The 115,343-nt window shown below is 63.0% G+C and carries 93 protein-coding genes, 4 tRNA genes, 3 rRNA genes and 3 pseudogenes (2 of these 103 running past the window's edge); 51 read left to right on the top strand and 52 right to left on the bottom strand.

Annotated elements, in window-relative coordinates; genetic code table 11:
• The 8 genes from ACK2SD_RS20870 to ACK2SD_RS20905 all read left to right on the top strand — a co-directional run.
• Positions 1-553: the 3' end of a sigma-54-dependent transcriptional regulator gene (locus ACK2SD_RS20870; RefSeq protein WP_412460735.1), read on the top strand. Its footprint begins 896 nt before the window's first position; 553 of the gene's 1,449 nt are visible here — the last part of the coding sequence; its start codon lies beyond the left edge, outside the window; it ends in the stop codon at positions 551-553.
• Positions 554-1,296: 743 nt separating this feature from the next.
• Positions 1,297-2,679, top strand: coding sequence for a polynucleotide adenylyltransferase PcnB (locus ACK2SD_RS20875; RefSeq protein ID WP_039575148.1), 1,383 nt, complete (start codon positions 1,297-1,299; stop codon positions 2,677-2,679).
• Between the two features lie 2 nt (positions 2,680-2,681).
• Positions 2,682-3,161 carry a 2-amino-4-hydroxy-6-hydroxymethyldihydropteridine diphosphokinase gene (folK, locus tag ACK2SD_RS20880; RefSeq protein ID WP_029613937.1) on the top strand — a complete coding sequence of 160 codons (480 nt, stop codon included), beginning with the start codon at positions 2,682-2,684 and terminating at the stop codon, positions 3,159-3,161.
• Between the two features lie 251 nt (positions 3,162-3,412).
• Entirely contained in the window at positions 3,413-4,213 is an 801-nt protein-coding gene (panB, locus tag ACK2SD_RS20885; protein WP_412460736.1) for a 3-methyl-2-oxobutanoate hydroxymethyltransferase, read from the top strand.
• Positions 4,210-5,073 carry a pantoate--beta-alanine ligase gene (gene panC / locus ACK2SD_RS20890; protein WP_412460737.1) on the top strand — a complete coding sequence of 288 codons (864 nt, stop codon included), beginning with the start codon at positions 4,210-4,212 and terminating at the stop codon, positions 5,071-5,073. The genes panB and panC overlap by 4 nt, the downstream gene beginning before the upstream one ends.
• A gap of 195 nt (positions 5,074-5,268) precedes the next feature.
• A complete protein-coding gene (gene pgi / locus ACK2SD_RS20895; protein ID WP_412460738.1) occupies positions 5,269-6,933 on the top strand; it encodes a glucose-6-phosphate isomerase in 1,665 nt (554 codons plus the stop codon).
• Positions 6,934-6,944: 11 nt separating this feature from the next.
• Positions 6,945-7,814 carry an oxygenase MpaB family protein gene (locus ACK2SD_RS20900; RefSeq protein ID WP_412460739.1) on the top strand — a complete coding sequence of 290 codons (870 nt, stop codon included), beginning with the start codon at positions 6,945-6,947 and terminating at the stop codon, positions 7,812-7,814.
• A 77-nt stretch (positions 7,815-7,891) separates the two neighbouring features.
• Positions 7,892-10,828: a DUF748 domain-containing protein gene (locus ACK2SD_RS20905; RefSeq protein WP_412460740.1), complete on the top strand. Its 2,937-nt coding sequence runs from the start codon at positions 7,892-7,894 to the stop codon at positions 10,826-10,828.
• Between the two features lie 105 nt (positions 10,829-10,933).
• Here the strand turns inward: ACK2SD_RS20905 and ACK2SD_RS20910 are convergent, their stop codons facing one another.
• The 16 genes from ACK2SD_RS20910 to rlmE form a co-directional block, all read right to left on the bottom strand.
• Positions 10,934-11,293 carry a BON domain-containing protein gene (locus tag ACK2SD_RS20910; protein ID WP_412460741.1) on the bottom strand — a complete coding sequence of 120 codons (360 nt, stop codon included), beginning with the start codon at positions 11,291-11,293 and terminating at the stop codon, positions 10,934-10,936.
• Positions 11,294-11,557: 264 nt separating this feature from the next.
• Positions 11,558-13,663, bottom strand: coding sequence for a polyribonucleotide nucleotidyltransferase (pnp, locus tag ACK2SD_RS20915; RefSeq protein WP_342649727.1), 2,106 nt, complete (start codon positions 13,661-13,663; stop codon positions 11,558-11,560).
• A gap of 259 nt (positions 13,664-13,922) precedes the next feature.
• Positions 13,923-14,192, bottom strand: coding sequence for a 30S ribosomal protein S15 (rpsO, locus tag ACK2SD_RS20920; protein ID WP_029613930.1), 270 nt, complete (start codon positions 14,190-14,192; stop codon positions 13,923-13,925).
• Between the two features lie 151 nt (positions 14,193-14,343).
• Positions 14,344-15,261, bottom strand: a complete 918-nt coding sequence (gene truB / locus ACK2SD_RS20925) for a tRNA pseudouridine(55) synthase TruB (protein WP_342649728.1) — start codon at positions 15,259-15,261, stop codon at positions 14,344-14,346.
• Between the two features lie 3 nt (positions 15,262-15,264).
• Positions 15,265-15,663 (bottom strand): 30S ribosome-binding factor RbfA, encoded by a 399-nt coding sequence (rbfA, locus tag ACK2SD_RS20930; RefSeq protein ID WP_029613929.1) that lies wholly within the window; start codon positions 15,661-15,663, stop codon positions 15,265-15,267.
• Between the two features lie 117 nt (positions 15,664-15,780).
• A complete protein-coding gene (infB, locus tag ACK2SD_RS20935) occupies positions 15,781-18,318 on the bottom strand; it encodes a translation initiation factor IF-2 (RefSeq protein WP_412460742.1) in 2,538 nt (845 codons plus the stop codon).
• Between the two features lie 27 nt (positions 18,319-18,345).
• A complete protein-coding gene (nusA, locus tag ACK2SD_RS20940; protein ID WP_412460743.1) occupies positions 18,346-19,827 on the bottom strand; it encodes a transcription termination factor NusA in 1,482 nt (493 codons plus the stop codon).
• Positions 19,828-19,886: 59 nt separating this feature from the next.
• Positions 19,887-20,345: a ribosome maturation factor RimP gene (rimP, locus tag ACK2SD_RS20945; RefSeq protein WP_029613927.1), complete on the bottom strand. Its 459-nt coding sequence runs from the start codon at positions 20,343-20,345 to the stop codon at positions 19,887-19,889.
• Between the two features lie 130 nt (positions 20,346-20,475).
• Positions 20,476-20,552, bottom strand: a tRNA-Met gene (locus ACK2SD_RS20950).
• A gap of 99 nt (positions 20,553-20,651) precedes the next feature.
• Positions 20,652-20,737, bottom strand: a tRNA-Leu gene (locus tag ACK2SD_RS20955).
• A 21-nt stretch (positions 20,738-20,758) separates the two neighbouring features.
• Positions 20,759-21,151 (bottom strand): preprotein translocase subunit SecG, encoded by a 393-nt coding sequence (secG, locus tag ACK2SD_RS20960; protein WP_029613926.1) that lies wholly within the window; start codon positions 21,149-21,151, stop codon positions 20,759-20,761.
• 4 nt (positions 21,152-21,155) lie between these two features.
• Entirely contained in the window at positions 21,156-21,911 is a 756-nt protein-coding gene (gene tpiA, locus ACK2SD_RS20965) for a triose-phosphate isomerase (RefSeq protein WP_412460744.1), read from the bottom strand.
• 66 nt (positions 21,912-21,977) lie between these two features.
• The gene (glmM, locus tag ACK2SD_RS20970) at positions 21,978-23,318 is read right to left on the bottom strand and encodes a phosphoglucosamine mutase (protein ID WP_342649730.1); all 1,341 of its coding nucleotides are present in this window, start codon (positions 23,316-23,318) and stop codon (positions 21,978-21,980) included.
• A 17-nt stretch (positions 23,319-23,335) separates the two neighbouring features.
• The gene (gene folP / locus ACK2SD_RS20975; RefSeq protein WP_412460745.1) at positions 23,336-24,187 is read right to left on the bottom strand and encodes a dihydropteroate synthase; all 852 of its coding nucleotides are present in this window, start codon (positions 24,185-24,187) and stop codon (positions 23,336-23,338) included.
• An 8-nt stretch (positions 24,188-24,195) separates the two neighbouring features.
• Positions 24,196-26,103 carry an ATP-dependent zinc metalloprotease FtsH gene (gene ftsH, locus ACK2SD_RS20980; RefSeq protein WP_029613922.1) on the bottom strand — a complete coding sequence of 636 codons (1,908 nt, stop codon included), beginning with the start codon at positions 26,101-26,103 and terminating at the stop codon, positions 24,196-24,198.
• Between the two features lie 203 nt (positions 26,104-26,306).
• Positions 26,307-26,933 (bottom strand): 23S rRNA (uridine(2552)-2'-O)-methyltransferase RlmE, encoded by a 627-nt coding sequence (rlmE, locus tag ACK2SD_RS20985; protein ID WP_029613921.1) that lies wholly within the window; start codon positions 26,931-26,933, stop codon positions 26,307-26,309.
• A 102-nt stretch (positions 26,934-27,035) separates the two neighbouring features.
• Here rlmE and yhbY point away from each other — a divergent pair, with 102 nt between their 5' ends.
• A complete protein-coding gene (gene yhbY, locus ACK2SD_RS20990) occupies positions 27,036-27,344 on the top strand; it encodes a ribosome assembly RNA-binding protein YhbY (protein WP_317871429.1) in 309 nt (102 codons plus the stop codon).
• Positions 27,345-27,356: 12 nt separating this feature from the next.
• Here the strand turns inward: yhbY and ACK2SD_RS20995 are convergent, their stop codons facing one another.
• The 8 genes from ACK2SD_RS20995 to grpE form a co-directional block, all read right to left on the bottom strand.
• Positions 27,357-27,806, bottom strand: a complete 450-nt coding sequence (locus tag ACK2SD_RS20995; RefSeq protein WP_080754697.1) for an MFS transporter — start codon at positions 27,804-27,806, stop codon at positions 27,357-27,359.
• Positions 27,784-28,266: a transcription elongation factor GreA gene (gene greA / locus ACK2SD_RS21000; RefSeq protein ID WP_080754696.1), complete on the bottom strand. Its 483-nt coding sequence runs from the start codon at positions 28,264-28,266 to the stop codon at positions 27,784-27,786. Before greA ends, ACK2SD_RS20995 begins: the two co-directional genes overlap by 23 nt.
• Positions 28,263-31,484 carry a carbamoyl-phosphate synthase large subunit gene (gene carB / locus ACK2SD_RS21005; protein ID WP_412460746.1) on the bottom strand — a complete coding sequence of 1,074 codons (3,222 nt, stop codon included), beginning with the start codon at positions 31,482-31,484 and terminating at the stop codon, positions 28,263-28,265. The genes greA and carB overlap by 4 nt, the downstream gene beginning before the upstream one ends.
• 106 nt (positions 31,485-31,590) lie before the next feature.
• Positions 31,591-32,727, bottom strand: coding sequence for a glutamine-hydrolyzing carbamoyl-phosphate synthase small subunit (carA, locus tag ACK2SD_RS21010; protein WP_342649736.1), 1,137 nt, complete (start codon positions 32,725-32,727; stop codon positions 31,591-31,593).
• Between the two features lie 211 nt (positions 32,728-32,938).
• Positions 32,939-33,742 (bottom strand): 4-hydroxy-tetrahydrodipicolinate reductase, encoded by an 804-nt coding sequence (gene dapB, locus ACK2SD_RS21015; RefSeq protein WP_412460747.1) that lies wholly within the window; start codon positions 33,740-33,742, stop codon positions 32,939-32,941.
• Positions 33,743-33,755: 13 nt separating this feature from the next.
• On the bottom strand, positions 33,756-34,880 hold the full coding sequence (gene dnaJ, locus ACK2SD_RS21020; protein ID WP_116887552.1) for a molecular chaperone DnaJ: 1,125 nt from the start codon (positions 34,878-34,880) through the stop codon (positions 33,756-33,758).
• Positions 34,881-35,081: 201 nt separating this feature from the next.
• Complete coding sequence (dnaK, locus tag ACK2SD_RS21025) at positions 35,082-37,007, bottom strand: molecular chaperone DnaK (protein WP_412460748.1); 1,926 nt, start codon at positions 37,005-37,007, stop codon at positions 35,082-35,084.
• A gap of 102 nt (positions 37,008-37,109) precedes the next feature.
• Complete coding sequence (gene grpE, locus ACK2SD_RS21030; protein ID WP_029613095.1) at positions 37,110-37,664, bottom strand: nucleotide exchange factor GrpE; 555 nt, start codon at positions 37,662-37,664, stop codon at positions 37,110-37,112.
• Positions 37,665-37,843: 179 nt separating this feature from the next.
• On the opposite strand from grpE, the gene recN reads away from it, so the two are divergent.
• Positions 37,844-39,517 (top strand): DNA repair protein RecN, encoded by a 1,674-nt coding sequence (gene recN, locus ACK2SD_RS21035; RefSeq protein ID WP_412460749.1) that lies wholly within the window; start codon positions 37,844-37,846, stop codon positions 39,515-39,517.
• 82 nt (positions 39,518-39,599) lie between these two features.
• On the opposite strand, the gene fur is transcribed toward recN, so the two are convergent.
• Positions 39,600-40,004 carry a ferric iron uptake transcriptional regulator gene (fur, locus tag ACK2SD_RS21040; protein ID WP_028695114.1) on the bottom strand — a complete coding sequence of 135 codons (405 nt, stop codon included), beginning with the start codon at positions 40,002-40,004 and terminating at the stop codon, positions 39,600-39,602.
• Between the two features lie 97 nt (positions 40,005-40,101).
• On the opposite strand from fur, the gene ACK2SD_RS21045 reads away from it, so the two are divergent.
• Entirely contained in the window at positions 40,102-40,626 is a 525-nt protein-coding gene (locus ACK2SD_RS21045) for an outer membrane protein assembly factor BamE (RefSeq protein ID WP_412460750.1), read from the top strand.
• 76 nt (positions 40,627-40,702) lie between these two features.
• Here the strand turns inward: ACK2SD_RS21045 and ACK2SD_RS21050 are convergent, their stop codons facing one another.
• Positions 40,703-41,137 (bottom strand): type II toxin-antitoxin system RatA family toxin, encoded by a 435-nt coding sequence (locus ACK2SD_RS21050; RefSeq protein WP_029613098.1) that lies wholly within the window; start codon positions 41,135-41,137, stop codon positions 40,703-40,705.
• Between the two features lie 160 nt (positions 41,138-41,297).
• Between ACK2SD_RS21050 and smpB the strand changes: the two genes are divergently transcribed.
• Positions 41,298-41,780, top strand: coding sequence for an SsrA-binding protein SmpB (gene smpB / locus ACK2SD_RS21055; protein ID WP_029613099.1), 483 nt, complete (start codon positions 41,298-41,300; stop codon positions 41,778-41,780).
• A gap of 64 nt (positions 41,781-41,844) precedes the next feature.
• Here the strand turns inward: smpB and ACK2SD_RS21060 are convergent, their stop codons facing one another.
• Positions 41,845-42,612 (bottom strand): FCD domain-containing protein, encoded by a 768-nt coding sequence (locus ACK2SD_RS21060; RefSeq protein ID WP_029613100.1) that lies wholly within the window; start codon positions 42,610-42,612, stop codon positions 41,845-41,847.
• Positions 42,613-42,859: 247 nt separating this feature from the next.
• Here ACK2SD_RS21060 and ACK2SD_RS21065 point away from each other — a divergent pair, with 247 nt between their 5' ends.
• From ACK2SD_RS21065 to ACK2SD_RS21100, 8 genes are all read left to right on the top strand, one after another.
• On the top strand, positions 42,860-44,530 hold the full coding sequence (locus tag ACK2SD_RS21065) for a lactate permease LctP family transporter (protein ID WP_412460751.1): 1,671 nt from the start codon (positions 42,860-42,862) through the stop codon (positions 44,528-44,530).
• 61 nt (positions 44,531-44,591) lie between these two features.
• Positions 44,592-45,737, top strand: a complete 1,146-nt coding sequence (lldD, locus tag ACK2SD_RS21070; protein ID WP_295486059.1) for an FMN-dependent L-lactate dehydrogenase LldD — start codon at positions 44,592-44,594, stop codon at positions 45,735-45,737.
• Positions 45,738-45,809: 72 nt separating this feature from the next.
• A complete protein-coding gene (locus ACK2SD_RS21075) occupies positions 45,810-48,620 on the top strand; it encodes an FAD-binding and (Fe-S)-binding domain-containing protein (protein WP_412460752.1) in 2,811 nt (936 codons plus the stop codon).
• Positions 48,621-48,739: 119 nt separating this feature from the next.
• Positions 48,740-49,963 carry an MFS transporter gene (locus ACK2SD_RS21080; RefSeq protein WP_412460753.1) on the top strand — a complete coding sequence of 408 codons (1,224 nt, stop codon included), beginning with the start codon at positions 48,740-48,742 and terminating at the stop codon, positions 49,961-49,963.
• A gap of 183 nt (positions 49,964-50,146) precedes the next feature.
• Entirely contained in the window at positions 50,147-51,442 is a 1,296-nt protein-coding gene (locus ACK2SD_RS21085) for an NCS2 family permease (RefSeq protein ID WP_039575089.1), read from the top strand.
• Positions 51,439-52,524 (top strand): tRNA (uridine(54)-C5)-methyltransferase TrmA, encoded by a 1,086-nt coding sequence (gene trmA / locus ACK2SD_RS21090; protein ID WP_412460754.1) that lies wholly within the window; start codon positions 51,439-51,441, stop codon positions 52,522-52,524. The genes ACK2SD_RS21085 and trmA overlap by 4 nt, the downstream gene beginning before the upstream one ends.
• A 56-nt stretch (positions 52,525-52,580) precedes the next feature.
• Positions 52,581-53,489, top strand: coding sequence for a LysR family transcriptional regulator (locus ACK2SD_RS21095; RefSeq protein ID WP_412460755.1), 909 nt, complete (start codon positions 52,581-52,583; stop codon positions 53,487-53,489).
• A 100-nt stretch (positions 53,490-53,589) separates the two neighbouring features.
• Positions 53,590-54,027 (top strand): cupin domain-containing protein, encoded by a 438-nt coding sequence (locus tag ACK2SD_RS21100; RefSeq protein WP_412460756.1) that lies wholly within the window; start codon positions 53,590-53,592, stop codon positions 54,025-54,027.
• 40 nt (positions 54,028-54,067) lie between these two features.
• Here the strand turns inward: ACK2SD_RS21100 and pcaG are convergent, their stop codons facing one another.
• Together pcaG and pcaH are read right to left on the bottom strand one after the other, a co-directional pair.
• Complete coding sequence (gene pcaG / locus ACK2SD_RS21105; protein WP_342649746.1) at positions 54,068-54,673, bottom strand: protocatechuate 3,4-dioxygenase subunit alpha; 606 nt, start codon at positions 54,671-54,673, stop codon at positions 54,068-54,070.
• 11 nt (positions 54,674-54,684) lie between these two features.
• Positions 54,685-55,404 carry a protocatechuate 3,4-dioxygenase subunit beta gene (pcaH, locus tag ACK2SD_RS21110; RefSeq protein ID WP_029613106.1) on the bottom strand — a complete coding sequence of 240 codons (720 nt, stop codon included), beginning with the start codon at positions 55,402-55,404 and terminating at the stop codon, positions 54,685-54,687.
• Between the two features lie 199 nt (positions 55,405-55,603).
• On the opposite strand from pcaH, the gene ACK2SD_RS21115 reads away from it, so the two are divergent.
• From ACK2SD_RS21115 to ACK2SD_RS21125, 3 genes and pseudogenes are all read left to right on the top strand, one after another.
• Positions 55,604-56,491 (top strand): neutral zinc metallopeptidase, encoded by an 888-nt coding sequence (locus tag ACK2SD_RS21115; protein ID WP_412460757.1) that lies wholly within the window; start codon positions 55,604-55,606, stop codon positions 56,489-56,491.
• Positions 56,492-56,809: 318 nt separating this feature from the next.
• Positions 56,810-57,691, top strand: a pseudogene (locus ACK2SD_RS21120) (methyl-accepting chemotaxis protein); the annotation flags it as partial.
• Between the two features lie 198 nt (positions 57,692-57,889).
• Positions 57,890-58,472, top strand: a pseudogene (locus ACK2SD_RS21125) (methyl-accepting chemotaxis protein); the annotation flags it as partial.
• Between the two features lie 169 nt (positions 58,473-58,641).
• Here ACK2SD_RS21125 and ggt read toward each other — a convergent pair.
• From ggt to ACK2SD_RS21140, 3 genes are all read right to left on the bottom strand, one after another.
• On the bottom strand, positions 58,642-60,309 hold the full coding sequence (gene ggt / locus ACK2SD_RS21130) for a gamma-glutamyltransferase (protein WP_412460758.1): 1,668 nt from the start codon (positions 60,307-60,309) through the stop codon (positions 58,642-58,644).
• Positions 60,310-60,424: 115 nt separating this feature from the next.
• Complete coding sequence (locus ACK2SD_RS21135; RefSeq protein ID WP_412460759.1) at positions 60,425-61,321, bottom strand: LysR substrate-binding domain-containing protein; 897 nt, start codon at positions 61,319-61,321, stop codon at positions 60,425-60,427.
• 109 nt (positions 61,322-61,430) lie between these two features.
• Positions 61,431-62,021 (bottom strand): NAD(P)H-dependent oxidoreductase, encoded by a 591-nt coding sequence (locus ACK2SD_RS21140; protein ID WP_412460760.1) that lies wholly within the window; start codon positions 62,019-62,021, stop codon positions 61,431-61,433.
• A gap of 158 nt (positions 62,022-62,179) precedes the next feature.
• Between ACK2SD_RS21140 and ACK2SD_RS21145 the strand changes: the two genes are divergently transcribed.
• The 8 genes from ACK2SD_RS21145 to ACK2SD_RS21180 all read left to right on the top strand — a co-directional run bounded on the left by ACK2SD_RS21145 (position 62,180) and on the right by ACK2SD_RS21180 (position 68,786).
• Positions 62,180-62,494, top strand: coding sequence for a putative quinol monooxygenase (locus tag ACK2SD_RS21145; RefSeq protein WP_029613384.1), 315 nt, complete (start codon positions 62,180-62,182; stop codon positions 62,492-62,494).
• 129 nt (positions 62,495-62,623) lie between these two features.
• A complete protein-coding gene (locus tag ACK2SD_RS21150) occupies positions 62,624-63,229 on the top strand; it encodes a CDP-alcohol phosphatidyltransferase family protein (RefSeq protein WP_116887539.1) in 606 nt (201 codons plus the stop codon).
• 30 nt (positions 63,230-63,259) lie between these two features.
• Complete coding sequence (locus ACK2SD_RS21155; RefSeq protein ID WP_412460761.1) at positions 63,260-65,008, top strand: bifunctional alpha/beta hydrolase/class I SAM-dependent methyltransferase; 1,749 nt, start codon at positions 63,260-63,262, stop codon at positions 65,006-65,008.
• Positions 65,008-66,330: a phosphatase PAP2/dual specificity phosphatase family protein gene (locus ACK2SD_RS21160; RefSeq protein ID WP_412460762.1), complete on the top strand. Its 1,323-nt coding sequence runs from the start codon at positions 65,008-65,010 to the stop codon at positions 66,328-66,330. Before ACK2SD_RS21155 ends, ACK2SD_RS21160 begins: the two co-directional genes overlap by 1 nt.
• Positions 66,330-66,761 (top strand): hypothetical protein, encoded by a 432-nt coding sequence (locus ACK2SD_RS21165; RefSeq protein WP_412460763.1) that lies wholly within the window; start codon positions 66,330-66,332, stop codon positions 66,759-66,761. The genes ACK2SD_RS21160 and ACK2SD_RS21165 overlap by 1 nt, the downstream gene beginning before the upstream one ends.
• A gap of 8 nt (positions 66,762-66,769) precedes the next feature.
• Positions 66,770-67,393 (top strand): lysophospholipid acyltransferase family protein, encoded by a 624-nt coding sequence (locus ACK2SD_RS21170; RefSeq protein WP_295486013.1) that lies wholly within the window; start codon positions 66,770-66,772, stop codon positions 67,391-67,393.
• A gap of 1 nt (position 67,394) precedes the next feature.
• A complete protein-coding gene (locus ACK2SD_RS21175) occupies positions 67,395-68,327 on the top strand; it encodes a phosphatidate cytidylyltransferase (RefSeq protein WP_039575048.1) in 933 nt (310 codons plus the stop codon).
• Between the two features lie 114 nt (positions 68,328-68,441).
• Complete coding sequence (locus ACK2SD_RS21180; protein WP_029613387.1) at positions 68,442-68,786, top strand: cupin domain-containing protein; 345 nt, start codon at positions 68,442-68,444, stop codon at positions 68,784-68,786.
• 103 nt (positions 68,787-68,889) lie between these two features.
• On the opposite strand, the gene mmsB is transcribed toward ACK2SD_RS21180, so the two are convergent.
• Both mmsB and ACK2SD_RS21190 read right to left on the bottom strand, forming a co-directional pair.
• Positions 68,890-69,783 (bottom strand): 3-hydroxyisobutyrate dehydrogenase, encoded by an 894-nt coding sequence (gene mmsB, locus ACK2SD_RS21185; protein ID WP_317871450.1) that lies wholly within the window; start codon positions 69,781-69,783, stop codon positions 68,890-68,892.
• A gap of 10 nt (positions 69,784-69,793) precedes the next feature.
• Positions 69,794-71,317 (bottom strand): CoA-acylating methylmalonate-semialdehyde dehydrogenase, encoded by a 1,524-nt coding sequence (locus ACK2SD_RS21190; RefSeq protein WP_304485021.1) that lies wholly within the window; start codon positions 71,315-71,317, stop codon positions 69,794-69,796.
• Positions 71,318-71,448: 131 nt separating this feature from the next.
• Here ACK2SD_RS21190 and ACK2SD_RS21195 point away from each other — a divergent pair, with 131 nt between their 5' ends.
• Positions 71,449-72,399 (top strand): LysR family transcriptional regulator, encoded by a 951-nt coding sequence (locus tag ACK2SD_RS21195; protein WP_116887532.1) that lies wholly within the window; start codon positions 71,449-71,451, stop codon positions 72,397-72,399.
• A gap of 31 nt (positions 72,400-72,430) precedes the next feature.
• Here ACK2SD_RS21195 and ACK2SD_RS21200 read toward each other — a convergent pair whose 3' ends face one another.
• The 13 genes from ACK2SD_RS21200 to ACK2SD_RS21260 form a co-directional block, all read right to left on the bottom strand.
• The gene (locus ACK2SD_RS21200) at positions 72,431-72,931 is read right to left on the bottom strand and encodes an OmpA family protein (protein ID WP_412460764.1); all 501 of its coding nucleotides are present in this window, start codon (positions 72,929-72,931) and stop codon (positions 72,431-72,433) included.
• Positions 72,932-72,934: 3 nt separating this feature from the next.
• Positions 72,935-74,203 (bottom strand): diguanylate cyclase domain-containing protein, encoded by a 1,269-nt coding sequence (locus ACK2SD_RS21205; protein ID WP_295485995.1) that lies wholly within the window; start codon positions 74,201-74,203, stop codon positions 72,935-72,937.
• Positions 74,200-74,775 carry a YfiR family protein gene (locus ACK2SD_RS21210; RefSeq protein WP_412460765.1) on the bottom strand — a complete coding sequence of 192 codons (576 nt, stop codon included), beginning with the start codon at positions 74,773-74,775 and terminating at the stop codon, positions 74,200-74,202. The genes ACK2SD_RS21205 and ACK2SD_RS21210 overlap by 4 nt, the downstream gene beginning before the upstream one ends.
• A 76-nt stretch (positions 74,776-74,851) precedes the next feature.
• Positions 74,852-76,927 (bottom strand): exodeoxyribonuclease V subunit alpha, encoded by a 2,076-nt coding sequence (gene recD / locus ACK2SD_RS21215; RefSeq protein WP_295485992.1) that lies wholly within the window; start codon positions 76,925-76,927, stop codon positions 74,852-74,854.
• Positions 76,924-80,601 (bottom strand): exodeoxyribonuclease V subunit beta, encoded by a 3,678-nt coding sequence (gene recB, locus ACK2SD_RS21220; RefSeq protein ID WP_412460766.1) that lies wholly within the window; start codon positions 80,599-80,601, stop codon positions 76,924-76,926. Before recB ends, recD begins: the two co-directional genes overlap by 4 nt.
• On the bottom strand, positions 80,598-84,077 hold the full coding sequence (gene recC, locus ACK2SD_RS21225; RefSeq protein WP_412460767.1) for an exodeoxyribonuclease V subunit gamma: 3,480 nt from the start codon (positions 84,075-84,077) through the stop codon (positions 80,598-80,600). The genes recB and recC overlap by 4 nt, the downstream gene beginning before the upstream one ends.
• 150 nt (positions 84,078-84,227) lie before the next feature.
• Positions 84,228-84,343, bottom strand: a 5S ribosomal RNA gene (gene rrf / locus ACK2SD_RS21230).
• Positions 84,344-84,480: 137 nt separating this feature from the next.
• Positions 84,481-87,372 (bottom strand): 23S ribosomal RNA (locus ACK2SD_RS21235).
• Positions 87,373-87,626: 254 nt separating this feature from the next.
• Positions 87,627-87,702, bottom strand: a tRNA-Ala gene (locus tag ACK2SD_RS21240).
• 37 nt (positions 87,703-87,739) lie between these two features.
• A tRNA-Ile gene (locus ACK2SD_RS21245) sits at positions 87,740-87,816 on the bottom strand.
• An 86-nt stretch (positions 87,817-87,902) separates the two neighbouring features.
• Positions 87,903-89,439: ribosomal RNA gene (locus ACK2SD_RS21250) — 16S ribosomal RNA — on the bottom strand.
• The 16S, 23S and 5S rRNA genes sit together here with 2 tRNA genes alongside, the layout of an rRNA operon.
• Before the next feature lie 559 nt (positions 89,440-89,998).
• Positions 89,999-91,492: a CoA-acylating methylmalonate-semialdehyde dehydrogenase gene (locus tag ACK2SD_RS21255; protein ID WP_116887527.1), complete on the bottom strand. Its 1,494-nt coding sequence runs from the start codon at positions 91,490-91,492 to the stop codon at positions 89,999-90,001.
• Between the two features lie 65 nt (positions 91,493-91,557).
• Positions 91,558-92,904, bottom strand: a complete 1,347-nt coding sequence (locus ACK2SD_RS21260) for an aspartate aminotransferase family protein (protein WP_412460768.1) — start codon at positions 92,902-92,904, stop codon at positions 91,558-91,560.
• 118 nt (positions 92,905-93,022) lie between these two features.
• Between ACK2SD_RS21260 and ACK2SD_RS21265 the strand changes: the two genes are divergently transcribed.
• From ACK2SD_RS21265 to ACK2SD_RS21290, 6 genes are all read left to right on the top strand, one after another.
• Positions 93,023-93,940, top strand: coding sequence for a LysR family transcriptional regulator (locus ACK2SD_RS21265; RefSeq protein WP_412460769.1), 918 nt, complete (start codon positions 93,023-93,025; stop codon positions 93,938-93,940).
• A gap of 72 nt (positions 93,941-94,012) precedes the next feature.
• Complete coding sequence (locus ACK2SD_RS21270) at positions 94,013-94,678, top strand: TetR/AcrR family transcriptional regulator (protein ID WP_039583032.1); 666 nt, start codon at positions 94,013-94,015, stop codon at positions 94,676-94,678.
• Between the two features lie 9 nt (positions 94,679-94,687).
• The gene (locus ACK2SD_RS21275) at positions 94,688-95,272 is read left to right on the top strand and encodes an IMPACT family protein (RefSeq protein WP_412460770.1); all 585 of its coding nucleotides are present in this window, start codon (positions 94,688-94,690) and stop codon (positions 95,270-95,272) included.
• 367 nt (positions 95,273-95,639) lie between these two features.
• A complete protein-coding gene (locus ACK2SD_RS21280; RefSeq protein WP_412460771.1) occupies positions 95,640-96,326 on the top strand; it encodes an SDR family oxidoreductase in 687 nt (228 codons plus the stop codon).
• A 120-nt stretch (positions 96,327-96,446) separates the two neighbouring features.
• Complete coding sequence (locus ACK2SD_RS21285) at positions 96,447-97,802, top strand: 8-oxoguanine deaminase (protein ID WP_412460772.1); 1,356 nt, start codon at positions 96,447-96,449, stop codon at positions 97,800-97,802.
• A 95-nt stretch (positions 97,803-97,897) separates the two neighbouring features.
• Positions 97,898-98,845, top strand: coding sequence for an adenosine deaminase (locus ACK2SD_RS21290; protein ID WP_412460773.1), 948 nt, complete (start codon positions 97,898-97,900; stop codon positions 98,843-98,845).
• Between the two features lie 23 nt (positions 98,846-98,868).
• Here the strand turns inward: ACK2SD_RS21290 and ACK2SD_RS21295 are convergent, their stop codons facing one another.
• Positions 98,869-99,582: an ArsR/SmtB family transcription factor gene (locus ACK2SD_RS21295; protein ID WP_039583025.1), complete on the bottom strand. Its 714-nt coding sequence runs from the start codon at positions 99,580-99,582 to the stop codon at positions 98,869-98,871.
• A 507-nt stretch (positions 99,583-100,089) separates the two neighbouring features.
• Here ACK2SD_RS21295 and ACK2SD_RS21300 point away from each other — a divergent pair.
• Positions 100,090-100,287 (top strand): hypothetical protein, encoded by a 198-nt coding sequence (locus tag ACK2SD_RS21300; protein ID WP_412460774.1) that lies wholly within the window; start codon positions 100,090-100,092, stop codon positions 100,285-100,287.
• Here the strand turns inward: ACK2SD_RS21300 and ACK2SD_RS21305 are convergent.
• Together ACK2SD_RS21305 and ACK2SD_RS21310 are read right to left on the bottom strand one after the other, a co-directional pair.
• Positions 100,238-101,419 (bottom strand): multidrug effflux MFS transporter, encoded by a 1,182-nt coding sequence (locus ACK2SD_RS21305; RefSeq protein WP_295481668.1) that lies wholly within the window; start codon positions 101,417-101,419, stop codon positions 100,238-100,240. The genes ACK2SD_RS21300 and ACK2SD_RS21305 overlap by 50 nt on opposite strands.
• A 187-nt stretch (positions 101,420-101,606) precedes the next feature.
• Positions 101,607-101,804, bottom strand: coding sequence for a heavy-metal-associated domain-containing protein (locus tag ACK2SD_RS21310; protein WP_412460775.1), 198 nt, complete (start codon positions 101,802-101,804; stop codon positions 101,607-101,609).
• Positions 101,805-101,950: 146 nt separating this feature from the next.
• Between ACK2SD_RS21310 and ACK2SD_RS21315 the strand changes: the two genes are divergently transcribed.
• The 5 genes and pseudogenes from ACK2SD_RS21315 (at position 101,951) to ACK2SD_RS21335 (ending at position 107,320) form a co-directional block, all read left to right on the top strand.
• A complete protein-coding gene (locus ACK2SD_RS21315; protein WP_342649769.1) occupies positions 101,951-102,337 on the top strand; it encodes a hypothetical protein in 387 nt (128 codons plus the stop codon).
• Positions 102,338-102,389: 52 nt separating this feature from the next.
• Positions 102,390-104,792, top strand: a complete 2,403-nt coding sequence (locus tag ACK2SD_RS21320) for a heavy metal translocating P-type ATPase (RefSeq protein WP_412460776.1) — start codon at positions 102,390-102,392, stop codon at positions 104,790-104,792.
• Positions 104,789-105,193, top strand: a complete 405-nt coding sequence (cueR, locus tag ACK2SD_RS21325) for a Cu(I)-responsive transcriptional regulator (protein WP_304485181.1) — start codon at positions 104,789-104,791, stop codon at positions 105,191-105,193. The genes ACK2SD_RS21320 and cueR overlap by 4 nt, the downstream gene beginning before the upstream one ends.
• Before the next feature lie 345 nt (positions 105,194-105,538).
• A pseudogene (locus ACK2SD_RS21330) lies at positions 105,539-106,414 on the top strand (cache domain-containing protein); the annotation flags it as partial.
• 201 nt (positions 106,415-106,615) lie between these two features.
• The gene (locus ACK2SD_RS21335; protein ID WP_412462349.1) at positions 106,616-107,320 is read left to right on the top strand and encodes a methyl-accepting chemotaxis protein; all 705 of its coding nucleotides are present in this window, start codon (positions 106,616-106,618) and stop codon (positions 107,318-107,320) included.
• Positions 107,321-107,323: 3 nt separating this feature from the next.
• On the opposite strand, the gene ACK2SD_RS21340 is transcribed toward ACK2SD_RS21335, so the two are convergent.
• Entirely contained in the window at positions 107,324-108,112 is a 789-nt protein-coding gene (locus tag ACK2SD_RS21340; protein WP_295481657.1) for an AraC family transcriptional regulator, read from the bottom strand.
• A gap of 40 nt (positions 108,113-108,152) precedes the next feature.
• Positions 108,153-109,430 (bottom strand): acetyl-CoA C-acetyltransferase, encoded by a 1,278-nt coding sequence (locus tag ACK2SD_RS21345; protein ID WP_412460777.1) that lies wholly within the window; start codon positions 109,428-109,430, stop codon positions 108,153-108,155.
• 159 nt (positions 109,431-109,589) lie between these two features.
• On the opposite strand from ACK2SD_RS21345, the gene ACK2SD_RS21350 reads away from it, so the two are divergent.
• The 7 genes from ACK2SD_RS21350 to ACK2SD_RS21380 all read left to right on the top strand — a co-directional run.
• Positions 109,590-110,942 carry a 3-oxoacyl-ACP reductase gene (locus tag ACK2SD_RS21350; RefSeq protein WP_412460778.1) on the top strand — a complete coding sequence of 451 codons (1,353 nt, stop codon included), beginning with the start codon at positions 109,590-109,592 and terminating at the stop codon, positions 110,940-110,942.
• Positions 110,943-110,944: 2 nt separating this feature from the next.
• On the top strand, positions 110,945-111,799 hold the full coding sequence (locus ACK2SD_RS21355; RefSeq protein ID WP_412460779.1) for a MaoC family dehydratase: 855 nt from the start codon (positions 110,945-110,947) through the stop codon (positions 111,797-111,799).
• A gap of 68 nt (positions 111,800-111,867) precedes the next feature.
• Positions 111,868-112,173, top strand: a complete 306-nt coding sequence (locus tag ACK2SD_RS21360) for a MazG-like family protein (RefSeq protein WP_029615135.1) — start codon at positions 111,868-111,870, stop codon at positions 112,171-112,173.
• Entirely contained in the window at positions 112,170-112,919 is a 750-nt protein-coding gene (locus ACK2SD_RS21365) for a methyltransferase domain-containing protein (protein ID WP_304485186.1), read from the top strand. Before ACK2SD_RS21360 ends, ACK2SD_RS21365 begins: the two co-directional genes overlap by 4 nt.
• 22 nt (positions 112,920-112,941) lie before the next feature.
• A complete protein-coding gene (locus tag ACK2SD_RS21370) occupies positions 112,942-113,571 on the top strand; it encodes a DUF4136 domain-containing protein (RefSeq protein WP_295481646.1) in 630 nt (209 codons plus the stop codon).
• Positions 113,572-113,591: 20 nt separating this feature from the next.
• Positions 113,592-114,152, top strand: coding sequence for a DUF4136 domain-containing protein (locus ACK2SD_RS21375; RefSeq protein WP_412460780.1), 561 nt, complete (start codon positions 113,592-113,594; stop codon positions 114,150-114,152).
• A gap of 154 nt (positions 114,153-114,306) precedes the next feature.
• Positions 114,307-115,343: the 5' portion of a pilus assembly protein TadG-related protein gene (locus tag ACK2SD_RS21380; RefSeq protein WP_412460781.1), read on the top strand. Its footprint extends 925 nt past the window's final position; only the first 1,037 of its 1,962 coding nucleotides appear in the window; the start codon lies at positions 114,307-114,309; its stop codon lies off the right edge, out of view.

Here is a 115,343-nt window from a genome sequence, read left to right on the forward strand (position 1 = left end):
TGCCAAAGCAGGACAGTTCCGCGAAGACCTCTACTACCGCCTGCATGTCATCGCCCTCAAGTTGCCGGCCCTGCGCGAGCGCGGGAGCGATGTCAACCAGATCGCCGATGCCTTCCTCGCTCGCCAGAGCGCACGCATCGGCCGCGACGACCTGCATTTCGCGGCCGATGCCGAGCAGGCCATTCGTCATTACCATTGGCCCGGGAACGTGCGTGAACTGGAAAACGCGGTCGAGCGGGCAGTCATCCTCAGCGAAAGTCCGGAAATATCGGCCGATCTGTTGGGCATCGATATCGAATTGGCCGACCTGGACGACGACATGCTCGAAGGTCTTCACCCAGCAGGTGGCGCCAGCACCAGCAACGCCAGCCACGAACCTACCGAGGACCTGTCGCTGGAAGACTATTTCCAGCATTTCGTACTCGAGCATCAGGACCACATGACCGAAACCGAACTGGCACGAAAACTCGGCGTCAGTCGCAAGTGCTTGTGGGAACGGCGCCAGCGCCTGGGTATCCCGCGACGCAAGAGTAACGTAGCCAGCGAAAACTGATCATTCGCGACGCGGGATACGCCCAACGTGTAGCACCGGACATGTCCCGCCGAGCCCCCGCCTTCACCGTGCCATCCCGCAACACCCCTCTGACGTGAAAAATCTGTTACCTCGTCCGCCCTTGGCGTAACAAACCGAGGCATACGGTAACGAAATCTCATCATTTCGCCGACAAGCATCACGCCTAAAATCGCCCAAACCCCCGATTTCATTGGCCCTCACAAAGTTGGCACGGCACCTGCTATATCTTTCGTACAAGAACAATAACAAGCACGGCAATTCAAAATAAGAACAAGACGAAACGACTCACGCATAACAAGAACAAGACGGCGGAGGCGCAGCTAACTGATTCTTTTGGAGAGGCGTTGTGTTTGGGCTTGCCCCACAACCAGGCTGAGAACAACAACACTGCACTAAAGCAGCGCCTGAACTGGTTGGATCGAATGATCAGCATGACTCAGCGACCAAAGCAATCCGTTTGCTCTTCACCCCGAACATGGGGTCGTCCACAGCGTAAATATCGGTGGACAGGGCACTCAACAAAAACAAGAAGCCCGATAAAAAAACAATAAGAGCACGCAACGACTTGAAGGGGAGCTTAGGCTCCCCTTGTCGTTTCCACCCCCGTCAGAATCTCTTCACGGCACCGCCTACACCATCCCGACAGTAAATGCTAGAATCCCCCGCCATCATGCGGCCATTCTCCTAGTCTTGGCCGAACATTCCTTCATACAGTGCATCCCATGCTGAAGAAGCTGTTCCAGTCGTTCCGTCCTCCCCTCCGTGGTCAGCACAGGCGCACCACGCCTGAGGTGATCAATCAGAGCCAGCACTCGCTCCAGCGCAGCCAGTTCAGCCGCCACGCCGTGAGCATCGTCGAGCGCCTGCAGAGCGCTGGGTACCAGGCCTATCTGGTCGGCGGCTGCGTGCGTGACCTGCTGCTGGGCATCGCCCCCAAAGACTTCGATGTCGCCACCAGCGCCACACCCGAGCAGGTCCGCGCCGAGTTTCGCAATGCGCGGATCATCGGTCGCCGGTTCAAGCTGGTGCATATCCATTTCGGCCGCGAAATCATCGAGGTTGCCACCTTCCGTGCCCACCACAGCGAGGAAGACCAAGGCGACACCCACCGTTCGTCGCACAACTCCAGCGGACGCATTCTGCGCGACAACGTCTACGGCACGCTCGAAGACGATGCCCAGCGCCGCGACTTCACCATCAACGCGCTGTACTACGATCCGGTCAGCGAGCGCATCCTGGACTACGCCAATGGCGTGCACGACATCCGCAACCGTTTGCTGCGCCTGATCGGCGATCCTACTCATCGCTATCAGGAAGATCCCGTCCGTATGCTGCGGGCGGTGCGTTTCGCCGCCAAGCTGGATTTCGGCATCGAAAAACATACCGTTCAGCCCATCCGCGACCTGGCCAAGCTGTTGCGCGAGATCCCGCCAGCACGCCTTTTCGAGGAAGTGTTGAAGCTGTTCCTGTCCGGCCACGGGGCGATTGCCTTCGAGATGCTGGTCGATTTGCAGTTGTTCGAGCCGCTGTTCCCAGCCAGCGCCCAAGCGCTGGACGAACGCCCAAGCTACACCCACACCTTGATCAGCCAGGCGTTGAGCAACACGGACCTGCGCGTCAAGCAAGGCAAGCCGGTCACCCCAGCCTTCCTGTTCGCTGCTCTGCTCTGGCCTGCCCTCCCAGCGCGCTCGCTGTTCCTGCAGAGTCAGGGAGTGCCGCCAATCCCGGCGATGAACGAAGCCGCCCACGACCTGATCGCCGAGCAGTGCCAGCGCATCGCGATTCCCAAGCGCTTCACCCTGCCGATCCGCGAGATCTGGGACATGCAGGAGCGCCTGCCACGGCGCAGTGGTAAACGCGCCGACATGCTGCTGGACAACCCACGATTCCGGGCCGGTTACGATTTCCTGCTACTGCGCGAAAGCGCCGGCGAGGAAACCGACGACCTTGGCCAGTGGTGGACCGACTACCAGGATGCCCACGACAGCGAACGCCGCGACATGATTCGCGAACTGGGCAGCCGCGATGACGGCGCCTCGACCACGCGCAAGCGCAAGCGCAGTGGCAGCAAGCGCAAGTCCGGCGGCGAAGGCAGCTTCGACTGAGCATGACCGTTCGCGCCTACATCGGCCTGGGCAGCAACCTGGACGCCCCCGACGAGCAATTGCGCAGTGCGCTCCAGGCTGTGGACCGCATCCCCGCGACACGCCTGGTCGCCGCCTCGGGCCTGTATGGCAGTGAATCCTTGCTGCCCGGCCAGCCCCGCTACACCAATGCCGTCGCGGCACTCGACACCCGCCTGGCGCCGCTAGCGCTGCTCGACGCCTTGCAAGGTATAGAGAACGACCAAGGCCGAGTGCGCAAGGAGCGCTGGGGACCGCGCACGCTCGACCTGGACATACTCCTGTTCGGCGACGACGTCATCGATATCCCCCGGCTAAAAGTGCCTCATTACCATATGCACGCCCGCCCGTTCGTGCTCTACCCTCTGGCCGAACTGGTACCCGCCGACTTCACCCTGGCCGACGGTCGTCGCCTCGCGCAACTGCTTCAGGCCTGCCCCTTCGTGGGGCTGGAGCGCCTGTAATCCGGGCACTTCTGCCATCGGTAACGGCAGTAACACTCCGGGCGTAACAATGCGGTAACAGGGTCATTGACTTCCCCCACCTCGCTCACGACTATAGGCGTCCCGCGGCGCCCGTCAGCCGCTCTCTACCCATTTAGGCCCGGACAGCCCTGTGACCCGAACATCACGCACGATGATGTGCCGCTCCGGAAGATGAATACACGCGTTGTACGCAGTCGTTTTTCACAGCGCCTGAACGAGGATCTCGCTACATGCCTGAAGTCACCCTCACCACCCTGCATGGCCTGAAGGCCAAGGGTGAGAAAATCACCATGCTGACCTGTTACGACGCTACCTTCGCCAAGGCCGCAAGCCAGGCCGGCGTCGAAGTACTGCTGGTCGGCGACTCGCTGGGCATGGTCCTGCAAGGCCATGACAGCACACTGCCAGTCACCACCGCCGAGATGGCCTACCACACCGCCTGTGTCAAACGCGGCAACCAGGGTGCGCTGATCCTCGCCGATCTGCCGTTCATGGCCCACGCCACCCTCGAACAATCGTTCAGCAACTGCGCCACGCTGATGCGTGCGGGGGCGCACATGATCAAGGTCGAGGGCGCCGCCTGGCTGGGCGACACTATCCGCCTGCTGGCCGACCGTGGCGTTCCGGTCTGTGCGCACATGGGCCTGACACCGCAGACAGTCAATGTACTGGGCGGCTACAAGGTCCAAGGCCGCGAAGAGGCCCAGGCGCAGCAGATGCGCGCCGATGCCCTCGCCCTGCAACAGGCAGGCGCGGCCATGCTATTGCTCGAATGCGTACCCAGCGCGCTGGCTACGGACATCGCCCAGGCTGTGAGCATTCCAGTGATCGGCATCGGTGCCGGCAGCGGGACCGATGGCCAGGTGCTGGTCCTGCATGACATGCTCGGCCTGTCCCTCAGCGGTCGCGTGCCGAAGTTCGTGAAGAACTTCATGGCGGGTCAGCCCAGCATCGACAGCGCCCTGGGGGCCTACGTCAAGGCGGTCAAGGACATCTCCTTCCCGGCACCTGAACATGGGTTCAGCGCATGAATACCGTCAAGACCGTCCGTGAACTACGCGCTGCAGTAGCGCGCGCTCGCGGCGAAGGCAAGCGTATCGCCTTCGTCCCGACCATGGGCAACCTGCACAGCGGCCATGCCGCTCTGGTCGTCAAGGCGGCCCAGCGCGCCGACTTCGTGGTTGCCAGCATCTTCGTCAACCCGCTGCAGTTCGGCGCCGGCGAGGATCTGGACAAGTACCCGCGCACCCTGGTCGCCGATCAGGCAACGCTGCTGCAGGCAGGCTGCAACCTGCTGTTCGCGCCAGCGGTCGAGGAGATGTATCCCGATGGCATGGGCGTGCAGACCCGAGTCAGCGTGCCGCATCTGTCAGAGGGACTGTGCGGCGCCAGCCGCCCGGGCCACTTCGAAGGTGTAGCGACCGTGGTGAGCAAACTGTTCAACATGGTTCAGCCGGATCTAGCCGTGTTCGGTGAGAAGGACTATCAGCAACTGGCAGTCATTCGCGCCATGGTGCGCGACCTGAACATGCCGATCCAGATCATCGGCGAGCCGACCGTGCGTGCCGAGGACGGCTTGGCGCTGTCCTCGCGCAACGGCTACTTGAGTCCGGACCAGCGCGCTACGGCGCCGGTGCTGTATCAGGTCCTGCGAGCGCTGGCCGAAGGACTGGGTCGCGGTCGGCGCGATTTCTCGACGCTGCTCGCCGAAGGTCAGGCGCACCTGGTCACTGCCGGACTGCGTCCGGACTATCTGGAAATCCGCCATGCGCTGACGCTCAAGCCAGCCGTGATCGACGACCGAGACCTGGTCATTCTCGCGGCGGCTTATCTGGGCACTACGCGGTTGATCGACAACCTCTACCTGCACCTTGAAGAGCCTGCTGCATAAGACCTTGCAGGCTCTGCGCAGACAAACGCGCAGAGCCTGCTCGCAGCACCTTGCCGCATTTCTCGCAAAAATTTCATCCCCCGCAGCACCGCTCCCATTCCCGCCATCGGACCAATGCCTATAATGGCCTTTTCTTGCAACTGGCAATGACTGCCAGTGTCCAAGCCAGACCATGCCCGAAGGAAACCACCCGCAATGGCGTATTACCGCACTCCCCACGACGTGACGGCCCTGCCCGCCTGGCAAGCGCTCAAACAGCACCGCGACGCCATGCAGGGGTTCAGCATGCGAGAAGCCTTCGCCGCCGACCCCAAGCGCTTCGAGCAGTTCTCGCTCAGCAGCTGCGGCCTGTTCCTGGACTATTCGAAGAACCTGATTACCGAGCAGACCCGCGACCTGCTGGTCGACCTGGCGCGGGAAGTGGGCCTTGAAGAGGCAATCAAGGCCATGTTCAGCGGTGAGATCATCAACGGCTCCGAAGGCCGTCCTGTGCTGCACACCGCCCTGCGCCGCCCGGTCGGCGACAAGCTCAATGTCGGCGGCGTCAACGTGATGCCGGAAGTGCACAAGGTGCTCAACCAGATCACCGAACTGGTAGGACGCATCCATGACGGGCTGTGGCGCGGCTACAGCGAGAAGCCGATCACCGACGTGGTGAACATCGGTATCGGCGGCTCCTTCCTGGGCCCGGAGTTGGTCTCCGAGGCGCTGCTGCCGTACGCCCAGCGCGGCGTGCGCTGCCATTACCTGGCCAATATCGACGGCAGCGAATTCCATGAACTGTCGGCCAAGCTGCGTGCCGAGACCACCTTGTTCATCGTTTCGTCGAAATCGTTCAACACCCTCGAAACGCTGAAGAATGCCCAGGCTGCTCGCACCTGGTACCTGGCCCAGGGCGGCTCGGAAGCCGAGCTCTACCGTCACTTCATCGCGGTCTCCAGCAACAAGACCGCCGCCGTGGCGTTTGGTATCCGTGAAGAGAACATCTTCCCGATGTGGGACTGGGTCGGCGGGCGCTATTCGCTGTGGTCGGCCATCGGTTTGCCGATTGCCCTGGCCATCGGCACCGCCAACTTCAAGGAACTGCTGTCTGGGGCCTATACCATGGACCAGCATTTCCAGACGGCACCGTTCGAGAAGAACATGCCAGTGCTGCTCGCCCTGTTGGGCGTGTGGTACGGCAATTTCTGGAACGCCAGTAGTCACGCCATCCTGCCCTACGATCACTACCTGCGTAACATCACCAAGCACCTGCAACAGCTGGACATGGAGTCCAATGGCAAAAGCGTGATGACCGATGGCTCGCCGGTGAAGACCGAGACCGGCCCAGTGATCTGGGGCGGCGTGGGCTGCAATGGTCAGCACGCCTATCACCAGTTGCTCCACCAAGGCACCCAGATGATCCCGGCCGACTTCATCGTGCCGGTGGTCAGCTTCAACCCAGTGGCCGACCACCACCAGTGGCTCTACGCCAACTGCCTGTCGCAGAGCCAGGCCCTGATGCTCGGCAAAACGCGCGAGGAAGCAGAAACCGAGTTGCGCGCCAAGGGCCTCAACGAAGCGGACGTGGAAACGCTTGCGCCACACAAGGTCATTCCGGGCAACCGTCCGAGCAATACGTTGGTGGTCGAGCGCATCAGCCCGCGGCGCCTGGGCGCGCTGGTGGCGATGTACGAGCACAAGGTGTTCGTGCAGAGCGTGATCTGGGGCATCAACGCCTTCGACCAGTGGGGCGTCGAACTGGGCAAAGAGCTAGGCAAAGGCGTGTACCAGCGTCTGGTGGGCAGCCTTGAGGAAAGCGCAGAGGACGGCTCGACCCAAGGTCTGATCAACTACTTCCGCGGACGTCACCGCGGTTGATCCACACGCCCGTGGAAGCACTGCGTCGCCGTATCGAAACTCAGCTGATGAGCATGACCGGGCTTGCGCTCGGTCAACTCGACCTGGAGTCGCCCAAGGGCGATCCGGGCCTGTTTGGTCCACACAGCGTGAGCTGGCGGGTCCATGGCGACTTCCCCAGCATGCTGATCGGCGGCATCAGTGCGCTGATGCTGCAACTGCTCCACCCCCTGGCGCTGGCCGGGGTGTGGGACCATTCCAACTTTCGTGAAGATTTGCTCGGACGCCTGCGTCGGACCAGCCAATTCATCTCCGGCACGACCTTCGGCTCGACCCAGGATGCGCAGTGGCTGATCGAAAAGGTCCGCAAGATTCACCTTCAGGTCGTCGGCATTGCGCCCGATGGACGCCCCTACGCAGCCAGCGACCCAAACCTGCTCACCTGGGTGCACGTCGCCGAGGTGAGCAGCTTCCTCGCCGCACATCTGCGCTACCGCAACCCGCAGATGTCCGCTGGCGACCAGGACGCCTACTACGCGGAAATCGCCCTCGTCGCCGAGCGACTAGGTGCGCGCGATGTGCCGCGCTCCTGCAGGCAAGTGCAAGACTATCTGCAAAGCATGCGCCCGCAATTGTGCTGTGATGACCGTAGCCTGGAAGTCGTGCAAATCCTGCTCGCTGCGCCGGCGCCCAGCCGAGTTGCGCAGCCGGTTGGCACACTCATGCTGCAGGCAGGCATCGACCTGCTGCCCTTATGGGCCAACGATCTCCTCGGGCAACGTCAGAGTTCGCTCAAGCGCCAGTTAGTACGTCTCGGGGTGAAGCAGATCGCGCCGATACTGCGCTGGGCGATGCGCAATGGCTCGGCTCAGCGTGCCCGCAGGCGGATGGACCTGATCTAGGGTTTGTCCGATGTTTCGGAACCGATCAGCCGTGCCATACTCCAAGGCACCTCCGTTCGCGACAGACGACGCCGCACATGCCCAAAGGATTGATCCGCGCCATCGGCGCCCTGCTAGCCATCGTGGCCCTCTACAGCCTCATGGGTTTCTTCATCCTCCCCGGCGTCGCTCTGCGCATCGCCAACCAGCAGTTGGCCCACTACGCCACCGTGCCGGCACACCTGCAGCGCATCGAGTTCAATCCTTTCACCCTCGAATTGACCTTGTGGGGCCTGCAGGTGGGCGAGCCAGGGAAGGAGCAGGTCGGGTTCGAGCGCCTCTATGCCAATCTCTCACTCGACAGTCTGTGGACCCGAGCCCTGCATCTGGACGCCATCGAGCTGGACAAGCCGCGCACCGAACTGCTGTTCGCCAAGGATGGCAGCCTCAACCTCTCACACCTGTTCAAGCTGCCGCCAAGCGAGCCCAAGGCGGACGAAACGCCAAGCGACCCCTTCCCACTGCGCATCGCCCGCATCAAGCTCAACGAAGGCTACCTGCACTTCCAGGATCTGCGCCCGAGCGAGCCCATCGAGTTTCTCTACGACTCGATGAACCTGGAGCTTAAGAACCTCAGCACCCTGCCCGACGACAGCGCGGATATGACACTGGTAGCCAACGGCCCCAATGGCGGTCGGATTGACTGGAGTGGCAACCTCAGCCTGTCCCCGATCGCCTCCGAAGGCACCCTGAAAATCACCGACGGCAAAATGAAGCTGTTCTGGCCTTATGTGCGCGACGCCGTGCCGCTGGTGCTCGAGGACGGCAAGCTCAGCCTCGACACGCATTACAAGCTCAACCTGTCCAAACAGACCGAACTGTTGCTAGACAACGCCTCGCTGCGCATCGCACCGTTCGCCATTAAGGCGCCGGATGGCCGTAAACTGGCCCGTCTGGCGAAGCTGGAAATCAGCGACACCTCGGTCGATCTCGCCAAGCAACGGGTCAGCGTTGGCAAGGTCCGCAGCGAAAAGCTCGAAACCTGGGCCGCACTTGAGCGCGATGGTCAGCTCGACTGGCAGAAGCTGTTCGCCAGCCAGCCGGCCAAGGTCACACCCAAGCAAAAGGCCGAGCCAGCTACCGCCGAGCCCGTTGCCCCCGAACAGGCCGCAGCGGCGCCAAGCAAGCCCTGGCAGGTACTGCTCAAGGACGTGCAGGCACGCGATTACTTGATCCATCTGGCAGATCGCAGCCAACAGGCCCCCGTAGAGCTCGATGTAGGCCCGCTGAATCTCGACCTCAAAGGCTTCGACAGCCTGAACAAGTCGCCTTTCACCTTGAAACTGGACACCGGTATCGGCCGTCAGGGCAAGCTGCAGGCCGCAGGTCAAGTCAACCTCGCGCCAGTCACGGCCAAGCTGAATGTCAGTACCCGCGACATCGACCTGCGCGTGGCCCAGGCCTACATCAGTCCCTTCATTCGCCTGGAACTGCGCAGCGGCATGCTCGCCAGCGATCTCGACGTCGACCTCAAGGGTACCCAGCCACTGGCCTTCAGCGTCACCGGCAAGGCGCAGGTCAATCAGTTACACACCCTCGACACCATCAAGGGCCGAGACTTCGTCAAGTGGCAGCAGGTCAACGTCGATGGCTTGTCCTACGTGCATGGCAATGCACTGTCGATCGACAAAGTCACCCTGCAGCAACCCTACGCGCGCTTCATCATCAACGAAGACCGCACCACCAGCATCGACGACCTGCTGATCCCGCAAACCAGCGCAAGCTCGTCCAGCGGCGAGCGCAAACCGGCTACCGCCAGCACTGAAAAACCGCTGGGCATCCACATTGGCCAGATCGACATCAACGACGGTTCGGCCAACTTCGCCGACCTGACCTTGACACCCAATTTCGCCACGGCCGTTCAGCAGCTCAACGGCCAGATCGGCACCATCGACAATCGCCAGTCGCAGCCAGCCAAAGTCGATGTCCAAGGCAAGGTCGACCGCTATGCGCCAGTCACCATCAAAGGCGCGTTGAATCCGTTCGATCCGATGGCCAGTCTAGACATCGCCACGCGCTTCCGGCGCGTCGAACTCACCACGCTGACGCCGTATTCGGGCAAATTCGCCGGCTACCGTATCCGCAAAGGGCGCCTGGACCTCGACCTGCACTACGTGATCACCAAGGGCCAACTCAAGGCCGAGAACAAGGTGGTGGTCGAACAGTTGCAACTGGGCGAGCGCGTCGACAGCCCTGATGCCGTGGACCTGCCGATTCGCCTGGCGGTGGCATTGCTCAAGGACACCCACGGCCGCATCTCGATCGAGCTGCCCGTCTCCGGCGACCTGAACAACCCACAGTTCAGTGTCATGCCGATCGTCTGGCAAACGATGCGCAATCTGGTGCTTCGCGCAGCGCAGGCGCCATTCAAGTTCATCGGTGGACTGATCGCTGGCGGCGGCTCGCAGGACTTGGGCACGGTAGCCTTCGCGCCTGGCTCCAGTGATCTGAGTACCCCTGCCAAGGGCGATCTGGACAAGCTGGCCGCTGCATTGAAGCAGAGGCCCGAGCTACGCTTGGAAATCGAAGGCACCAGCGCGCAGACCAGCGATGGCCCGTTGATTGCCCAGCAACGCCTGGAGCGCGAATACCAGAGTACCTGGTACAAGATCCTCCAGCGCCGCGGCGACAAGGTTCCAGCCAACGCCTCGATGCTGGTGGTCGACGACAGCGACAAACCGGCAATGCTCGAGGGCATCTATCGCACTCGCCTCAAACAGCAACCGCCGGCCGAGTGGGAGAAGCTGAGTCGCGACGAGCGCACGACCAAGCTGCGCGAGGCGGTTATCACGTCTTGGGCAGAAAGCGCCGCACTGTTGCGCAGCCTGGCCCAGGAACGCGCTAGCAGCATCAAAGACTACTTGGTGGATCACGGTAAGCTCGAAGATGATCGGGTGTATTTCATCGATACCACACTCGGTAAAGCCGAAGCTGACGGACGTGTGATCACACCGATGCATCTGGATGCGGAGTGAATCCTGAGCAGAGCCCCAAGCTTTGTGCTCGCTCAGCAAAAAGCCCCGGCCAATGGCCGGGGCTTTCGTTCTACTGGCCCGTTCCATCGGGCCTAGCACAGAGACTTACTGAGTCTTCAGCGCTTCAGCGGTAACGCTCTTAACGCCTTTGATTTTCTTGGCGATCATCACAGCGGTATCTTTCTGAGCCGAAGTCAAGGTCACGCCATCCTTCGAGGACAGAGAGACTACACCCTTAGCGGTTTCAACTTTGATATCGGAGCCTGGAATGCCTTTCTCGGTCAGCAGATCAGCCTTCACCTTGGTGGTGATCCAGGTGTCGGAGGTTTCTTGCTTGGCATCAGCTACCGGCTGATTGGAAGCCAGCATTACTGGAGCCTGAGTAGCTTCTGCGGCGAATACACCGTTAGCCATGGACAGAGTCAGAGCAGTAGCAGTAGCGGCAGCAATGGCAAACTTCTTCATGTGGTTCACTCCTGTTTATCGAAAGATCTGCGCCGTGATTCCTGGCAGCAGGTGCAAAGGGAGTTGCAGGGGCTGTGCCACATTTCAAAAACCCATTAAAACCTTACATATCAATAGCTTAAAAACAATCAACCCTTGCCTGACTCGTGCAATTTGCAAGTACCGCAAAAAAACTGCATGCAAGATGCAAGTACTGCCGTGCTTTATACAGGCGTAAAAAAAGGACCTCCGTAGAGGTCCTCTTTCAGTCAGTGCCAATCAGGCTCAGACACCCGATGCCTTGGCGGCAGCGACATCCTTGATCGACAGCTTGATCCGGCCGCGGTTGTCCACGTCCAGTACCAGCACTTCGACTTCCTGACCTTCCTTGAGCACGTCGGTGACCTTCTCCACACGCGCATCGCTGAGCATGGAGATGTGCACCAGACCGTCTTTACCCGGCAGGATGTTGACGAAGGCGCCGAAGTCGACGATACGCTCGACCTTGCCAACGTAGATCTTGCCGATCTCCGCCTCGGCGGTAATGCCCAGAACACGTTGCTTGGCCGCTTCGGCCGCTTCCTTGGTCTCGCCGAAGATCTTGATCGAACCGTCGTCTTCGATGTCGATCGACGCTTTGGTTTCTTCGCAGATGGCGCGAATGGTAGCGCCGCCCTTGCCGATGACATCACGGATCTTGTCGGTGTCGATCTTCATCGCAATCATGGTCGGCGCGTTGGCCGAGAGCTCGGTACGCGACTGAGCGATGATCTGGTTCATCTGGCCGAGGATGTTCAGGCGCGCTTCCAGGGCCTGGCCCAGGGCGATCTCCATGATCTCTTCGGTGATACCGTTGATCTTGATGTCCATCTGCAGCGCGGTGACACCTTTGGCGGTACCGGCGACCTTGAAGTCCATATCGCCCAGGTGGTCTTCATCGCCGAGGATGTCGGTCAGGACCGCGAACTTGTCGCCTTCCTTGACCAGGCCCATGGCGATACCGGCCACTGGCGCTTTCATCGGTACACCGGCGTCCATCAGTGCCAGCGATGCACCGCACACCGACGCCATGGAGCTGGAGCCGTTGGATTCGGTGATTTCCGACACCACGCGGATGGTGTACGGGAACTCGCTGTCGCTCGGCAGCATGGCCTGCACGCCACGACGGGCCAGACGGCCGTGGCCGATTTCACGACGACCAGCGCCGCCCATGCGACCGCACTCGCCGACCGAGAACGGCGGGAAGTTGTAGTGCAGCATGAAGGCGTCTTTCTTCTCGCCTTCGAGGGTATCGAGCAGCTGTGCGTCGCGCGCAGTACCCAGGGTCGCAACGACCAGGGCCTGGGTTTCACCACGGGTAAACAGCGCCGAGCCGTGAGTCTTGGGCAGCACACCGACTTCGATATTCAGCGGACGCACAGTGCGGGTGTCACGACCGTCGATGCGCGGCTTGCCGTTGACGATGTTCTCGCGGACGGTGCGGTATTCCAGCTCGCCGAAGATCTCCTTGATCGCACCGGCAGTCGGGCCGGTTTCGTCGTTGGACAGGCGGGCAATGGCCTCATCACGCAGTTGGCCCAGGCGATTGTAGCGATCGGCTTTCTGAGTGATGGTGTAGGCCTGCGAAATGGCCTCGCCGAACTCGCCACGCACGCGGTCGAGCAACTCGGTGTTGGCAACGACCGGCTGCCAGTCCCACGTCGGCTTGCCCGCTTCGGCGGCCAGTTCCTTGACCGCTTTGATCACGGTCTGGAACTCGTCGTGGGCGAACAGCACAGCGCCCAACATCTGGTCTTCGGTCAGCTCTTTGGCCTCGGACTCGACCATCAGCACCGCAGTTTCGGTACCGGCCACGACCATGTCCAGGCTCGAAGCCTGTAGTTGCTCGTAGGTCGGGTTCAGCAGGTAACCGGTGCTTTCGTGGAAGGCTACGCGAGCAGCGCCGATCGGACCTTCGAACGGAATGCCGGAGATGGCCAGGGCAGCCGAGGTACCGATCATCGCCGCAACGTCCGGATCGGTCTTCTTGCTGGTGGAAACCACGGTGCAGACTACCTGCACTTCGTTCATGAACCCTTCGGGGAACAGAGGACGGATCGGACGGTCGATCAGACGCGAGGTCAGGGTTTCCTTCTCGGAAGGACGGCCTTCGCGCTTGAAGAAACCGCCTGGGATCTTACCGGCAGCGTAGGTCTTTTCCTGATAATGCACGGACAGCGGGAAGAAGCCCTTGCCTGGATCGGCCTGCTTGGCACCGACCACGGTCACCAGCACGGTGACATCGTTGTCGACGGTGACCAGCACGGCGCCGGTGGCCTGACGGGCGATGCGGCCCGTTTCGAGAGTGACGGTCGACTGACCGAACTGGAACGTCTTGATTACCGGGTTCACGGTTTCCTACCTTTTCAGTGGCTCTTGGGGGAACTTGGAAAACGGGGTCTTGCGAATGCTTGGGCGGCGGGGAGTGTCGTCTCCTTCGACCGTCCAGATACAACACGAGGCTGGGAGCCTGAGCGTCGGGCGGATGAATCCGCACGACGGCATCAGGCTGCCAACCTCGAAGATACGCCTGGCGTGTCCAGGGTTCGCGCTGCCAGGCAACGCTTCCCAAGCTTGCGACACGCCACGCACACCACTGGCCGGGCCGCTATTAGCGACGCAGGCCCAGGCGACCGATCAGGGCGCTGTAACGGGTGGTGTCTTTGCCCTTCAGGTAATCCAGCAGCTTGCGACGCTGGTTGACCATACGGATCAGACCACGACGGGAGTGGTGGTCTTTTTCGTTGGCCTTGAAGTGGCCTTGCAGCTTGTTGATGTTGGCGGTCAGCAGAGCAACCTGCACTTCCGGGCTACCGGTATCGCCGGCGGCTTGCTGGTAATCGGCAACGATTTGAGCTTTTTCTTCGACGCTGAGGGCCATGTGGCTTCTCCTGATAAACGGATCCCGCAAGCGGGGTCCAATAGGCCAGGGCGTTAAATCCCTGTATGGATAAAAGAAGGTGTGACCGTGCCTACTGACAGCCACCCTCGTTCCCGCCCGACCTGACCGAAGTCCGTCCTGGCGGTATCGGTCATTCCGACCGAATCAGTCGACGCGGCGCAATACGCCCGTCTTCGCTCACTTCACCGATACCGATGAAGCGACCATTGTGATCTTGTACGCGCACCATGCCGAACTGCGGCGCATCCGGTGCACGTACTGCCTGGCCGTGCAGCCAATAGAACGCGCTATGCTCGGACAACAGCACCAGCGGCCAGTCCTGCAACCCGCTGTCCGAGGGCAGCAGGAAGCGATCAAGCGCTTCGTTGCCACCTTCGGCATGGGCTTGCTCGAGTTCTTCGAGCGTCACGGTCTGTGCCAGCATGAACGGCCCGGCTTGGGTTCGCCGCAGTTCTGCGACATACGCCCCACAGCCCAACACCTCACCCATATCCTCCACCAGCGTGCGGATATAAGTGCCTTTGCTGCAACCGACCGACAAGCGCGCCCGCGTGCCTTCACACTCGAGCAGTTCCAAGCGGCCAATAGTAACAGAACGCGCCTCGCGCTCCACTACCTCTCCGGCGCGGGCAAGCTTGTACAACGGCTGACCATCACGCTTGAGCGCCGAATACATCGGCGGAATCTGGCGGATCTCGCCGCGAAATCGCGGTATCACAGCCTCGATGTCTGTGCGACCAACGGTCACCTCGCGTGTCTGCAGGACCTCGCCCTCAGCGTCGCCGGTGCTGGTAGTCTGCCCCATCTGCATGACCGTCTCGTAACCCTTGTCGGAGTCGAGCAGGTACTGGGAAAACTTCGTCGCCTCGCCGAAGCACAGCGGCAGCACGCCGGTGGCCAGCGGATCGAGGCTACCGGTATGGCCGGCCTTTTCCGCGTTGAGCAACCAACGCACTTTCTGCAGGGCCGCATTGGAGGTGAAGCCAAGTGGCTTGTCGAGCAGGATGATGCCGCTGACGTTGCGGCGGATGCGTTTGACCTGGGCCACCGCTTACTCCTTGGTGTCCGGCTCGTCGACATCCTGGTGCAAGCGGTCTTCGGCCACCGCACGCTCGATGAGTGCAGAGAGGTGAACACCTCGGCTGACACTTTCGTCGAAATGGAAATGCAGTTGCGGCACGCTGCGCAGTTGCATCGCTCGCCCCAGATGCAGCCGCAGGAAGCTGGCGGCACTGTTCAGGGCCTTGAGCGTCTGAGCCACGGCATCGCTGCCATCCTGGCCCATGACGGTGATGTAGACCTTGGCGTGACCGAGGTCACGGCTGACGTCGACGGCGGTGATGGTCACCAGGCCGACACGTGGATCCTTGACTTCACGGCGGATCAGATCGGCCAGCTCGCGCTGCATCTGATCACCAATACGTTGGGTACGGCTGTATTCTTTTGCCATTCTTGCTACCTGTATCTTGAAGCGGCAAACGCCCGGTCAGACGGTATGCCTGACCGGGCGCTGCCTGCAGAGGCCGGCCCTGCCGCAGAGCGGCGGGGCTTGGGCCAGACCCGCACCTTACAGGGTGCGAGCAACCTGGACTTTCTCGAAGACTTCGATCTTGTCGCCGACCTTGACGTCGTTGTAGCTCTTCACGCCGATACCGCACTCCATGCCATTACGCACTTCGGAGGCATCGTCCTTGAAGCGACGCAGGGACTCCAGTTCGCCTTCGAAGATCACCACGTCCTCGCGCAGAACGCGGATCGGACGATTGCGGTACACGGTACCTTCGATGACCATACAGCCAGCGATGGCGCCGAACTTCGGCGAACGGAACACGTCACGGACCTCGGCAACGCCCAGGATATTCTCGCGAACATCACTGCCCAGCATGCCGGTCAGGGCTTTCTTGACGTCTTCGATGATGTCGTAGATCACGTTGTAGTAACGCATATCCAGACCTTCCTGCTCGACGATCTTGCGAGCACCCGCATCGGCACGCACGTTGAAGCCGAACAGTACTGCATTCGAAGCCAACGCCAGGTTGGCATCGCTTTCGGTGATACCACCGACGCCGCCACCGATGACGCGAACCTGAACCTCGTCGTTGCCCAGTCCGCCCAGCGAGCCCTGGAGGGCTTCCAGCGAACCGCGTACGTCGGTCTTGAGCACGATGTTGAGGGTCTTCTTCTCTTCCTGACCCATGGTCTCGAAGATATTTTCCAGCTTGCCGGCGTGAGCACGGGCCAGCTTGACCTCACGGTACTTGCCTTGACGGAACAGGGCAACTTCGCGCGCCTTCTTCTCGTCAGCCACCACCGACAGTTCGTCACCGGCTTCCGGCGTACCGTCCAGACCGAGAATTTCGACCGGGATCGATGGGCCGGCTTGCTTCACAGGCTTGCCGTTCTCGTCGAGCATGGCACGCACGCGGCCATAGTTGGAACCGACCAGGACCATGTCGCCCTGACGCAGCGTACCGTCCTGAACCAGGATGGTGGCCACCGGACCGCGCCCCTTGTCCAGACGCGACTCGACGACGACGCCACGACCAGGTGCGGTCGGGGTGGCAGTCAGCTCGAGAATCTCGGCCTGCAGCAGGACGGCTTCGAGCAGTTCGTCGACACCGGTACCCATCTTCGCCGAAACCTTGACGAATGGCGTGTCACCACCCCAGTCCTCGGAGGTCACGCCTTCGACGGCCAGCTCGTTACGAATGCGGTCGAGGTCGGCACCCGGCTTGTCGATCTTGTTCACCGCGACAACCAGCGGAACACCGGCGGCCTTGGCGTGCTGTACGGCTTCGCGGGTCTGCGGCATCACGCCGTCGTCCGCTGCCACTACCAGGATGACGATGTCGGTAGCCTTGGCACCGCGGGCACGCATCTGGGTGAACGCAGCGTGACCCGGGGTATCGAGGAAGGTGACCATACCGCGGTCGGTTTCCACGTGGTAGGCACCAATGTGCTGGGTGATACCACCCGCCTCGCCCGCCGCGACCTTGGCGCGACGAATGTAGTCGAGCAGCGAGGTCTTACCGTGGTCGACGTGACCCATGACGGTCACGACCGGCGCACGGGACTCGACTTCACCTTCGAACTTCAGCGATTCGGCCAGGGAGTCTTCCAGGGCAGTGTCGCTGACCAGCGTGACCTTGTGGCCCAGCTCTTCGGCGACCAGCTGCGCGGTTTCACGGTCGAGCACCTGGTTGATGGTGACCGGAGTGCCCAGCTTGAACATGAACTTGACCACTTCAGCGGCTTTCACCGACATCTGCTGTGCCAACTCGGAGACGGTGATGGTCTCGCCGATGCTGACGTCGCGGATGACCGGACCGGTCGGGCTCTGGAAGCCATGCTGGTTGCGCTTCTTCAGCTTGCCCTTGCCGCCACGGCCACGGCGTGCGCCATCGCTCTCTTCGTCCGTGGTGCGCGGGGCAGCACGTGGAGTCGGGGCTTTTTCCTTCTCCTTGACCTTGACCTTGATGGACACGCGAGGGGCCTCGCCACGACGCTCACCCGCACCGCTACGACGATCGTCGTCACGGCCACGGCTTTCGTTGCGGCGGTTTTCGTCCTTCTTGCGCTCGGCGGCGCGGGCAGCCGCGTCATCGGCCACCGGGGCGTCCGCGACCACTGGCTGAGCAGCGACAGGTGTCGGCTCGGTGCGCGCAGCAGGTGCAGCAGCCGGTGCCTCGGAGGTCTGGCGACGCGCCTGTTCCTCGTTACGCTGACGCGTCTCGGCCTCGACCTTCTCGCGTGCAGCATTCTCGGCGGCGCGGCGCTCATCGGCCTCGCGCTTCTGCTCGGCCTGGATTTCTTCCGGGCTGCGCTGCACGAATACTTTCTTCTTGCGTACTTCTACGCTAATGCTCTTGCTACCGGCGACACGCAGGGTGCTGGTGGTTTTGCGCTGCAAGGTAATCTTGCGCGGCTCTTCCGCCTTGCTCTTGTGGCTGCTTTTCAAATGAGTCAGCAGGGTCTGCTTCTCATTGTCGGTCACTACCTGACCGGCGTCGGTGTGCGGCAGACCTGCCTCACGCATCTGCTGCAGCAGGCGCTCTACCGGTGCCTCGACCTCTTGGGCCAGTTCTTTCACCGTGACTTGCGTCATGCACTTCTCTCCTCAGGCCGCGCCTAATTACTCGAACCAGTGGGCTCGGGCGGCCATGATCAACTTGCCGGCACGCTCTTCGTCGATGCCGTCGATGTCGAGCAGGTCGTCGATCGACTGCTCGGCCAGGTCTTCGCGGTTAACCACGCCGCGCACCGCCAGTTCCGCCGCCAGATCCTTGTCCATACCCTCGAGGGAGAGCAGGTCTTCGGCCGGATGGGCGTCTGCCAGTTTTTCTTCGGTAGCGATGGCCTTGGTCAACAAACGGTCCTTGGCACGAGCACGCAGCTCGTTGACGATATCCTCGTCGAAGCCATCGATGTTGAGCATTTCTTCCAACGGTACGTAAGCAATTTCTTCGAGGCTGGTAAAGCCTTCGTCGACCAGCACCTGTGCCAGCTCTTCGTCGACCTCCAGTTCCTCGATGAAGTTACGCAGGATGTCACCCGTTTCAGCTTGCTGCTTGGCCTGGATGTCCTTCTCGGTCATCACGTTCAGGGTCCAGGCCGTCAACTGACTGGCGAGGCGAACGTTCTGACCGCCACGACCGATGGCCTGGGCCAGGTTGTCCTCGGCGACGGCGATGTCCATGGCATGGGCATCTTCATCGACGATGATCGCAGCGACCTCGGCTGGCGACATGGCGTTGATGACGAATTGCGCCGGGTTTTCGTCCCACAGGACGATGTCCACGCGCTCGCCACCCAATTCACCGGAAACAGCCTGCACACGCGAACCGCGCATACCGATGCAGGCACCTTGCGGATCGATGCGCTTGTCCTTGGAGCGCACGGCAATCTTGGCACGCGAACCCGGATCACGGGACGCCGCCATCACCTCGATCAACCCCTCGGCAATTTCCGGCACCTCGATGCGGAACAATTCGATCAGCATCTGCGGCGCAGTACGCGACAGGATCAGCTGCGGACCGCGGTTTTCGGTACGAATTTCCTTGAGCAGCGCACGCAAGCGCACGCCGACACGGAAGGTTTCCCGCGCGATGATGTCTTCACGCGCCAGCAGCGCCTCGGCATTGTTGCCCAGATCGACGATGACGTTGTCGCGGGTGACTTTCTTGACGGTGCCGGAAATGATCTCACCGACTCGCTCACGGTAAGCGTCGACCACCTGAGCACGCTCGGCCTCGCGGACCTTCTGCACGATCACCTGCTTGGCGGTCTGGGCGGCGATGCGACCGAACTCGATCGACTCGATCTTTTCCTCGATCACGTCGCCGATCTTGGCTGCGGGATGCGTGTCCTTGATCTTGTCCAGCCAAGTCTCGATCGCCGGATCGTCCAGGTCGTTTTCGTCGACCACGGTCCAACGGCGGAAGGTCTCGTAGCTACCGGTGTGGCGGTTGATTTCCACACGCAGATCGACTTCGTCCTCAAAACGTTTCTTGGTTGCAGTGGCCAGAGCCACTTCCAGCGCTTCGAAAATGACGCCGGGCGGTACACCCTTTTCGTTGGATACCGATTCAACAACCAGCAGTACTTCTTTGCTCATCGTACGCCTCGCCTTGCGCAAGCCATTAGGCCCGGAATGTCCACCGGCCCCGGCACGTCTCAGTCAAAACTGGGAATAATATTGGCCTTGTCGATCGAGTCGATCGGCAGCAGGAATTCATTGGTATCCACCTGGACCACCACGTCCTGATCCTCGACACCGCGGAGAAGGCCCTGGAAGTTGCGACGCCCTTCGAAAGGCGTGCGCAGCTTGATCTTCACTTGTTCGCCGGCATGCAAAGCAAACTGTTCCAATGTGAACAGCGGGCGATCCATGCCTGGAGAGGAAACCTCAAGGGTGTATTCACTGCTGATCGGGTCTTCCACGTCGAGGATGGCACTGGCCTGACGGCTGACCGCTTCGCAGTCGTCCACCAGAATTCCGCCGTCCTTGTCGATATAGATGCGCAGTACCGAATGCTTGCCTTGGGAAACGTATTCGATCCCCCAGCACTGATAGCCCAGACCCTCGACAACCGGGGCCAACAAGGCCTGCAACTGTTCTAGCTTGCTCGACACCTGAACCCCCTCGTGCATGCTGTGCAAATAAAAAATGGGCAAAGCGCCCATCCCTGAAAGCGCCGTTGAACAACGACGCGAAGAACTGTTCAGCTAGCAAAAAGCCCCTGAAAAGGGGCTCCGCTGAAACTGGTTGCGGGGGCTGGATTTGAACCAACGACCTTCGGGTTATGAGCCCGACGAGCTACCAAGCTGCTCCACCCCGCGACAAAGCTGGGGCGGAAGTATAAGACCGAACCCTATGCTGGGTCAATCCGACCTCCACCTGCAAGAAAGCCCGCTCAAAGCGGGCTCTCATGCTTCAATTGGTACCGAGAAGGGGACTCGAACCCCTACACCCTATGGGCACAACCACCTCAAGGTTGCGTGTCTACCAATTCCACCACCTCGGCAATATTACAACTTGAAATCCGTTACTTCTGCTCTTCTGCTGGAGGAGGGACGTCACCTTTTGGGGCGGCTTCACTCTTCTGCTGCTGGAGCACCGGTACATCATCATTTACTGCCGGCTTTTGCTCTTTAACTTCCAGCACCGCTGGATCTGGCAAACCGGCTTGAGTCAGCTGGTGTGCCTGCTGCTTGGCGAAGTATCCTAACCCAAGTGCAGTCAAAAAGAAAGTGGCGGCAAGTATAGCAGTAAACTTACTCAGGAAGGTAGCAGAACCTTGGCTTCCGAACACAGTATTTGAAGCACCTGCGCCGAAAGATGCACCTGCTTCCGCACCTTTACCCTGTTGCATCAGCACCAGCGCCACCAGCGCCAGCGCAGCCAACAGATGAAAAACAACTACGACTGTTTCCAGCATATGTTCAGTTTCCTGCGGCGCGACAAATTGCACCGAATTCGTCTGCGTTCAGGGATGCTCCACCAATGAGCCCCCCATCAATATCCGGCATGCCGAACAGTTCGGCCGCATTGGCCGCCTTCACGCTACCGCCGTAGAGAAGCTGCATATTCGCTGCAACTTCGGCATCCAGCGACGCCAACTGAGCACGGATGGCGGCGTGCACATCCTGAGCCTGCTGCGGCGAAGCCGTCAAACCCGTGCCGATGGCCCATACAGGCTCATAGGCGATGACCGCATTGGCAAATACCGCGACACCCAAGGCGTCGATGATACTACCTAGTTGCCGCCCTACAACTTCTAGTGTCTTGCCAGCCTCGCGCTCCGCGAGAGTTTCCCCTACACACAGCACAGGTTTTAATCCACCTGCTTGAGCGGCTGCAAACTTGTGAATCAGGATTTCGTTCGTTTCGCCAATGATCTGACGACGCTCAGAGTGCCCAATCAACACCAACTTGCAACCCACTTCAGCCAACTGACTCGGCGCAACTTCACCGGTCAACGCACCCTGTTCGGGCTGTACTGCAGAATTCTGTGCTCCGACGATGATTTCCGTCTCGCTCAATTCATCGATGACCTGACCGATGAACAACGCCGGTGGAAACACCGCCACTTCGATACCGCTCGGAAGAACCAGATTCTTCAGGTTCAGGCTCAGCTCAGCGACGCTGGCGCGGGTACCGTGCATCTTCCAGTTACCAGCTACCATGGGGCGACGCATGCTCTACCTCGTCGGTCAAAGTGGGCGCAGATCTTACCCAACCAGAATCGCGCTGGCAAGCGTCTTTCAGGCACAAACTTCAGCGACGACCTTGGCCAAGGCCTCGGCGTGGCCACGCACCTGGTTTTCATCATCGCCCTCGACCATCACCCGCACCAGCGGCTCAGTCCCGGACTTGCGCAACAGCACGCGACCACGACCGGCCATCGCCTCGGTCACTTTGGCACTGGCCTCTTGCACCGCTGAGTTTTCCAGCGGATCGGCACCGCCTGCGCCATAGCGGACATTAATCAGCACTTGCGGACATTTGCGGATGGCCTGGCGTGCCTGGGCCAGGTTTTCACCACGACGTCTGAGTGCCATCAACACCTGCAGCGCGGCGATGATCGCGTCGCCCGTGGTGGTATGGTTGCAGCACACCACGTGCCCAGAGTTCTCGCCGCCCAGTTGCCACTCACGCTCGATCAGTTCGGCCATGACGTAACGATCGCCGACCTTGGCACGGGCAAACGGAATATCCAGGTCCTTGAGCGCCAACTCCAGGCCGAGGTTGCTCATCAGCGTCCCTACCACGCCGCCTTGCAGCTTGCCGCGCTCATGCAGATCGCGGGCAATGATGAACAACAACTCGTCGCCGTCGACGATGGCGCCGGTGTGATCGACCATCAGCACCCGATCTCCATCACCGTCGAAGGCGATACCCAAGTCCGCATGCCCCACCAGCACGGCAGCCTGCAGGGACTCGATGTGCGTGGAACCGCAGTTTTCATTGATGTTCAAGCCATCCGGCTGCGCGCTGAGCACCGTGACATCGGCACCCAACTCACGGAACACGTTGGGCGCCACTTTGTAAGTAGCGCCATGGGCGCAGTCGACGACCAACTTGAGCCCTGCGAAATCAGTGCTGCTGGGGACGCTGCTCTTGCAGAACTCGATATAGCGTCCAGCCGCATCGTTGATCCGCGACACCTTGCCCAACTTGCTCGACTCCACCACGTTCATTGGCTGGTCAAGCAACTCCTCGATCATGAGCTCCACTTCGTCTGGCAACTTCGTGCCGGAACCGGAGAAGAACTTGATGCCGTTGTCGTCATGCGGGTTGTGCGAGGCGCTGATGACGATGCCCGCCTCGGCATGGAAGGTGCGCGTCAGATAGGCGATCGCGGGGGTCGGCATCGGGCCAAGCAGCATGACGTCAGCACCGGCCGCCGACAAACCGGCCTCCAGGGCGGACTCGAACATGTAGCCGGAGATCCGGGTGTCCTTGCCCACCAGAACACGGCAGTGGCCGTGCTTGCGGAAAGCCATGCCTGCTGCCCAACCGAGCTTCAGCATGAAGTCGGGAGTGATGGGGTACTCGCCGACGCGGCCACGAATACCATCGGTACCAAAGTATTTCCTGCTCATAGTGTCTCCAAACGTTCTTATTCGGCGTTCTGCACCGCAGCGATCATGCGCACCACATCGACGGTCTCGGCCACGTCATGAACACGCAGAATGCTTGTGCCCATGGTCATGGCCAACGCCGCCAGCGCCAGACTGCCGTAGAGACGCTCACCGACCGGACGGTCCAGCGCCAGGCCTATCATGCTTTTGCGCGAGACGCCCACCAGCAAGGGGCGACCCAGGCAATACAATGCTTCCAGATGCTTGAACAGGCTCAGGTTGTGCGCCAGGTTCTTGGCAAAACCAAAGCCTGGGTCGAGGATGACGCGCTCAGGAGCGATACCCGCCGCCGCGCAGGCAGCGATGCGCTGTTCCAGATAACGCGCCACCTCGGCGGTGACATCGTCGTAGCGCGGATTGTCCTGCATGTTACCCGGCTCGCCGCGCATGTGCATCAAGCACACGGGAAGGCCGGTACTGGCGGCCGCCTCCAGGGCACCCTCGCGCTCCAGAGCACGAACGTCGTTGATCAGCCCTGCGCCGAGTCGAGCCACTTCGCGCATCACTGTGGGCGTCGAAGTGTCGACCGAGATGATCACATCCAGACGCGCGCTGATCGCTTCGACGATGGGTGCGACTCGACCCAGCTCTTCGTCAGGCGATACCGCGAGAGCTCCAGGCCGAGTGGACTCACCGCCCACATCGATGAGCGACGCACCCGCCTCGACCATCGCCTCGGCATGCCGAAGCGCCTCGTCGTGGCGGCTGAACCGGCCGCCATCAGAAAAGGAGTCCGGCGTGACATTGAGGATACCCATGACATGGGTGCGGGATAAATCAAGAACCCGGTTGCCGCAAGGCAACCGGGTTGGGTACTGCTGCAAGGTCATAGAAACCCTTAATGTTGGGCCGCTGGACCACCGATCGGCGACTCGGGACGATCGCCCTGGGACGCTGGCGTGCCAGAGGTGCCGGCATCGTTGTCCCAATCACGCGGTTCGCGCGGAGCACGCCCGGACATGATGTCGTCGATTTGGTCGGCATCGATGGTTTCGTACTTCATCAATGCCTCGGCCATCGCGTCGAGCTTGTCACGGTTTTCGGTAAGGATCTGCTTGGCGGTGGCATAGCAGTGATCGATGATGCTACGCACTTCAGAATCGATCAGCTTGGCGGTTTCACCCGACACACTGGCCTGCTGGCTGCCGGCACTGCGACCGAGGAAAACTTCGCCCTCCTCTTCGGCATACATCAGCGGGCCGAGTTTCTCGGACAGCCCCCACTTGGTGACCATGTTCCGAGCGATCTGGCTGGCACGCATGATGTCGTTCGACGCACCGGTGGTGACACCGTCGAAGCCCAGCGTCATCTCCTCGGCGATACGCCCACCGTAAAGCGAGCAGATCTGGCTGATCAGCGCACGCTTGGAGAGGCTGTAACGGTCCTCTTCGGGGAGGAACATGGTCACACCCAAAGCACGACCACGCGGGATGATCGAAACCTTGTAGACCGGATCATGCTCGGGAACGATACGACCGACGATGGCGTGGCCGGCTTCATGGTAGGCAGTATTCTGCTTTTCCTTTTCCGACATGACCATGGTCTTGCGTTCAGCGCCCATCATGATCTTGTCTTTGGCCAGCTCGAACTCTTTCATCTCGACCAGACGCTTGCCTGCGCGGGCGGCGAACAACGACGCCTCGTTGACCAGATTGGCCAGATCGGCACCGGAGAAGCCGGGGGTGCCACGGGCGATGACAGCAGCGTTGACGTTCTCGCCGATTGGCACTTTGCGCATGTGCACCTTGAGGATCTGCTCGCGACCGCGGATGTCCGGCAGACCGACCACCACCTGACGGTCGAACCGACCCGGGCGCAGCAGCGCGGGATCGAGCACGTCGGGGCGGTTGGTGGCGGCGATGACGATGATGCCATCGTTCATCTCGAAGCCGTCCATTTCCACCAGCAACTGGTTCAGCGTCTGTTCACGCTCGTCATGACCGCCACCCATACCTGCGCCACGGTGGCGACCAACGGCATCGATTTCGTCGATGAAGATGATGCAAGGCGCATGCTTTTTGGCCTGCTCGAACATGTCACGAACGCGGCTGGCGCCCACGCCGACGAACATCTCGACGAAGTCGGAACCGGAAATGGTGAAGAACGGTACCTTGGCTTCACCGGCGATGGCTTTGGCCAGCAAAGTCTTACCGGTACCGGGTGGGCCGACCATCAATACACCGCGAGGAATTCGACCGCCCAGACGCTGGAACTTGCCTGGATCACGGAGGAACTCGACCAGTTCGCCGACTTCCTCCTTGGCCTCGTCGCAACCGGCAACGTCAGCCAGCGTAGTCTTGACCTGGTCTTCGGAAAGCAGGCGCGCCTTGCTCTTGCCGAAGCTCATAGGCCCGCCCTTGCCGCCAGCACCGCCTTGCATCTGGCGCATAAAGAACATGAACACGGCAATGATGACCAGGATAGGGAAGCTCGCCACCAGCAACTGAGTCCAGATGCTCTGTTGCTCGGGCTGCTTGCCTTCGACCACGACGTGGTTGTCGACCAGATCGCCGATCAAACCGTTGTCAGCAATGGCCGGACGCACGGTCTTGAAGTTGTCGCCATCAGTACGCTTACCGGTGATGACGGCACCGTCGACGGTGACGCGCTCGACCTTGCCGTCCTTGACTTGCTGAATGAAGTCGGAATAGTTGAGGGTCTGCGGCTCGTTAGGGCTGGAGAAGTTGTTCATCACCGTCACAAGGACGGCGGCGATGATCAACCACAGGATCAGATTCTTTGCCATGTCGTTCAATTAGCTACCCTCTGAGGTCGGCGCACGACGCAGCCGTGCCTCGCATGATAATCACCGCCCTAACTTACTACATTACCTGCGCATCCGCAGGCACCGTCTGTAACCCTTTGTGAAACCTAGACTACACGAAGTTCGGACGTTGCTGATTTCATGGCCGATTGGAATTAACTATCGGCCATTGTGGCAATTCCTGCTCATTCACCTTTGTACCCCCTGGCCAGCAGATACTGTTCACGGGAGCGATCCCGAGACGACGAAGGCTTGCGCATCTGCACCTTGTCGAACTTGCTGCGCACTTCCTTGAGGTACACGTCGAAACCCTCTCCCTGGAAAATCTTGATCAGGAAGTCGCCACCCGGCTTGAGGACGCGAGCGGCCAGGTCCAATGCCAGTTCGCAGAGGAACATGGCGCGCGGCATGTCCACGGCGGGCGTACCACTCATATTGGGGGCCATATCGGAAATCACAAGGTCGACGTGCGAATCGCCGACGGCCTGCAGGATCTGCTCGAGCACCGAATCCTGGGTGAAGTCGCCTTGGATGAAGGTGACATCGGGAATCGAATCCATTTCCAGAATATCAGAGGCGATCAACCGCCCTTGCCCGCCGATCAGACGACTGGTCACCTGTGACCAGCCACCCGGCGCGGCGCCCAGGTCGATCACGCTCATTCCGGGACGAATGAGTCGATCCTTTTCCTGTATCTCCAACAGTTTGTAGCTTGCGCGCGAACGGTAGCCATCCTTCTGCGCCTGCTTGACGAATGGATCGTTGAAATGCTCTCTCAGCCAGTTATGGCTGCTTTTAGAACGCTGCGCCACGGGGCACCTCGATGATTAGCGTCGTGATTGACTGGGCGGAGCCACGGGCCCTCGGGTAAAATGGCCACCAATTTTACAGAATCAGACGAAAAGGGTCAGATTATGCCGCTCAATAACGAGCAGAAGAAACAGTACAAATCCATTGGCCATGACCTGAAGCCGGTCCTGATCGTTGCCGGCAATGGGCTCAATGAAGGTGTGATCGCCGAGCTGGAACGTGCGCTGGCCGATCATGAGCTGATCAAGATCGAGATTCGCTCGGAAGATCGCGAGGAGCGCGCCGCTGCCATCGCCGAACTGTGCAAGGCTGGCCGTGCCGAGCTGGTGCAGACCATCGGCAAGAAGGCGCTGATCTATCGCAAGAACCCGCAGCCGAACAAGCAACTGTCCAACATCCACCGCTACAAGTGACAGTGACGCCCGTCAGTGGCGCGCCTTGCGCGCCCTGACAGGAACCGGCTGGGCCACCAGCACGATGCCGGAAAACCCCAGCACCAGGAAACAGAACATCTGCCAGCGCTCACCAACAGATATGCCGTAGCGCAGTGTGTAGTACCCCACACAGGCGCCCAGGCCAAGCAGTAGCATTTGGCCGCGGAACTGCCGCCACCACGCAGATAGGCCCTCGACTCGCGCCAGCACGGCCAGCTGAGTCAACAGCCCAAGCAGCGCCACGCCAATCAACCAGCGGTCAATCTGCCCGGCGATGTCCTGCACCAGCAAAGGCGCCAGGCCACTGACCTTGAGCGCCGGTACCAGCCCCACATGGAAAACCCACAGGCCGCCGACCCAGAACACCTGGGCCAGTTGCCAGAGGATCCCCTCCAGGGAGGGCGCGCGTTGGCGCCGGTCAGATGTGCTTGACTTCGACAATCTCGTACTCGACGGTTCCGCTCGGGGTCTTGACCACGACGGTATCACCCTCTTCCTTGCCAATGATGGCGCGGGCGATGGGTGCGCTGCTCGACAGCTTGCCTTGCCTAACGTCAGCTTCGTCCTCGCCGACGATCTGGTAGGTCACCTCGTCATCGTTCTCGGTGTTGGCCAACACGACGGTGGTACCGAAGATGACCTTGCCGGTGTGAGCGATGGTGGTGACATCGATCACCACCGAATTCTGCAACCGACCTTCGATATCGCGGATACGTGCTTCGACCATGCCCTGTTCCTCGCGGGCGGCATGGTACTCGGCATTCTCCTTGAGATCGCCCAGCTCACGCGCTTCACCGATCGCCTGGCTCAGGCGCGGGCGCTCGGTCTTGCTGAGGAAAAGCAGCTCTTCTTCCAGGGCGCGGGCGCCCTGGACGGTCATCGGATATTTGGTAATGCTCATGCTTTGAGTCCTGCATGCAGATCCTGCAGGCGACGAACGGTCTTCTCAGGACCGAATTTCAGCGCCTCGCAGATGGCTTCACCCGCCGCGATCGTAGTGGTGCAGTAGATCTTGTGCTGCAGCGCATTACGGCGGATCGAGTAGGAGTCGGCGATCGACTGGCGGCCTTCGGTGGTATTGATGATCAGCGACACTTCGTCGTTCTTGATCATGTCGACCACATGCGGGCGACCCTCGGTCACCTTGTTGACACGACGCACTTTCAGACCGGCAGCCTCGATCACCTTGGCAGTCCCGGCAGTAGCGACCACTTCGAAGCCCAGGGTGATCAAATCACGGGCAACGGCAGCCACTTGCGGCTTGTCGTCGTCGCGCACACTGATGAACGCGGTGCCGCCGCTTGGCAACACTTCGCTAGCCCCCATCTGGGCTTTGGCGAAGGCCTCACCGAAGCTGTCGCCCACACCCATCACCTCACCGGTGGATTTCATCTCAGGGCCGAGGATCGGGTCAACCCCTGGGAACTTGGCGAACGGGAAGACGGCTTCCTTGACGCTGTAGAAGTTCGGGATGATTTCCGCGGTGAAGCCCAGCTCCTTGAGCGACTTACCGGCCATCACGCGTGCAGCGATCATCGCCAGCGAAGTGCCGATGCACTTGGATACGAACGGTACGGTACGCGAGGCACGCGGGTTGACCTCGATCACGTAGATCTTGTCGCCCTGCAGCGCCAACTGCACGTTCATCAGACCGACCACGCCCAACTCCAGTGCCATCTTGCGCACTTGCTCGCGGACTTCGTCCTGCACGCCTTTGCTCAGCGAGTAGGGCGGCAGCGAGCATGCCGAGTCGCCGGAGTGGACGCCGGCCTGCTCGATATGCTGCATGATCGCGCCGATGACCACGTCGGTACCGTCGCAGACAGCGTCCACGTCCATCTCGATGGCACAGTTGAGGAAGTGGTCGAGCAGCACCGGGCTGTCGTTGGACACTTGCACCGCTTCGCGCAGGTAGCGCTTGAGCTCGTCCAGCTCGTAGACGATCTCCATCGCACGACCGCCCAGCACATAGGACGGACGCACCACCAGCGGGTAGCCGATATCACCGGCGGCACGGATGGCCTCCTCTTCACTGCGCACGGTCGCGTTCGGCGGCTGCAGCAGGTTCAGGCGCTGGACCATCTGCTGGAAGCGCTCACGGTCTTCGGCGCGGTCGATGGCGTCCGGGCTGGTGCCGATGATCGGTACGCCTGCCTCTTCAAGGGCGCGAGCCAGTTTCAGCGGAGTCTGACCACCGTAGTGGACGATGACGCCTTTAGGCTTCTCGACGCGGCAGACTTCCAGCACGTCTTCCAGGGTCAGCGGTTCGAAGTACAGACGATCCGAGGTGTCGTAGTCGGTGGAGACGGTTTCAGGGTTGCAGTTGACCATGATGGTCTCGTACCCGTCTTCACGCAGCGCCAAAGCGGCGTGCACGCAGCAGTAGTCGAACTCGATACCTTGGCCGATACGGTTCGGGCCACCCCCGAGGATCATGATCTTGTCGCGGGTCGACGGATTGGCCTCGCACTCTTCTTCGTACGTGGAGTACAGGTAGGCGGTATCGGTGGCGAATTCGGCGGCGCACGTGTCGACGCGCTTGTAGACCGGCAGCACGTCGAGCTTGTGGCGGTGACGACGCAGATTCTTGTCGGTCACGCCCAGCAGCTTGGCCAGACGCTGGTCGGAGAAGCCCTTGCGCTTGAGGCGCAGCATCAGGGCCTTGTCGATGTCGGCCAGGCCGAGGGTCTTGACCTTCTCCTCTTCCTTGATCAGATCTTCGAGCTGCACCAGGAACCAGTGGTCGATGCCGGTGAGGGCGAAGATTTCGTCGCGGCTCATGCCGGCGCGCAGGGCATCGGCCACATACCAGATACGCTCGGCACCGGGCACGGTCAGCTCACGCTTGAGAATGCTCGACGCTTCGGAACTGGCCAGATCCACTTTCGGGTCCAGACCGCAGGCACCAACTTCCAGGCCGCGCAGGGCTTTCTGCAGGGATTCCTGGAAGGTGCGACCGATGGCCATGACTTCACCCACGGACTTCATCTGGGTGGTCAGGCGCGCGTCGGCCTTGGGGAACTTCTCGAAGGCGAAGCGGGGCAGCTTGGTGACGACATAGTCGATCGAAGGCTCGAAGGACGCCGGGGTGCGACCGCCGGTGATATCGTTCTGCAGCTCATCGAGGGTGTAGCCGACTGCCAACTTGGCCGCGATCTTGGCGATCGGGAAGCCGGTGGCCTTGGAGGCCAGGGCCGAGGAACGAGAAACCCGTGGGTTCATCTCGATCACGACCATACGGCCGGTGTTCGGGCAGATGCCGAACTGCACGTTGGAACCGCCGGTTTCGACGCCGATCTCACGCAGCACCGCCAGCGAGGCGTTGCGCATGATCTGGTATTCCTTGTCGGTAAGCGTCTGCGCCGGCGCGACGGTGATCGAGTCGCCGGTGTGTACGCCCATCGGATCGAAGTTTTCGATGGAGCAGACGATGATGCAGTTGTCCTTCTTGTCGCGGACCACCTCCATCTCGTATTCCTTCCAGCCGATCAGCGACTCGTCGATCAGCAGTTCCTTGGTCGGCGACAGGTCCAGACCACGGGCGCAGATTTCCTCGAACTCTTCACGGTTGTAGGCGATGCCGCCACCGGTGCCACCCATGGTGAAGGATGGGCGGATGATGCATGGGAAGCCCAGCTTTTCCAGGACCGCATTGGCCTCTTCCATGCTGTGGGCGATGCCCGAACGCGGGCACTCCAGACCGATGTCCTTCATTGCCTTGTCGAAGCGCGAACGGTCCTCGGCCTTGTCGATGGTGTCGGCGTTGGCGCCGATCATCTCTACGCCGAACTTCTCCAGAACGCCATGGCGCTCCAGATCCAGGGCGCAGTTGAGCGCGGTCTGGCCGCCCATGGTCGGAAGCACCGCGTCTGGACGTTCTTTCTCGATGATCTTGGCCACCGACTGCCACTTGATCGGCTCGATGTAGGTGGCGTCGGCCATGGCCGGGTCGGTCATGATGGTGGCTGGGTTGGAGTTCACCAGGATGACGCGGAAACCTTCCTCGCGCAGGGCTTTGCAAGCCTGGGCGCCGGAATAGTCGAATTCACAGGCCTGGCCGATCACGATCGGGCCAGCGCCGAGAATCAGGATGCTTTTGATGTCTGTACGTTTTGGCATGGTTGTCACTCAAATCCGCGGGTCAGTCGGCAAGCCGTCTTGAACAATCTGGGTCAGGCGCTTCCGGACACGGCACAGGCCGGTCCGGGGCCTCGATGCAGGATGCTCAGCGGCGCTTGGCCATGGCATCGATGAAACGATCGAACAGTGGCGCGACGTCGGTCGGGCCGGGGCTCGCTTCAGGGTGGCCCTGGAAGCTGAACGCGCTCTTGTCGGTGCGTTCGATGCCCTGCAGGGTACCGTCGAACAGCGACTTGTGGATGGCGCGCACATTGCCTGGCAAGGTGGCTTCATCGACGGCGAAACCGTGGTTCTGACTGGTGATCATCACCACGCCGGTGTCCAGGTCCTGGACCGGGTGGTTGGCGCCGTGGTGACCGTGGCCCATCTTCATGGTCTTGGCACCGGAGGCCAAGGCCAGCAGTTGGTGACCGAGGCAGATACCGAAGACCGGGATGTCGGTTTCGAGAATGGCCTTGATCGCCGCGATGGCGTAGTCGCACGGCTCGGGATCGCCCGGGCCGTTGGACAGGAATACGCCGTCGGGGTTGAGCGCGAGCACTTCGCTGGCCGGGGTTTGTGCTGGCACGACGGTCAGGCGGCAACCACGGGCGACCAGCATGCGCAGGATGTTCAACTTGACGCCATAGTCGTAGGCGACCACGTGGTAAGGCAGCTCGGACGCTTCGCGGGTCGGGTGGCTGTCAGTTTTCAGCTCCCAGACGCTGGAGCGCCACTCATAACGCTCCTTGGTGCTGACTTCCTTGGCCAGGTCCATGCCCTTGAGGCCCGGGAAACCACGAGCGGCGGCGATGGCGGCTTCTTCGCTGATGTCGTCGCCGGCCAGGATGCAACCGTTCTGGGCGCCTTTCTCACGCAGGATGCGGGTCAAGCGACGGGTATCGATACCGGCGATGGCCACCACGTTGTTGGCCTTGAGGTACTCGGGCAGCGACTGGGTATTGCGCCAGTTGCTGGCCAGCAGCGGCAGGTCGCGGATCACCAGACCTGCCGACCAGACGCGGTCGGACTCGGCATCTTCGGCGGTAGTGCCGGTGTTGCCGATGTGCGGATAGGTCAGAGTGACGATCTGCTGGGCGTAGGAAGGGTCTGTAAGGATTTCCTGGTAGCCGGTCATAGCGGTGTTGAACACCACCTCACCAACGGTTTGACCGTCGGCCCCAATGGCCTCACCGCGAAAAATGCTGCCATCAGCAAGGGCGAGTATGGCTGGCTTTGTCAAGAAGACCTCCCGTAAATGACGCATGAAGGGGCGATCGCAGGTTGCAAAAAAGCGGAGTGCCGTATGGATACGTCACCCCGCTTTTATGTGCTGAATTCAATTCTCTGCGCGCTTTTAGTGGATACACTAAAGCTGTAGTTTACAGAAAAGTGAGCTCTCGGTCTACCGCAGATGTGCCGTTTAGACACACGTATGCGACAGACCTACGCGTTCAATGCAGCTCCAGCACATCCTGCATGTCGTACAGCCCTGGCTCGCGCCCTTGCAGCCACAGCGCCGCACGTACAGCGCCTTTGGCAAAGGTCATGCGGCTGGACGCTTTGTGGGTGATCTCCAGGCGTTCGCCTTCGGCCGCGAACAGCACCGTGTGGTCACCGACGACATCGCCGGCCCGAACGGTCGCAAAGCCAATGGTCTTGCGGTCACGGGCGCCAGTCTGCCCCTCGCGACCATACACCGCCACTTCCTGCAGATCGCGACCCAACGCCTGAGCGACCACCTCGCCCATGCGCAGCGCGGTACCCGAGGGCGCATCGACCTTGTGCCGGTGGTGCGCCTCGATGATCTCGATATCGACATCATCGCCCAACACACGCGCCGCCATGTCGAGCAACTTCAGGCTCAAGTTGACGCCGACGCTGAAGTTGGCGGCGAAGACGATCGGAATGTCTTTCCCGGCTTCGGCCAGCAGACGCTTTTCGTCGACACTGAAGCCGGTGGTACCGATCACCATCGCCTTGCCATGCTTTCGGCAGAACGCCAGGTTCTTCAGCGTCACCGAGGGATGCGTGAAGTCGATCAATACATCGAAGTCGTCGGCGACCTTGGCCAGGTCATCGGACAGCAGTACACCGATCCGACCGAGGGCCGCCAGCTCACCCGCGTCCGCCCCGACCAGAGAGCTGTCGGGGCGATCGATCGCCGCCGTCAGCCCGGCTCCGGAGGTTTGCTGCACCGCTTCGACGAGGGTCTTGCCCATTCGTCCTGCTGCGCCCATTACCGCAATACGTCGCATAGCCTGTTCCTTGTCAGAGATCGCCGAAGAAGCGCTTCACACCCTCGAACCAGCCACTGGCCTTGGGCGAGTGGGAGCTGTCACCCTCGAGCGAATCGCGCAGCTCTTCAAGCAGCTCACGCTGGCGACGACTGAGATTGACCGGCGTTTCCACCGCCACCCGGCACAGCAGATCGCCCGCACCACCGCCGCGCACGGGTGCCACACCCTTGCCGCGCAGACGGAATTGCTTGCCCGTCTGAGTACCCTCGGGGATTCGCAACTTCACACGCCCATCGAGAGTCGGCACTTCGAGCTCGCCACCCAGTGCGGCATCGGTGTAGCTGATCGGCACTTCGCAGTACAGGTGCTTGCCATCACGCTGGAAGATCGCATGCTCGCGCACGCTGATGACGACGTAGAGATCGCCGGTCGGACCGCCATGGGCGCCCGCCTCGCCTTCGCCGGACAGGCGAATGCGATCGCCGGTGTCGACGCCGGCCGGCACTTTCACCGACAGGGTCTTGTACTCTTCGACACGGCCTTCGCCATGGCACGCCGAGCACGGATCGGTGATGATCTTGCCCTGACCGTGACAGCGCGGGCAGGTCTGCTGAACAGAGAAGAAGCCCTGCTGCATACGGACTTGACCGATACCGCCGCAAGTTGGGCAGGTAGAGGGGGTCGAGCCCTTCTTCGCACCCGTGCCGTCGCAAGGCTGACAGTTGACCAGGGTCGGCACACGAATGCTGACCGTCGTGCCACGCACCGCCTCTTCCAGGTTCAACTCCAGGGTGTAGCGCAGATCGCTGCCGCGCTGGGCACCACCGCGACCACCGCCACGGCCACCGCCGAAGAAGTCACTGAAGACGTCGCCGAAGATATCGGAGAAGTTGGCGCCGCCAAAACCGGCACCGCCGCCGCCCATGCTTGGATCGACGCCGGCATGGCCGTACTGATCGTAGGCTGCGCGCTTGCTGGCGTCGGACAATACTTCGTAGGCCTCGTTGGCCTCCTTGAACTTGTCTTCCGACTCTTTATCGCCCGGGTTGCGGTCCGGGTGGTATTTCATCGCCAGGCGGCGATAGGCCTTCTTGAGATCGCTTTCGCTGGCGCCACGCTCGACACCCAGGACCTCATAAAAATCACGCTTTGCCATAGGTCATTCGCACTCTTGAGGGCTTTCGGCATCTGTGCACCGTGCCGTCAGCACCTGCCGCAACACGCCTGATGCGCCCTGACAGATGCTGGAAATATTTCCCGTGTTCCAGACACGCCAACGCGGGAGCAAGCCCCCGCGCGGCGACATCCTACCAGCTCAGCGACCAATGCCGCTGAACCGGCCGACAACATGCAGAAATTACTGCTTGTTGTGATCTTTCACTTCTTCGAACTCGGCGTCGACCACGTCGTCGTGCTTGGCTTCAGGTTCCGCCGGCTGAGCGCCGCCCTGAGGCTGTTCGCCCTGCTGCTCGGCATACATCTTCTGAGCGACTGGCGCGGACACCTTGGACAGCTCCTCGACCTTGGCGTCGATGGCCGCCTTGTCATCACCCTTCACCGCAGCTTCGAGCGCGACCACGGCCGCTTCGATCGCCGCCTTCTCGTCGGCAGTGACCTTGTCGCCTGCGTCGGCCACCATCTTGCGGGTCGAGTGAACCAGTGCGTCGCCCTGGTTACGGGCAGCGGCCAGCTCTTCGAACTTGCGGTCTTCCTCGGCGTTGGCCTCGGCATCACGCACCATGCGCTCGATTTCCTCGTCCGACAGACCGGAGTTGGCCTTGATCACGATCGACTGCGACTTGCCAGTAGCCTTGTCCTTCGCGCTGACGTGCAGGATGCCGTTGGCGTCGATGTCGAAGGTCACTTCGATCTGTGGCATGCCACGCGGCGCTGGCGGGATGTCGGCCAGGTCGAACTTGCCCAGCGACTTGTTCTGCGTGGCTTGCTTGCGCTCGCCCTGCAGCACATGGATGGTCACCGCAGCCTGGTTGTCGTCGGCGGTCGAGAACACCTGCGATTTCTTGGTCGGGATGGTGGTGTTCTTCTCGATCAGCGGCGTCATCACGCCGCCCATGGTTTCGATACCCAGGGTCAGCGGGCTGACGTCCAGCAGCAGCACGTCCTTGACGTCACCGGCCAGAACCGCGCCCTGAATGGCGGCGCCCATGGCGACAGCTTCGTCCGGGTTGACGTCCTTGCGCGCTTCCTTGCCGAAGAAGTCGGCAACGGCTTTCTGCACCATCGGCATACGGGTCTGGCCACCGACCAAGATCACGTCGTCGATCTTGCTGGCGTCGATACCGGCATCTTTAAGCGCGATGCGGCAAGGCTCGATGGTGCGCTTGACCAGGTCTTCGACCAGCGATTCCAGCTTGGCGCGGGAGATCTTCACGTTCAAGTGCTTCGGACCGGTTGCATCGGCAGTGATGTACGGCAGGTTGACGTCGGTGGACTGTGCCGAGGACAGCTCGATCTTGGCTTTCTCAGCGGCTTCCTTCAGACGCTGCAGCGCCAGCGGATCGTTCTTCAAGTCCATGCCGGACTCTTTCTTGAACTCATCGACGAGGTAGTCGATCAGGCGCATGTCGAAGTCTTCGCCACCGAGGAAGGTGTCACCGTTGGTGGCCAGTACTTCGAACTGGTGCTCGCCATCGACTTCGGCGATTTCGATGACCGACACGTCGAACGTACCACCACCCAGGTCATAGACGATCACGGTGTGGTCGCCCTTGGCCTTGTCCATGCCGTAGGCCAGTGCAGCGGCGGTCGGCTCGTTGATGATGCGCTTGACGTCCAGGCCGGCGATGCGACCGGCGTCCTTGGTGGCCTGACGCTGGCTGTCGTTGAAGTAGGCCGGAACGGTGATGACCGCTTCGGTGACCGGCTCGCCGAGGTAGTCTTCGGCGGTCTTCTTCATCTTTTTCAGGACTTCGGCGCTGATCTGCGGCGGAGCCATTTCCTTGCCAGCAGCCTCGACCCACGCGTCACCGTTGCCGGCCTTGACGATCTTGTAAGGCACCAGCTTGATGTCTTTCTGCACGACGTCTTCTTCGAAACGACGACCGATCAGACGCTTAACGGCGAACAGGGTATTGTGCGGGTTGGTGACGGCCTGACGCTTGGCCGACTGACCGACCAGGATTTCGCCATCGTTGGCGTAGGCCACGATCGAAGGGGTAGTACGCGCACCTTCGACGTTCTCGATGACCTTGACGTTACCGTTTTCCAGAATGGAGACGCACGAGTTGGTGGTCCCCAGGTCGATACCGATGATCTTGCCCATGTTAACTCTCCCGAAACTTGAATGAGGTAGCAGCGACTGCTATTGGCCAACTGCGGAAATACTTGAAGGCTTGACACCTAAATGGGGATGCCCCGACGGATTTCAAGCCTTTTCATCGATCGACGGTTGAGGCGCTGCTGGCGCCTTGCTGACCACCACCATGGCGGGGCGCAGCAGGCGACCGTTGAGCAGATAGCCTTTCTGGAACACCTTGAGCACGCTGTTCGGCTCGACCTCGGCACTTTCCTGCATGGCCATGGCCTGGTGGTGCTCGGCATTGAACGGCTCGCCGTGCGGATCGACCGGCTCCAGGTTGTAGCGCTTGAGGGTGTCCTGGAACATCTTCAGGGTCAGCTCGATCCCTTCGCGCATCGGCTTGATGGCTTCGTCCTCGGCGCTGGACAGCTCGAGGCCGCGCTCCAGGCTGTCGATCACCGGCAGCAGGTCGCCGGCGAATTTCTCCAGGGCGAACTTGTGGGCCTTCTCGACATCCTGCTCGGCACGCCGACGAATGTTCTGCAGGTCTGCGGCAACGCGCAGCGATTGATCCTTGGCGGCGGCCAGCTGCTCCTCGAGCACCTGAACGCGGGCACCGAGGTCCTCGGAACCGACTTCTTCGGCATTAAGGTTTTGTTCATCCAGCTGTTCGTCAGCCATCGGGGCTCTCCTCCGCATTTTCCGGTGTACAGGCCATGCCTGCCGTGTGTGGCGTGTATATGGGGTCGGAAAAATCAGCTTCAAGGGCTGGGTGATAATCCCTGTCGCCGAACGGCGCTTGGCAGGCTGGAAAAAACTACTGTATAAATAACCAGACATGACCCTCGGGAGCGGCCCTCATGCTGGTGCATCTGTCCATACACAACTACGCCATCGTCGAACACCTGGATCTCGAGCTTGCCCGCGGCATGTCGGTCATCACCGGCGAGACCGGCGCCGGCAAGTCGATCATGCTCGATGCGCTGGGCCTGGCCCTGGGCGACCGCGCCGACAGCGGCGTGGTCCGCCCGGGCGCCGACAAGGCCGACCTGCTCGCCACCTTCGATCTGGTGGACATTCCCGAAGCGCGCACCTGGCTCACCGAGCGCGACCTCGACCACGACGGGCCGTGCATCCTGCGCCGGGTCATCACTGCCGAGGGCCGCAGCCGCGGCTATATCAATGGCACACCCTGCCCGCTCGGCGACCTCAAGGCGCTCGGCGAGCTGCTCATCGATATCCACAGCCAGCACGAGCATCAGTCGCTACTCAAGACCGACACCCATCGGCGGCTGGTCGACGAGTACGCTGGCGCCGTCGACCTGGCGCGCCAAGTGCAATTGGCCGCCCAGCGCTGGCGCCAGACCCGACTGGAACTGGAGCGCCTGTCTAACTCCAGCGATGAGCAACGTGCGCGACACCAACTGCTGAGTTACCAGCTCGAAGAGCTGGAAAACCTGGGCTTGGGCGAAAACGAACTCGAACAACTGGAGCAGGAGCACAAGAACCTGACCAATGCCGAAGCGCTGTTCGGCATCTGCCGCCAGGTGATCGACCAGTGCAGCGAAAGCGACTCCGGCAATGTGCTCAGCGCCCTGACCAGCAGCCTCAATCGCCTTTCCGCCGTCAGCGATGCGCCCAAGGCGCTGGGCGAAGCGGTGAACCTGATCGCCAGCGCACAGATCCAGGTCGAGGAAGCGGTCGGCGAACTCAATCGCTTCCTCGACCACTTCGACGCCGACCCGATGCGCCTGCAAGCCCTGGAGGAACGCCTCGACACGCTCTACACCCTGGCACGCAAGCACCGTGTTCATCCGTCCGAGCTGCCACAGTTGCAGCAGCGCTTGATGGACGAACTCGAAGGTCTCAACGCCAGCGACGAATCCGCCGAACGCCTGGGCGACGAGCTGGCGGCCTATGCCCAGCACTATAAAGAGAAGGCCAGCGAGCTCAGCGGATTGCGCCGACAGGCTGCGGCGCAGTTGGCTGTGGCGGTGGAGCAGGAAATCCAGCGCCTGGGCATGCCTGGCGGACGTTTCTGCATCGAATTGACGCCACTGGAAGGCAGCGAGCTGTCACCGCATGGACTGGAGCAGGTCGAACTGCTGGTCAGCGCCAACCCTGGCCAACCACTCAAGGCCTTGGCCAAGGTGGCGTCGGGGGGCGAACTGTCGCGCATCAGCTTGGCGATCCAGGTCATCACCGCGCAGACCTCGCGCATTCCGACGCTGGTGTTCGACGAGGTGGACGTGGGTATCGGCGGACCGACCGCCGAGATCGTCGGCCAGTTGTTGCGCCGGCTGGGCGAGCGTGGCCAGGTACTGACCGTGACCCATCTGCCCCAGGTGGCTGCTCAAGGTCATCACCATCTGTTCGTGCACAAGGTGCGCAACAGCAAGACCACCCACACGGCAGTGGCCAACCTGGGCAAACGCGAGCGCGTCGAGGAAGTGGCGCGCATGCTCGGCGGCATCGACCTGACCAAGGAGTCGCTGGCCCACGCGCGCAAGATGGTGGTCAGCGGCAAAGCCTGACGCCTCACGCCTCCACAAGACACTCAGAAAACACAAAGGCGACCCAAGGGTCGCCTTTGTCGTCAGTCACGATCAGAAATCGTTACTTCTTCTTGCGCACATAAAGGACCAGGTTGTGGTCCACCAACTCGTAACCGTGCTCGGCCACGATCTCCCTTTGGCGACGCTCGATTTCAGCATCCATGAATTCGATCACTTCGCTGGTTTCCACATTGACCATATGGTCGTGGTGACCTCCGTCGGCCAGCTCGAATACCGCGTGGCCGCCATCGAAGTTATGGCGAACCACCAGACCCGCTGCTTCGAATTGGGTCAGTACACGGTAGACGGTCGCCAGACCGACGTCCTCACCTGCTTCCATCAGCGCCTTGTAGACGTCCTCGGCACTCATGTGACGCTGCTCGGCAGAATCGAGCATTTGAAGGATCTTTACTCGAGGCAGTGTCACCTTGAGACCGGCTTTGCGCAATTCGCTATTTTCAACCATGGTCAGCTTTCTCGCCGATGCTGCTTCGCAGCTTCTCTTAATACGGGTATGATCGGGGTTTACGTTGTCCAGCCAAGATAGTGGAAGTCGCCCACCGATGCAAAACAACACCAAGCTCTTGCTAACCAGCCTCACCCTCGTGGGACTGCTCGCACTCGCCGGTTGCTCGTTTCCCGGGGTTTACAAAATCGACATCCAGCAGGGCAATGTCGTCACGCAGGACATGATAGACCAATTGCGTCCGGGAATGACCCGACGGCAGGTAAGGTTTATCATGGGCAACCCGCTCCTGCAGGATCCCTTCAATACCAATCGCTGGGATTACCTCTATAGCATTCAGCCAGGCGGCGGTAAGCGTCAGCAGGAACGCATGAGCGTGTTCTTCAATGAAGGCGACCAACTCGTGAGCCTGTCTGGCGACTTCATGCCAGGTGTCAGCCGCGACCAGGAAATCCTGGGTGGAAGCAGCGATACCACGGTCAGCCCGGCCAAGCAGCCGTCCGGCCAGCCTGAGACGCCTGCCAAACCCGGTTCGGCCGAAGAGTCGATCCAGCGCGAAATCGATACCATCGAAACCACGCCGGTGCCGACACCCGCGCCGCTCGAGACCTCGCCCCAGTAAAGGCAGCGCTCATGAAAAAGCCCGGACATGTCCGGGCTTTTTGTTGGCCGTTGCAGCGATGAGCGTCCATGACCGCTCAGCCATGCAACTCCTTGGCGCGCTGGCAGAAGGCATCGACCAGGGTATTGGCCGCCTGATTGAACAATGGCCCAAGTGTGGCGCGAACCAACGGCCCGGCATAATCGAACGACAAGTCCAGACTGATCTTGCACGCCTTCTCACCCAGCGCCTTGAAGACCCATACCCCGTGCAACTGCGTGAACGGCCCTTCCTCCAGCGTCATCTCGATGGACTGCCCAGGCACCAGCACATTGCGCGTGACGAATTGCTGACTCATGCCGCCTTTGGCCACCTCGAGCCTGGCACGCATGTGCGTATCGCTCGACTCGATCACCGTCGAATCCGAGCACCAGGGGAGAAACTCAGGGTAACTGGCCACGTCGTTGACCAGGTCATAGAGCGCCTGGGCAGGGTATGGCAGCAGGGCGGAGCGTTGAATATGGGTAGTCATCCAGGCATCACTTCCAAGCTGGGCGGCAGCACCTCGCGGCGCTTCGGGACGTTTCCGTTCAAGGGAACTATTCCGGCATTGTCCGGGATTCATCCTGTCGGCTCAAGCACACCGAACCCCATAGCCAGAGGCCATGGCGACTGCCTATAATGCCGCCCCTATGGCTAAGCAAAAGAAACATCCGACCGGGACCATCGCGCAGAACAAGAAAGCGCGACACGATTACTTCATCGAACACAAGTTCGAGGCCGGACTGGTCCTGTCCGGTTGGGAAGTAAAAAGCCTGCGGGCCGGCAAAGCGCACCTGACCGACAGCTACGTGCTGCTCAAGGATGGCGAAGCCTGGCTGTTCGGCAGCCACATTGCCCCGCTGACCGCCGCCAGCACCCACGTCGTCGCCGACCCCATCCGTACGCGCAAGCTGCTGCTGAACAAGCGCGAGCTTGAGCGCGTGGAAGCGGCCGTGGCGCAGAAGGGTTACACCTGCGTGGCCTTGGCGCTGTACTGGAGCAAGCACCTGATCAAGTGCGAGATCGCACTCGGCAAGGGCAAGAAGGAGTTCGACAAGCGCGACACCCTGCGCGAACGCGACTCCAATCGCGAGCTGCAGCGCGCGGTGCGCAACAAGGGCAAGGAAGAATAGCGCCCCGTATCGGGCGACCTCGCTACCACCTCATCCGTGGCAGTGGGCTCGCCCAGCACAAACTTCACCGCCCGCTGCGCCGCTGCGCCCGTGCCACACGCTGGGCTTCCTGACGTGCCTCCTCGAGCACTTCCTGCACATAGATGATGTGTCGACTCGACACCTCACGCGCCTCTTGCGCGCGCCCCTCGACAATCGCCTGGTACAGCTCGCGATGCTGCGCGATCAGCATGTCGCGCGTTTCCGGCCGCTGCTGGTACATGCCGCCGATATTGGTCACCACATTGCGCTTGAGCAAATCGAACAGCCCACGGATGGTGTGCAGCAGCACCGCGTTATGGCTGGCCTCGGCGATCGCCAGGTGAAAGCGCGCGTCGGCCGCCCCCTCTTCTGCGCGGCTGACCTCATCGGCGCGGGCATAGCAGTCCTGAAGCGTGTCGAACGCGGCCTTGAGCCGCGCCCGATCAGGTTCGGTGGCACGCTGGGCAGCGTAGTAGGCGCATGACGCTTCCAAGGTGTGACGAAACTCCAGCAGGTCGCGCTGGGCCTCGGGATTGTCTTCGAGCAATAGCAGCAGCGGATCGCTGAAGGTCGAGCCCAGCGACTCAGCGACATAGTTGCCGCCGCCCTGACGGCTTATCAGCAATCCCTTGGCCACCAGCTTCTGGATCGCCTCGCGAAGCGACGGTCGCGAGACGCCGAACTGCTCGGCCAACGCGCGCTCAGCGGGCAGGCGCTGCCCAGCACTCAGGGTGCCCTCGAGAATCATCGCTTCCAACCGGTCGACGATATCGTCGGACAAGCGCCGCTGGCGCACCTGATCAAACACCATCACCTGCCTCTCCACTGACCCCGCTATCGATCGCGGGGCGCCCATTGTGCGCCTCTGCCGAGCGTTCAGCCACACCACCGGCCGCGCCCAATGGACGCTCCGCTCATCGGCCTGCGACCAAAGTTCTGCTTGGGACAAATTGACACACCCCTGACCGGGCTTTTAACCTAGCCACCAGCCATTGAAAATTGGTCTTACCAATTATCCAATGCCAGCGCTGACCAACAACAATTAGGGGTTACCCCATATGCAAACCTGGCAACAACTCTACGCCCCACTCGGGAGTCTCGGCCTGTCCGCTCTGGCGGCAGTCATCCCCATCGTGTTCTTCTTCCTGGCCTTGGCCGTGTTCCGACTCAAGGGGCATGTGGCGGGCAGTATCACCCTTGGCTTGTCGATCCTGGTGGCGATCTTCGCCTTCCACATGCCCGCCGACATGGCCCTCGCCGCCGCCGGCTACGGCTTCCTCTACGGCCTGTGGCCCATCGCCTGGATCATCGTCGCAGCCGTGTTCCTGTACAAACTGACGGTCAAGAGCGGCCAGTTCGAAGTGATCCGCAGCTCGGTGCTGTCGATCACCGACGACCAGCGCCTGCAAGTGCTGCTGATCGGCTTCTGCTTCGGCGCATTCCTCGAAGGTGCCGCAGGCTTCGGTGCCCCGGTGGCCATCACTGCCGCACTGCTGGTGGGCCTGGGCTTCAATCCGCTGTACGCCGCTGGCCTGTGCCTGATCGCCAATACCGCGCCAGTGGCCTTCGGTGCGCTGGGCATCCCGATCATCGTCGCCGGCCAGGTGACTGGCATCGACGCCTTCCACATTGGCGCCATGACCGGCCGCCAACTGCCGCTGCTGTCGCTGTTCGTGCCGTTCTGGCTGGTGTTCATGATGGACGGTCTGCGCGGCGTGAAAGAAACCTGGCCAGCGGCATTGGTCGCCGGCTTGAGCTTTGCCGCCACCCAGTACTTCACCTCCAACTTCATCGGCCCGGAACTGCCTGACATCACCTCAGCCCTGGCCAGCCTGATCGCTCTGACCCTGTTCCTGAAGGTCTGGCAGCCCAAGCGCGCGCTCACCCAGACCCAGGGCAGCACAGGCGCGGCGGTGGTCGCAGGCGTCGGCGGCCAGCCATCGCCCTATAGCTTCGGCGAGATCTTCAAAGCCTGGTCGCCTTTCCTGATCCTGACCGTACTGGTGACCATCTGGACCCTCAAGCCCTTCAAGGCCGCTTTCGCGCCGGGCGGAGCGATGTACAACTTCGTGTTCAATTTTGCGATCCCGCATCTGGATCAACTGGTGATCAAGACCGCGCCGATCGTCACCGCTCCCCTGGCCATGCCGGCGGTGTTCAAGTTCGACCCGATCTCGGCCACCGGCACGGCGATCTTTCTCTCGGCACTGATCGCCATGGCCGTGCTGAAGATCAACGTTAAAACTGGTCTGACCACTTTCAAGGAAACCGTCTGGGAACTGCGCTGGCCGATTCTGTCGATCGGGATGGTGCTGGCCTTTGCCTTTGTTACCAACTATTCGGGCATGTCCTCGACCATGGCCCTGGTACTGGCCGGCACCGGGGCGGCATTCCCGTTCTTCTCGCCGTTCCTCGGCTGGCTGGGCGTGTTCCTGACCGGCTCCGACACCTCCTCCAACGCCCTGTTCAGCTCCTTGCAGGCCACTACGGCGCACCAGATCGGCGTCAGCGACACCCTGCTGGTCGCCGCCAACACCAGCGGCGGCGTGACCGGCAAGATGATCTCGCCGCAGTCGATCGCCGTGGCTTGCGCCGCCACCGGGCTGGTGGGCAAAGAGTCGGATCTGTTCCGTTTCACCTTAAAGCACAGCCTGTTCTTCGCCACCATCGTCGGCCTGATCACCTTGATTCAGGCCTATTGGCTGACCGGCATGCTGGTTACTCACTAAAGTGAAAGGGGCCGGGCGTCCAGGCGTCCGGCATCTCCTTCAACCCACGCTGCGAGATTCCATGATCATTTCCGCCTCCACCGACTACCGCGCCGCAGCCCAGCGCAAGCTGCCCCCCTTCCTGTTCCACTACGCCGACGGTGGCGCCTACGCCGAGCACACCCTGCGCCACAACGTCTCGGACCTGGCCAGCATCGCCCTGCGCCAACGCGTACTGAAGAACATGTCCGAACTGAGCCTCAAGACCGAGCTGTTCGGCGAGACCTTGAGCATGCCGGTGGCCCTGGCGCCGGTCGGTCTCACCGGCATGTACGCCCGCCGGGGCGAGGTACAGGCGGCGCGCGCGGCGGCCGAGCACGGCATCCCGTTCACGATGTCCACCGTGTCGGTCTGCCCGATCGAGGAAGTGGCGCCGGCCATCGACCGACCGATGTGGTTCCAGCTCTACGTGCTCAAGGACCGTGGCTTCATGCGCAATGCGCTGGAGCGGGCCAAGGCCGCTGGCGTGCGCACCCTGGTGTTCACCGTCGACATGCCCACCCCGGGCGCCCGCTACCGCGATGCCCACTCCGGCATGAGCGGCAGGAACGGCCCGCTGCGCCGCATGCTGCAGGCCATGACCCATCCGCAATGGGCGTGGGATGTCGGCGTCATGGGCCGTCCGCACGACTTGGGCAACATCTCCGCCTACCGCGGCAACCCGACGGGCCTGGCCGACTACATCGGCTGGCTGGCCGCCAACTTCGACCCGTCGATCTCCTGGAAGGACCTGGAGTGGATCCGCGAATTCTGGGACGGCCCGATGATCATCAAAGGCATCCTCGACGCCGACGATGCCCGCGATGCCGTGCGTTTCGGTGCCGACGGCATCGTCGTTTCCAACCACGGCGGTCGCCAACTCGACGGCGTGCTCTCCAGCGCCCGCGCCCTGCCGGCGATTGCCGACGCGGTAAAAGGCGATCTGAAGATCCTCGCCGACTCTGGCATTCGCAGCGGCCTGGACGTGGTGCGTATGATCGCCTTGGGCGCCGACACCGTGCTGATCGGTCGCGCGTTCCTCTGGGCCTTGGCCGTGCATGGCCAGGCCGGAGTGAAGAACCTGCTGGAATTGTTCGAGAAGGAAATGCGCGTGGCCATGGTGTTGACCGGCACCAAGACGATCGGCGAGATCACCCGCGACTCGCTGGTCCGCGAACTGGGCGCCTGAGCCCTGCGTAACCAAGCCTGATAGCCCGGGGCACGCCGCGCACCAGACGCGCCGGCCCCGTGAGGAGATTGCATGAGTCTGCCCGCTGCGTTCCTGCGCGATGCCGAGCGCCTGATCCCCGCCGAACGCCGGTTCGACGACCCGACCTCGACCCTGGCCTTCGGTACCGACGCCAGCTTCTACCGCTTGATTCCCAAGCTGGTGGTGCGCGTGGAATCCGAGGACGAGGTGATCGGCCTGCTGCGCCTGGCCCAGCGCGAGCGCGTGCCGGTCACCTTCCGCGCCGCCGGCACCAGTTTGTCCGGCCAGGCCCTGAGCGATTCGGTGCTGATCGTGCTGGGCGAGCGCTGGAATGGCCGCGAGATCCGCAATCAGGGCGAACAGATTCGTCTGCAACCGGGCGTCATCGGCGCCCAGGCCAATACCTGGTTGGCGCCCTATGGGCGCAAGATCGGCCCGGACCCGGCGTCAATCAACGCCTGCAAGATCGGCGGTATCGTCGCCAACAACGCCAGCGGCATGTGCTGCGGCACCGCGCAGAACACCTATCACACCCTGGCTGGCCTGCGCCTGGTGCTGGCCGACGGCACCTGCCTGGACAGCGAAGATCCGGCCAGTGTGGCCGCCTTCGAACGCAGCCACGCCGATCTCCTGAACGCGTTGGCGCGCCTGGGCCGCGAGACCCGCGCCAACCTGCCCCTGGCCGAGCGCATCCGGCACAAGTACCGACTGAAGAACACCACCGGCCTGTCGCTCAATGCACTGGTGGACTACGACGCGCCGCTGGACATCCTGCAGCACCTGCTGGTCGGCTCCGAAGGCACGTTGGGCTTCATCAGCGCCGTCACCTACCACACGGTGCCCGACCACCCCCACAAGGCCAGTGCGCTGCTGGTGTTTCCCAGCGTCGAGAGCTGCTGTCGCGCGGTCACCGTGCTCAAGCAGCAGCCGGTGTCCGCCGTGGAACTGCTCGACCGCCGCAGTCTGCGCTCGGTTCAGCAAATGCCAGGCATGCCGGACTGGGTCCGGGGATTGTCGGACCACGCCTGTGCCCTGCTGATCGAGTCGCGCGCGGCCAGCCAAAGCCTGTTGCACGAACAACTGAACCAAGTGATGGCCTCCATCGCCGATTTCGCCTTGGAACAGCAGGTCGATTTCAGCGAAGACCCTGCCGTCTACAACGTGTTGTGGAAGATCCGCAAGGACACCTTCCCGGCGGTCGGTGCCGTGCGCCAGACCGGCACCACGGTGATCATCGAGGACGTGACCTTCCCGGTGGAACTGCTCGCCGAAGGCGTCAACCGACTGCTGCAGTTGTTCGACAAGCACCGCTACGACGAGGCGATCATTTTCGGCCACGCCCTGGAAGGCAACCTGCATTTCGTCTTCACCCAGGGCTTCAACAGCGCCGAGGAAGTGGCGCGCTACCAGGCGTTCATGGACGATGTGGCGCAGTTGGTGGCCGTGGAATTCGGTGGTTCGCTCAAGGCCGAACATGGTACCGGACGCAACATGGCACCCTTCGTCGAACTGGAGTGGGGCCAGGACGCCTACCAATTGATGTGGCAGCTCAAACGGCTGCTCGATCCCAATGGCATCCTCAACCCGGACGTGGTGCTCAGCGACGACCCGGACATTCACCTGAAACACCTCAAGCCGCTACCGGCCGCCGACGAGATCGTCGACAAGTGCATCGAGTGCGGTTTCTGCGAGCCGGTGTGTCCGTCACGCGGACTGACCCTGAGCCCGCGCCAGCGCATCGTCATGTGGCGCGACATCCAGGCCAAACGCCGCGCCGGCATCGACACCCGTGAGCTGCTGCAGACCTACCAGTACCAGGGCCTCGACACCTGCGCCGCCACCGGGCTGTGCGCCCAGCGTTGCCCGGTGGGCATCAATACCGGCGAGTTGGTGAAGAAGCTGCGCGGCCAGGCGGCGAGCCACCTCCAACGGGCCGATTGGCTCGCCGAACATTTCCACACCGTGCTGCGTGGTGCGCGCCTGACCCTGGCCGTGGCCAACGGTGCACGCAAGCTGCTGGGCGCGCCGCGCCTGGAGAGTTTGAGCAGCGGCTTGCGCAGGGCCAGCCGGGGTCGCCTGCCGCAGTGGACAGCGGCCATGCCGCAACCGCTCGCGCCGATCAGCGTGATCCCGGTCAGCCAGGACGCACGCCCCCGGGTCGTCTACCTGGCCGCTTGCGTGTCGCGGGTGATGGGCCCGGCGTACACCGACGGCGAGCAGCGCTCGTTGCTGGACAAGACCCGTGCACTGCTGGAAAAAGCCGGTTATCAGGTGATCTTCCCCGAGCACGCCGACAGCCTGTGCTGCGGGCAGCCGTTCGCCTCCAAGGGCTATGCCGAACAAGCCGAGCACAAGCGCCAGGAACTGATCGCTGCGCTGCTGCAGGCCAGTCGCGGCGGGCTCGACCCGATCTACTGCGACACCAGCCCCTGTACCCTTCGCCTGGTGCAGGATCTGGGCAACTGCCGCCTCGACCTGTACGACCCCGTGCGCTTCATCCGTACCCACCTGCTCGACAAGCTGGAGTTCACCCCACAGGATGAACCGGTGGCCGTGCATGTCACCTGCAGCACCCAGCACCTGGGCGAAAGCCAGGCGCTCATCGACCTGGCGCGCCGCTGCAGCAAACAGGTCGTGATACCCGAGGGCATTCACTGCTGTGGTTTCGCCGGCGACAAAGGCTTCACCACACCGCAGCTCAATGCCCATGCACTGCGCACGCTCAAGGGCGCGGTGCAGCAGTGCAGCGAAGGGATCTCCACCAGTCGGACCTGTGAGATCGGGTTATCGACCCACAGTGGTATCGACTATCACGGACTGGTGTATCTGGTGGACCGGGTGACGCGGGCGCGCAGCCTCTGAACCTGAACGCGGCGCCGCCTTCTTATGGGGGCGGTCGCCACAGAGCGGCCTGCTCGCAACCATTTGTTACAACTAGATGCTACTCTGCAGCCCTCCCCCTTGGCCGCCGTTGACCTCCGATGTCAGAGTCCGCACCGCCGCTGCTGCGTCACCACCGTCCTTTCATCGCCTTCTGGCTCGCCCGGGTGTTCACCGCCAGCGGCTTCCAGATGCTCACCGTGGCCATCGGCTGGCACCTCTATCAGCTCACCGGCAATGTGCTGGACCTTGGCCTGGTCGGCCTGGTGGAGTTCGCCCCGCGCGTGCTGTTCATGCTGCACACCGGGCATGTGGCCGACCGCTACGACCGGCGCAAGGTGGCGGCACTGTGCCAAAGCCTGCAGGGGTTGATCGCCCTCGCCCTGGCGCTGGGCAGTGCCACCGACAACGTCAGCCGCGAACTGATCTTCCTGCTGGCGTTCCTGCTCGGCGCCACCCGCGCCTTCGAGATGCCCGCTACCCAGGCCCTGCTGCCGAACGTGGTGCCCGCAGGGCTGTTCCCGCGTGCCGTTGCCGCTTCGGCCTCCGCCACCCAGGCAGCGACCATCGTCGCCCCGGCGCTCGGCGGGCTGCTCTACGCCTTGGGCAGCGTCTGGGTGTATGGCCCGACCGTTGCGCTGTACGCCATCGCCTGCGCACTCACGCTCAGCCTCCAGGCCCGCCAGCAGACGCCGCAGCGCGGCCGAGCCAGCGTGCAGTCCCTGCTGGCCGGCATCCACTTCATCCGCAGCCGCCCCGACATCCTCGGTGCCATCTCGCTGGACCTGTTCGCCGTGTTGCTGGGCGGCGCCACGGCATTGCTGCCGGTGTTCGCCCGCGACATTCTGCTCACCGGCCCGTGGGGCCTGGGCCTGCTGCGCTCGGCGCCTGCAGTGGGGGCGCTGTTGATGTCGTTGTGGCTGGCGCGCTTCCCGGTCGAGCGCAAAGTCGGTCGAACCATGTTCACCGCCGTGGGCGTGTTCGGCGTGGCGACCATCGCCTTCGGCCTGTCGACCTCGTTCTGGTTCTCCCTGGCGGTGCTGGTGGTGCTCGGCGCGGCGGACATGATCAGCATGGTCATCCGCAGTGCCTTCGTGCAGTTGGAAACGCCGGACGACATGCGCGGACGGGTCAGTGCAGTGAACGGGCTGTTCATCGGTGCCTCGAATCAGCTCGGAGAATTCGAATCCGGCGTCACTGCGCACTGGTTTGGCACAGTGCCGGCCGTGGTGCTCGGTGGCCTGGGCACGCTGCTGGTCACCGGGGTGTGGATAAAGCTGTTCCCGACCCTGGCGCACCGCGACCGGATGCACAATTCCGAGTAGCCCTGGCCAAGCCGCTTCGCACCGCGCAGCGGCCACCCGCGACAGCCATAGGCCCCCGCCCACCATGCTGGTATGATGCGCGGCTTTTTTGCACCCCGCACAAATCCACGGCACCCGGTACGGTCTGTGCTTTGCTGTTGAGGTCCAACACATTCACGGCGCTGCGGCGTCATGGGAGCAGGCATGCTGGAAAGGCTGTTTCAACTCAAGGCACACAATACCAACGTGCGCACCGAGATCCTTGCGGGCGTCACCACCTTCCTGGCCATGGCCTACATCCTGTTCGTCAACCCGAGCATCCTGGGCGAGACCGGCATGGACAAGGGCGCGATCTTCGTCGCCACCTGCCTGGCCGCAGCCATCGGCTCGGTGACCATGGGCCTGATCGCCAACTACCCGATCGCCCTGGCGCCAGGCATGGGCCTGAACGCTTTCTTCACCTACACGGTGGTCCTGCACATGGGCCACACCTGGCAGGTGGCACTGGGCGCAGTGTTCCTCTCGGCGGTGCTGTTCTTCCTGCTGTCGATCTTCCGTATCCGCGAATGGATCGTGAACAGCATCCCGCTGCCACTGCGGTCGGCCATCGCGGCGGGCATCGGTCTGTTCCTGGCGCTGATCGCCTTGCACAACGCCGGCATCGTCGTCGATAACCCGGCGACCCTGGTGGGCCTGGGCGACTTGCGCAACCCCGCCCCCATCCTCGCCACCCTCGGTTTCTTCCTGATCGTCGCCCTGGAGGCGTTGAAGGTCCGCGGGGCGGTGCTGATCGGCATTCTCGCCGTGACCGTAGTGTCGATCCTGATCGGCGCCAGCCCGTTCGCCGGCATCGTCTCGCTGCCGCCCTCACTCGCACCGACCTTCCTGCAACTGGACATCAAGGGCGCGCTGGACGTTGGCCTGATCAGCGTGATCTTCGCGTTCCTGTTCGTCGACCTGTTCGACAACTCCGGCACCCTCATCGGCGTGGCCAAGCGCGCCGGGTTGATGGGCAAGGACGGCCACATGCCGAAGATGGGCCGGGCACTGATCGCCGACAGCACCGCCGCCATGGCCGGTTCCCTGCTCGGCACCTCGACCACCACCAGCTACATCGAGTCGGCGGCCGGCGTCAGTGCCGGCGGGCGTACCGGCCTGACCGCCATCGTGGTCGCCGTGCTGTTTCTGCTTGCGCTGTTCTTCGCACCGCTGGCCGGCAGCGTGCCGGCCTTCGCCACCGCGCCGGCATTGCTGTTCGTTGCCGTGCTGATGGCTTCGGGCCTGGCCGAAATCAACTGGGACGACGTCACTGAAGCGGCACCGGTGGTGGTCACGGCCCTGGCCATGCCACTGACCTACTCGATCGCCAACGGCATCGCCTTCGGCTTCATCGCCTGGACCGCCATCAAGCTGATTTCCGGTCGTCGCCACGACCTGAACCCGGCGTTGGTGATCCTGTCCATCCTGTTCGTCATCAAGCTGGGCTGGTTCAACGCATGAGTGCTGCCTTCGACCCTTCGCAATACGCCACGCAACTGCAAGCCAAGGTCGAGCGCCTGAACGAGTTGCTGGCACCGTTCGATGCGCCGGCTCCGTCGGTGTTCGAGTCGCCGCGCGAGCACTATCGCCTGCGCGCCGAGTTCCGCCTGTGGCGCGAGGAGGGCCAGCGCCACTACGCCATGTTCGCGCCGGGCGAGAAGCACAAGGCGATTCTCATCGACGACTTCCCCATCGCCAGCCAGCGCATCAATGTGCTGATGCCGCAGTTAAAAGCCGCCTGGCAGGGCAACGAAGACCTGAGCAACCGCCTGTTCCAAGTGGAGTTCCTCACCACCCTGGCGGGCGACGCGATGGTCACGCTGTGCTATCACCGCCCGCTGGACGCCGCCTGGGAAGCCGCCGCGCAACAGTTGGCCGCCGACCTTGAGGTCAGCGTGATCGGCCGCTCCAAGGGCAAGCGCGTGGTGATCGGCCGCGACTATGCGCTGGAGCAACTCGACATCGGCGGGCAAACCTTCAGTTATCGCCAACCCGAAGGCGCCTTCACCCAGCCCAACGGCGCGGTGAACCAGAAGATGCTGGCCTGGGCCTGCGAAGCCATGGGCCAACGCGACGACGACCTGCTGGAACTGTACTGCGGCAACGGCAACTTCACCCTGCCGCTGGCCACCCGCGCACGCCAGGTGCTGGCCACCGAAATCAGCAAGACCTCGGTCAATGCCGCCCTGCACAACCTCGACGAGAACGGCATCGACAACGTGCGCCTGGTGCGCCTGTCGGCCGAGGAACTGACCCAGGCCCTGAACGAAGTCCGCCCGTTCCGGCGTCTGGAAGGCATCGACCTGAAAAGCTATGCCTTCGGCACCGTCTTCGTCGATCCGCCGCGCGCCGGTATGGACCCGGACACCTGCGAGCTGACCCGACGCTTCGAGCGTATCCTGTACATTTCCTGCAACCCAGAGACCCTGGCGCAGAACATCGCCCAGTTGCAGGATACCCACCGTATCGAACGTTGCGCGCTGTTCGACCAGTTCCCCTATACCCATCACATGGAAAGTGGAGTGCTGCTGGTCAGGCGCTGAGTTGTCCGCAGGCGGGGCCAGCGCGCCCTGCCTGCGCTCATCATCAGGAGCGGTCCATGGACCAGTTGAGCGCCATGCACACCTTCCGCCGGGTCGTCGACCTCGGCAGTTTCAGCGCCGCCGCCAGCCAGGCCGGCGTCTCCCACACCGTGCTGTCGCGCCAGGTGAAGAACCTGGAACGCGCCCTCGGCACGCAATTGCTCACGCGCACCACGCGCCGACTGCATGCGACCGAAGCAGGCCTGCTGTTCTACCGTCACTGCGTACTGATCCTCGACCAGGTGCAGGCCATGACGCTGGAGCTGTCCGAGCACCAACTGCAACCCACCGGCACCTTGCGCCTGAGCGTGGGCTCGGCGTTCGGCGATCTGGAGCTGGGCCGCTGGTTGCCTGACTTCGTCGAGCAGTACCCGCACCTGCATGTGGAGCTGAACTGCACCGATCGCTTCGTCGATCTGCTGGAAGAGGAGGTCGATGTCTGCCTGCGCATCACCGATCATCTGCCCGATTCGAGCTTGGTCGCCCGGCTGCTGACCCCTAGCCCGGTGTTACTGGTGGCCGCGCCGAGCTACCTCGAACGGCAAGGGTCTCCTACCACACCAGAAGGATTGAGCACCCACCCGCTGCTCGGTTACAGCCGCCTGCAGGAACCCCAACGCCTGACGCTCAGCGCTGCCGATGGCAGCCGCCGCGACGTGCTGATGCCCAGGCGCCTGAGCGCCAATTCACCGATGGCCCTGCGCGCCGCAGCCATCGGCGGACTGGGTATCGCCAGCTTCGACCGCTTCATCGTCGACGACGCGTTGCGCGACGGGCGACTGGTGCCAGTACTGAGCAACTGGCATCTGCCGGGGCGAAACCTGTATGCGGTGTATCCGCACAGTCGTTATCTGGCGCCGAAGGTCCGCGCCCTGATCGATTACGCGCAGCAGTACTACGCAACAACGCGCTGGGGTTGCGATTAGTGCACAAACTGCACAGGCGCTGGCACGTTTTGCCCGTATCTGGACATCGACACCCTGACTAACCTTCGCCTCCTCACTGAACGGGCGAAGGAGCCTCTGCATGAATACCCTGAATACACTCTTGGCAGGTCTGACCTTGGGCGCTATGGCCCTCACCGCCCACGCCGCCGATGACACCTTGATTTCGGTGCCGAACAGCGCTGCGCTGAAATGGCAGGACGTACCGAACACCCAAGGCGCCGTCAGCTACGCCAACGTCGAGGGCGACATCTTCGGCAAAGGGCCTTATTCGGCCTACGTGAAGTTCAAGAAAGGCGTGGACAACGGCCTGCACCAGCACACTCAGGTACTGCCGACAGTGGTACTGGCCGGCACCTTCTACGCGGTGATCGACGGTAAGCGCGTCGAGTACCCGGCAGGTGCTTACTACAAACTGCCGGCCGACCTGGTTCACGAAAGTGGCTGCACCGCCGAGGCTGACTGCCTGCTGTTCCAGTACCAGGCCGATGCCTTCGACCTGAAGCCGGTCAAAGGCTGATCAAGCCGTCGGGGCGGCCTTACGCTGCCGCCCCATCCCGTCAGAAGTCGAAGAACACCGTCTCCCCTTCCCCCTGAATACGTATGTCGAACCGGTAGGCGGTCTTGCCGTCCACTTCGCAGCGCTTGGCGATCAGGGTTTCTCGGCGCTGCGGCTGCTCGATCAGGTTGAGCACCGGACACTGCGCGTTGGCCTCGGCTTCGTCATCGAAATACAGCCGCGTGTGCAAGTGGATGTTGATGCCCCGGGCGAACAGGCTGATGTTGATGTGCGGCGCCATGGGCACCCCGGCAGCGTTGTTGACCACCCCCGGCTTGACCGTGTGCAGCGTCCACTCGCCCGCATCGAAGGTGGTGGCGGTACGACCGAAACTGTTGAAGGCATTTTCCAGGTTGAACTGATCCTGATATTGGCCGTTGGCATCGGCCTGCCACACCTCGAGGAAGGAGTCGCGCACCAGGTGACCATTGCCGTCGTAGACGTGGCCGAGCAGCAGAATATGCTCGCCAGGCGCCTCGGGGCGGGCGAGTCGGCTCCAGATTTCCTGATCACGGGTGGGGTTGCCCGCCGCTTCCAGGGCCAGGCCGATGTGCACATAGGGGCCGGCGGTCTGCGAAGGGGTTTCCGGCAGCAGTTCGATAGGCATGACGGCGCTCCTCAGCGGTTCTCGAAGTGGGTCTGGCGCTGGCCACGCAGCACGATGTCGAAGCGGTAGGCCAGGCAATCCATCGGATTGGCCTGGCTCATGTCCAGGCGCGCGATCAGGCTCTGCACCGCTTGTGGATTGGCGATCGACTTGACGATCGGGCACATCGGGATCAACGGGTCGCCTTCGAAGTACAGCTGGGTGATCAGCTTGGTGGCGATCGCCGGGCCGCTGATGGAGAAATGGATGTGCGCCGGACGCCAGTCGTTCGGCCCGTTACGCCAAGGGTACGGACCTGGCTTGATGGTGCGGAAGCTGTAGTAGCCATCGCGGTCGGTCAGGCACCGACCGACGCCGCCGAAGTTCGGGTCCAGCGGCGCCAGGTAGCGGTCATTCTTGTGTCGGTAGCGGCCACCGGCGTTGGCCTGCCACATTTCCACCAGGGTGTTGGCCACCGGCTTGCCATACTGGTCGACCACACGGCCGGCAACGATGATCCGCTCGCCGATGGGCAAGCCGCCGTTGTTGAAGTTCAGCAGCAGGTCATGGTCATGCTCGCCGAACCGCAGGTGGGAAAAGTCCGGGCCTGTGGTTTCGCTGATCGACTGGGGAATGCTCACCAGCGCCTGGCGTGGCGAGCGGGCAATGGAGGTCTTGTAGTCTGGGGTCAAGGCCTTGGGGTGCCAGTTGCGATCACGGATCGCGAAGCGGCGGTTATCCTGGGCAGGCATGCCGGTGTCCTCTCTTGGAATTGTGCGGGCCGCCTGTGCGTGGCAGGCGGACGCACAGTGTCCGGTAGGCACCGCGCCCGGCCTATTGAAAACTTGCTGGGCAGACATAACCATACGGTTATGCAACTTTCCGGTAGCTGACCGGCTCTCAAGCGCAGGACTATCCTGCATGCACTGCCCCTTACAGCGGAGACACTCTATGGACTGGCGAAAAGGCCGACGCAGCGACAACGTGGTCGACGCACGCGGCTCAGGCGGGGGCGGCGGTATGCGCTTCGGGGGCGGTAAAGGCCTGGGCCTTGGCGCGGTGCTGTTGATCGTCGGCATCGGCTGGCTGACCGGCCAGGACCCGTTGCAGTTGCTCGGCCAGCTCTCCGGCCAGATGCAGCAGCAACAGCAGGCTGCACCAGGCACCACGACCAGCAAAGCGCCACCGGCCAACGACGAACAAGCGCAGTTCGTCGCCTCGATCCTCGGTGACACCGAAGACACCTGGAAAGCCCTGTTCGCCCAGGCCGGCAAGCAGTACCGCGATCCCAAACTGGTGCTATTCAGCGGTCAGGTCAATTCGGCGTGCGGCTTTGCGTCTTCGGCGGTCGGACCGTTCTACTGCCCAGCCGACCAGCGCGTGTACCTGGACATGTCGTTCTTCCGCGAAATGGAAACCCGCTTCGCCGCCGCTGGCGACTTCGCCCAGGCCTACGTGATCGCCCACGAGATCGGCCACCATGTGCAGACCTTGCTCGGCGTCTCGGCCAAAGTCGATGCCGCCCGTCGCAGCGGCCAGCGTATGGAAGGTGACAACGGTCTGCTGGTACGTCAGGAGCTGCAGGCCGACTGCCTGGCCGGTGTCTGGGCCTATCAGGCACAGAAGCGCCTGAACTGGCTGGAACCCGGTGACGTGGAAGAAGCCCTGAACGCCGCCAATGCCATCGGCGACGACCGCCTGCAGCAGCAGGGCCAAGGCCGCGTGGTCCCGGACTCCTTCACCCACGGCACCTCGGCGCAACGCGTGCGCTGGTTCAAGACCGGCTTCGGCAGCGGCGACCTGAACCGCTGCGACACCTTCAATACCCGTAATCTGTAACGCCCTTCGGGGCGTTTCTTCGCTTCTCCAGATCGCAATACGACCAATGGGGCATTTTTCCGCTGAAAAACGTTTCAGCGACAGCGCTTGCTGCCGATAACCCCTGGATCCAAAGCTGGCCCTCTAAAACAACAACGCCCAGCGACGTGAATTCTTGCAACACACATTTTCTGGAGAGCGTGCATGAACAGATGGTTTGCCGATAAGAGCGTGAATCTCAAACTCGGACTGGGCTTCGGCCTGGTCCTGTTGTTGACCGGCCTGCTGGCCCTGGCCAGTTGGAGCAGCCTGGGCAGCATGATCAACCGCAGCAACTGGATGAGCGACATCACCCGGCTCAACATCGACCTCACCAACCTGCGCGTGGCGCGCCTGCAGTACATGATCGCCAATGGCGACGACGCCGCTGCCGCCACCACCCTGGCCAAGCTCGACACCTTCACCGCCCAGCAGCAGCGCCTGGAAAACACCTTCAAGAGCCCTGAAAACGTCAAGCTGCTGCGCGAGCTGGGCAAGACCATCGCCGACTATCGCGTCTCGCTCGACAAGATGCGCGCTGGCTACAAGGTCACCGTCGCGGCCCGGCAGACTCTCGACCAGAACGCGGCCAGTGCCGTGCAGGCGATCGAGGCCCTGAGCCAGACCGTGCTCAATCGCGACGAAAGCGACGCCGGCCGTTTGCAGCAGTACCTGGCGATCAGCAAGGCGCGTCAGCAACTCACGCAGTTGCGACTGACCATGCGCGATTACATCGCCGCTTCCAGCGCAGCGACTGAGCAAGCGATGCTGACTCAACTCGAGCAGACCATCAGCGAAATCGACGGCCTCAAGCGCCAACTGAGCGGCGATACCGCAGGCATCCAGCCGTTCGAGACCGCCGTGCGCGGTTATGGCGAAGCCGTTCGCCAACTGCGCGATGCCACCGCGCAGATCGCCGTGGCCCGCCAGGAAATGACCGTGCAAGGCGCCGACATCGTCAAGGTCAGCGACGAGCTGTACAAGATCCAGCTCGAGCGCCGCGACATCGAAAGCGGCGATGCCCGTACCCTGCAGATCGGCGCCACCTTGCTGGCCCTGCTGTTCGGCGTGCTGGCTGCCGTGATCATCACCCGTCAGATCACCCGTCCTCTGCGCGAAACCCTCGAGGTGGTGGAGCGCATTGCCGGCGGCGACTTGACGCAGAACCTGCAGGTCACCCGCCGCGACGAACTCGGCGTGCTGCAACAAGGCATCGCACGCATGGGCACGACCTTGCGCGAGCTGATCGGCGGCATTCGCGATGGTGTGACCCAGATCGCCAGTGCGGCCGAAGAACTCTCGGCCGTGACCGAACAGACCAGCGCCGGCGCCAATAGCCAGAAGGTCGAAACCGACCAGGTGGCCACTGCCATGCATGAAATGGCGGCCACGGTGCAGGAGGTGGCGCGCAACGCCGAGCAGGCCTCGCATGCCGCAACCCAGGCCGATGACCAGGCCCGTGCTGGCGACAAGGTGGTGGGCGAAGCGATCAGCCAGATCGAACGCCTGGCCAGCGAAGTGCACCGCTCCACTGACGCGATGAACCTGCTGCAACAGGAAAGCCAGAAGATCGGCAGCGTCATGGACGTGATCAAGTCGGTGGCCGAGCAGACCAATCTGTTGGCCCTCAACGCCGCCATCGAAGCGGCCCGAGCCGGCGAAGCCGGACGCGGTTTCGCGGTGGTCGCCGATGAGGTGCGCGGCCTGGCCCAGCGCACGCAGAAGTCCACCGAGGAAATCGAAGAACTCATCGCCAGCTTGCAGAACGGCACCCAGCAGGTGGCCAACGCCATGCTCGGCAGCCAGACCTTGACCGACAGCAGCGTGGACCTGGCGCGCAAAGCGGGCGATTCACTGGCGAGCATCACCAGCACGGTGTCGGGCATCCAGTCGATGAACCAGCAGATCGCCGCAGCGGCCGAACAGCAAAGTGCAGTGGCTGAGGAGATCAGCCGCAGCATCCTCAACGTGCGCGACGTGTCGGAACAAACCGCCGCCGCCAGCGACGAGACCGCGGCGTCCACCGTGGAACTGGCGCGCTTGGGCGGGCAGTTGCAGACGCTGGTCAGCCATTTCCGCGTCTGACGCTGTACAGGACTGACGCCGCCCCTTGAGGGGCGGCGCTCAGCCGATCACTTGACGACCATGCCCACCCCACGCCCACGCGGGTCGGACGCAGTCTCCAACGTCTGCCCGGTCACGCGGATCGCCTGCACGTCGCCCATCTCCCAGCCCTGGTCCTCCAGGACATAGCCCATCTTCTTCAGTTCGTCGGCCACCGGGCCGGTGAGCGGTGCATAGCTGTCGAAGTAGATCGTGTCCTTGGGCAGCAACTGATGGTGCACACGCTGCGCGGCGACGGCTTTTTCCAATGGCATGCCGTAGTCGTACAGGTTGTTCATCACCTGGAAGATCGAGGTGAAGATCCGTGAACCGCCCGGCGTCCCCAGCACCAGGGTGACCTTGCCGTCACGCGTGATCAGGCTCGGGCTCATCGATGAGAGCATGCGCTTGCCCGGTGCGATGGCGTTGGCGTCACCGCCGACCACGCCGAACACATTGGCCGCCCCAGGCTTGGCGCTGAAGTCGTCCATTTCGTCGTTGAGCAGGAAGCCCGCGCCCTTGACCACCACGCCACTGCCATAGTCGAGGTTGAGGGTATAGGTGTTGCTCACCGCATTGCCCTGGCGGTCGACGATGGAGAAGTGCGTGGTCTGGTGTGGCTCCAGGCCCGGCTTGACCTGGTCGGTGGCGGAGATGGCCGTCGGATTGACCTGCGCGGCGCGCTTGGCCAGGTAGTCCTTGGCCATCAGTTGCTTGACCGGCACCTGGGTGAAGGCCGGATCGCCCAGGTAATCGGCGCGGTCGGCGAATACCCGCTTCTCGATCTCGGACAGCAGGTGAATGTACTTCGCCGAGTTGTGCGCCACGCCTTTGAAGTCCGCCGCACGGTCCTCCTTGATGCCCAGCAGTTGGCCTAGCGCGACACCACCGGAGCTCGGTGGCGGCGCCGTATAGACCACGTTGCCGCGCCACTCGATGGCGATCGGATCGCGCCACAGCGCCTTGTAGTCCTTCAGATCGTCCTTGGTGATCAGGCCCTTGTCGGCCTGCATCTGCGCCACCAGCAGGTCGGCGGTCTTGCCCTGATAGAACTCGCTCACGCCTTTGTCGGCGATGCGCTCGAGGGTCTGGGCCAGTTCCGGCTGCTTGAATAGCTCGCCCACTTTCATGCTGCCAAAGTAGTCGTTGAAGTTGGTCGCGGTCTTGAACAGGCCTTGGGCGTCATCGCGGTACTGGTACTGCTTCTGGGCGATCTCGAATCCGTTCTGCGCATAGCCGATGGCCGGCGTGAGCAGCTCGCTCCACGGCAGCTTGCCGAACTTCTGGTGCGCCTCCCACAGGCCCATGACCGTGCCTGGCACACCGGCGGCGCGAGCACCGACCAGACTGAGGTTTTCGATCACCTCGCCTTTGTCGTTCAGGTACATAGTCTTGGTCGCGGCCTTCGGCGCCACTTCGCGGTAGTCGAGGAAATACGGCTTGCCGTCGACGAACAGGGTCATGAAACCGCCGCCACCGATGTTCCCGGCTTCCGGGTAGGTGACCGCCAGGGTGAACGCGGTGGCGACGGCAGCGTCCACCGCATTGCCGCCCTTCTTGAGAATATCGGCGGCGACCTGGGCGCCGTACTGATCGGGCGCGGCGACCGCGCCGCCTTCGAGGGTCACGGCATAGGCCGAGGAACAGCTCAGGATCGCGGCCCCGAGGGCCAGGGACTGGAACATGACGATACGCATGACGCTTCCTTAGTCGTTCTTGTCGAACCTCCATTTAAGGCGCAGGCATCGCGTTCAGGCAAACGGCAGGCACTGAGGTGGACGTCTTTGGGCAACCGTGTCGCGTTCAGACAACTCAGCAGGCGTATGTCGACAGCTTGGCCTGGATGAAATCCAGGAAGCATTGAATACGCAGTGCCAGTTGCGTGTTGCGGTAATAGACCGCATGAATCGGCTGGCGATAGCCACTGTTGGCCTCGGCCAGCAGCACCTGCAGACGGCCCGTGCGGATGTCGTCATGGGTCATGAAGTGCGACAGGCAGACGATCCCCTCACCCGCCAACGCCAACTGACGCAGGGTTTCGCCGCTGGAGGCCAGCAGCGCCGGACGGATCGCCCAGCGGTCGCCCTGGGCGTGACGCAGGGGCCAGTGGTTGAGACTTTCCGGCGCGCTGAATCCGAGCAGCCCATGCTGGCTCAGGTCCTCCACCGCGCGTGGCGTGCCATGGCGCTCCAGGTACTGCGGGCTGGCCAGGATCAGCAGCGGGCTGCACCCCAGCGAACGGGCGTGCAGGCTGGAGTCGGCCAGCTCGCCGATGCGGATGGCGACATCGGTGCTGTGCTCGAGCAGGTCGATGATCAGGTCGTCGCTGTTGAGTTCGAGCTCGATGCCGGGGTACTGGCGGCGGAACTCGCCGATCCACGGCAAGATCGCGTGGAGCATGAACGGTGCAGCGGCATTGATGCGCAGGCGGCCGGTCGGTGTCTGACGGTTGAGCGACAGGCGCTCCTCCAGATCGTCCATCTGCGCGAGAATCTGCCGCGCGCGTTCGAGGAAGAAGCGGCCTTCCTCGGTGAGGTCCATGCGCCGGGTGGTGCGGTTGACCAAGGTGGTGCCCAGCTTGGCCTCCAGACGCGACAAGGTCCGACTCATGGCCGAGGGCGTCTGGCCCATCTGCTCGGCAGCAGCGGAGATGGATCCGCAATCGATGACGGCCACGAATGCCTGAAGTTCTTCGGATCGAGTTTTCACGCGTGCGCCTTGGCGGGAGGAAGGAGTGATTGATAGCGGTTGATCGCTCACCGTGCAAGCACGCGCCCAGGCCATCGCTGCCCGGCAGCGGACGAAAACAGCGCAGCCATCACTCGGCCTTGTCGAACAGCGCGCCCAAGTGCGCCTCGTATGCCGCCACCGCCGCTGGCACATCCGGACGTTTCATCACGTCGGTGGCCACGAAGCTGGGCAGGCCCGTCATGCCGAGGAACTGGTTGGCCTTGTGGAACGCGAAATACACCGCGTCCACACCTTTGCCTTCGAAGAAATCGGTCGGGTCGTCGAAGGCCTGCTGCGGCGCGTTCCAGGTGGCCGAGATCATGTAGCGCTTGCCCATGAGCAATCCGCCGCTGCCGTACTTCTGCGAAGCGTCGGAGCGGGTACGGCCATCGTTGGCGTACAGACGACCATGGCCTGCGGTGAACACCTCATCGATGTATTGCTTCACCGTCCAGGGCGCGCCCATCCACCAACCCGGCATCTGGTAGATCACCACGTCGGCCCAGAGGAATTTGCGCACCTCTGCCTCGATAGCGTAGCCGCCGTCGATGAAGGTCTGCTGCACGTCGAAGCCCGCGTGGTCCAGGTAGGCCATGGCGGCTTCGTGCAAGGTGGTGTTCAGGCGACCGTCGGAATGGGCGAAGTGCTTGCCGCCATTGAGCAAGAGGATATTTTTCATGGGAGGATCTCGTCGCAACGTTTGGGATGGCGGCAGGTTAGGCCGTCACGCAAGCTGTAAAAAGTCGGTCAGCGGCAAAAGGCTTTTGCCTTAAAGTCACGAATCACGAACCGATTACTGCCCTACAATGCACTTCATCTTTCCTGAGGATCCCACCCATGAACGAACCGGTCGCCTTCATTCTCAAAGCCAAGACCCGCCCGGAACAGGCAGCGGCCTTCGAGGCGTTGTTCCGCGCCTATGTCGAGCCCAGCCGCCAGGAACCGGGCTGCATCGAATACCACATGCTGCGAGACAAGGAAGATCCCAGCCTCTTCGTGTTCTACGAAGTGTGGGCCGACCAGGCCGCGTTCGACGCCCACTGCGCGTTGGCGCACATGACGAGCTTCTTCGAACGACGCATGGACTTCCTGGAGCGCGACTTCGATATCCAGCACGTCGACGTGCTCAGCCCTGACTTAGCGCGGCGCTGATCAGCGCCAGGCACGGGTATCCAGACTCCAGACACTGCCTGGTTCACAGGACCGCCACATAGCGCTTGCCGCCCCGCGAACTCTTTCCCCACAATCGGCTCCTACCTGCACCCGGATAGGGAGTCCCCCGTGCCATCCATCTACCAGCTCAAACCTCGCTTCCAGGCCCTGCTGCGCCCTACGGTGCAGCGTCTGCATGATCGCGGGGTGACCGCCAACCAAGTGACCGTCTTCGCGGCACTGGTGTCGGTGCTGCTCGGGCTGTTGCTGGCCGCCCTGCCCGACGTCACCGGGTTGTTCATTCTGCTGCCGGTGTGGATGCTGCTGCGCATGGCGCTCAATGCCGTAGACGGCATGCTGGCCCGGGAATTCGGCCAGCAGTCGACCCTCGGCGGCTACCTCAACGAACTCTGCGACGTGATCGCCGACGCCGCGCTGTACCTGCCCTTCGCGCTGCTGACCGGCGTCTGGCCGGTGCTCGTGGTGCTGGTGGTGATCCTGGCCATCGTCAGTGAATACGCCGGCGTGATGGGTCCTCTGGTCGGGGCTTCGCGGCGCTACGACGGGCCGATGGGCAAGAGCGACCGCGCCTTCGCGTTTGGCGTGCTGGGCACCGGCGTCGCCTTCGGCCTGCTGCCGGCGAGCTGGATCAACGGCCTGCTGCTGGTCATCCTCGCGCTGTCGCTCTATACCCTCTACAACCGGGTGCGCCACGGGCTGGCCGAAACCCGCTGATTCCACTGCCGCAGGACAAGGACTTTCGCCATGCGCCAAGCGCAATCGCTGCACTTCCCGACCCACGATGGCGTCGAACTGCACTACCGGCACTGGCCGGCCACCCGCAACGCGTACCAGCCACGCCGGGCGCTGGTGATGTTCCACCGCGGCCACGAGCACGGTGCGCGCCTGGCGCACCTGGCCGACGAACTGAACCTGCCGGGCTACGACCTCTTCGCCTGGGACGCCCGCGGCCATGGTCTGTCACCCGGCGCGCGAGGCGACAGTCCGAGCTTCGCCACCAGCGTGCGCGACGTGCAGACTTTCATCGAGCATATCCAGTCCCGGCATGGCATCGCCGAGGCCGACATGGTGGTACTGGCGCAAAGCGTCGGCGCGGTGCTGGTCGCCACCTGGGCCCACGACTACGCCCCCAAGGTGCGCTGCCTGGTGCTCGCCTCGCCAGCGTTCAAGGTCAAACTCTACGTGCCCTTCGCTCGCCCCGGCCTGAAGCTGCTCAAGGCCGTGCGTGGCAATTTCTTCGTCAACAGCTACGTCAAACCGCAACTGCTGACCCACGATCCCGACCGGGTCGCCTCTTATGCCGCCGACCCACTGATCAGCCGACCGATTTCGGTGACCGTGCTGCTGGGCCTGTACGAAGCCGCCGAACGTGTGGTGGCCGATGCCCAGGCGATCCAGGTGCCGACTCAACTGCTGGTGTCCGGTGCGGACTTCGTGGTCGAACGCGCGCCGCAGGAGCGCTTCTTCGAGCGCCTCGGCAGCGCGCGCAAGGAGCTGCACGTGTTGCCCGGTTTCTTCCATGACACCCTCGGCGAGCGTGATCGCGCCCACGCCTTGGCGCGCATCGAGCGCTTCATTGCCCATTGCTTCGACGCGCCGCTGGCGCCGCCCTCGCTGCTCGACGCCGACAATACCGGCGCCAGTTGCGCCGAAGCCGAGGCACTGGCTGCCCCACTGCCACGCCACTCGCCGCGCGCGCTGTACTGGCGCAGCTACCGCGCTGGGCTGCGCCTGGTCAAAGGCTTGTCCGACGGCGTCAAGTTGGGTTTCGACACCGGCTTCGACTCGGGCAGCACGCTGGACTACGTGTACCGCGACCAGGCCAGCGGCAAGGGTCGGCTGGGTCGCCTGATCGACCGCAACTACCTCGACGCCATCGGCTGGCGCGGCATCCGCCAGCGCAAGCTGCACGTCGAGGAACTGCTGCGCCTGGCCATCGAGCGGCTGCGCGAACAAGGCCGCGCGGTGCACATCGTCGATATCGCCGCCGGTCACGGCCGCTACATCCTCGACGCCTTGCAGACACACCGGCCGGACTCGATCCTGCTGCGCGACTACAGCGAGCTGAACGTGCAACAGGGCACTGCCCTGATCCAGGAAAAAGGCCTCGGCGAGATTGCGCGCTTCGTCCAAGGCGACGCCTTCGACCGCCAGAGCCTGGCCAGCCTCGACCCGCGCCCAACGCTGGCCGTGGTCTCCGGCCTCTACGAACTGTTCGCCAGCAATCAGTGGGTGGGCAACTCCCTGGCCGGTCTGGCCGACGCCGTGGAAGACGGGGGTTACCTGGTCTACACCGGCCAACCCTGGCACCCGCAACTGGAGATGATCGCCCGCGCCCTGACCAGCCACCGGGGTGGCGACGCCTGGGTGATGCGCCGGCGTAGCCAGGCGGAAATGGACCAACTGGTGGAGGCGGCAGGCTTTCGCAAGATCACCCAACGCATCGACCCCTGGGGCATCTTCAGCGTCAGCCTGGCCCAGCGGGTACGTTGATGGCCCGCGAGGCCGGTTTGATCCGGCGCGGGGTGCTGTGGCTGTTGCTGCTGGGGCCGCTGTTCTTCCTCAGCTATGGCCTGGCCAACAGCTACACGGCCACGCGCGACGACGTCGGCAGCCTGGTGTTCGACTGGGAACGGCATATGCCGCTGTGGCCCTGGACCATCATTCCCTATTGGTCGATCGACCTGCTGTACGGGCTGTCCTTCCTGCTGCCGCGCAATCGCCGGGAAATGGATCGGCATGCCCTGGCGCTGCTGACGGCGCAACTGCTCAGCGTCAGTTGTTTCCTGCTGTGGCCGCTGCGCTTCACCTTCGAGCGACCGGAGCTGGCCGGCCTGTTCGGCTGGCTGTTCGACGTGCTGATGGGCTTCGACAAACCGTTCAACCAGGCGCCGTCGCTGCATATCGCGCTGCTGGTGATCATCTGGACGATGTTCGCCCGCCACACCCGGCGCCCACTGCTGCGTGGGCTGGTGCACGGCTGGATGGCGCTGATCGGGGTGTCGGTGCTGACCACCTGGCAGCATCATTTCATCGACCTGCCCAGCGGCGCGCTGGTCGGCCTGTTGTGCGTCTGGTTGTGGCCCCATCGAGGGCCGCTGCCCCTGCACGCGGCGAGGCTTGCGCGCGAGCCGAAACGCTGGCGACTGGGCCTGCGCTACGGCCTCGGCGCCGGGCTGTGTGCCTGGCTGGGCGTGTCGCTGGGCGGGCTGTGGCTAGGCCTGCTGTGGCCGGCGCTGGCGTTGCTGATGGTGGCGCTGAACTACGTGCTGTTCGGTGCCGGTGGCTTCCAGAAGGATGCCACCGGACGCCTGTCGACGGCGGCAACCTGGCTGCTGGCACCGTACCTGATCGGCGCCTGGATCAACACACGCCTGTGGACCTGGCGACACCCTCACGCCGATGAAGTGTGTGACGGGGTCTACCTGGGGCGGATACCTGGTCGGGGTCAGGCGACTTCATTTGCCGGCGTGCTGGACCTGAGCGCCGAGTTGCCCTGCCGCTGCGATTTACCCGCGATGCAGCAGGAACAGCCGGCCTACCTCAACCTGCCCAACCTTGACCTCATCCCCCCCAGCCCCGCGCTGCTGAATCAAGCCGCCGAGGCCATCGAACGCCTGCGCCAGCACGGCAGCGTCCTGGTCTGCTGCGCCCTGGGCTACTCACGCAGCGCCAGTGCCGTGGCTGCCTGGCTGATCCTCACCGGCCGCTGCGCCGATATCGAGGCGGCCCAAGCCCTGATCCGTAAGGCGCGCCCCGGCGTGGTGCTGCACCCAGGCCATCGCCAAGCCCTGCGACGCAAGGAGGTGCGTTGATGGACCTGCACCTGGTTGCCGCCCTGCTTGGCCGCGGCCGACAACTGGAGCGCCTGTCCGATGGCCTCACGTTGTTGGCCATCGGCTACGGCCTCACGCCCCTGCTCGGCCTGCACCTGCCTGCGCTGGCCAGTGCCCTGTGCGCACTGCTGCTGATCCTCGGCCTTGCCCACAAATACTGGGCGCTGCGCGTGGCCCTGGACGCCGAGCTGTTCACTCGCCTGGCCAGCAGCCCCCAACTCGACGAAGACACCGGCGCGCTGGACCGGGCGCTGTTCGACCTCAAACTCAAGGCCAGTGCCGACGACCCGCGCCACTGGCCAGCCCGCAGCCAAGGCGCCCTGGCGCTGCTGCGGCGCCAGGCGCTGTGCCTGGCACTGCAACTGCTGCTGGCCTTGACGACCCTGCTGACGCTGCCTTTCACAGGATGAACCGCACCATGCTTCCAGCCCTCACCGCTTTTGCCATCACCTGCGCCGCGCGCCTGATCACCGGGGCGCGCGCCCTCTGGCTCGGCTGCACGCCACAGCCGATACAACGCCTGTATTTCGCCAACCACAGCAGCCACGGCGACTTCGTTCTGCTCTGGGCCTCGTTGCCCGAGCCGCTACGGCGGCGCACGCGGCCGGTGGCCGGCGCCGATTACTGGTGCCAGCCCGGCCTGCGCGATTTCATCATCCGCAAAGTGTTCAACGGTGTGCTCATCGACCGCCAGCGCAGCGATGCCCAGAGTAATCCGCTGCAACCGGTGCTCGACGCCCTGGCCCAGGGCGACTCGCTGATCTTCTTCCCGGAAGGCACGCGCAATCTGGGTGACGAGCCGCTGCTGCCGTTCAAGAGCGGGTTGTTCCACCTGGCCTCGGCCCAGCCGCAGATCGAAGTGGTGCCGGTGTGGATCGCCAACCTCAACCGCGTGATGCCCAAAGGCCGCGCCCTGCCGCTGCCGTTGCTGTGCACCCTGAGCTTCGGCGAGCCGTTGCACGTACAGCCTGATGAAGACAAGCAGGCGTTTCTCGAGCGGGCCCGGCAGGCCCTGCTGAACCTGGCCCCGAAGGAAGCCTGAAATGGAAGACAACACCCTGTCCCTGTTCATCGGCATCGGCGCCCTGCTGCTGCTCGCCAGCCTGATCGGTCGCCTGCTGAAATGGCGCGCCGGCCCCGGCCCGCATGCGGTGATCGACAACCTCAACGCCCGCATCAACGCCTGGTGGGTGATGGTGCTGGTGATCGGCCTGGCCTTCGTGTTCGGCAAGTACGGCGTGATCGTGCTGTTCTACTGCGTGTCGTTCTACGCGCTGCGCGAATTCATGACCCTCACTCCGACCCGGCGCAGCGATTACCCGGCGCTGGCGGCAGCCTTCTACGTAGCCTTGCCGGTGCAATACCTGCTGATCGGTATGGACTGGTACGGGCTGTTCAGCATCTTCATTCCGGTCTACCTGTTCCTGCTGCTGCCGATCCTGGCCAGCTTCGGCGGCGACACCACGCGCTTCCTGGAACGCGCCTCGAAAGTGCAGTGGGGGCTGATGATCGCGGTGTACTGCGTGTCGTCGGTACCCGCGCTGATGACCCTGGACATTCCGGGCTACGAGGGCCGCAACCTGTTGCTGATCGCCTGGCTGATCCTGGTGGTGCAGATCAGCGACGTACTGCAGTACGTGTGCGGCAAGCTGTTCGGCAAGCGCAAGGTGGCGCCCAACCTGTCGCCCTCCAAGACCGTCGAAGGCCTGGCCGGCGGCGTGGCCCTGGCCACCTTGGTGGGGGCGCTGCTGTGCTGGATCACGCCGTTCAACTTCTGGCAGGCGGCGCTGATGGCGTTGACGGTCAACGCCATGGGTTTCTTCGGCGGCCTGGTGATGTCGGCGATCAAACGCGACCGTGGGGTGAAGGACTGGGGCCACATGATCGAAGGCCACGGTGGCATGCTCGACCGCATGGACTCGGTGTGCTTCGCCGCCCCGGTGTTCTTCCACTTCGTTCGCTACTGGTGGGCCTGACCGAAGCGGGTCGAACAGCGCATCCAGACACATGAAGGTCGAGCCCAGGCAACCGCAGCTACCGTTCAGCCCCTATGGTGACGGGTCATTCAGCCCGTCATCAGGAGCTCTGCCATGTCCGACTTCATCACTGTCCTGCGCGAAACCTGCCCGACGCCGGTCGTCAACGCGACCAAGTGGAAACGCATCGGCGGCGATCCGCACACCGTCAACCTCAACGCCTACCTTTCGGCCGACGGCAGCAAGATCATGGGCACCTGGATCTGCACGCCCGGCAAGTTCGAGGTGAACTACGACAAGTGGGAGTTCTGCCACTTCCTCGAAGGCTATTGCATCATCACCCCGGAGGGCGAAGAGCCCAAGCACCTGAAGGGCGGTGACGTGTTCGTCATCGAGCCCGGCATGAAGGGCACCTGGGAAGTGGTGGAGACCGTGCGCAAGTACTTCGTGTTCGCCTGACGCCTGAGGGGCCGCCAAGCGGCCCATCGCGACGCAAGGCCGCGTGCACAAAGGCTACGTGAGCCCGCTGAGCGGAGCATCACGTGGCCTTCTTGCGTTCAGCTCAGTCGTCCTTCTTCCGATAGCCCTCGACGATCGCCGAGAAATCCTTGCCGCCCTCGCCGCGCAAGCTCATGGCTTGGTACAACTGCTGCGCGACTGCACCGAGAATCACCGGCTGGTGCGCCTGGCGCGCGGCCTCGGTGGCCAGGCCCAGGTCCTTGAGCATCAGTTCGGCACCGAAGCCACCGGTGTAGCCGCGTGCAGCCGGCGCGGTGTCGATCACACCGGGCCAAGGGTTGTAGGTATCGGAGCTCCAGCAACGGCCGGTGGAGCTGTTGATGATCCCGGCCAGCACCTGGGTGTCGATGCCCAGCGCATTGCCCAGGGCCATGGCTTCGGACACGCCGATCATGGAGATGCCCAGCAGCAGGTTGTTGCAGATCTTGGCAATCTGCCCAGTGCCCACTGCACCGCAGTGCACGATGTTGCGGCCCATCTGTTCGAGCACCGGCTTGAGCGTGGCGAACAGCTCGGGGCTGGCGCCGACCATGAAGGTCAATGTCCCCGCCGCGGCACCACCGGTGCCCCCCGACACCGGCGCGTCGCCCATGTCGATGCCCTTGGCCGCCGCGGCCTTGGACACGTCGCGGGCGGTCTGCGGATCGATGGTGCTGCAGTCCAACGTCGGTGTGCCGGGCTTGATGCCGGCGAGCACACCGTCGTCCTCGTTCAGGTACACCGAGCGCACGTGGGCAGCGGCCGGCAGCATGGTGATCACCAGCTCGCTGCGGGCAGCGGCGTCCTTCGGCGAGGTGCTGACCTGCCCGCCCAGTTCGGCAAGCTCGGCCAGCACGGTTTTGTTGAGGTCGAACAGGTTCAGCGTGTGCCCGGCCTTGATCAGGTTGCGGGCCATGGGGGCGCCCATGTTGCCCAGACCGATGAATGCGATACGCATGACCAACTCCTTAGCGCAGGCTGATGGTGGTGTTCACGCCGTCGTTGACGCTGTCGTCGTCGAACCAGCGGGCCGTGACCGTCTTGGTCTGGGTATAGAACTGCACCACCTGTTTGCCATAGGGGCCCAGATCGCCCAGCTTGGAGCCGCGCGAACCGGTGAAGCTGAAGAACGGCACCGGCACCGGGATCGGGATGTTGATGCCGACCTGGCCGACGTCGATCTCGCTCTGGAACTTGCGTGCCGCCGCGCCGCTCTGGGTGAACAAGCCGGTGCCGTTGCCGAACGGGTTGGCGTTGACCAGGGCGATGGCCTCATCGAGGGTGTCGACTTCAAGCGTGACCAACACCGGGCCGAAAATTTCCTGGGTGTAGATCTGCATGTCGGTGGTCACGCCGGAGAACAGGGTCGGGCCGACGAAGTTGCCGTGCTCGAAGCCCGGCACCTGCACGTCACGGCCGTCCAGCTCGAGCGTGGCGCCTTCTTTCACGCCGCTGTCGATCAGCCCCAGCACGCGCTCCTTGGCGCGCTTGGACACCACCGGACCGACGTCGGTCCCCGGCTCGCTGCCAGCGTTGACCTTGAGCCTGCTCGCCGCCGCCTTGATGTCCGGCAGCCACTCGCGGGCCTTGCCCACCAGCACCGCCACCGAGGTGGCCATGCAGCGCTGGCCGGCTGCACCGAAGGCCGCGCCGACCAGGGCGTTGATGGTTTGGGTGCGGTTGGCGTCGGGCAGCACCACGGCGTGGTTCTTGGCGCCCATCATCGACTGCACGCGCTTGCCGTGCTGACTGGCAAGGTTGTACACGTGGGTGCCGACCTCGGTCGAGCCGACGAAGGACACCGCCTTGATGTCCCGATGGGTGCACAGCGCATCGACCACCTGCTTGCCACCGTGCACCACGTTCAGCACGCCCGCCGGCACTCCGGCTTCCAGCGCCAGTTCGACCAGCATCAGCGTCGACAGCGGATCCTGCTCGGACGGCTTGAGCACGAAGGTGTTGCCGCAGACGATGGCCATGGGGAACATCCACAGCGGAATCATCGCCGGGAAGTTGAACGGGGTGATACCGGCGCACACGCCGATCGGCTGGCGCAAGGTGTAGGTGTCGACGCCACCGGCCACGTTCTCGGCGAACTCGCCCATCTGCAGGGTGCCGATGGACGCGGCGTGCTCCACCACTTCCAGACCGCGGAAGATGTCGCCCTCGGCATCGGCCAGGGTCTTGCCTTGCTCGGCGCTCAGGGTCGCGGCGATGCGCTTGCTGTGCTCGCGGATCAGCGCCTGTAACTTGAGCATGATGCGCATGCGCGCACCGATCGGCGTGTCACGCCAGGTCTTGAAGGCACGCTGGGCGGCAGCGATGGCGGCGTCGACTTCGGCGGCGGTGGCGAACGGCACGCGCGCCAGTACCTGCTGGGTGGCCGGATTGACCACGTCGCGCCATTCCTGAGTGGTCGACTCCACCCATTGCCCGTCGATCAACAACTTGGCCTGCTGCACGTGGGTCGTGGGGGTGTGGGGTGCGTTCATCTGCGCTCTCCTTGGAATTATTGTCGGAACGAAGACGCCTACGCCGCAGCGAACGGGGTGGCGTGCAGGGAGTGAGTTCGAGTATAGATGTGCAAACATCCAACAAGAATGCACAAAAAAACCGGATCAACATGCAAAAAGACCTGACCTCCCTCAGTGCGCTGAACTGGGACGACCTCAAGTTCTTCCTCGAAGTGGCGCGCACACGCAAGGCCAGCAGCGCCGCCAAACGCCTGTCGGTGGACTACACCACGGTGTCGCGACGCATCAGCTCGCTGGAAGGTGCCATGGGCACGCTGTTGTTCGAGAAGTCGCGCACCAACGGCTTCGTACTCACCGCCGAAGGTCAGCGCCTGCTGGGCTACGCCGAGTCGATCGAAAGCACCTTGCACATGGCCTGCGAACAGGTGTCCGGCTCCGGCGTGGCGTTGTCGGGGCATGTGCGCATGGGCTGCACCGAGGGCTTCGGCAGCTTCTTCGTCACCCCGCAACTGAGCCGCTTCGTCGACACCTGGCCAGCGATCTCGGTGGATATCCTGCCGCTGCCCCACTTCATCAGCCTGTCCAAGCGCGAGGCGGACATCGTCATCGCCCTGGAGCGCCCGGAGCACGGGCCGTATGTCTGCTGCAAGCTGTGCGACTACCGCCTGCGGCTGTATGCCACCCGGGAATACCTGGACAACCACGCGCCGATTGGCGAGGTGGCCGACCTGGCGCAGCACCCTTTCATCAGCTACGTCGACGACCTGGCCTTCAGTTCCGAGTTGCTGTACCTGGCGAACCTGATCCCCAACGCCCACGCCCACCTGCGCAGCACCAGCGTGATCGCCCAGTACACCGCCGCACTGCAAGGGCGTGGCCTGGCAATCCTGCCGTGCTTCCTGGCAGCGCAGGACGCGCGGCTGGTGACGGTACTGGAGGATGAGGTCGAGGTGACACGGCAGTTCTGGATGTATTGCCGGGAGGATCTGCGCAAGTTGAAGCGCATCACCCTGCTATGGGACTACATCCGCGAGGTGACTGAGGCGAATGCGCCGTTGCTGATGGGCCAGACGCGCGAGATGGTGTTCGCGCAGGACTGAGGGCGACGGGCGTTAGCCGCACACTCGTCTTTCAATGGGCGCCCACCACGATCGACACCCGCCGGTTCTCGGTACGGCCGGCGCTGGTGCGGTTGTCGGCCACCGGCTGGCGGCTGCCCAACCCGCGTGTCTGGATATCGCCTGGCGGCATACCGATCCCCACCAGCGCCTGCGCCACGCTCTGCGCACGGCGCTCGGACAACTGCTGGTTGTACGCCGCCTTGCCCGAGGCATCGGCATGGCCATCGACGCGCACCCGCTGGATGCCCACCGACAGCAACGCGCGGCCAACGCGTTCGACGATCGCCTGGCTTTGCCCGTTGAGCCGGTCCAGATCGCTGCCGAACAGCACCTTGCCAGACAGATCGAACGCCCAGCCCTCTTCGCTGGGGGTAAAGCCCTCGCGCTGCAGGACAGCGATTTGCTCGGGACTCAGGCCGACGGGCGGCGCCGTCTTGCACGCACTCAACGCTGTCAGTGCCAGCAACAAAGCCAGCCAGGCGAGCGACTGGCGGTAAAAAGGGTGTGTCACGGTTCAGCTCCTGTCATCGGGGTCCGTGGCCCAGTCACCACGCGCCGCTTGCCGGTGGCCGCGACGGCTGCGCTTGGCCTGGTACATCGCCGCATCGGCGGCATTGAGCAGACTGGCCGGGTCCTGGCCATCGTCCGGATAGAAGGCGATACCGACACTCAACGCACTGGGCACGCGGCGGCCATCGTCGAGCTGGATCGGCAAGCGCATGCTGGCGACGATCTTGTCGGCGATGCGCTCGGCGTCTTCACGCGAGTGCAGCGGGGTCAGCAGCACGGCGAATTCATCGCCGCCCAGGCGCGCCACCAGGTCGTGCTCGCGCAATTGTGCGCGTACGCGACTGGCGACGTTGATCAGCACCTCGTCGCCCACCGCATGGCCGAGGCTGTCGTTGATCTGCTTGAAGTGATCGCTGTCGAGAAACAGCACCGCCATGTGGTCTTGAAGGCGGGCGGCGTTGCGCAGGCTGCGGTTGAGCCTTCCCTCGAAGAACGCGCGGTTGGGCAGGCCGGTCAGGCTATCGTGGCTGGCCTGGTGAGCCAGGGTCGCGTTTTCGCTTTGCAGGTGGCTTTGCCAGACTTCCAGTTCGTCGAGCAGGGCATTGAAGTCGGTACCCAGTTCGTTGAGCTCGGCAATGCGCGCCTCGGGGACGCGTCGGTCGAAACTGCGCTCGCGGCGGGCGGCGTGGGCGACGCTGGCCAGGCTGCGCAGCGGTCGGACGATATCGCCGAACAGACGGCGCGACAGGTGCAGGGCGACCAGCGTGCTGAGCAGGATGCAGCAGAGAATGCCGAACAACCCGCTGAGCAGGAAGCGCAGCAGGCTGCCGCCCTGCCCGGTCAGCTCGATATGCCCGACCGTGCGCTGCTGGTGGACGATGGGCCGATAGATGGGCTCGTCCAGCAAGGCCTTCGCCACCTGGCGCTCCAGCGGTGCAAGCAGCCCGGTGTCGTCGCGCTGCCAGTGCGCTAGCAGATCGCCGTCGAGGGCGAAGACCTTGGCGTCGGCGACCTCCTCGCTGCCAGCGATCACTGCCAGGGCCTCACTGGCGGCGGGGCTGTCGTCGAACACCACCGCGGCTTCCACGGTGTAGCTGATCGAGCGGGCGATCAGTTCCAGGTTGTGATTGGCATGCACACGCAGGGCGGCAACGCCGAGCAAGGTTCCCGAAATACCGGCCAGGCCGACCGCCAGCAGGGCGATGGCCAGATGGCCGCGGCCGAGTGCGGCGCGCAAGGTCGGCCGGCGTCTGCGCGTGAGACGAGAGGTCATGGCTGCGCAGTCCGACGCCGCGACAATTGCAGCACGCTGGGATGAATACGCAAGCCGCTGCGCGCCACCGAGTCGAGGTTGACCGCGAAACTCACCTGCTCGTCCTCGACGCGCAGGCAGAACAGACTGCCGACCGTACACGGGTCGTCCGCCTCGCTGATGCTCAGCACCGGATGGCCGACCAGCGCGTTGAACAGCCGATCACGCTCACCCGTGTCGAGTCGACCGATATACACCGCATCGCAGGTCTCGGCGGTGCGGGGATCGTCGGCCAGCAGACGACGCACCTGCAAGGGTTGCGATGCAGTCTGCAGCTCGCCCTTGATCAGGTCATCGGCGTACTCGGTGGGACCGATCAGGCACAGGCGCAAGGGCGCGGGCTCCACCGGCCACCGGGCGTAGCTGAAGATTCCCAGGACCACTTGGGTCACTGCCTTGGCGCGCTGTTGCACCTGCACCGCAGTGGCCGGCGCATACGCCCGCGCAGGCTCGGCGAACGACGACAGGGCGACGATCAACAGCGACAACGCACAGTTCGCCACCCGCCACCGAGGCGAGACAACCACTGACATCTAGGAAACTTCTCAAGTTAAATTCAGATGTGTCGCACGATAGCACAAGGCCGCGATGCCAAGGTATTGACGAATGTCAGATATTTTCCAGCGCAAGGCCAGAAATCCGTCGCACCTTGCGCTTGACGGCCTCCTCGAACACGCCGGCTCGCGGCTCGATCAAGCTGAAGCAAGCTTTGGCACGGGTGATACCGGTATAGATCAGCTCTTTGGTGAGTACCGGATTCAGCGCATCGGGCAGCACCAGGGCGGTATGACTGAATTCCGAACCCTGGGACTTGTGTACCGTCATGGCGAAGACGGTTTCCACCTCGTTGAGCCGGCTGGGCAGCACGAAGCGCACGCCGCCTGAACCGTCGTTGCGCGCGAATGCCACGCGCAGCGAGGTTTCACCCGTCTCGTCCGGCAGCCGCAGGGCAATGCCGATATCGCCGTTCATCAAGCCCAGGCCGTAATCGTTGCGGGTGACCAGCACGGGTCGCCCCTCGTACCACGGCAGGCGTGTATCGATCAGGCCGGCGCCGTGCAGCACCCGCGCTACGCGTTCGTTCAGACCCTCCACACCCCAGGCACCGCGGCGCACGGCACACAGCAACTGGAAACCCTCGAAGCTGCCCAGCACCCGCGCCGCCCAGTGCTCCCACTCGCTGGCGTCGGCCGGTGTACCCGGTGCCGGCCGATGGCGGCCGAGGGTGCGCAGGTAACTGCGGTAACCCTGGGGCCCCTCCTCGCCACGTCCCAGCCCCTCCAGCAACAGACGGTCGAAGGCCCGGTCGTGCTCGCCGCGCAGCGCCAGGCCGAACACATCGTCCGGCGGCAGGCTGAGCAGCGCGCGCGCCTGCTCGGCCTGCTGCAGGTTGACCCACCGTGCCAGCCGACCAATACCGCTGCCTTCACCGAAGCGCCGGGAGTGACGCAGCATCACCACCTGCTGAGCCAGGGCATGCTGCTGCGCATCGCCAGGCAGCAGCCCGCTGTCATGCAACGACTGGCCACCGACCTGCTCCAGCCAGGCCTGGGTCGCCGCCGTGTAGCGCCCCTCCTCGGCATAGCGACACAGATCGCCCAGCACCGCGCCAGCTTCCACCGACGCCAACTGGTCCTTGTCGCCGAGTAGCACCAGGCGCGCGCGGCTCGGCAAGGCGTCGAGCAGGTTGGCCATCATTTCCAGGTCGATCATCGACGCCTCATCCACCACCAGGACATCCAGCGGCAGCGGGTTACCGGCGTGGTGGCGGAAATGCCGCGAGCCGGGGCGACTGCCGAGCAGGCGGTGCACCGTGCTCACCTCGGTGGGAATCTGCGCACGCAGCGTAGCGTCCACCTGCAAACGCTCGACTTGCTGACCGATGGACTCGGTCAGGCGCGCTGCCGCCTTGCCGGTGGGCGCCGCCAGGCGGATGCGCAAAGGCCTGCCCTGCTCCACTGCCGGGCCTTGGAGCAGGGCCAGCAAGCGCACCACGGTGGTGGTCTTGCCGGTCCCAGGGCCGCCGGTAACGATGCTGAAGGCGGCGCGGGTGGCCAGGGCGCAGGCGAGCTTCTGCCAGTCCACCTGGCCAGCCGGAGCGCCGCCTTCGAACAACTGCGCCAGACGCGCCGGCAGGTCGTGGGGAATCGCTTCGTGGGTCGCGATGCGCTGCTGCAGCGAGTGGTCGACACGCCGCTCATAGCGCCAGTAGCGGCGTAGATACAGGCGCTGGGCACTGAGCACCAGCGGCCGCGCCTCATGCCCGGCGCTATCGCCATCGGCCACCAGTCCACTCGCTGCGATACGCTGCCGCCAGAGGGCGGGTTCGAGGGCGGCGAGCAGTTGTGAGGGCAGCAGCAACGGTCCGGCCAGAGCGTCGCCCTCCGGCGGCAGCGACAGCGCGAAGTCAGGCTCGGCCAGCGTCTGCTCCAGGTCCAGGCACACATGCCCATGCCCCAACTGATGACTGGCCAACGCCGCCGCCAGCAGCACCAACGGATCGCCGCCCGGCTCACGCTCCGCGAGAAAGCTGACGAACGCGCGATCCAGCGCACGCAACCAGCCGCGTTCGACCCACCGGTCCAACAGCGCCAGCAGATCGTGGCTGTCGGCAAGCGGCGCCAAGGCCGCCAGGTGCTCGGCCTGCAACGGGGTGGGCAGCAGGTCGTCGAGGGTGCGGCTCATGGTGTGGCTCCGGCAAACAGGTCCTGCTGTTCGGGCTGGAGATCGCCGCGAAACAGCGCATCGAGCTGTTCGATCAGCTCACGGGGTGGCCGCACCGCGTACAGGCCGCGACCGGCACTGCCGGTGCCGCGCAGGAAAATGAACAGCGCGCCGCCGACATGGCGGTCGTAGTCATAGTCGGGCAGGCGCGCGCGCAGTTGGCGGTGCAGGGCCAGCAGGTACAGCACGTACTGCAGGTCGTAGCGATGATCGAGAATCGCCTGCTCCATGGCCGGTGCGTTATAGGCGTTGCCGTCCGGGCCGAGCCAATTGGATTTGTAGTCGGCCACGTAGTAGCGACCGTCCAGTTCGAAGGCCAGGTCGATGAAGCCTTTGAACATGCCATTGAGCTGACTGGCCAGTGCTGCCGGGCGCGCGGCGCCGCTGTGGGTGTGGCGCACGACGAGTTGGTCGAGACGGCGCACGTCGACCCGGTGGCTGGCAAACCAGAACTCCATCTCGATCTGGTACTGCTGCAGGTGCGCCAAGCGCAGCAGCGTACCCTCGGGAGCTAGCGGTAAGTCCTGAATGAGCAGGTGCTGCAACCATTGGCTGAGCGTGGGAATCCAGCCACTCCAGTCGCGACGATTGCAGCGCTGGCCCACGGTACGCTCGATCAACGCGGGCTGGCTGGCGATCTCGGCGAACCCCTCGCGGCCGGCCCATTCCAACAAGCCGTGGAGGAAGGTGCCGGGGTTCGGTCCGCGTGGGAAACGGTGGATATCACCGTTTTCCGGCGGCACCTCGCGCAGCAGTTGCGGATCGATGCTTTCGTCGTCGAGCAGTTGCTGGGCCTGGGAGCTGTCAGCCAACACGTTCTGGTCACCCACGCGCAACGCACTGTAGGACGCAATCCACCACTGCTCCGTCGCCGCACGTCGCGGCTTGAGTGCAGCTCGCCATTGCGTACCGTGACGCGGGGCCTGGTAGACCTGGTCATCGACCTCGGGCAGCGCTGGGCAGGCAATCGCAGCGCTTTGCGCGCACAGCGTCTGCAACCAGTCGGCCAACTGAGCGGAGTCGGACAGCGGCTGTCCGCCACCGAGCAGGTAGCCCAGGGCCGAGCGGTGCAACTGCGAGCTTTTCTGGTTGCCGCGCTTGAGGTCGGCCACCCCCAGCCAGCAGGCATGCTGGGCGCGGGTCAAGGCGACATAGAGCAGGCGCAGGTCTTCGGCCAGGCGTTCGTCATCGGCCAGGGCGATCTGTTCGGCTGTGGGGCTGAGGGTCAGCAATGGCTGACCGTCACGGTCGTGCCAGGTCAAGGGCAGGCGCTGACCGTCCACGGCCTTGCTGGTGCAGATGAACGGCAGGTAGACCAGCGGGTACTCCAGGCCTTTGGACTTGTGGATAGTCACCACCTTGACCAGTTGCTCGTCGCTTTCCAGGCGCAGGATCTGCTCCTCGCCCGCCTGCGCGGCATTGGCCAGTTGCTCGCTCAAATGGCGAATCAGCGCCTGCTCGCCGTCCAGCTCGCCGGCCGCCTGCTGCAGCAGTTCGGCCAGGTGCAGCAAGTTGGTCAGCACGCGCTCGCCATCGCTACGACCGATCAGGCTGCGCGGCAACTGAAAGTCGTGCAGCAGGCGACGCAGCATGGGCAGCACACCCTGGCGCTGCCAGGTTTCGCGATACAGGCGAAAGCGCATGACCCAGGCCTCCCAAACCCGCTCGTCTTGATTCAGACGCTCGAGCTCCATTAACGGCAGGTTCAGCGTCAGGCTGGCCAAGGCAGCCTTGAGCAGACGTTCGGCGTCGGGCTCGGCGCACGCCTTGAGCCAGGCCAGCAGGTCGTGAGCCTCTTGCGCGGCGAACACCGAATCCTTGTCGGACAGATAGACGCTGCGCACGCCGCGCGCAGTCAGCGCGCTGCGGATCATCTGCGCTTCGCGGCCATCGCGCACCAGAATGGCGATGTCCGACGGACGGCAGCCACGTAACGCACCCTGTTCATCAGCGAAGCCACTCACCCCGAGCTGGCCGCCCATGAGCAACGCCACGATATGGCTGGCGCAGCGCGCCGCCAATTGCTGACGGTACTGGCTGCTGGACAGCGGTTCGTCGCTGGGCAGGTGCCAGCACTGCAACGCGGCGCACGCTTGACCGTCGATCAGCAGGCGTTCGCTGCGGCCCTTGGCGCGCACTTCGACGAAGGGCAGCGGGTTGTCATCGGCCTCGCGGAACAGGAAGGCACCGCGCCCCTGCGCACGCCGCTCGGCCAACAGGAAGGTGCTGTTGACCGCCTCGACCATGGCCTGGCTGGAGCGGTAGTTGGTGTCCAGACTGTGCAGGCGTCCGGCAGTGGCTCGCCGGGCGTCCAGGTAGGTGAAGATATCGGCGCCGCGGAAAGCGTAGATCGCCTGCTTGGGGTCGCCGATCATGAACAGGCCGGTTTCGCGACGATTCTCGGCAATGCGATAGATGCGCTCGAAGATGCCGTACTGCACCGGGTCGGTGTCCTGGAACTCATCGATTAGCGCCACCGGGAACTGCTCGCGAATCAGCCCGGCCAAACGTTCGCCGGCCTCGCCACGCAAGGCCTGTTCCAGGCGCAGGAGCATGTCGTCGAAGCCCATTTCCGCGCGTCGGCGTTTTTCCACTTCGAAACGCGCCGCGACCCAGCCGGCGGCATGCCCGAGCACTGCCGCATCGGGGCCGGGTAACGCCTGCAATTGAGCGCGCAGCTCGGTCATGGCCTGCAGTGCCGGGTGCTCGGGCGGTTGGCCGGACTTCCAGGCTTCGGCCATCCCGTCCGGGGTCAAGCGGGTGAAGCCCGTGCCCAGGTCGAGCTCCATGAGCTGATCATCGCCGGCCCAGGTGCGCAGCTTGTCGAACCAGGGTTCGAAGAAGCGCGCTTGTAGCTTGCGCCCGTCAGCCTGCTTGGCGGCCACCGCCGCGCGACAGATCTCCTGCAACTCATCGGCCCATCGCGCCCAGGGCGCCTTGAGCGCCTGCAGTTGCTGCTGGCGTTGCGCCAGGGCGGCGTCGATCAGCGCTTGCGGCTCAGGGCCTTCGGCGTCAGCGGGAAAGCGCCCGAACAGCGGGCGGATACGCGGCAGCAATGCATCCGGGCTGAGCCAATGGCTGCGCACCCAGGCCAGCGCCTCGCCGTGCATGCCATAGCAGAAGCGCCGCCAGTAATCGCGCATGACTTGGCCGAGCAGTTCACTGTGATCGGTCTCCAGGCTCTGGGTGAACAGGCTGCCGCTGTCGAAGGCATGCTCGCGCAGCATGCGCTGACACCAGCCATGGATGGTCGAGACCGCCGCTTCGTCCATCCACTGCACCGCCACTTCCAGGCGACTGGCGCACCGTGGCCAGTGGTCGTGTGGATAGTCGTCGCGCAGTTGATACAGCAAGGGGTCGGCGCCGTCCAACTCTCCACGGAAAAAGCGCGCCGCCTCGGCCAGGCGTGTACGAATGCGCTCGCGCAGCTCCTTGGTGGCGGCATCGGTGAAGGTCACCACAAGGATCTGCGGAGGCAGCAATTCGCGGCCAAAGCCGTGTTCGCCGCCGTGGCCCAGAATCAGGCGCAGGTAGAGTGCGGAGATGGTGAAGGTCTTGCCGGTGCCGGCACTGGCTTCGATCAGTTGGCTGCCGTGCAGGGGAAAGCTCAGGGCCAGAGGCCGGGCCTGGGTCATGCGGCGGTCTCCGGCGAGTCCTGGGTTTTCCAGGCGGCGGTGAACAGAGGTCGATACAGGGCTTCGCACCAGCCTTCGAAGGTTTCGTCGGCAGAGAGTGCGGCGAAGTCGCGGAACTGACGGATCAGCGCAAGGCTTTCGCTGCGCTCGCCGAAACTGTTCTGGCCATCGCCTTCGTAGGCCTTCGCTGCAGCGGCCTGGGCTTTGTCCGGATCTGACTGAGCGAGCCAGGCGAAAGCGGTTTTCGGCGCCACCGGCAGGGGCGCATTCATGCCCGCCTGACGCGCGACCAGCAGGTCGGCGAGCAGATCGCTGGCCTGGGCGTTGGGCAGAGGCGCGAGCAGCAGGGTCTGGTCGCTGGCCACCAGCGCGGTGTGCAGTGGATAACCCACGGCGCAGGCGGCAAGGTGCATGACCCACGCGGGGATCAAGCGATGCCACTTGAGGCTGTTGCGCCCGGCGCCGAGGCTGTTCGGGACGGTGGTAATGCTCAGCAAGTCCTCGCCATCGCCTTGATAGACACGGCCCAACCAACCTTCCAGGCGCAGGGCGCCACGCTCGAAACGAATCGGCAGCGCACCTTCGACCACGCGGGGCCAGCGCTGCAATAGTTGGCGGTGCCGTGTCAGCAAATCAGGCAGTGGCTGGATCAGCTCGACCTGCAGCGACTCGCCAAAGCCCGCCAACGGCAGCAGCCCACAGGCTTGCAAGCGCCGCGCTTGGCTATGCAAGGCCTGCTCCGGGTCGTCAGTCGCGGTCAGTGCGGCATCGAGCAGGCGCTCGCTCAGGCTGTAGCGCTGCAGGGCATCCAGCACGAAGGGCTCTTCGTCGGGAGTGGGCGCTTGCAGGGCTTCGAAAAACACTTTGAGCCGCTGACTGAAGAAATGCCTCACCGGATGACGGAGAAAGTCCTGCAACTGGGTCAGGGTCAGCGGCTCTTCGCTCTTGTACGCTGGCAGTGCCAGGGTGTCCGGGATCGCTGTTTGATCAGGCTGGTGCAACACCTGCCACTCGTGGGCATAGCTGAACAGCGGGCTGTCCTTCTGGAAGTAGCGCTGACTGAACGGCTGCAACGGATGTTCCTGGGTGAGCGCGTGCAGCAATTGCTGACCAGAATCTTCGCGTTCGCCCTGCTCGGCACCGGCCAACTGCCAGCCGGCGGCGAGGTGATCGCGCAATTGACCGATCAATACCGACGCCGGGCGCTCGCTGTTGTCGCGGATACTGCGCCCGACCCAACTGACATACAGCTGATCGCGGGCCGAGAGCAGCGCTTCGAGCAGCAGGTAGCGGTCGTCCTCGCGTCGTGAGCGATCGCCGGGTCGGTAGTCGCTGGCCATCAGATCGAAATCCAACGGCGGCTGGGCGCGCGGGTAATCGCCGTCGTTCATGCCCAGCAGGCAGACGATGCGGAAGGGAATGGCGCGCATGGGCATCAGTGTGCAGAAATTCACCGAGCCAGCCAGGAAGCGTTGCGACAACTTGCCTTGATCGAGACCCGACAACCAGGCCTCGCGCACGACCGTGAGGGGCAGCTGCTCGTCCAAGCCGACCGTTTCGCAGGTTTCCAGCCAGGTGTCGCGCAGGTCCTGCAACTCGACCAGCAGCAGTTCGTCATGTTCTTCCTCGGCCAGGAAGAACACCTGCAGCAGGGCATGCAGGCGCGCGCCCCACTGCTGAACGCTGGCAGGTTCGGCGAGGTGCTGGCAGGCCACTTCCAACGCATCCAGCAAGGCGACCAGCGGACCGATCAGGGCGGCATCGAGACCGCCGATCTCATCGAACGGCTCGATGCCGTCACAGCCTTCACCGACACCTACCGCATAGCCCAGCAGCATACGCCGCAAGCCGAATCGCCAACTGTTCTGTTCCAGCCCCTCCGGCAGGCCGAGACTGGCTCGCTGCTCGCCGCTCAGGCCCCAACGGATGCCTGCGCCTTCGATCCAGCGGTGCAAGGTCGGCAGATCGCTTTGCTTGATGCCGAAGCGTGCGCGCAGCGCGGGCACGTCAAGCAGGTCGAGGATCTCGCTGACGGCAAAGCGGCTGTCGGGCAGCTTGAGCAGGTGCTCCAAGGCGATGAGCAGCGGATCGCGGCCACGCTGGCCCTGGTCGGTGAGGGTGAAGGGGATGTAGCGCGGGTCATGGCGGTCGAGTTGACCGAACACGGCGCGGATATGCGGGGCATAGTCGTCGATGGCCGGTAGCATGACTATGACATCGCGTGGGCGCAGCGTCGGGTCGTTGCTGAACCGAGCGAGCAGTTGATCGTGCAGGATCTCGACCTCGCGCTGCGGACTGTGCGCCACGTGAAAACGAATCGAGCGGTCGCTCGCGGCATTGACGGCAGGCCAGGTTTCGCGGGTTTCCGACAGCGGGCGCAACTCGAGAATGTCGTCCTGCAACTGATTGAGCAACGTCAGCGGCTGCGCCTCGCTGAACAAGTCGATACGGCCGTCGCTGAAGACTCCACGGTAGCTGCCAGGGTCATCGTAGCTGTCGAGCAGGTTGATGTAGTCACGGCCTTGCTTGCCCCAGGCGGCCAACAGGGGATGCGCGTGCTGATGAAGCGCCTCGTCGTCCAGTTGCAGCGGCATGCTGTGTTTACGCTGCAGACGCTTGTACTGATGCCGGAGCAGGTCCTTGTCGGCGACGATGTCGCCCCAGTGGTGGCGGCAGGGATTGTGTACGCACAGCAGCACTTGGCTGAAGCGGGCCAGACCGGCCAGTGCTTCGAGGGTTTGGGCGGGCAGCGATGAGATACCGAACACCATCACCCGCGCAGGCAATCCCGGGGGCGCGTGCTCCAAGGCATCGACTCGCTCGATGAAGCGCTGATGCACACCGGCGCGGCTTTGCGCCATGCCCTCTGCCCCGACATCGTCCAGCAGCGCCCGCCACAATTCGGCCTGCCAGCGATTGCCGTCCGCCAAAGGCTTGCGCTCGCCACGGGCGGTGTTGAGTACGTGGTGGCCTGAGGCCCAGTCTTTGAGCCAATCGGCGCGATAGACCTGGTATTGGTCGAACAGGTCGGCCAGACGTTCAGCCAACTGGTAACGTTTGCGCAGGTCCGTGTCGTCAGTGAGGAAGCGTTTGAGCGGCTCGAAATGGGGGCGCTCGATCAGGGCCGGCAGCAGGCGCATCAGGCGCCAGGTCAATGGGGCTTTGTCGAGCAGCGAAACTTCTGGAATCTGATCACGGCCCAGCACGCGACGGTAGAGTTGCCACATGAAACTGCCGGGCAACTGCACATCGATGGCGGCCGCGATACCGCAGCCGCCGTCATCGTCTTCAGGGTCTTCGGCCAATGCGAGCTTGAGCCATTGGGCGATGCCGTTGCTCTGCACCAGGGCGATTTCGTTTTCAAGCGGAGCCAACGGGTAATTACGCATGACGCTCACCACCAGGCTGCGCAACTCGTCGAGGCGGTTGCCCTGAACGATCATGAAGCCGGGTTGCAGTGAGGTGGTGGTGGCCATTGCGGGTTCTCTGGAAAACGGATTCGCTGACGGAACCATACTGGGTGGCGAGAGTGGCAGCAATGCGCCTCTTGGAATGGCCTTGTTTTGAGCGTCGTGAAAAGACAAAACCCCTACCTGCTCGCGCAGATAGGGGTTTTGCGAAATGAATCTTGACGATGACCTACTCTCACATGGGGAAACCCCACACTACCATCGGCGATGCATCGTTTCACTGCTGAGTTCGGGATGGGATCAGGTGGTTCCAATGCTCTATGGTCGTCAAGAAATTCGGTTGCCAGTGCGTCCCTGCGGACACCCCAGCCTATTCGGATATGTGATTCTGTGGTTCGTCGCGAACTTTCGGTTCTCTCGTCTTCACCACCACAATTCGGCGCTCACGCTCAAATTGCTTGGGTGTTATATGGTCAAGCCTCACGGGCAATTAGTATGGGTTAGCTCAACGCCTCACAGCGCTTACACACCCCACCTATCAACGTCGTAGTCTTCGACGGCCCTTCAGGGGATTCTAGATCCCAGTGAGATCTCATCTTGAGGCAAGTTTCCCGCTTAGATGCTTTCAGCGGTTATCTCTTCCGAACATAGCTACCCGGCAATGCCACTGGCGTGACAACCGGAACACCAGAGGTTCGTCCACTCCGGTCCTCTCGTACTAGGAGCAGCCCCTCTCAAATCTCAAACGTCCACGGCAGATAGGGACCGAACTGTCTCACGACGTTCTAAACCCAGCTCGCGTACCACTTTAAATGGCGAACAGCCATACCCTTGGGACCGGCTTCAGCCCCAGGATGTGATGAGCCGACATCGAGGTGCCAAACACCGCCGTCGATATGAACTCTTGGGCGGTATCAGCCTGTTATCCCCGGAGTACCTTTTATCCGTTGAGCGATGGCCCTTCCATACAGAACCACCGGATCACTAAGACCTACTTTCGTACCTGCTCGACGTGTCTGTCTCGCAGTCAAGCGCGCTTTTGCCTTTATACTCTACGACCGATTTCCGACCGGTCTGAGCGCACCTTCGTACTCCTCCGTTACTCTTTGGGAGGAGACCGCCCCAGTCAAACTACCCACCATACACTGTCCTCGATCCGGATCACGGACCTGAGTTAGAACCTCAAGGTTGCCAGGGTGGTATTTCAAGGATGGCTCCATGAGAACTGGCGTCCCCACTTCAAAGCCTCCCACCTATCCTACACAAGCAAGCTCAAAGTCCAGTGCAAAGCTATAGTAAAGGTTCACGGGGTCTTTCCGTCTAGCCGCGGATACACTGCATCTTCACAGCGATTTCAATTTCACTGAGTCTCGGGTGGAGACAGCGCCGCCATCGTTACGCCATTCGTGCAGGTCGGAACTTACCCGACAAGGAATTTCGCTACCTTAGGACCGTTATAGTTACGGCCGCCGTTTACCGGGGCTTCGATCAAGAGCTTCGCTTGCGCTAACCCCATCAATTAACCTTCCGGCACCGGGCAGGCGTCACACCCTATACGTCCACTTTCGTGTTTGCAGAGTGCTGTGTTTTTAATAAACAGTCGCAGCGGCCTGGTATCTTCGACCGGCATGGGCTTACGGAGCAAGTCCTTCACCCTCGCCGGCGCACCTTCTCCCGAAGTTACGGTGCCATTTTGCCTAGTTCCTTCACCCGAGTTCTCTCAAGCGCCTTGGTATTCTCTACCTAACCACCTGTGTCGGTTTGGGGTACGGTTCCCAGTTATCTGAAGCTTAGGAGCTTTTCTTGGAAGCATGGCATCAACCACTTCGTCGCCTAAAGGCAACTCGTCATCAGCTCTCGGCCTTGAAATCCCGGATTTGCCTAAGATTTCAGCCTACCACCTTAAACCTGGACAACCAACGCCAGGCTGGCCTAGCCTTCTCCGTCCCTCCATCGCAATAACTGCAAGTACAGGAATATTAACCTGTTTTCCATCGACTACGCTTTTCAGCCTCGCCTTAGGGACCGACTAACCCTGCGTCGATTAACGTTGCGCAGGAAACCTTGGTCTTTCGGCGTGCGAGTTTTTCACTCGCATTGTCGTTACTCATGTCAGCATTCGCACTTCTGATACCTCCAGCAAGCTTCTCAACTCACCTTCACAGGCTTACAGAACGCTCCTCTACCGCATCACCAAAGGTGATACCCGTAGCTTCGGTGCATGGTTTGAGCCCCGTTACATCTTCCGCGCAGGCCGACTCGACTAGTGAGCTATTACGCTTTCTTTAAAGGATGGCTGCTTCTAAGCCAACCTCCTAGCTGTCTAAGCCTTCCCACATCGTTTCCCACTTAACCATGACTTTGGGACCTTAGCTGACGGTCTGGGTTGTTTCCCTTTTCACGACGGACGTTAGCACCCGCCGTGTGTCTCCCATGCTCGGCACTTGCTGGTATTCGGAGTTTGCATCGGTTTGGTAAGTCGGGATGACCCCCTAGCCGAAACAGTGCTCTACCCCCAGCAGTGATACATGAGGCGCTACCTAAATAGCTTTCGAGGAGAACCAGCTATCTCCGAGCTTGATTAGCCTTTCACTCCGATCCACAGGTCATCCGCTAACTTTTCAACGGTAGTCGGTTCGGTCCTCCAGTCAGTGTTACCTAACCTTCAACCTGCCCATGGATAGATCGCCCGGTTTCGGGTCTATACCCAGCGACTAAGCGCCCTATTAAGACTCGCTTTCGCTACGCCTCCCCTATTCGGTTAAGCTCGCCACTGAATATAAGTCGCTGACCCATTATACAAAAGGTACGCAGTCACCTAACAAAGTAGGCTCCCACTGCTTGTACGCATACGGTTTCAGGTTCTATTTCACTCCCCTCTCCGGGGTTCTTTTCGCCTTTCCCTCACGGTACTGGTTCACTATCGGTCAGTCAGTAGTATTTAGCCTTGGAGGATGGTCCCCCCATGTTCAGACAAAGTTTCTCGTGCTCCGTCCTACTCGATTTCATTGAAAAGAGATTTTCGTGTACGGGGCTATCACCCACTATGGCCGCACTTTCCAGAGCGTTCCACTAATCTCAAATCAACTTAAGGGCTGGTCCCCGTTCGCTCGCCACTACTAAGGGAATCTCGGTTGATTTCTATTCCTCAGGGTACTTAGATGTTTCAGTTCCCCTGGTTCGCCTCTTGCACCTATGGATTCAGTACAAGATACCTAGGTTATCCTAGGTGGGTTCCCCCATTCAGAGATCTCTGGATCACAGTCTGTTTGCCGACTCCCCAAAGCTTATCGCAGGCTACCACGTCTTTCATCGCCTCTGACTGCCAAGGCATCCACCGTATGCGCTTCTTCACTTGACCATATAACCCCAAGCAATCTGGTTATACTGTGAAGACGACATTCGCCGAAAATTCGCACGTCGCTCTTTCGAGCAGAACTCACAAATTTTACCTCAGCCTGATTTCCAGCAGTGAAACTGGTCATCAGTCTGTATCTATCACATATCCGAATTTTTAAAGAACGATCTGGCAAAAGCCAGAAATCAACATTCCAACGCGGCGTCAACGCGACGCGCGAATGCTCATTTCTGAGTTCTAACAGTGCTGTACAAAGGTGGTGGAGCCAAGCGGGATCGAACCGCTGACCTCCTGCGTGCAAGGCAGGCGCTCTCCCAGCTGAGCTATGGCCCCGTGTATCTGCTACATCTCGTAGGCCGCACCAAGTAATTGGTAGGTCTGGGCAGATTTGAACTGCCGACCTCACCCTTATCAGGGGTGCGCTCTAACCAACTGAGCTACAGACCTATAACAGGGTCGCGTTACAGCATCGTCTTTTCACAATGAATCAAGCAATTCGTGTGGGAGCTCATCAGCAGGCTGATGTCTTCGATTAAGGAGGTGATCCAGCCGCAGGTTCCCCTACGGCTACCTTGTTACGACTTCACCCCAGTCATGAATCACACCGTGGTAACCGTCCCCCCGAAGGTTAGACTAGCTACTTCTGGTGCAACCCACTCCCATGGTGTGACGGGCGGTGTGTACAAGGCCCGGGAACGTATTCACCGCGACATTCTGATTCGCGATTACTAGCGATTCCGACTTCACGCAGTCGAGTTGCAGACTGCGATCCGGACTACGATCGGTTTTGTGAGATTAGCTCCACCTCGCGGCTTGGCAACCCTCTGTACCGACCATTGTAGCACGTGTGTAGCCCAGGCCGTAAGGGCCATGATGACTTGACGTCATCCCCACCTTCCTCCGGTTTGTCACCGGCAGTCTCCTTAGAGTGCCCACCATGACGTGCTGGTAACTAAGGACAAGGGTTGCGCTCGTTACGGGACTTAACCCAACATCTCACGACACGAGCTGACGACAGCCATGCAGCACCTGTGTCAGAGTTCCCGAAGGCACCAATCCATCTCTGGAAAGTTCTCTGCATGTCAAGGCCTGGTAAGGTTCTTCGCGTTGCTTCGAATTAAACCACATGCTCCACCGCTTGTGCGGGCCCCCGTCAATTCATTTGAGTTTTAACCTTGCGGCCGTACTCCCCAGGCGGTCAACTTAATGCGTTAGCTGCGCCACTAAAATCTCAAGGATTCCAACGGCTAGTTGACATCGTTTACGGCGTGGACTACCAGGGTATCTAATCCTGTTTGCTCCCCACGCTTTCGCACCTCAGTGTCAGTATCAGTCCAGGTGGTCGCCTTCGCCACTGGTGTTCCTTCCTATATCTACGCATTTCACCGCTACACAGGAAATTCCACCACCCTCTACCGTACTCTAGCTTGCCAGTTTTGGATGCAGTTCCCAGGTTGAGCCCGGGGCTTTCACATCCAACTTAACAAACCACCTACGCGCGCTTTACGCCCAGTAATTCCGATTAACGCTTGCACCCTCTGTATTACCGCGGCTGCTGGCACAGAGTTAGCCGGTGCTTATTCTGTCGGTAACGTCAAAATTGCAGAGTATTAATCTACAACCCTTCCTCCCAACTTAAAGTGCTTTACAATCCGAAGACCTTCTTCACACACGCGGCATGGCTGGATCAGGCTTTCGCCCATTGTCCAATATTCCCCACTGCTGCCTCCCGTAGGAGTCTGGACCGTGTCTCAGTTCCAGTGTGACTGATCATCCTCTCAGACCAGTTACGGATCGTCGCCTTGGTGAGCCATTACCTCACCAACTAGCTAATCCGACCTAGGCTCATCTGATAGCGCAAGGCCCGAAGGTCCCCTGCTTTCTCCCGTAGGACGTATGCGGTATTAGCGTTCCTTTCGAAACGTTGTCCCCCACTACCAGGCAGATTCCTAGGCATTACTCACCCGTCCGCCGCTGAATCGAGAAGCAAGCTCCTCTCATCCGCTCGACTTGCATGTGTTAGGCCTGCCGCCAGCGTTCAATCTGAGCCATGATCAAACTCTTCAGTTCAATACTGCTTGGGTTTTTAAGAAACCCTAAACTTGGCTCAGCAATCTCAAATGACTATGTGATTTCTCGCATGGCCACTTGTGATGCTGATAATCTATGCGACAATCAGTCCGTACTCACAAGCACCCACACGAATTGCTTGATTCGATTTGTTAAAGAGCGTTTGGCTAAGAGCGTTTCGCCTCAACCAAGGCCGCGCATTCTACAGCAGCCTTACTTCGTGTCAAGCGTTTATTTTGAAGTTTTTACCGAGAAACTCGTTTAGCTTCAAACACTTGACTCGCCGCGATCTCTCGTAGCGGGAGGCGAATCATACAGCACCAACCGATGCTGTCAACTGCCTTTTTCACCGCTTTCAACCCGAGGATCGAAGCCCTTCGCACCGCACCGAACTCGCTTAACTCGTTGATTATCAAGGAGTTTCGCGTTCCGTTTGCTGCGGAAGTGGGGCGCATTATAAGGGGATCTGAACAGCGGTCAAGGCTTAATTTCAAATAAATTCAAATAGTTGAAACAAAGCGGGGCGGCCTGTCGGCCGCCCCGCTATTCACCTGCAGTATTACAAGCTCGGAAACGCGAACTGCGAAGCCTCGTGGCTCTTGCGCTGTGGCCAACGCTGGGTGATGGCCTTACGACGGGTGTAGAAGCGCACGCCATCCGGCCCATAGGCATGCAAGTCACCGAACAGCGAGCGCTTCCAGCCGCCGAAACTGTGATAGCTCACCGGCACCGGCAGCGGCACGTTCACCCCGACCATCCCCACCTCGATCTCGTCGCAGAACAAGCGCGCCGCCTCACCGTCCCGGGTGAAGATGCAGGTGCCATTACCGTACTCATGCTCATTGATCAGTTGCATGGCCTCTTCCAGGCTGCTCACCCGTACCACGCACAGCACCGGCCCGAAGATCTCTTCCTTATAGATACGCATCTCGGGCGTGACGTGATCGAACAACGTACCGCCAACGAAGTAACCATCCTCGTTGCCAGACACCCTTAAGCCGCGACCATCCACCACCAGTTTGGCGCCAGCCGCCAAGCCATCGTCGATGTAGCCCACGACCTTGTCGCGAGCCGCTGCGGTGACCAACGGCCCCATGTCCAGGCCACAGGAGGTACCGGCACCGATCTTCAGCGCCTTGATCTGCGGTTCGAGCTTGGCGATCAGTGCATCGGCGACCTGGTCACCCACGCACACGGCCACCGAAATCGCCATGCAGCGCTCGCCGCACGAACCATAGGCCGCGCCCATCAAGGCACTGACGGCGTTGTCCAGTTCGGCATCGGGCATCAGCACCGCGTGGTTCTTCGCCCCGCCCAGGGCTTGCACACGCTTGCCGCGCTTGGTGCCTTCGGCATAGATGTACTCGGCGATCGGCGTCGAGCCCACGAAGCTCAGGGCCTTGACCTCTGGCGCCTCGATCAGCGCGTCCACCGCTTCCTTGTCACCGTGCACCACATTGAGAATGCCTTTGGGCAGCCCGGCTTCTTGCAGCAATTGCGCGATGTACAGCGTCGAGCTGGGGTCACGCTCCGACGGTTTGAGGATGAACGCGTTGCCGCAGACGATGGCCAGCGGATACATCCACAGGGGCACCATGGCCGGGAAGTTGAACGGTGTGATACCCGCCACGATGCCCAACGGCTGGAAGTCAGACCATGCGTCGATGTTCGGGCCGACGTTACGGCTGTACTCGCCCTTGAGCAGCTCCGGCGCTGCACAGGCGAACTCGACGTTCTCGATCCCACGCTTGAGTTCGCCGGCCGCATCTTCCAGGGTCTTGCCGTGCTCTTCACTGATCATCTGCGAGATGCGGGCTTCGTTCTGCTCCAGCAACTGCTTGAAACGGAACATGACCTGGGCACGCTTGGCCGGCGGCGTGTTGCGCCAGGCCGGAAACGCGGCCTTGGCCGCGTCGATGGCATCCTGGATGGTCGCGCGACTGGCCAATTCGACCTTGCGCGTGGCCTGCCCTGTGGAGGGGTTGAAGACGTCGGCGGTACGGCCGCCTTTGGAAACCAGCTCACCGTTGATCAGGTGCTGAACGATGCTCATGCGAGACTCCAGATAAAGAAGGGAAAGACAGGCGCCCGAAGCGCCTGTCCTCAAAGTCGGAAAGATCAGTCGATCTGATTCAGCGTTTCGCCTACCGCATCGAACAGACGGTCCAGTTCGTGCGGCTGAGTATTGAAGGTCGGCCCGAACTGCAAGGTGTCGCCGCCGAAGCGCACATAGAATCCAGCCTTCCACAGCTTCATGGCAGTCTCGTAGGGACGCACGATCGCATCGCCGTCGCGGGCAGCGATCTGAATCGCGCCAGCCAGGCCATAGTTGCGGATGTCCACCACGTGCTTGCTGCCTTTGAGCCCATGCAGCAACTGCTCGAAGTGCGGGGCGAGCTCGGCCGAAGCCTGCACCAGGTTTTCCTTCTGCAGCAGGTCCAGCGCCGCGATACCGGCCGCGCAAGCTACCGGGTGAGCGGAGTAGGTATAGCCGTGGGGGAATTCCACCGCATATTCCGGGGTCGGCTGATTCATGAAGGTCTGGTAGATCTCGCTGCTGGCGACCACGGCGCCCATTGGAATCGCGCCGTTGGTGACCTGTTTGGCAATGCACATCAGGTCCGGGGTCACGCCAAACGCTTCAGCGCCCGTCATCGCCCCCATACGACCAAAGCCGGTGATCACTTCGTCGAAGATCAGCAGGATGTTGTGCTGGGTGCAGATTTCACGCAGACGTTTCAGATAACCCTTCGGCGGCGGCAGCACACCGGCAGAGCCGGCCAGCGGCTCGACAATCACTGCAGCGATGTTCGAGGCATCGTGCAGCTCGATCAGTTTGAGCATCTCGTCGGCCAGGGCAATACCCCCCTCTTCCGGCAGACCACGGGAGAAGGCATTGACCGGCAACACGGTGTGAGGCAAATGATCGACATCCAGCAACTGGCCGAACATCTTGCGGTTGCCGTTGACCCCGCCCAGGCTGGTACCGGCGATATTGACGCCGTGGTAACCGCGGGCACGGCCGATGATCTTGGTCTTGCTGGCCTGGCCCTTCAGGCGCCAGTAGGCACGCACCATCTTCAGCGCCGTATCGGCACATTCGGAGCCGGAGTTGGTATAGAAGGTGTGGTTCAGATCGCCTGGCGTCAGTTCGGCGATCTTTTCCGCCAACTGGAACGACAGCGGATGACCGAACTGGAAGGCCGGTGAGTAGTCGAGCACGCTCATCTGGCGCGACACGGCGTCAGCGATTTCCTTGCGCGTGTGCCCTGCGCCACAGGTCCACAGGCCCGACAGTGCGTCGAAGATGCGCCGTCCCTTGTCGTCGACCAGATGATTGCCGTCAGCCGCGACGATCAGGCGCGGATCGCGATGGAAATTGCGGTTGGCGGTGTACGGCATCCAGTGGGCGTCCAGCTTGAGCTGGCTGGCCAGACCGGTGGGCGCGGCTTCAGGCATGTTCATCGGCGGTTCCTCGGCAAACGAATAGGCAACGATGGGTGTTGTTGCCGCTACGTTGGCATGAGGATAAAGTCGGAAAAAGCCAACATTTCTAACCTTCAGTCAGACCCGGACTAAACAGATGAGCCGACGCCCCGATCCCCTCGCCCAAGTCAGCGACTTCGACATTCGCCTGCTGAAGATTTACCGCAGCGTGGTCGAGTGCGGCGGCTTTTCGGCCGCCGAAAACGTGTTGGGCATCGGTCGTTCGGCAATCAGCCAGCAAATGAACGACCTCGAGCAGCGCCTGGGCCTGCGCCTGTGCCAGCGCGGGCGCGCCGGGTTTTCGCTGACCGAGGAAGGCCGCGAGGTGTATCACTCGGCGCTGCAACTGCTCAGCGCACTGGAAACATTCCGCACCGAAGTCAACGGCCTGCACCTGCACCTGCGCGGCGAGCTCAACATCGGTCTTACGGACAACCTGGTCACCCTCCCACACATGCGCATCACTCATGCCCTGGCCGAACTCAAGGATCGCGGTCCTGACGTGCGCATCCAGATCCGCATGATCGCGCCGAGCCAGGTGGAGCAAGGCGTATTGGACGGCAGCCTGCACGTCGGCGTGGTACCGCAGACCAGCCCGTTGTCCGGCCTGGAGTATCAGCCGCTCTACAGCGAACGCTCGCTGCTCTACTGCGCAGTGGGCCACCCCCTGTTCTATGCCGACGATCAGCAGATCGACGATCCCCGGCTCAATGCCCAGGAAGCCATCGCGCCGACGTTCCGTCTGCCGGCCGACATCCAGGCGCACTACCAGGCGCTGACCTGCACCGCCAGCGCCTCGGATCGCGAAGGCATGGCCTTTCTCATCCTGACCGGACGCTACATTGGCTACCTGCCCGATCACTACGCCACATTCTGGGTGCAGCAGGGGCGCTTGCGTGCGCTCAAGCCCACTGAGCGCTTCTACGACCTGAGCTTGAGTTGGGTCACCCGCAAGGGACGTCGACCCAACCTGGTATTGGAGAGTTTTCTCGAAAGCCTGGCGACAACGCGCTAACCCTTGTCACTTCTGCACAGGCAGGTAATCTGTCCGACAGCCGTTGCCCACAGAACCTGTACGGAATCGTCCATGACACTTGAAGTCCCTGCGCACCGCCTCTCCGCCTCGGGCAAACCCGCCGGCCGCATTCGCCAGAAGAACGAACAGGCTATCATCCAGGCGGCCGAAGACGAGTTCGCCCGCCATGGTTTCAAGGGCACCAGCATGAACACCATCGCGCTGAAGGCCAACCTGCCCAAAGCCAACCTGCACTACTACTTCACTAACAAGCTCGGCCTGTACATCGCGGTGCTGAGCAATATCATCGAATTATGGGACAGCACCTTCAACGCCTTGAGCGTCGAGGACGATCCGGCCCAAGCGCTGGACCAGTACATCCGCACCAAGATGGAGTATTCGCGGCGCAATCCTCAGGCCTCGCGGATCTTCGCCATGGAAGTGATCAGCGGCGGACAATGCCTGACCGATTACTTCAGTGCCGACTACCGCGAATGGTTCCGCGGCCGCGCTGCCGTGTTCCAGGCCTGGATCGAGGCCGGCAAGATGGATCCGGTCGATCCGGTACACCTGATTTTCCTGCTCTGGAGCAGCACCCAGCACTATGCCGACTTCGCCACCCAGATCTGCCAGGTCACTGGGCGCAGTCGCCTGACCAAGCAGGACATGGAAGACGCCAGCAACAATCTTATCCACATCATTCTCAAAGGCTGCGGCATCACCACCGCAGCCGCCTGATCGCCACTTATGCCCTCAACTCTGCTCGACGTCTGCGAATTACGCGAAGACATCCGCAAAAGCCGCTTCGTGACCCTCGCCGGCCCGATCACCAGCGTGGCCGACGCCATGACCTTCATCGAGCGCCACAGTGACCCGAGCGCAACGCATAACTGCTGGGCCTGGAAACTCGGCCCGCAGTACCGCAGCAGCGATGATGGCGAACCGGGCGGCACCGCTGGCCGACCCATCCTTGCCGCCATCGAGGCCCAGGACTGCGATCAGGTCGTGGTGCTGGTGATCCGCTGGTACGGCGGCATTCAGCTCGGCACCGGAGGCCTGGCGCGTGCCTACGGCGGCGGCGCCAACAAGTGCCTGCAGCAGGCGCAGAAACGCGAACTGGTGCAGCGCGGCGAATTCAACTGCAGTTGCACGTTCAGCGAGCTAGCCCTGCTCAAACTGCGCTTGGGTGAAGTCGAGGGTCTGGTGCTGGACGAACAGTTCACCGCCAATGGCGTCGATCTGCGCGTGGCGTTGGGCGAGGCGCACCTCAGCACCCTGGCTCAACAGTTGGCAGACCTGAGCCGAGGCCGAATCCGCCTGGAGCGCTGCTGAAAGCTGCCCACAAATACTGTTGGCCTGCCTGTGGATAAGCTTGGGGTACTTCACTGCAGGCCTAGTCCTGCAATGGCTGCAGCTAACTGTACATATTTTGATCACGTTTTGATGACAGCCGCAAACCACTGAATCCCTTTGTATTTATCCACATACCGACCCATCGACCGAGCCGTTCAACGCCACCCCTGCTTTCACACAATAACTGTGGAGCAGCCTGTGGATAAGCGGTGCGCGAATAGCCTGCCCCCCTTTGAGCACAAGGCATGCGGGACTTCGATCATTTTTTGATCACTTGCCGTTGCTGCCCTGCGAGCGCTGGCCTGAGGTATCCTGCGCCCTTCGTTCAAACGATCTTGGAGCTCCTATGTCCACCAGCAAACATGCCCTCATCATCGGTGCGTCTCGCGGGCTGGGTCTTGGCCTGGTACAACGTCTGCGCGAAGACGGCTGGAATGTCACCGCCACCGTGCGTGACGCGCACAAACCCGGCGCTCTGGCCGACGTTGCGGGGGTGCGCATCGAGTCCCTGGAAATGAATGACACCACCCTGCTCGACGGCCTCACGCAGCGGCTGCAGGGCGACACGTTCGACCTGGTGTTCATCAACGCCGGCGTCATGGGCCCTCTGCCTCAGGATCTGGAAGCTGTTCAAAACGAAGACATTGGCGCCTTGTTCATGACCAATGCCGTCGCACCGATCCGCGTGGCCCGTCGCCTGGTCGGGCACATTCGGCAAGACACCGGCGTGCTGGCCTTCATGAGCTCAGGTCTGGGCAGCGTGACCAGCCCGGACGGCAATGAAATCTGCCTGTACAAGGCGAGCAAGGCCGCCTTGAACTCGATGATCAACAGCTTCGTGGTGGAGTTGCAGCGCTCCGACTTGAGCGTGGTGGCCATGCATCCGGGTTGGGTGAAGACCGACATGGGCGGCGAGAACGCCGAAATAGACGTGTTTACCAGTACGCGCGGCATGCTCGATCAGATCAACGCACAGAGCGGCCACGGCGGCCTGCATTTCATCAACTACAAAGGCGACAGCCTGACCTGGTGAATTGAACGGCGCCGGGCGAGGCAGTAGACTCGATGCCTCGCCCTGCGGCGGACCTGGATCAGCAGACAGGACAACACTGAGCTGGCTAACCCTGAACCCATTTTCAGAGGAGCCGGCGCCATGCCTGCCACCCGTATCTGGTTGAAATCTCCCCTCGCCATTTTTACTGCCAACCACGCCGATGCCCGTGGCGGTCTGGTCATCGAAGGCGGTCGCATCAGCCAACTGCTGGGCTTGGGCGAACAGCCCGAACAACCCTGCGAGCAGGTCTTCGATGCCCGCCAACACGTGGTGCTGCCAGGCCTGATCAATACCCACCATCACTTCTACCAGACCCTCACCCGCGCCTGGGCGCCGGTGGTCAACCAGCCGTTGTTTCCCTGGTTGCAAACCCTCTATCCGGTCTGGGCACGCCTGACCCCAGCCAGCCTGGCATTGGCCAGCGAAGTCGCCTTGGCCGAACTGCTGCTCTCAGGCTGCACCACCGCTGCCGATCACCACTATCTGTTCCCCGACGGACTGGAGCACGCCATCGACATTCAGGTCGAGGTGGTACGCAAACTGGGCATGCGCGCCATGCTTACCCGCGGCTCGATGAGCCTGGGTCAGGCTGACGGCGGCCTGCCACCGCAGCAAACCGTACAGCAAGGCGAAACCATCCTGGCCGACAGCCAGCGACTTATCCACCGCTACCACGAGCGAGGTGACGGTGCGCGCATCCAGGTCGCCCTGGCGCCGTGTTCACCGTTTTCCGTCACTCCGCAGATCATGCGCGCCAGCGCGGCCCTGGCCGAAGAACTGGACGTGCGCCTGCATACCCACCTGGCCGAAACCCTCGACGAAGAACACTTCTGCCTGCAACGCTTCGGGCTGCGCACAGTGGACTATCTGGACAGCGTCGGTTGGCTTGGCCCACGCACCTGGCTGGCCCACGGCATCCATTTTAACCCGGAGGAAATCTCTCGACTCGCAGACGCCGGCACCGGCGTATGCCATTGCCCGAGTTCGAACATGCGCTTGGCCTCGGGCATTTGCCCGACGGCGGACTTGGAGGCCGCTGGCGCGATCGTGGGCCTGGGCGTGGACGGCTCGGCCTCCAACGATGCCTCCAACATGCTCCTCGAAGCGCGCCAGGCCCTGTATCTGCAGCGCCTGCGCTACGGCGCCGAACAGATCACGCCGCAGCGGGCGCTGAACTGGGCCACCCGGGGCTCGGCACAATTGCTGGGCAGGGATGACATCGGTGAACTGGCCGTCGGCAAGCAGGCCGACCTGGCGCTGTTCAAACTCGACGAACTGCGTTTCTCCGGCAGCCATGACCCACTCTCGGCCTTGCTGCTGTGCGCGGCAGACCGAGCGGACCGGGTGATGGTGGCCGGGCAATGGCGGGTGATCGATGGCCAGATCGAAGGACTGGATGTACAGAAGCTGATCGCCGACCACCGCCAGGCCGCCGCCGCCTTGATCAACGGCTGAGCCTGGCCGGGGGTTGCCAGTCAGCCCCCGGTCTGTCGCCGCGCGTCCAGGCCTGTAGAATGTCGGCCAACCGTGACTGATTCGAGAGTTTTCCCATGTACAACTGGCTCAACGCCTTGCCCAAGGCCGAACTGCACATGCATCTGGAGGGTTCGCTGGAGCCCGAGTTGCTGTTCGCATTGGCTGCCCGCAACAAGATCGCGCTGCCGTGGACGGATGTGGAGGCGCTACGCAGTGCCTACGCCTTCAACAACCTGCAAGAGTTCCTCGACCTCTATTACCAAGGTGCGGACGTACTGCGTACCGAGCAGGATTTCTATGACCTGACCTGGGCCTACCTGCAACGCTGCAAAGCGCAGAATGTGATCCACACCGAACCGTTTTTCGACCCTCAGACCCATACCGACCGGGGCATTCCCTTCGAGGTCGTGCTCGGTGGCATCGGCCAGGCCCTCAAGGACGGCCGCGAGCAGTTGGGCGTCACTAGCGGCCTGATCCTCAGCTTCCTGCGCCACCTGAGCGAAGACGAGGCGCACAAGACCCTCGACCAAGCATTGCCCTTCCGTGACGCATTCATCGCCGTCGGCCTGGACAGCTCGGAAAAAGGCCATCCTCCCAGCAAATTCAAGCGCGTATTCGACCGCGCCCGCAACGAAGGCTTCGTGGCCGTGGCCCACGCCGGTGAAGAAGGCCCTCCCGAGTACATCTGGGAAGCCCTCGACCTGCTCAAGATCAAGCGCATCGACCATGGCGTGCGCGCCATCGAGGACGAGCGCCTGATGCAGCGCATCATCGACGAGCAGATTCCACTGACCGTCTGCCCGCTGTCCAATACCAAGCTGTGCGTGTTCGAGCACATGGGCCAGCACAACATCCTCGACATGCTCGAGCGCGGCGTGAAGGTCACCGTCAACTCGGACGACCCTGCCTACTTCGGGGGTTACGTCACCGAAAACTTCATGGCGCTGCACGAGCATCTAGGCATGACTCAGGACCAGGCACAGCGCCTGGCGCAGAACAGTCTGGACGCTCGTCTGGTCTGATTCGAACCTGGCCGCCTTGCAGTTCAACCCACCTGCAAGGCGGGGACATTGGCGATGCGATTGATTTCTTGCACACCGAGTGTCGAGAGCTTCAGGGTTCGGGTGCCCTCCTGTTCGCGTATCCACCCCGACTGCAGGAACAGACTGAGCAGCGCCTGGCCGAGCGCGCCGCCCAAATGGGCGCTGCTGTCGCTCCATTCGCTGCAATGGCAGATTTCGCATCTGCCGCGTTGGCGCGGTGCCAGCGCATCGATGTAGACGCCGATCTGCGCCAGTTGCACACGTCCCTCGGCGCTGACGCTGGCCTGCAATTGACTGCCTTCCAACCACCCCGCACACGCCATGCGCCGGTACAGGTCAGCCGCCAGCTCGCCGCCCAGGTGATCGCCGCACCGACGCGCCCGGCGCAGTGACACTGGCACCTGCAGCGGCTTGATCGAGGCCAGGTTCTCTGCGCGACTGCCCAGCTGCACGCTGGCCAAAGCCTCGACCGCCGCTACCACCTCAGGCGTCGCCAGGCGGAAATAGCGCTTGCGCCCGCGCGCTTCCAGCCGCAACAGACCGGCAGACGACAATAGAGACAGGTGGGCACAAGCCGAGGAAGGTGTCACGCCTATCATCGAAGCCAACTCGTCTGCATGCCGGGCCGAGCCATCGATGAGGGCCCAGAGCATCGCACTGCGTTTGGGCTCGGCCATGAGGCCGGCGATCTGGCTGATACTGCTGACTGCTTTCATGCTCCATCCACTCCCTGCAAAGTCATGTTTCTTGTCCGATAGCCATCCATGGCACCCAGCATCGCCCGCAGTGGCGGCACATGGGACCGGTGAGTTCAGACGCAACGTTCGGCACTGCAGTCTGAGAGGGAAATCGCTCTGTCTGCATTGCCTGCGCGGGCAAGTATAAGCCGCCAGAACCCCTGCACTAGAGGGAGCCGGTGGCTATAGGGAAGCCCGGCGAACGAGGGTGGCAGTACCCTCTGCAAGGTAGGAAAAATAGAAAGAAGGTCGGGATTCGGGGCATTCGCTCTGCGTCAAAGGACACGGGCCTTCGCGGTCGTGCATCGGTTCGTAGACCAGGAACAATGCCGACAATCGCCTTCCATAAGTAGTGCATACAAATGCGAAGGTTCATCGAGCTGCCAGACCATGACCACCGGTCAGCATTCGCGTGCCGCGCCTGGCGGTGCACCTCAGTCGGACTAAACTCATGTCCCGCCGTCACACCCACACGAGGACGCCGCCATGAAGATTGTCGTCTGTGCTTCGAATCACCATCGGACCTGCCCCTGGCAGGTTCAGCTCGATCAACAGGTGGTGGGATTTCGCAGCGAGGAGGAGGCGCGCGCCTTCGTCGCCTCGCTGCAGGCGCGTCTGAATGCACCCCACAATCTCATGCCGGCGCCTTTGCCTGGCGGCGTCGAGTCAGCAGCGCGACGCTGACCACCAGCAGGCCGCACAGACTGATCACCAGCGACATCGGCACGGCGCTGCCGTCATGCAGCACACCCACCAGCGCCGCAGCCATTGCCGCGACACTGAATTGCAGGCAGCCCAGCAAAGCCGAGGCGCTGCCTGCCCGGGCACCCTGCCCATTCATGGCGCAGGCCGAAGCATTGGGAATGATGCAGCCCAGGCTGGCGATACACACGAACAGCGGCAGCAACAGTGGCCAGAGTGCCGCCGGATGCAGCGCCGACACCATCAGCAAAGCCAGCCCTGCCAACAGGTACACCCAGACCGCACGCACCAGCAGCCATCCCGGCGGGCGTCTGGACAGCAGGCGCGCATTGAACTGGGCGACCAGGATGAAGCCTGCCGCGTTGATGCCGAACAGCCAGCCATAGTGCTCGGCGGGCACGCCATAAAGCTTGATGAACACGAACGGAGAACCGGCGATGTAGGCGAACATGCCGGCGATCGCGACCCCACCGGTCAGCGCATGACCGATGAACAGCGGATCGCGCGCCAGCCGTAGGTATTGACGCAGCGCACCGGACAGCGGCTGACGCGGCACATGCGCCGGCAGGCTTTCCGGCAGTCCCAACACCACCGCCAGCAGCGCCGCTGCGCTGAACAGGCTCAACGACAGGAAGATCGACTGCCAGCCGGCGACGTTGACCAGCGCACCGCCCAGCATGGGCGCCAGGATCGGCGCAAGGCCCATGACCAGCATGAGTTGCGAGAACACCTTGGCCGAGGCCACGGCATCGCATTTGTCACTGACGATGGCCCGCGACAGCACCATGCCCGCACAGCCACCAAGCGCCTGAACGAACCGCGCCATCACCAGGGTCTGAAGGTTGGGCGCGTAGGCGCAGGCCAGTGAAGCCAGCGTGAATAGCCCCACGCCGAACAACAGCGGCTTGCGCCGTCCGAAGCGGTCCGCCGCCGGGCCATAGGCCAACTGACCGATCGACAGCCCGAGGAAGTAGACGGCCAAGGTCGTCTGGATCTGTCGTTCATCGGTCGCGAAGGCGTGCGCCATGGCCGGAAAAGCGGGCAGGTAAAAATCGATAGCCAGGGGCCCGAACGCACTGAGTGCGCCCAGAATCATCACCATTCGCAGGTTCATCAGGAATCCATAGCAGGCTAAGCAAACAGCTAGTCTACATTCACCGACTGCCCATGCCAGCAAAACCTGAAAAACCTCCAGACACTGAACTCACGTGCCACGCGCTCTGCGCCATACCATTCGGGCCTGAATCCGCAGGGCACGGCCGCTGCATGGCGAACCGTCAGTACGACCGCACCCTGAACTATCAGGCCAACTGCGCCTGATAACCCTCTTCCATGATCGCCGCGACGATCCGTTCGGCAGGCGATTCGCTCTGCACCTTCACCTGACGGCCCGGCAAATCCACCTTCACCTGGGCTGCCGCATCCACCGTCTGAATCGCCTGGGTCACCGCCTTGACGCAGTGGCCGCAGGTCATGCCTTGAACATTGAACACGTGCATGGTGCTACCTCCTGAGGATTTCGCCGCAGTCTCGACCTTGCCATGGTGGCAAGGTCAAGTGCCTCGATGACGGGTCGGGGTAGCAATCCTTGCCAACCTCGGCCAAGCTGCGCTTTTGCAGATCGTCAGCCAGCAGGAGACTCTTCATGTTCAGGGCAACAGCGGGCGTTGTCGGGCTTTTGGGCGCGTTGGCCATGGTGCCGCCGGCCAGCGCCGAGGACAACGCGCAGTACAGCGTGCTGATCATTTCCCGGGAACGTCTGGAAGTGGCCACCAGCTGCGAAATCGGCGTGTACCTCAACGACCAACTGTCCGGGCGCGTCTTCCAGGAACAATCGACCTCCTTCAACCTGCCGCCAGGACCGGTGGACGTGCGCCTGCGCCTGCTGCCCGGCCAAGCCCCCGGCTGCGGCGCAGGCGTGGAAGATCAGCGCAGCACTCGACTGATGCTGCAAGCCGGTCAGATCAACAAGTACCGCATCACCTTGAGCCAGAATGGACTGCAGCTCAAGCGAGCCGACCTGGGGTATTGACCTTCCCCGCATGGCAAGGTTGATGCTGCAGGCCTGATCAAGGAGAGAAGCCATGGCCGCAACCACCACCTTCGACCTGCCGATTGCCGGCATGACCTGTGCGAGCTGCGTCGGCCGCGTCGAACGCGCGCTGCAGAAGGTCGACGGCGCTGCACAGGTCAGCGTCAACCTGGCCACCGAACAGGCCCGCATCCAGGCCCCGGCCAGCAGCCTGCCGGCGTTGATCGACGCCGTGCGCCAAGCGGGCTACCGCGTACCGACCCACACCCTGGAACTGCAGATCGGCGGCATGACCTGCGCCAGTTGCGCGGGCCGCGTCGAACGGGCACTGGCCAAACTGCCGGGTGTCGAACAGGTCAGCGTCAACCTGGCCAGCGAACGCGCTCACCTGGAAGTGCTGGCGGGCACGGCCGAGGCGGCATTGATCGCCGCCGTCGAACAGGCCGGCTACAGCGCCAGCCTGCCGCGCGATGCCCACGACGACCGACACCAGGCTCAGCGTCGCCTGCGCCGCGAGCGCCTGGCGGTGCTCGCCGCCGTGCTGCTGGCCGTGCCGCTGGTGCTGCCGATGCTGGTGCAACCGTTCGGCCTGCACTGGATGCTGCCGGCCTGGGCGCAGTTCGCGCTGGCCACGCCCGTGCAGTTCATCCTCGGCGCACGCTTCTACAAGGCCGCCTGGAAAGCCGTGCGCGCAGGCGCCGGCAACATGGACCTGCTGGTCGCGCTGGGCACCAGCGCCGGCTATGGCCTGAGCCTCTATCAATGGGCGCAGGCGCCGGCCGGAATGGAGCCGCATCTGTATTTCGAGGCCTCGGCGGTGGTGATCGCTCTGGTGCTGCTGGGCAAGTACCTGGAAAGCCGCGCCAAGCGTCAGACCGCCAGCGCTATCCGCGCCCTGGAAGCCCTGCGGCCGGAGCGCGCCGTGCGAGTGATCGACGGCAGTGAAGAGGAGGTATCGATCAGTCAGTTGCGCCTGGGCGACCAGGTGCTGGTCAAGCCAGGCGAGCGGTTCCCGGTCGACGGCGAGGTGCTCGAAGGCAGCAGTCATGCCGACGAGGCGCTGATCAGCGGTGAAAGCCTGCCAGTGGCCAAAGCGCCTGGCGACAGCGTCACCGGTGGAGCGATCAACGGCGAAGGCCGCTTGTTGGTGCGCACCCAAGCGTTGGGCACGGAGACGGTACTGGCACGCATCATCCGCCTGATCGAGGATGCCCAAGCGGCCAAGGCGCCGATCCAGAAGCTGGTGGATCGGGTCAGCCAGGTGTTCGTCCCGGCGGTACTGGTACTGGCGCTGATCACCCTGGTCGGCTGGTGGCTGGCCGGTGCGCCGCTGGAAAGCGCGCTGATCAACGCCGTCGCCGTGCTGGTGATCGCCTGCCCGTGCGCCCTGGGCCTGGCGACACCGGCGGCGATCATGGCCGGCACCGGCGTAGCCGCCCGCCACGGCATCCTGATCAAGGACGCTGAAGCCCTGGAGCGCGCCCATGCGGTGAACCGCGTGGTGTTCGACAAGACCGGCACCCTCACCTCCGGCAGCCCGCGCATCGTTCATTCGCAGGCGGCGGCAGGCGCCGACCATGACCTGCTGCGCCTGGCCGGAGCCCTGCAACGCGGCAGCGAGCACCCGCTGGCCAAGGCCGTCCTGGAGGCCGGACGCGAGGAAGGCTTGGACATTCCCCAGGTCAGTGACAGCCAGTCGCTGACCGGACGCGGTATCCAGGGCACGGTCGAAGGCCGGGTGTTGGCGCTGGGCAACCGCCGCCTGCTCGACGAGAACGAATTGCAGCCGGGCCCCTTGCTGACCCCGGCAAACACCTGGGAAGCCGAGGGCCGCACGTTGTCGTGGCTGATCGAGTGTTCGCCGCAGCGCCAGGTGCTGGGCCTGTTCGCCTTCGGCGACAGCCTCAAGCCCGGCGCCGATCAGGCGATCGCCGCCTTGCATGCCCAAGGCATCAGCAGCCACCTGTTGACGGGCGACAACCGCGGCAGCGCCCGGGTGGTTGCCCAAGCCTTGGGCATCGACGATGTACACGCCGAAGTGCTGCCGGCCGACAAGGCGGCCACCGTCAACGCATTGAAGCAGCAAGGCGTAGTGGCCATGGTCGGTGACGGCATCAACGACGCGCCCGCCCTGGCCGCCGCCGACATCGGCATCGCCATGGGCGGCGGCACCGATGTGGCCATGCAGGCCGCCGGTATCACTCTGATGCGCGGCGACCCGCGCCTGGTGCCGGCGGCGCTGGAAATCAGCCACAAGACCTACGCCAAGATTCGTCAGAACCTGTTCTGGGCCTTCATCTATAACCTGGTTGGCATCCCTCTCGCCGCCTTCGGTTACCTCAACCCGGTGCTGGCCGGCGCCGCCATGGCCTTGTCCAGCGTCAGCGTGGTCAGCAACGCCCTCTGGCTCAAGACCTGGAAGCCGCGCGACATCGCCGTCAAGGAGACCCCATGAACATCGGCCAGGCCGCCCGGCGTACCGGGCTCAGCGCCAAGATGATCCGCTACTACGAGTCCATTGGCCTGCTCAAGCCCGCGCTGCGCAGCGACAGCGGCTATCGCCTCTACCAGCAGGAGGACCTGCACAGCCTGAACTTCATCAAGCGCTCGCGCGACCTGGGTTTCTCCCTGGACGAGGTCGCGCGTCTGCTGGCGCTGTGGCAGGACCGCCAGCGCGCCAGCGCCGACGTGAAGGCGCTGGCGACCCAGCACATCGAGGACCTGAACCGTCGGATCGAGGAAATGGTGAGCCTGCGCGACACCCTCAGCGAGTTGGTCGCCCATTGCCATGGCGATGATCGACCCGACTGTCCGATCCTCCAGGGCCTGGCGGATGAAGGCAGTTGCTGCCAATGAGCGCCCTCAAGCACGGCAATTGGGTATGCCCTATTAGCCAGGTATGACTGAAGCGGCCTCGTCTGCCGCTTTCATCCCCTAAAACTGGGAGTTTTCCTACAGACTCCTTCAGAAACACCAGCGCCATGCCGATGCCCTTGATACCAGTTCCATGCGTCTACAAGAAAAAATCCGGGAGCGCGAATGAACATCAAGCAGAAACTCACCTGGGCCTTCGCCGTGATTGCCGGCTTGCCCATCGTCATCGTCGCCGCCGTGGTGGTACTCAACCTGCGCGAAGACGCGCGGGACGATTTCCTGGACAGCAGCAGCCGGGAAATCCGCCAGGTCGCCAATGCGATGAACATGTTCTTCCAGGGCATCGACGAGAACGTCGACTACCTGGCCTCCCTGCCCCAGGTCGGCGCCGCAGGCAGCAACCTGAACAAGTTCATGAGCGCCAACCCGCCCACCGAACTGGGTGAGCAGGACAAACGGGTGCTCGCCGCCTTCACGCGTCTGGCTGAAACCCATCCAGCCTACGCCTATGTGTCCTACGGCGTCAGCGACGGCGGTTATGTCGGCTGGCCCGCTGGGCAGAAGTACACCAACTACGACCCACGCCAGCGCCCCTGGTATCAACTGGCGATGGCCAACCCCGGCAAGACCGTGCGCACCGGCGCCTATTACTGGGCTGCCGACGACCTGGCGCTGATCGGCACCGTACGCGCCGTCAACAACCAACTCGGCGCGCCTGGCGGCGTGGTCAATATCGACGTGTCGCTCAAGGGCCTCAGCGAAATCGTCAAGAAGATCAAGCTGGGTGAAAGCGGCTACCTGATGCTGGTGGAAAAGAACGGCAACGTGCTGGTCGACCCACGCGACCCCAACCACAACTTCAAGCAGTTGGAGAGCTTCGGCGGCGGCTACGCCGAGTTGGCCAAGGCCGGCAAGGGTCTGGTGCAGGTGCGTATCGACGACCAACCGTACATGGCCAACGTCTACGTCGACGAGCAGTTGGGCTGGACCTTCATCGGCCTGATCCAGCAGGACGAGGTCATGCAGGCCGCCACCCGCCTGACCTGGCAGATCGGCGTCATCGCCCTGGTGCTCGCCGCGCTGTTCGCGGTGGCCGGCGCCACCTTCGCCAAGCTCATCGTGCGGCCGATCACCGGTGTCAGCAGTGGCCTGGAAGGCATCGCCCAGGGCGAAGGTGACCTGACCCGCAACCTCGACGTGCGCGGCAACGACGAAACCGCGCAGTTGGCCAGTTGGTTCAACCAGTTCCTCGGCGCGATCCGCAGCCTGATCCAGCACATCGGCGGCGCCGCCGGGAAGATTCTCGCCACCTCGGCCAGTTCTACCCGGGTGTCCGGCGACATGGCCGAAGCGGCCGGGCGCCAGCGCGAAGCGGTGGACATGGTCTCCACGGCCTTCCACGAAATGGTCGCCACCGCCAACGAGGTGGCGCGCTCGTGCAGCCAAGCCGCGCAATCGGCCGACAGCGGTCAGCAGCAGGCGCGTCAGGGTCAGCAGCAGATCGACGCGGCGGTACAGAGCGTCGATCGCCTGAGCCATGAGATCGAGCAGTCTGCCCAATCGATGCAACAACTGGAGCGTGACAGCAATTCGATCCAGTCGATTCTGGGCACCATTCGCTCGATCGCCGAGCAGACCAACCTGCTGGCGCTCAACGCCGCCATCGAAGCGGCCCGTGCCGGCGAACAAGGCCGCGGGTTCGCCGTGGTCGCCGACGAAGTGCGCGCCCTGGCCAAGCGCACCGCCGACTCCACCGCCGAGATCGACGGCTTGCTGGGCAACCTGGCCAGCCGTACGGCCCAGGTGGCTGCGCAGATGCATGCCAGCCTGGACGTGTCGCAGCAGTCGGTCAGCCGCATCGGCGAGGCACGTGACAGCTTCGGTCAGATCCGTGAGTCGGTGGACGTCATCCGCGACATGAATACGCAGATCGCCACCGCCGCTGAAGAGCAGCACCAGGTGGCCGAAGACATCAACCGCCACATCAGCCAGATCCATGGCGATGCGCAGTTGGTGGCCGAACTGGCGCAGGCGGCGCGGCAGGACTCGCAAAGCCTGGAAGGCCTGTCCAGCGAACTGGATGCGTTGGTGCGCCGGTTCAAGACCTGAAGATCAGAGGCGCAGTTCGCCTGGCGTGGCACCGAACAGCTGCTTGAAGGCGGCAATGTAGGCCGAGGTGGAGTCGTAGCCACAGCCCAGCGCCGCCTCGGTGACGCTGTGCCCGGCTTCGAGCAGCGCCAGCGACGACAGCAGACGCATGCGCTGACGCCAGTTGCGAAAACTCAAGCCGGTCTCGCGCTGGAACAGGCGCATGAGTGTCTTGTCCGAGCACTCCAGTTGCAGCGCCCACTGCTGCAGGGTCTGCGCTCGATCAGGCGCGGCGATCAGCGCATTGCACAGCGCCAGCAGGCCGGGATGGCGCGGCAGCGGCAGCGAGAAGCCGACGCGCGGCAGCGTCTGCAACTGGTCGAGCAGTACCGCCACCAGGCGGGCCTCGGCCGTGTCGCCTTCCGGGTAGGCCGCCGGCAGTTGGCAGAATTGCTTGATCAGCTCGCGCGCCAAGGGCGTCACCTCCACCACCTGGCAGGCATCGGCGCCCCAGGTGCAGGCATCGCGACGCACATAAAGGCTGCGCATTTCCGCCTGCATCGAGGTCACCACCTCGTGCTCCAGACCCGCCGGAATCCACACCCCCCACTGCGGCGGAGCAAAGTAGCTGCCATCGCTGGTGTAGACGCCCAGCACGCCACTGATGGCGTAGGAGAACTGCGCCCAGTCATGTTGATGGCGCGGGGTCCAGGAGCCCGCGCCGAGGCTTTCGGCGCGCGCGTACAGCGGCCGCGGCAAGCGCTGCAGCGTGGGGATGGCACGGGGGGCAGTGAGGGGACCTGGGGTCGGCATGGCGCGGCTTGTTGTCGTGGTTTGGCCAAAGGTTACCACCTCAGCGCTCGACGATCGCCGTCACCCCCTGCCCGCTCGCGGCGCAGATCGAGATCAGTCCGCGACCCTTGCCGGCCTTGGCCAGCAACTTGGCCATGTTCGCCAGAATCCGCCCACCGGTGGCGGCGAACGGATGACCGGCAGCCAGCGAGCTGCCCTTGACGTTGAGCCGGCTGCGGTCGAGGGCGCCCAGCGCCGCGTCGAGCCCCAGCACCTCACGACAGTAGCGCTCGTCCTCCCAGGCCTTGAGAGTGCACAGCACCTGGGCGGCGAAGGCTTCATGGATTTCGTAGTAGTCGAAGTCCTGCAAGCTCAGGCCATTGCGCGCCAACAGGCGTGGCACCGCATGCACCGGCGCCATGAGCAGACCTTCGCGACCTTTGACGAAGTCCACGGCGGCCGCCTCGCCGTCCACCAGATAGGCCAGCACCGACAATCCCTGCTGCTCGGCCCAGGCCTCGCTGCCCAGCAGCACCAGCGAGGCGCCATCGGTGAGTGGGGTGGAGTTGCCAGCGGTCAGGGTGCCCTTCGGGCCTTTGTCGAACACCGGCTTGAGCTTGGCCAACTGCTCGGCGGTGAGGTCTGGCCGCAGGTTGTTGTCGCGGGTCAGACCCAGGTAGGGCGTGAGCAGGTCATCGTGCCAACCCTGGTCATAAGCCTCGGCCATGTGCTGGTGACTAAGCAGCGCCAGTGCGTCCTGCTCGGCGCGCTCGATCTGCCAGGTCTGCGCCATGCGCTCGCAGTGCTCGCCCATCGATAGCCCGGTGCGCGGCTCGCCATTGCGCGGGAACTCGGGCTTGAGAAAGCTCGGCCGCAGCTTGAGAAACGGCTTCAGACGCTCGCTCAGTCGCCGACCGCGGTTGGCCTCCAGCAGCACCCGGCGCAGCCCCTCGTTGAGGGCGATCGGTGCATCGGAAGTGGTGTCCACGCCGCCGGCGATGGCGCTGTCGATCTGCCCGAGGGCGATCTTGTTCGCCACCAGCAGCGCAGCCTCCAGCCCTGTACCACAGGCCTGCTGGATGTCGTAGGCGGGGGTCTGCGGCGACAGCCGCGAGCCGAGCACGCATTCGCGGGTCAGGCTCAGGTCGCGCGAGTGCTTGAGCACCGCGCCGGCCACCACTTCGCCCAGGCGCAGCCCGTGCAGCCGATAGCGCTCCACCAGACCTTCCAGCGTCGCAGTGAGCATCGCCTGGTTGCTGGCGGTGGCGTAGGCGCCATTGGAGCGGGCGAACGGAATACGGTTGCCGCCCAGGATCGCAACGCGACGAGGTGACTGCATGCTGATTTCTCCTGAAACAATTTGAGCCAATTTATCGAGTCACGCGTTGATCCGCGCCACTGGGCAAAGCCTCAGCCTAGGCGCTTTTTCGAGGATTCGAACGACCTGCGCGCAATTAAGGTCCACACTTGCATGCTTGCCTTCAGGGAGACCCGCATCATGAGCGATCGCTATATCGGCTTCGCCAACTCCACGCTCGGCCGCCGCCTGGTCGATGCCCTTGGCCTACCCCGCCCGGCTGCACTGGAACGCTGGCAGGCCGGACGCCTACGGCCCATCGAGGGCGCCCTGGTACTCGGCGGAGGCCCCTTGGCGCGGCGCGTCGAGGCCCTGGCCCCGGCACTCACCGACGAGTGCTACCACTTCGAAGGTGTTGATCTGCAATCGCCCGCCTGGGTCGCTGGTCTGGGGCCGAAGATCAAGGCGGTGGTGTTCGATGCCAGTCATCTGTCCGACAGCGATGCGCTCGGGCAGTTGCGCGCGTTCTTTCAACCGCTGCTGCGCAGCCTCGCCCCGTGCGCCAAGGTGGTGATTCTCGGGCGCGCCCCGGAGCAGCTCGACGACCCGCTGGCGCGTGTGGCCCAGCGCGCCCTGGAAGGGTTCAGTCGCTCGCTGGCCAAGGAGCTGCGCAACGGTGGCACGGCACAGTTGCTGTACGTGGGCGCTGCGGCCGACGATCAGCTCGAAGGCGCGCTGCGCTTCTTCCTGTCGCCCAAGAGCGCGTTTGTTTCCGGCCAGGTCCTGCGCCTGGAGGCCTGCGCCCGCCAGGTGCAGGACTGGACCCGGCCGCTGGCGGGCAAGCGCGCGCTGGTCACCGGCGCTGCACGCGGCATCGGCGCCGCCATTGCCGAGACCCTGGCCCGCGACGGTGCGCAGGTGATCCTGCTGGACGTGCCGCCGGCACAGAAAGACCTCGACGCCCTGGCCGCGCGCATCGGCGCGCAGGCGCTGGCCCTGGACATCTGTGCCAGCGACGCCGCGTCGCAGTTGCAGCAGGCCCTGCCCGACGGCCTGGACATCCTGGTGCACAACGCCGGCATCACCCGCGACAAGACCCTGGCCAACATGACCCCCGACTACTGGGATGCGGTCATGGCCGTCAACCTCAAGGCCCCGCAGCAGTTGACCCAGGCACTGCTCGACAGCGGCCAGTTGCACGACGATGCGCGCATCGTGCTGCTGGCCTCGGTCAGCGGCGTCGCCGGCAATCGCGGCCAGGCCAACTATGCGGCGAGCAAGGCCGGCCTGATCGGCCTGGCCCAGGCCTGGGCCGAGCCGTTGGCCGAGCGCGGCATCAGCATCAACGCGGTGGCGCCCGGCTTCATCGAGACGCACATGACCGCCGCCATGCCCATGGGCTTGCGCGAGGCTGGCCGCAGGCTGAGCTCGCTCGGCCAGGGTGGCCGCCCGCAGGACGTTGCCGAGGCTGTTGCCTGGCTGGCGCAGCCGGACACCGGCGCGGTCAGTGGCCAGTACCTGCGGGTCTGCGGCCAAGCCTTGATAGGAGCGTGAACATGAAGCGATCCTGGCTCGACCTGCACAGCCCCGAGGCTCGCAGCCGCCTCTATCTGAGGGCACTGGGCAAGCGCAAGATCACGGGCACGCGCCTGCCCGAACGCGGCCTGCGCTGTTTTCTGCGCATCGACCCGCCCAACCTTCAGGCCTATCGGCGGCTGTGCCATTTCAGCGATGACCGCCGTTTACCGGCCACTTACCCGCATGTCATGGCCTTCACCCTGCAATTGCAACTGCTCACCGCCGCAGACTTTCCGTTTCCGCTGCTGGGGCTGGTGCACCTGCACAACGACATCGAAGTGCTGCGCCCCCTGGGCGGTCTCGAAGGCCTGCGTTTCGCGGTACACGCCGACAACCTGCAGGCCCATGCCAAGGGCGGCACCTTCGACCTGATCACCGAGGCCCACGATGGCCTGGGCGTGCTCTGGCGCGAGACCAGCCGCATGCTGGTCAGGGGCCTGAAGCTCGACGGCGTGGCGCACGAGCCGGCGGGCGAGCCATCGCTGGCGGGCCTGACGGACGTCACGCGCTGGTACGCCGACCGCGACATCGGCCGGCGCTATGCCAAGGTCTGCGGCGACTACAACCCCATTCACCTGAGCGCTGCCAGCGCCCGGCTGTTCGGTTTCCCCAAGGCGATCGCCCACGGCATGTGGAGCAAGGCCATGGCCCTGGCCGCCCTGCGCGGGCATCTGCCGGTGGCCGGCTACGGGTTCGCCGTGGACTTCCACAAGCCGGTGCGCTTGCCTTCGGAAGTGTCCCTGAGCGCCAGCCAGGCGGCGCCAGACGGACGGCTGGCGCTGAACGGCCATGGCGAACTGCTGCACATGACCGGGGCCTGGCGAGCGCTGTAGCGCGCTCGCAATTCACTTGCTTTGCTTCCTGGCGCGTCCGAAGCTATGCGCCAGAAGGAGAGTCCCCGATGAATCTGCAAGAACTGACCGAGCGTCTGCACCGGATCCGCGACGACAACGACTGGCGCGGCTTCCACAGCCCGAAGAACCTGGCCATGGCCGCCAGCGTGGAGATGGCCGAGCTGGTGGAAATCTTCCAGTGGCTGAGCGAAGCGCAATCGCGCCAACTGTCCCCCGAGCAGCTCGCCCATGCCGGCCAGGAGGTCGGCGACGTGGTGCTGTACCTGCTGTTGCTGTGCAGCGAACTGGGGCTGGACATGGACGCGGTGGTGCGGGCCAAGCTCGCCGACAGCGAACGGCGCTTCGCCCCATGAACGACCGTCATTTCGATGAGCTGGCCAGCCGTTTCGCCGAGAAGATCTATGGCGGCGCCAAGGGCGCCATTCGCCTGGCGGTGTTGCAGGCCGACCTGGCCGAGCGCTTGCCCGAGCGCCCGCTGCGCATCCTCGATGTCGGCGCCGGCCTCGGGCACATGGCATTGTGGCTGGCCCAACGCGGGCACTCGTTGACCCTCGCCGAGCCCGCTGCGCCGATGCTCGACGGCGCCCGTGAGCGCTTCGCCGAGGCGGGCCAGCGTGCCACGTTCATCCAGGCGCCCTGGCAGGACCTGCTCGGCCAACTCACCGAGCCGTTCGACGTGGTGCTGTGCCATGCGGTGCTCGAATGGCTGGCCGAGCCCCACAGTATCCTGCCAGTGCTGCACCAGTTGACCGCGCCCGGCGGCTGGTTGTCGCTGGCCTTCTACAACCGCGATGCGCTGGTCTACCGCAACCTGCTCAAGGGGCACTTCCGCAAGCTGCGCAGCGACCGCCTGGCCGGCGAAAAGCAAAGCCTGACGCCGCAGATGCCCGTCGATCCCCGTGAGTTGCGGGCGCAACTCGAACCGTTGTGGCAGGTCGAAAGCGAAAGTGGCATCCGGGTGTTCCACGACTACATGCCCAAGGAGTTCCAGGACAAGGCCGAGCTGCTCGACCTGTTGGAAATGGAACTGGCCCACCGTCGTCATCCGAGCTTCGCCGGCCTTGGCCGTTACCTGCACTGGACCTGTCGCCCACGCTGACCCCGCCTGTCGGGAGGAACACATGCCGTACCGTCCGTTGTGTCTGGCCCTGCTGACCCTGGCCCTTGTCGGTTGCCAGGGCAGTAATCCGTATGTCGCCAGCTCGCTGCCCATGCCGCCGGCACCACCCCAGGCAGCCAACACCTTCGACGCCAGCGCCTACCCGGCGGCGCCGCGCGACTACGGCCGCTACCAGAGTTGGAGCTGGCGCAACGGCCAGTTGCCCAGCGGCATGGCCAACGCCGATCCTGCGCAACTGGCCGACGCCATCAGCGGCGTGCTCGACCAGCACGGCCTGCGTCCGGCTCGCGGCGGCCCCGGCGACCTGCTGGTCAGTGCCAACGTGCGTCTGGAAAAGCGCCTGCGCCAGGTCCGCGACTATGATTACGACCCCTACCCTTACGGCCCCTACGGCGGCGTCGGCTATGGCGGCTACCGCAACGGCTATGGCGCCTACGGCAGCGTGCCGATCGTGCGCACTTACCAAGTGGACGTGATGGTGGTGCGCATCGACCTGTTCGATGCCCGCAACGGCCAGGCGGTGTGGAGCGCCAGCGCCGAAAGCGGCAGCGACCAGGGCTCGCCCCGCGAACGTGAAGACGCCCTGCGCGAGGCCGTGCGCAAGGCCCTCAGCGGCTATCCTCCCCGTTAACCGATTGCAGGAGTCTCATCATGCTGCGCCGTCTCGTCGTGCTGTCATTCGCGCTGCTGGTCGCGGCCTGCGCGAGCAACAACGTCACCCAGGATTTCGATGCCAGTCGCGACTTCGCGGCCTACCGCAGTTGGGCCTGGCAGGAGCCGGCGCTGCAATATCGCCCGGATGACCCCAGGATCAAGAGCGACCTGACCGAACAGCGCATTCGCCAGGCCGTGGCCGACCAGCTCGACCAGCGTGGCCTGCGGCCTGTGCAGGGCAACGCGCGGGCGGACCTGAAGGTGCGCGCGTACCTGATCGTCGAAGACCGCCAGCAGCAGGTCACCACCAATTATGGCGGCGGCTGGGGCGGCTATTGGGGAGGCTACTGGGGCGGACCGATGTACAACGAAACCCGCAGCGTCGACTACAAGGTGGCGACCATCCAGGTCGACCTGCTCGACGGGCGCGACGGCAAGCTGGTGTGGCGCGGCAGTGCCGAACAAGTGATGAACAGCTACCCGCCCAGCCCGCAGGAACGCAACGCGGCGATCCAGAAAACCGTGGCGCAAGTCATGGGCAACTACCCACCGCGCTAACCCGGCGTCGGGGTTCCAGGCCCGAGGGCGCACGCGCGCCCCAAGGCCAACCGGCTCGCCGCTCGCCTGCTCATACGGCAAGACGCCATCACCCTGACTACACTCACTGGACCGCACACGCCAAGCAAGGCGCGCCGCCTGCAAAGGAGTGCCCGTGCTGTCCACTTCCGCTGCGCGCCAACGCGGCGCGATCGGCCTGATGGCCGTCATCACCCTGGGTCTGGCCCTGCTGATGCTGTTGCTGGTCGTCGACAGCGGCCGTCTTTACCTGGAGCAACGCAAGTTGCAGCGCATCGCCGATATGGCGGCGCTCGAAGCCGCCGGGCAGTTCGCCGTGTGCACCGGCAGCGGTCCCTCGGCCAGCGCCATCGCGCGCACGGCCGCCAGCCGCAACGGCCATGCGCCCGATGGCCCGTTACAGGCCACCTGCGGCTACGTCCTGAGCGCTGACGACCACCTGCGCCGCTTCACCCGGGACGACAACCGCCACGACGCCATTCGCGTAGAGGTGTCGCGCACCGTCGCCAGCAGCGTCGCAGGAGGCGTGCACGCGCTGCTGCAGGGCAATCGCCTGCCGCCGACTACCACCCTGCGCGCCCAGGCCGTGGCGGCGGCGCCCTCCCCGCCCCAGGCCATGCTCAGCCTGCGCACCACCCTGGCCACGGTCGATTCCCGGCAATCGGCACTGCTCAACGGCCTGCTGGGCGCCCTGGGTGGCGGCACGCAGTTGGAGCTTGCCGGCTGGCGGGGCCTGGCCAACACCGACATCAAGCTGCTCGGCTACCTCGACCAACTGGCGCTGGACCTGGGTGTGAAGGTCGGCGACTACCAGCAGTTGCTCAATGCCAACGCCAGCGCCACGCAACTGTTGCAGGCCGCCGTCAAGGTGCTGCAACGCGGTGGCGCCGCGCTGGAGGTGGCCAGCAACCTGGGCAAGGTCGCCCTGGCCAGCGGCGACAGCACCTTGCTGCGCCTGGGCGATATCCTCGACATCCAGAACGGCACGACCCAGGCCGGGCTGGACGCCAACGTACAACTGCTGCAACTGGTGCAAGGGGTGATCCAACTGGCGGCGCGCGAGCGGGCGGTGAACGTCGATCTGCCACTCGACGTGCTGGGCCTGGTCAACGGCCGGGTCCGCCTGAACGTGATCGAGCCGCAGCAGATCTCGGCGGTCGGCGATCCTCGCCG

This window comes from Pseudomonas sp. SC11 (assembly GCF_047039205.1).
GTDB lineage: Bacteria > Pseudomonadota > Gammaproteobacteria > Pseudomonadales > Pseudomonadaceae > Aquipseudomonas > Aquipseudomonas boreofloridensis.

Bases quoted from the DNA above. Each gene is read 5' to 3' on its own strand.
- ACK2SD_RS21050 (WP_029613098.1), bottom strand. From the start codon at position 41,137: ATGACTACCCATATTCAACGCTCCGCCCTGCTGCCATACCCTGCCCAG.
- pcaH (WP_029613106.1), bottom strand. From the start codon at position 55,404: ATGCCTGCCCAGGATAACCGCCGCTTCGCGATCCGTGATCGCAACTGG.
- greA (WP_080754696.1), bottom strand. From the start codon at position 28,266: ATGAGCATTACCAAATATCCGATGACCGTCCAGGGCGCCCGCGCCCTG.
- ACK2SD_RS21095 (WP_412460755.1), top strand. From the start codon at position 52,581: ATGGACCAGTTGAGCGCCATGCACACCTTCCGCCGGGTCGTCGACCTC.
- ACK2SD_RS21100 (WP_412460756.1), top strand. From the start codon at position 53,590: ATGAATACCCTGAATACACTCTTGGCAGGTCTGACCTTGGGCGCTATG.
- recD (WP_295485992.1), bottom strand. From the start codon at position 76,927: ATGAGCCGCACCCTCGACGACCTGCTGCCCACCCCGTTGCAGGCCGAG.
- ACK2SD_RS21205 (WP_295485995.1), bottom strand. From the start codon at position 74,203: ATGACCTCTCGTCTCACGCGCAGACGCCGGCCGACCTTGCGCGCCGCA.
- trmA (WP_412460754.1), top strand. From the start codon at position 51,439: ATGAGTGCTGCCTTCGACCCTTCGCAATACGCCACGCAACTGCAAGCC.
- pgi (WP_412460738.1), top strand. From the start codon at position 5,269: ATGGCGTATTACCGCACTCCCCACGACGTGACGGCCCTGCCCGCCTGG.
- ACK2SD_RS21320 (WP_412460776.1), top strand. From the start codon at position 102,390: ATGGCCGCAACCACCACCTTCGACCTGCCGATTGCCGGCATGACCTGT.
- ACK2SD_RS21340 (WP_295481657.1), bottom strand. From the start codon at position 108,112: ATGCCGACCCCAGGTCCCCTCACTGCCCCCCGTGCCATCCCCACGCTG.
- ACK2SD_RS21355 (WP_412460779.1), top strand. From the start codon at position 110,945: ATGAAGCGATCCTGGCTCGACCTGCACAGCCCCGAGGCTCGCAGCCGC.
- ACK2SD_RS21115 (WP_412460757.1), top strand. From the start codon at position 55,604: ATGGACTGGCGAAAAGGCCGACGCAGCGACAACGTGGTCGACGCACGC.
- dnaK (WP_412460748.1), bottom strand. From the start codon at position 37,007: ATGGGCAAGATCATCGGTATCGACCTGGGGACCACCAACTCGTGCGTC.
- ACK2SD_RS21140 (WP_412460760.1), bottom strand. From the start codon at position 62,021: ATGAAAAATATCCTCTTGCTCAATGGCGGCAAGCACTTCGCCCATTCC.
- ACK2SD_RS21080 (WP_412460753.1), top strand. From the start codon at position 48,740: ATGTCAGAGTCCGCACCGCCGCTGCTGCGTCACCACCGTCCTTTCATC.
- rpsO (WP_029613930.1), bottom strand. From the start codon at position 14,192: ATGGCCCTCAGCGTCGAAGAAAAAGCTCAAATCGTTGCCGATTACCAG.
- ACK2SD_RS21075 (WP_412460752.1), top strand. From the start codon at position 45,810: ATGAGTCTGCCCGCTGCGTTCCTGCGCGATGCCGAGCGCCTGATCCCC.
- grpE (WP_029613095.1), bottom strand. From the start codon at position 37,664: ATGGCTGACGAACAGCTGGATGAACAAAACCTTAATGCCGAAGAAGTC.
- ftsH (WP_029613922.1), bottom strand. From the start codon at position 26,103: ATGGCAAAGAATCTGATCCTGTGGTTGATCATCGCCGCCGTCCTTGTG.
- ACK2SD_RS21295 (WP_039583025.1), bottom strand. From the start codon at position 99,582: ATGAAAGCAGTCAGCAGTATCAGCCAGATCGCCGGCCTCATGGCCGAG.
- ACK2SD_RS21305 (WP_295481668.1), bottom strand. From the start codon at position 101,419: ATGAACCTGCGAATGGTGATGATTCTGGGCGCACTCAGTGCGTTCGGG.
- ACK2SD_RS21365 (WP_304485186.1), top strand. From the start codon at position 112,170: ATGAACGACCGTCATTTCGATGAGCTGGCCAGCCGTTTCGCCGAGAAG.
- folK (WP_029613937.1), top strand. From the start codon at position 2,682: ATGACCGTTCGCGCCTACATCGGCCTGGGCAGCAACCTGGACGCCCCC.
- fur (WP_028695114.1), bottom strand. From the start codon at position 40,004: ATGGTTGAAAATAGCGAATTGCGCAAAGCCGGTCTCAAGGTGACACTG.
- glmM (WP_342649730.1), bottom strand. From the start codon at position 23,318: ATGAGCAGGAAATACTTTGGTACCGATGGTATTCGTGGCCGCGTCGGC.
- ACK2SD_RS21370 (WP_295481646.1), top strand. From the start codon at position 112,942: ATGCCGTACCGTCCGTTGTGTCTGGCCCTGCTGACCCTGGCCCTTGTC.
- cueR (WP_304485181.1), top strand. From the start codon at position 104,789: ATGAACATCGGCCAGGCCGCCCGGCGTACCGGGCTCAGCGCCAAGATG.
- nusA (WP_412460743.1), bottom strand. From the start codon at position 19,827: ATGAGCAAAGAAGTACTGCTGGTTGTTGAATCGGTATCCAACGAAAAG.
- ACK2SD_RS21310 (WP_412460775.1), bottom strand. From the start codon at position 101,804: ATGCACGTGTTCAATGTTCAAGGCATGACCTGCGGCCACTGCGTCAAG.
- ACK2SD_RS21195 (WP_116887532.1), top strand. From the start codon at position 71,449: ATGCAAAAAGACCTGACCTCCCTCAGTGCGCTGAACTGGGACGACCTC.
- ACK2SD_RS20905 (WP_412460740.1), top strand. From the start codon at position 7,892: ATGCCCAAAGGATTGATCCGCGCCATCGGCGCCCTGCTAGCCATCGTG.
- ACK2SD_RS21290 (WP_412460773.1), top strand. From the start codon at position 97,898: ATGTACAACTGGCTCAACGCCTTGCCCAAGGCCGAACTGCACATGCAT.
- yhbY (WP_317871429.1), top strand. From the start codon at position 27,036: ATGCCGCTCAATAACGAGCAGAAGAAACAGTACAAATCCATTGGCCAT.
- dapB (WP_412460747.1), bottom strand. From the start codon at position 33,742: ATGCGACGTATTGCGGTAATGGGCGCAGCAGGACGAATGGGCAAGACC.
- ACK2SD_RS21345 (WP_412460777.1), bottom strand. From the start codon at position 109,430: ATGCAGTCACCTCGTCGCGTTGCGATCCTGGGCGGCAACCGTATTCCG.
- ACK2SD_RS21045 (WP_412460750.1), top strand. From the start codon at position 40,102: ATGCAAAACAACACCAAGCTCTTGCTAACCAGCCTCACCCTCGTGGGA.
- ACK2SD_RS21175 (WP_039575048.1), top strand. From the start codon at position 67,395: ATGGAAGACAACACCCTGTCCCTGTTCATCGGCATCGGCGCCCTGCTG.
- ACK2SD_RS21190 (WP_304485021.1), bottom strand. From the start codon at position 71,317: ATGAACGCACCCCACACCCCCACGACCCACGTGCAGCAGGCCAAGTTG.
- ACK2SD_RS21065 (WP_412460751.1), top strand. From the start codon at position 42,860: ATGCAAACCTGGCAACAACTCTACGCCCCACTCGGGAGTCTCGGCCTG.
- ACK2SD_RS21085 (WP_039575089.1), top strand. From the start codon at position 50,147: ATGCTGGAAAGGCTGTTTCAACTCAAGGCACACAATACCAACGTGCGC.
- ACK2SD_RS21285 (WP_412460772.1), top strand. From the start codon at position 96,447: ATGCCTGCCACCCGTATCTGGTTGAAATCTCCCCTCGCCATTTTTACT.
- secG (WP_029613926.1), bottom strand. From the start codon at position 21,151: ATGCTGGAAACAGTCGTAGTTGTTTTTCATCTGTTGGCTGCGCTGGCG.
- ACK2SD_RS21170 (WP_295486013.1), top strand. From the start codon at position 66,770: ATGCTTCCAGCCCTCACCGCTTTTGCCATCACCTGCGCCGCGCGCCTG.
- ACK2SD_RS21280 (WP_412460771.1), top strand. From the start codon at position 95,640: ATGTCCACCAGCAAACATGCCCTCATCATCGGTGCGTCTCGCGGGCTG.
- ggt (WP_412460758.1), bottom strand. From the start codon at position 60,309: ATGCGTATCGTCATGTTCCAGTCCCTGGCCCTCGGGGCCGCGATCCTG.
- ACK2SD_RS21315 (WP_342649769.1), top strand. From the start codon at position 101,951: ATGTTCAGGGCAACAGCGGGCGTTGTCGGGCTTTTGGGCGCGTTGGCC.
- ACK2SD_RS21270 (WP_039583032.1), top strand. From the start codon at position 94,013: ATGACACTTGAAGTCCCTGCGCACCGCCTCTCCGCCTCGGGCAAACCC.
- ACK2SD_RS21360 (WP_029615135.1), top strand. From the start codon at position 111,868: ATGAATCTGCAAGAACTGACCGAGCGTCTGCACCGGATCCGCGACGAC.
- ACK2SD_RS21335 (WP_412462349.1), top strand. From the start codon at position 106,616: ATGGTCGCCACCGCCAACGAGGTGGCGCGCTCGTGCAGCCAAGCCGCG.
- panC (WP_412460737.1), top strand. From the start codon at position 4,210: ATGAATACCGTCAAGACCGTCCGTGAACTACGCGCTGCAGTAGCGCGC.
- mmsB (WP_317871450.1), bottom strand. From the start codon at position 69,783: ATGCGTATCGCATTCATCGGTCTGGGCAACATGGGCGCCCCCATGGCC.
- ACK2SD_RS21260 (WP_412460768.1), bottom strand. From the start codon at position 92,904: ATGAACATGCCTGAAGCCGCGCCCACCGGTCTGGCCAGCCAGCTCAAG.
- recN (WP_412460749.1), top strand. From the start codon at position 37,844: ATGCTGGTGCATCTGTCCATACACAACTACGCCATCGTCGAACACCTG.
- pcaG (WP_342649746.1), bottom strand. From the start codon at position 54,673: ATGCCTATCGAACTGCTGCCGGAAACCCCTTCGCAGACCGCCGGCCCC.
- infB (WP_412460742.1), bottom strand. From the start codon at position 18,318: ATGACGCAAGTCACGGTGAAAGAACTGGCCCAAGAGGTCGAGGCACCG.
- ACK2SD_RS21255 (WP_116887527.1), bottom strand. From the start codon at position 91,492: ATGAGCATCGTTCAGCACCTGATCAACGGTGAGCTGGTTTCCAAAGGC.
- panB (WP_412460736.1), top strand. From the start codon at position 3,413: ATGCCTGAAGTCACCCTCACCACCCTGCATGGCCTGAAGGCCAAGGGT.
- rbfA (WP_029613929.1), bottom strand. From the start codon at position 15,663: ATGGCAAAAGAATACAGCCGTACCCAACGTATTGGTGATCAGATGCAG.
- ACK2SD_RS21060 (WP_029613100.1), bottom strand. From the start codon at position 42,612: ATGGTGTTTGATCAGGTGCGCCAGCGGCGCTTGTCCGACGATATCGTC.
- ACK2SD_RS21375 (WP_412460780.1), top strand. From the start codon at position 113,592: ATGCTGCGCCGTCTCGTCGTGCTGTCATTCGCGCTGCTGGTCGCGGCC.
- ACK2SD_RS21160 (WP_412460762.1), top strand. From the start codon at position 65,008: ATGGCCCGCGAGGCCGGTTTGATCCGGCGCGGGGTGCTGTGGCTGTTG.
- tpiA (WP_412460744.1), bottom strand. From the start codon at position 21,911: ATGCGTCGCCCCATGGTAGCTGGTAACTGGAAGATGCACGGTACCCGC.
- smpB (WP_029613099.1), top strand. From the start codon at position 41,298: ATGGCTAAGCAAAAGAAACATCCGACCGGGACCATCGCGCAGAACAAG.
- recC (WP_412460767.1), bottom strand. From the start codon at position 84,077: ATGGCCACCACCACCTCACTGCAACCCGGCTTCATGATCGTTCAGGGC.
- dnaJ (WP_116887552.1), bottom strand. From the start codon at position 34,880: ATGGCAAAGCGTGATTTTTATGAGGTCCTGGGTGTCGAGCGTGGCGCC.
- ACK2SD_RS21350 (WP_412460778.1), top strand. From the start codon at position 109,590: ATGAGCGATCGCTATATCGGCTTCGCCAACTCCACGCTCGGCCGCCGC.
- carB (WP_412460746.1), bottom strand. From the start codon at position 31,484: ATGCCAAAACGTACAGACATCAAAAGCATCCTGATTCTCGGCGCTGGC.
- ACK2SD_RS21265 (WP_412460769.1), top strand. From the start codon at position 93,023: ATGAGCCGACGCCCCGATCCCCTCGCCCAAGTCAGCGACTTCGACATT.
- ACK2SD_RS21300 (WP_412460774.1), top strand. From the start codon at position 100,090: ATGAAGATTGTCGTCTGTGCTTCGAATCACCATCGGACCTGCCCCTGG.
- ACK2SD_RS21155 (WP_412460761.1), top strand. From the start codon at position 63,260: ATGCGCCAAGCGCAATCGCTGCACTTCCCGACCCACGATGGCGTCGAA.
- folP (WP_412460745.1), bottom strand. From the start codon at position 24,187: ATGACCTTGCAGCAGTACCCAACCCGGTTGCCTTGCGGCAACCGGGTT.
- ACK2SD_RS21210 (WP_412460765.1), bottom strand. From the start codon at position 74,775: ATGTCAGTGGTTGTCTCGCCTCGGTGGCGGGTGGCGAACTGTGCGTTG.
- ACK2SD_RS21145 (WP_029613384.1), top strand. From the start codon at position 62,180: ATGAACGAACCGGTCGCCTTCATTCTCAAAGCCAAGACCCGCCCGGAA.
- ACK2SD_RS21275 (WP_412460770.1), top strand. From the start codon at position 94,688: ATGCCCTCAACTCTGCTCGACGTCTGCGAATTACGCGAAGACATCCGC.
- ACK2SD_RS21180 (WP_029613387.1), top strand. From the start codon at position 68,442: ATGTCCGACTTCATCACTGTCCTGCGCGAAACCTGCCCGACGCCGGTC.
- ACK2SD_RS20910 (WP_412460741.1), bottom strand. From the start codon at position 11,293: ATGAAGAAGTTTGCCATTGCTGCCGCTACTGCTACTGCTCTGACTCTG.
- lldD (WP_295486059.1), top strand. From the start codon at position 44,592: ATGATCATTTCCGCCTCCACCGACTACCGCGCCGCAGCCCAGCGCAAG.
- ACK2SD_RS21165 (WP_412460763.1), top strand. From the start codon at position 66,330: ATGGACCTGCACCTGGTTGCCGCCCTGCTTGGCCGCGGCCGACAACTG.
- recB (WP_412460766.1), bottom strand. From the start codon at position 80,601: ATGACCCAGGCCCGGCCTCTGGCCCTGAGCTTTCCCCTGCACGGCAGC.
- ACK2SD_RS20875 (WP_039575148.1), top strand. From the start codon at position 1,297: ATGCTGAAGAAGCTGTTCCAGTCGTTCCGTCCTCCCCTCCGTGGTCAG.